We start from the raw sequence: 115,343 nt of genomic DNA, 5'->3' as shown, positions 1-115,343 counted from the left end.
TTTGAAACAGACGAACAAGAAAAAGGGTTTATAGAAATTAAAGGGATGACACTTGAAAACAAGCAAATCGGCGCTTTCCCAGATGCGCCAACGATTCGCGGCTTGAAACACGTCAATGAATTGATCCATGCCAAAGAAGTAGGCTATTATGCGGCGGTTTTGTTCATGATCCAATTTGAAGTGGTGCAAAGCGCCACGATCCATCGACAGATGCAGCCGGATCTGGCCGATAAGATCGCTGAAGCGCAAAGCAAAGGTGTCGAAGTGTTTGCTTATAATTGCCAGGTAAACCAAGGGATGATCGCGGTCAAAGAACCGATCCCTTTTGATTTGAACGTCGAATTTGACGACCCCAATCTATAGAAGAAAGAAGGAAAACACATGATTCATTTAGGGATTATCGGCACAAATTGGATCACCGATCAATTTGTACAAGCAGCCCACGAAACCAAACGGTATCAATTGGTAGCCGTATACTCAAGGAAATTAGCCACAGCGCAACGCTTTGGGGAAACATACGGGGACATCGAATATGCGACCGATTTGGCCACTTTTTTTGGCTTAGCTCATATGGACACGGTCTATATCGCTTCTCCGAACAGTTTGCACTTTGAACAAGCCAAGCAAGGTATTCTGGCAGGAAAAAATGTCATTGTGGAAAAGCCAGCCTTTTCAACGCCTGAGGAAATGGCGGAGATCATTGACCTAGCAAACCAACAACAGGTTTTATTCTTTGAAGCAGCTCGCAACATTCATGAAGCGAGTTTTTCAACCGTAGCCGAATTCTTACCGACACGCGGTGCCATTCTTGGGGCGAACTTTTCTTATATGAAATACTCGTCTCGTTATGACGCTGTACTAGCTGGGGAGGAACCAAATATCTTTTCTCCACATTTTTCTGGCGGAGCTTTAGCCGACTTGGGTGTGTATCCAGTATATGCGGCGGTCGCTTGGTTTGGTAAACCGCAGGACGTTCATTATTTTGCCCGTAAATTACCGACCGGTGTAGATGGTATCGGGACTGCTGTGCTACGCTATGCTGATTTTGATGTCACGATCCAAACAGGCAAAATCGCTGACTCAGAGTTACGATCAGAAATTTATTTTGAAGACGGGACATTAGATTTGAATGCCGTCAATGCTATTGAAGAAGCAGCATTTTATGAACGCCAAACAAAACAAACGCATCCATTAGCAGTCGCTGCTTTAGACAATCCGATGATCGAAGAAGCGCAAGACTTTGCAGACATCATTGAAAACAAAGATGATCCGAAACAAGGACAACGCTATGAGGAATGGGTGGAACTTGCCCGCAGTGTCAATGAAACCGTCTCTTTGATGCGTAAGCAGGCCGACATCATTTTTGATGCAGATAAAAAATAAGGAATGGAACATTTATGACAGTATTTGAATTGACACAATTGCCAGACGTCTGGCAGGAAAAATGGCAAGCGGCTGGGTATCACGCACCGTCCTTGATCCAAGAAAAAACCTTTGGTCCTTTAAAAGACGGCGCGTCTGTCATAGGAATCTCACCGACCGGTTCAGGTAAAACGTTGGCGTATCTCTTGCCATTGTTAACGAAGGTTGAAAAAAAGCAAGGCAATCAGCTGTTGATTTTGACTTCTTCACAAGAATTAGCGATGCAAGTCACAGAAGTAGCACGGGAATGGGCCCAAGCCATTGGTTTGACCGTTCTGCCACTAATTGGCGGCGCAAGTACAAAACGCCAAGTGGAAAAACTAAAAGACAAACCCGAGGTCTTGATCGGTACCCCAGGCCGTGTGTTAGAGTTGATCAAAGCCAAAAAAATCAAGACCCAGCAGCTGCAATCGTTGGTATTGGATGAGGTTGACCAATTATTGAAAGAGGGTGCCTTCACCCTGGCAGCCAAGATCAATCAAACATTACCAAAACAAATCCAGCGTAGTTTCTTTTCAGCAACCGCGAACGAAGTGATCGATGAGATTCGACCATTCGTGTCAAAAGAGCCGCTGATCATTGATGTTACCCAAGAAGATCAGAGCAAAGGCGTCATCCATCATTACTATTTGAACTATCCGCAACGACGAATCGTGGATGCTTTAAGACGCTTTGCTCATTTAGCAAACTTTCAAGCCTTGGTTTTCTTCAATGAATTAAGCACTATGGGGAATGCGGAAGAAAAGCTATTGTTTCATGGCTTGCCGGTGGCATCTCTGGCATCTGATCAAAACAAACTTGCACGAAAAGGTGCATTAGAGAGCTTTCGTCAAGGAAAACTAGTGGAACTATTGACGACCGATGTCGCCTCTCGCGGCTTAGATGTCGTGGATCTGCCTTACGTGATCAATACAGAAGTCCCTTTAGAAAAAGAATCCTATTTACACCGGGCAGGACGCGTTGGGAGAATGGGCAAAGAAGGAACCGTCGTCACGATCGTTCAAGACCATTCCTTGAAGGATTTGAAAAAAATCGCGAATCAGTTGTCCATTGAACTCAAGGAAGTCTATCTGCATGGGGGACAGTTACACACAGAAGCTCCTGTTGTCGAAAAAGAAAGCAAGAAAGAAACGAAAACAGCAAGTGTGCAGAAAATTTCCAAGAAAACGCCTGAAAAATTACACACTCCTGTCAAAAAGAGCAAGAAAAAGACGAAAAAGCAAAAAGACAAAGGAAAAAGACGCCATTGAGCGTCTTTTTGTGTTACCATTAACGTTGTTTATTATTAGTGTGTAAAAAAATGAGGAGGCTATCGAATGAATTCGCGAAAAGAAGAGATTTTTCAAACGATCGAACTGCATAAGCAAGGGTTGACCGCAGTTGATGTCGCTAAAATCTTACAAATCGATCGCAGCAATGCAAGCCGTTATCTCAGTGAGCTTTATAAAGAAAAGAAAATCGGCAAACGTTCCGGCCGTCCGGTTGTTTATGAGCCTTTAGAAGAAACGGTCCATGTGGATGTTTCCTCTGAAGTGAGTTTTGAAAGTCTGGTTGGAGTCCAAGCTTCCTTGAAAGTAAGTATCCAGCAAGCCAAAGCGGCGATCTTATATCCACCTAGAGGACTCCATACCATTATTTTTGGTGAGACAGGCACGGGTAAATCCTTATTTGCCGAATGTATGTACCATTTTGCGGTTGAATCAAATATGTTAGAAAAAGATGCCCCATTCGTATCCTTTAACTGTGCGGATTATGCACAAAATCCGCAATTGTTGTTTGGTCACATCTTTGGCATCAAAAAAGGCGCCTACACAGGTGCTGCAGAAGATAGTCCAGGACTTATGGCAAAAGCCGATGGCGGCATCCTGTTCTTAGATGAGATCCATCGACTGCCGCCAGAAGGCCAAGAAATGCTCTTTACCTTCATTGATAAAGGGATCTACCGTCCTTTAGGGGAAAGTAATCAAGTTCATGAAGCCGCCGTGCAGATCATCGGTGCCACCACGGAATCATCAGAAACCTTTTTAACGACCTTCAATCGGCGAATTCCCATGGCTATTACTTTGCCAAATGTGGAAAGTCGTTCCTTAGATGAACGGTATGAAATCATTTCGTTGTTTATCAAGCAAGAGGCGACCCGTCTGAATCAACGAATCGATGTCGAACGAGATGCGATATTGGCCTTTATGCTCTATGATGCAGAAGGCAACATTGGTCAAATCAAGCGCGACCTTAAACTCGTTTGTGCCAAAGCATTTTTGCATTATCGAACCTATGGAAAAAAACACTTGCTGATTCGAAAAGGCGACTGCTCCTTGCAAGTTCAAAAAGGCTTGCTGAAGATCAAAGAAATGTCGGAACGCTTGGATCGGTTTTTGGATGGCAAAGGCGACTTTCTAAGTTTTGAACCTGGCGACCCAGATGTCGTCTGGTCTCGTGATCCACAACGGAATATGCAAGTGTATAACGAGATCGAAGAAAAAGTCAGCTCGCTGATTGAAACGGGCGTAGCCAATGTCGATCTGGAAAATTTGATCTCTAAAGATGTCGATGCGTACTTTGAAAAGTATGTCGAAGAATTGATTCAAAATCCCGTTCATAAAGAACTGATTCCAGAAGACATTTGGAAACTGACAAATGTTCTTTATGATCTAGCTGGGCAAAGATTGTCTCGAACCTATAGTGAAAAAGCCCGCTTTGCCTTTGCACTGCATCTGCAAAGTACACTGGAACGTGTCAAGGAAGGACATATGATCGTTCACCCAGATTTGAATACAGTCAGAAAAAACTTGAAATCCGAGTTCCAGGTGGCAATGGATCTATCGACCATTATCGAAGAAGAACGCCATGTCGAGATCCCCTTCGATGAGATCGGCTTTATCAGTATGTTTTTAGCGATTCAAGTCAAACAACCCTCGCAACTGCCCCTTGAAAAAGTCGAGATCATTGTCTTGATGCACGGCAAGGCGACTGCCAGCAGTATGTTGGAAACGGCACAAGAGCTGCTAGAAACCGACCATGGCAAAGCGATGAATATGTCTTTAGATATGGAAGTTGGTCAAATGTATGAGCAGCTATTGAACTATGTCACTGACAATAAGGAAAAGATGAGCAACGGCTTATTGCTTTTAACTGATATGGGTTCCCTCAATTCATTTGCGAATTTGATTTCTGAAGAGACCGGGATTCGTACGAAAGCCATCTCGATGGTCAGTACGATGATCGTCTTAGAGGCTTTGCGAATGGCGGAAAGTGGCCGAAGTTTAGAAGACATTTATCAAAACATTCAGCGTTCTTTTGAAACCATCGTGCAAGAACAGTTCCGCACAGTTCGCGAAGCGAAGGGGAATAAAAAAGCAGTCATCGTCACTTGCTTTACTGGAGAAGGTGTCGCTGCCAAACTTTATCAACGAATTTATCCCGTCGTCGATCAATCAAAAGTCGAGATCATCCAAATGCAATTTATTGAAAAAGAAACCTTCAAGAAACATATTGATGGCTTGCTAGAAGAATATGAGATCAAAGCCATTGCGGGCACCGTCGAGATCGATTATCAAAATATCCCGTTCTTTTCCGCCTATGATGTCTTTGATGACAATCGGTTGAATGTGCTGAAGCGGATCGTTTCAGATGAAGTGCCGATCGAAAAAATCGTACGTTCATTAGAAAATACTTTAACGCATGTGGGGTCCGTCTATCATCTGATCGAAAGTCTACAACGAATCGTTCATCAAATTCAAAATCAATTGCATGTGATTGTGGAACCTACCGTTGATGCGGGCTTAGTGATTCATTTAGCCTTTCTAGTGGAAAGTTTATTGAAGAAGGAACATTCTCGTACCTTCCCCAATTTGGCGGCCTTCCAAAAACGCTATCGTATCGAAACAGATGTGTTACGAACTCATTTATTGCAGATAGAGAAAAACTATCAAATCAAAATCTCTGAAGATGAGATCGCCTATTTAACACAAATGTTCTTAGAAAATGAAATAAAAAGTTATGATGAATCCGCACACAATATTAGTGTGTAATGAAAAATCCGTGAGTGTGCAAAAGAAAAATTGGTTCAGACCATTGATATATAAAGGTCTGGACTTATTTTTTTTTGGCACGCTTTTTGCTTTATAGTAAAGTGTAACTTACAACAGAAAGGAGCGGATACGCGATGGCGAAAAAAACGATTATGCTTGTTTGTTCAGCAGGAATGAGTACCAGTCTATTGGTGACGAAAATGCAAAAAGCAGCCGAAGCAAAAGGAATGGAAGCAGATATCTTTGCTGTTTCAGCTTCAGAAGCCGACCAACATTTGGAGTCGAAACCAGTCGATGTTCTATTATTAGGACCACAAGTACGATTCATGAAATCACAATTTGAACAAAAACTAGCACCAAAAGGCATTCCTTTGGACGTGATCAACATGGCAGACTATGGCATGATGAACGGCGAAAAAGTATTGCAACAAGCAGAAACATTAATGAACTAAGATTTTTAGGATCGAAGTGTAAGGAGGATTTTTAAAGATGGATGAGCAAAATTTGGAAGCCATTATGGGATTGATCATGTATGGTGGTAATGCAAAAAGTGACGCAATGGAAGCAATCGCGGCAGCAAAAGAAGGGGACTTCGAATTAGCTGACCAAAAAATCAAAGATGCTGAAGCATCTCTTGTGGAAGCGCATCATTCGCAAACAGGATTATTGACACAAGAAGCGCAAGGCAATCATATGACCGTGACATTGTTGACAGTGCATTCACAAGATCACCTAATGACGTCAATCGCATTTACCGATTTAGCGAAAGAAATCATTGATGTCTATCGACGTCTAAATAACGAATAATCTTTGAACGGATAGAAGTAGTTATTGTCGATGAATCAAAAAATCTTCTTTGACGAATAGAACTTATAGGAGGAATTAAGAATGGATGGATTAACAAGTTGGATGGAGAAGTACATTCTCCCTGTAGCTGCAAAAATTGGAGCCCAGAAGCACTTAGTTGCATTACGTGATGCCTTTATTGGAACAATGCCCGCTACTATGGCTGGTTCGATCGCAGTAATGATCAACGCGATCATTCGTGACTTACCACCGCAATTCTGGCCGAGTTATGATGCCAGTACCATTCCAGTTATTCGTGAAATTATTAGTATCAATGGCTTCGTATGGAATGGTACATTGGCTGTTGCTGGTTTAGTATTTGCCTTTTCTTGGGGATATAATCTGGCTCGTGCTTATCGAGTGAATGATCTCGCAGGTGGGATCGTTGGGGTAGCGACATTGATTCAAGGGATTGCTTTTTCATACAGCACTTCTGTGGCGACAGCTGTTCCAACAGCTTTGATGGATGAAATCAATGCTGGGTCAGCAACTTCCGGATGGTCTGCAACAGCAGATGCAATTACAGCAGGTGGATGGGGTTGGTTGAAACTCGATCATCTAAACGGAAACGCTTATTTTACCGTAATGATCATGGGGGCTATTTCAGTTATTATTTTCTGTAAATTGATGTTAGCTGATATCACTATCAAAATGCCTGATTCAGTACCGCCAGCAGTATCGAAAGCGTTCGCTGCGATTTTGCCAGCAACAATCGCCTTATATGTCATTGCTATTATTAACTTTATTGTCGGTAAACTAACTGATGGACAATTAATTATTGATCTTGTCCAAAAATATATTGCAGAACCATTCCTGGGCTTGTCTCAAGGACTTGGCGCAGTATTGATCGTAACTGTTTTTGTTCAAATTTTCTGGTTCTTCGGAATCCATGGTCCAAACGTACTGGCTCCAGTTTTAGAAGGTATCTGGGGACAAGCGCAGTTGATCAATATCGATATCTTCCAAAAAGGATATGAAGGACAAACTGGGACAAACGCGGTTCTTGCCGCAATCGAAGACGGCAAGGCATATATGTGGGTACGCGGATCCTTTGACTCATTTGCTTGGTTTGGCGGTTCAGGCGGTACAATTGTATTGCTGATTGCTATTTTGATCCTATCAAAACGTGCGGATTATCTAACTGTTGCAAAATTGTCAATCGGACCTGGTGTATTCAATATCAATGAACCGGTAATGTTCGGTCTGCCAATCGTATTGAATGCGATCATGTTTATTCCGTTCATTATTGCTCCGCTAGTAGCCACTTCAATCGGCTGGTTAGCAACGTACTTTGGTTTAGTAGCACCTGTTTCACAACAAGTAACGTGGGTCGTTCCACCAATGTTGCTATCATTCTTGGCAACAGGAGCTGACTGGCGTGCCCCAATCGTAACGTTGGTATGTATGGTCGTTACATTCTTCATTTGGGCGCCATTCGTTATTTCAGCAAATAAAATTGATCCAAAACTAGGCGAATAGACCTGTAGATTGTGAGGAACTGCTATGGCTTCGCTTGAAGTAAAGCAGCTCCTCCTTTTATTATTGATTATTTAGGAGGAAAAGAATATGATTTCAATAGCAAGTGCAATGCAGCAAGATGCCATCAAAGAATTACTTGAAGGATATAACGAAGATGGAATTTCTTTTACATTCAAAGAAAAACAAGGGATTAAACTTATTTTTACTACCACAGCTTCCGATTCAGAAGCGGCGGCAAAAAAAGCAAAAGAATTGATCAAAGCACAGCCTTGGGGTTCTGTTTTATACTTTCAAGCTGTTGGTGTTTGAGTAGGTTCTCTATGGATCAACGAATAGATAGGATGATTGAAAATGATAAAAAACGGCTTGTTTATATGTAGTATCGGTCTACTCGTAGTCCTATACAGTATGAATCCAAGTAATCAGCAGTTAGATATATTCAGTTTTACAACAGGTATTTTCTTGCTTATTTCTGGCAGTCTTTTGTTCATGAAAGGAAAGAAGAAAGCCGAAGAGTCAGATAGGAGGAAGTCTTAATGAGAATTGAAAAAGATTTATCGATTCCAGCAAATGACTTTTACGATCAAATTATGGATTCTGTTATCTTTGACGTACGAAAAGCAACTGGAAAAACACTTTCTAGAAAGCAACTGGCAGGATTTCAATATGTAAAGGAATTTTCTACTACGAGTCGTGCGAAGATAGAGATCGAAGAAATCATTGAAAATCAAGTTTATCAATTCAAAACAGAAACGACGAAAAATGAATTTGTCGCTCGCTATGAAGTAGCGCCGCTTGATGAAAAGAGCAGTAAAGTCATTTATACGGAAACCATGAAATCACATGGCTTCATGCAGCAATTGAATGACATGCTCTTAGGCACCATTCTAGGATATTTCAAACGCAAGCAATTTAAAAAAATGTTGAGTATGATGGAAGAAGCATATTAAGGGGTCGACTGACGCCTTTTTTGCGTTTCTTGCGTGTTTTCAAGTAGAGGAGATGAAGGAATGACAGATGTCAAAAAAATGACCGAATTCGGTTCGCAAGAAGTACTGGAATTGGTTTCTTATGCCTTTCAGTGGGAGTTGAATGAAACAAATATCAAGCGCTATCGCAAGCTTGCGGAGAATTCATGGAATTATGGTTCCTACGACGAGGACGGAAAACTAGCGAGCCAAATCATGGCAACGATTTTTGATGTGAACTTTCATGGAACGAGTTATCCGATGGCAGGGATCGGTTTTGTGGCTTCGTATCCAGAGTATCGCAGCCAAGGTCGGATCGATCAGATCATGAAACAAATCATTAAGGATTGCTATGAACAAAAAATCGTTCTTTCCTATCTGGCACCTTTCTCCTTTGCGTTTTATCGCAGATATGGGTATGAATATACCTTTGAACGCACCGTTTATGAAGTCGATGCGCATCAATGGCCCGATGGCAAGAAAGTGAATGGAACGATTCAACGCATGAATTGGGAGGAAGCACAGCCGATCATTCACGAGATTTATCATCAATTGCCGCGCCATCAAAAGGGCGGACTGATTCGCCAACCCTGGTGGGAAGAAATCAAGTTTGTTTTGCGCAGACCGTATACGTTTGCGATTTATCGCAATGAAGCGGGCGTTCCTGAAGGGTACTTGATCTACTTTATTGAAGGAGGACGCTTTGATATTCAAGAGTGGGGCTATTTGACCGCTGACGCGTATCAAGGATTCAATCGGTTTATCGTTTCCCATGCAGATTCAGTAGCGCAGATCCATTATCGACCAGGGTTTGATGGGGAAGTCCTGCAAGTAAATGCAGCCAAACCATTGGCTCACTACCAAGTGCGCCCGGACATGATGGCACGAGTCGTCGATGTGGAAGGGTTTCTAAAAAGCTATCCATTTACGTTGAAAAAAGCTGGTCGTTTTGCCATAGAAATTCAAGGGGACGAATATGCCCCATGGAATAATGGGTGTTATGAAGTGACGATCGAAAACGCTCAGCATCATGTCACGAAAACGACCGCCACCCAGCTGCCAAAAGCAACCTTGTCGATTCAGCGTTTTGTGCAACTGTTCTTGCAGGCGCAATCCCTTGATTCCTTGGTCTTTTTCCAGCAAATGGAAACGGAGAAGGAAGCTGCAGTGATGATTCAGGAAAACTTACCAGACGGAAAGCCGATTCTGGAAGATTATTTCTAAGCAAATCGAGGCAGAGGTATTTGCTTTCCAACAAAAAAAGATTCCTTAAAAATAAGGAATCTTTTTCTTCAAAAAACGTTCCCTGCCGGAATCGAACCAGCAACTAATCCTTAGGAGGGACTTGTTATATCCATTTAACTAAGGGAACACAATAGCTATATTTTACCTGTTATTCGTGTTTCCCGCAAGATGAGAAGGAAAAGAAAGGAAGAAAAACATGGTCAAACGATTGATAAGTGCAAACTATAGTGAAATCAAAGAAATGTCGGCGCAAGAATTGAAACAATCCATTAAAGCGAGCGAAGGACGAGTGATAATCTGTGAAACGGTGGTTCAAACCATGCCGCAAGCTGGCGACATCACCAACGCAGAAGTCGCCAGCTTTTGGGGCTGACTTGATTTTGTTGAATGGCTTTGATTGTTATCGTCCAGCTATTTTTGGGATGCCTGGTATCACATTGGAGCAGCAGCTTGATCCTACACAGCCCATTGAAAATCCGATTCCTCAACTAAAACAACTGATTGGACGACCTGTCGGCATCAATCTTGAGCCGATCCCAGCTACGACGGAAATGATGAGTGAAAAGATCAGCATCAGTCAAGGCCGAACAAGTTCGGTTGACACCATCAAAAAAGCCCAAGAACTCGGGGTGGACTTTCTCTGCTTTACAGGCAATCCTGGAACGGGTGTGACCAACCGAGAAATCGCTAAAGCAGTAAAATTGGCAAAAGAACATTTCTCTGGGTTGATCATCGCTGGAAAAATGCACAGTGCCGGATCAGATGAACCTGTGGTTGATCGAGAAGCCATCATTTCTTACGCTGAAGCTGGGGCAGATATTTTGTTACTGCCTTCCGTGGGCTCGATTCAAGGCTTTCTAGAAAAGGATCTGATCGAAGCTGTTCAAATTGCCAAACAATATGACTTATTGACGATGTCAGCGATCGGAACGAGTCAAGAAAGCGCGCGTCCAGAAACGTTGCGGCAATTAGCCATTATCAACAAAACTTGTGGGGTCGATCTGCAGCATATCGGTGATGCTGGCTATGGCGGCATGGCACCGACCGAAAATATTTTCGAAACATCAGTTGCAATTAGAGGCATGCGCCATACGATCAATCGTGTCGGGCGTTCAATCAATCGTTAAATCAGAAAAAATTACTAGCGAAGGACAACGAAGAATCGTTCTGCTTCGCTTTTTGCGTTTTTTTCGCTAAGTTAGAAAGAAAGGAGGGAACACAAAATGAAACAAGCATTGATCATTTACGGAGGTTGGGAAGGACACGCCCCAAAAGAGACCAGTCAGTTTTACCAAACGCTACTGGAGTCAGAAGGATATCAGGTGACACTCGCCTCAGATTTTGAACCTCTCTATCATAAAGAAGAATTAAAAAGGCTGGATCTGTTGATCATGAATTGGACGCGAGGAGAATTGCCTGATGAGCCGCTGCAAAATGTCACTCAGGCTGTAGCAGAAGGGTTAGGATTAGCAGGCGTTCATGGCGGCTTTGCCTCGGCTTTTCAAGCCAGTAAAGGCTGGTTGTTTTTGACTGGCGGCTGTTTTTTGGCACATCCTGGTGGATTGGAAACGACCTATAGCATCGATCTTACGACAAATCACTATATTACGGCAAATACTCAATCGATCCCTCAGTTGACAACGGAGCAATACTATTGCCTAGTTGATCCAGCCGTCACTGTGTTAGCTACCTCAACATTTGCCGCCAACGATCATCCGAATGCAGCTAACGAGGAAGTCATTCTACCGATGATGTGGGTCAAAAAATGGGGCAAGGGCCGAGTTTTCTTCCAATCTGTTGGACACAGTCTAAAAGAGCTGAAAGAGCCCACCATTCAGACTTGGACCAAACGAGGCTTTCTATGGGCCACCAGAAATACCTTGACAGATCCGTTGAAGAATAGTCGGTATAGTGAGTAATCAGAAAAACGAATGAGGAAATAAACGCGTGCAATCGTTTTACTTTATGGAAGAAAATAAGCATGGTACACTTTATTTGTATTTGATTAAGCAGGAGGTAATGTGGAATGGGAAAATTTGGAAAAAGTTTTTTATCGCAGGTAATATCTGACGGAATCAAAGGACCATTTGTCACGATCATGCTCAATACGCATGTCGGCCACCAGAATGTCGAAAAGGATCAAATCAAATTTAAGAACTTTGCCAAAGATGCGAAGCGCCGCTTTGAAAAGAAATACCCAGAACATTCTTGGGATCTTTTTCAAACGAAAATTGATGAACTGCTTGCAGATCAATCATTTTGGCGTAACAGTACAACGAGTGTGGCGGTGATTATCACACCAGAAGATGTACTAGTTCATCGGTTAAGTATTCGTGTGGATGATCAATATTACGTAGGGGAAACCCCGTATGTATTAGCTGTCATCAAAAACGCACAATTTAATTACCCATTTTATCTCTTAGCGTTGAATCGCGATTCAATGCAAGTCTATCAAGTTGAAAACAATCAAGTGCGTGAAGTCGAGTTGCCAGAAGAGGCACCGACAACGATCGAAAAAGCGCTGGGGGAAAAAATCACTGGCGGCGGCAACTTTAATTACAGTGCCCAAGGTGGCCCTAACTCAGGAGGAGAAGGCGTCGCTTATCACGGCTTTAGTGCCAAAGATGAAGAAGTCGAGATCGATCACGTCAACTACTACCAAGCAGTTGATGCATTTTTCAAGAATGACTTTTCAAACGAAGAGCATTTACCAATGTATCTTTTTGCTTTACCAGAAAATCAAACGCTGTTTAAAAAAGTGGCAAAAACGAACTTTTTCAAAGCAGAACCAAGCATTTCCTCTTCACCAGCATCGTTATCTTTGAAAGAGATCCAAACGTGTACGCAAAAGCTGATTGCGGAGTTGACACAAAAAGAAGTTGGGGAATACGGCAAGCTGTTGGATCGGAAATTTATTGACCAATTGGTTGATATCGTACCTGCAGCTAAAGAAGGCAGGATCGCCAATCTGTTTGTAGCGACTTCCAATCTCGCCGATGGGTTTGGAGAAGATCCTGACACGGAATACGATCGTCGCCAAGTGTTAAATACGCTGGCAATCGATGTTTTAGAAAACGGCGGCGAGGTATCTATTTTGGAACAAAAAGATGCCCTAGGTGAAAAAAGTTTGACTGCGATTTTGCGCTACTAAACGCAGTTGCGTCCTTCGTAAATAAATCGTTTCCAAAAAAGAAAAGACTGTTGCAGATCTTTAGTGCAGCAGTCTTTTTGCGAATCATAAAAAAATAAAGGCGTTTTCATTTTTTTTGATTTTCTATTAGTCATAAAGAAGATAATGTGCTATAATACAAAGTGTAGTTTTTGTTACGGTAAATTATGGTAGCTTGTTTCATCTTAAACATCTTCCACATTTTCACCTTATACAAGTAATTGCAAAATATGTGTATAAACACAAGGAGGATTTTTATTATGGAAACAGGTACAGTTAAATGGTTTAACTCAGACAAAGGTTTTGGATTCATCACTGCAGAAAACGGTAACGATGTATTCGTTCATTTCTCAGCTATCCAAGGCGAAGGCTTCAAAACTTTAGAAGAAGGTCAAGCAGTGACTTTCGATATCGAAGACGGACAACGTGGCCCTCAAGCGACTAACGTTAACAAAGCGTAATTTGTGAATGCCTTTTAAGAGCAGCTTAGCTGCTCTTTTTTTGTGCGCGTGATATTTGCTTGCGGAGAAAGTAGTTGTTATACTCTTAGAAAAAAAGGAGGCAGACTGATGGGATTGAATGAATTTATTCTTGGATTGGCTAATTTAGAAAAAATCCAACGCGCACCTGGATTTTTTAAGTTTACCGAGCACAGCGTGGCCGCTCATTCGTTTCGAGTAACCATGATTGCCCAGACCTTAGCCGATATCGAAGAACAAGCGGGAAATCAAGTCGATTGGCAAATTCTTTATGAAAAATCCTTGAACCATGATTACACGGAACGTTTCATTGGCGACATCAAAACGCCAGTCAAATATGCAAACAAAGAATTGCGGGCGATGTTATCAACCGTTGAAGAAAAAATGACCGATGCCTTCATCGAAGAAGAAATCCCCCAAAGCTTTCAAGCGACGTATCGCAGACGCTTGGCGGATGGCAAAGACAACAGCCTTGAAGGTCAGCTTTTGGCAATTGCGGATAAGATCGATCTTTTATATGAATCTTTTGAAGAGATCTCAAAAAGCAACCCCGACAAAGTGTTCAAAGAAATGTTTCGTGAAGCGGTTTTGACAGTCAAAGCGTTTCAGCATCGTCCATGTGTGACCTATTTCTTTGAAGCCATTTTTCCCGAGTTATTGAATGCAGATTTTTATGGCAAGACTGCTTTTCTAGAAGAAATCGCAGCTTTGGTGGAAAAATAAACAAAAAGAAAAAACGAAAAATCAAGAAATGATCCATCTCACAGGTTTCACTTGAAACAAGTGAGGGGATCAGGTTTGATTTTTCGTTTTTTGTTGTATTAAAGCAAAGATTCCGCTCCATCAATATAGACTTCCGTTCCAGAAATATTGCCCGCAGCCTCTGAAGATAGAAAAAGCACAAGGTTGGCGACTTGTTCTGGCACGCCTGTTTCTTGTTTTAATGGTCGAGAACGTTCTGGATATTTGACGGGGATCTCAACGCGAGCAACCTCTTCTTCAATTTCTGTGCTGGCATCGATATTCGTTGCGATCGCCCCAGGGCAGATAGCATTGACCCGAATATTATAACCAGAAAGTTCCAGCGCAGCCATTTTTGTAAAGGCGACTTGACCTGCCTTAGATGTACTGTAAGCAGTCGCACCAAAATTGCTGAAGATGCGGTTTCCATTGACCGAACTCGTAATGACAATGCTGCCGCCATTTGCTTTCATAAATGGGATCGCAGCTTTGACGGTAATAAAGGTACTGCGTAAATTTGTGTTGATCGTCTGGTCCCATTCTGCCACCGTCAATTCTTCGATCGGTGTCCAAGTACCGTTGATGCCGGCATTGACGTGGAGTACATCGAGACCGCCTAGTTCTTCCACAAGACCACTCATCGCTTCTTGCAGCTTCTCTGCTTCAGTGACGTCAACGGCACGATAGTGGGCTTGTGCGTCATAGTCAGCAAGAAACTCCTGCAGCTCCTCCTCGTTGCGATCAATCAACCCAACAAGAGCACCCTGGGCTAGAAATTGTTCTGCCACCGCTTTTCCAATCCCAGAAGCAGCCCCCGTTACAATCACTCGTTTGTTTTTGAAATCATTCATTTTTTTCGCCTCCTTATAGTAAATTATAAAAAAGATCCCTTTTTTTGTCGAAAAAAGCGATCAGCGACGAGTGACAAATTCCTTTAGCTGATAAATACGGATACTGGATAGTAAGGTTCTTCTTCCTGTGAACCCTCATATCCGATGGGAAAACAGATGTAATCGCCATTGATTTTGTAGTATAATGCAGACAGTGTGCAAGGAGGAATACAATGAAACCCATATACGCTGTGGTGGATCTTGAAACAACAGGAACCGATTCGACGATTGATCGAATTATTCAATTTGGCTGCGTCTTAGTCCAAGATGGCAAGATCATTAATCGTTTTGCCGCAGATATCAACCCTGACCGCAGAATTTCTAAGCAAATTCAACGATTGACACACATCACAAATCAGCAAGTAAGCAAAGCGCCTTATTTCGAAGACATAGCTGACACGATCTACAACTTACTCAGCAATACGATTTTTGTGGCGCATAACATTTATTTTGACTATCATTTTTTAAGCAATGAATTTGTTCGTTGCGGTCTGCCGCCTTTATCGATTCCAGGGATCGATACGGTGGAATTGGCGCAAGTGTTTTTACCGACAGAAAGCAGCTTTCGCTTAGGTGATCTGGCAGACAGCATCGGCTTTCGTCATGACAACCCGCATCAAGCCGATAGTGATGCAGAAGTGACCGCAGCATTATTTTTATACATTGAAGCAATCATGCGACAGCTACCACGGACGACTCTTAAACAGATTGCGCTTTTAAGCGGTCAGATGGGGATGCAAACGAGTGAGTATATTCACGGAATTTTGAAAGAAAAAGGACCAGAATTGGCGGAAGATTTCGAAGTGATCGACGGCGTCGTCCTGCGAAAAAAAACTGTTCCGCTTTTTGAAGCCACGCATTTTCAAGAAACGTATCCGAAAGTAAAAACGGAAAAAGAACAGCGCTTTGGCGAGCACTTGATCTATCGGAAACAACAAGCACGTTTGATGAATGCGGTGTATACCCATTACACCCAACCAGAGAAAAATTTGATTATTGAAGCAGAAACGGGGATGGGAAAAACCATCGGTTACTTGTTTCCAGCCGCTTATTTAGCGACGCCAGAAAATCCATTGATCGTTAGCACCTCATCGATTCTTTTACAAAATCAGATCATTAGCAAAGACATTCCATTGGTGAACCAAGTACTGCAGCAGCCTTTGCAAGCGGTCTTGGTCAAAAGCCATCGTCATTACATTGATTTGCAGCGCTTTAAAGCGACGCTGGATCAACCGGTAGAACAAAAGCAATACGCCCAATATCAGATGGGGATCTTAGTCTGGCTGACCAAAACAGAAACAGGTGACTTTGATGAATTGAATTTAGTTCGTCTTGATCATCCTTTATTTACCGACATTCGCCATCGCGGGGTCGACTTTTTAGCCAAAGATCAACCCTTCTATGAACAAGATTTTGTTCGACATTTATATCGGCGGATGTCGCAAAGCAATGTTTTGATCGTCAATCATGCCTTTTTAATGCAGGAAAACCGACGGGCGCAGCCACTGTTGCCAACGAGTGATTATTTGTTGATCGATGAAGCCCAACAGTTGCCGCAGCAAGCAGAAGGCTTTAGTCAACATGTCTTTGACTCTGCTCATTTCAAGCGGCAGTTTTTACAGCTGAATGAAGAAGGACTATTTGAAGAAATTGCCCAGATCATTACCGAGGACGATTTTTTGCAACGCATGTTCTCGTTGTATCGAAATGCATTGTCGGTTTTGGTCGAAACACAAGAACAGTATTTTCGCAGTTTGTCGATCGATGCGCCAGAGCTGCAAGTCGTGCACCATGACGACCTCTATGATGGCACGTTAGAACAAGACAAGCTGCATCAGAAATGGAGCCTTTACTATCAAGAAATCAATGAGATCCAACAACAGTTACGTCAGCGATTCGAGTTGACCAATGATCGGTGGTATGCAAGACAACGGATCGTGATTGCCCGTTTGTTTGATTTCTTTAGTCAAATGGACGCACAGGAACAAACAGTGACCGCGTGGTTGACTTGGTGGCATCCTCGTTACGTTCATTGGCTGAAAAAGCATCCCCAGTCAGGAAATGCTGTGATTGAGTTAGCTGATCTAGAAGGACATTCGATTGTGGAGAGCACATGGTACCAACGCTATCAGCACATCATTTATCTAGGGGGGACATTGAAGATCCCAGGCAACAAAGAATATTTTGCCCATCAGATCGGCTTGACGGATGTGCCAGTCAAAACGATTCCTGCCTTTTATGATTACAGCAAGCAAACGCGACTGTATGTAATCAAAAAAGGTCTCTCGATCCAACAAGCATCAGCTGCCGAATACGCGGATTATTTAGTCGAAGCGTTGGTCCCGATTTTGTTTGACAATCCGCAACCAGCGCTTGTGTTGTTTACGGCACACGAGACTTTGAAAAATGTCTATGATCGATTGAATAAAAAAGCCCTGCATTATGGCAGAGAAATCGTTGCTCAAGGGACTGGCGGAACCCGTGAGAAAATCTTAAAGAAATTTTTATTAGCGGAAAATGGTATCTTATTAGGGACTAGCAGTTTTTGGGAAGGGGTCGATTTACCAGGACAGGCACTGAAGATCGCTGTGGTGACCCGATTGCCTTTTGAGAACCCTAAACAACCCATGGTCCAAGCACGGCACGCCTTTTTGGAAGCAGAAGGCATTGATTCTTTTAAAGAAGATGCCTTACCTAAAGCGATTTTACGGCTGCGCCAAGCATTGGGGCGTTTGATCCGTTCCGAGGAGGATACCGGCGTGATGGTCGTCCTTGATCGACGCTTGCTATCGACAAAATATGGCAAACGAATGGTCAAAGGCTTACCCAAAAACTTACCTCTGATTGAAGCAAGTTCAACCGAGATCGCCGAAGACATCCAACATTTTTTTGCGCAAGAGGAAAAAGCAGCAGCCGATTTTGAAAAATGAGTTGAACATCTGATATAATGAATTTTATTTAAGATTGGAGTACGAAGTGTGAAAACAAAAGACAAAGAACATCGGCGTGTGGTTATTTTGCTGAGTGCGATCACAGTCTTACTGGTCGTTATTCTCTTCGCTTCTATTTTCTATCTCCGTTCTTCTCGTCCAATGCGACAAGCAAGAAACGAAGCAATCGAAATAGCAGAAAGATACACCGATTTAGCAGAGGTCGAACAATTTTATTGGTTTACCCGTGAGGAAACCTCCTTTAGCATTGTTGGAAAGGATACGAATAACAATGAGATCGTTGTGATCATCCCAAAAAGCGGTGAGAAGGTTTCTGTTTTTAATCAAGCGGATGGGCTGACGGAAGCACAAGCTAAGGCATTTGTTCGCGACAATCATCAAGGTCAGGAAATCCAAAAGGCCGCATTGGGTATTTTTGAAGGCGAGCCAACTTGGGAAGTCATGACGAAAGATGGCGATGGTCGTTTGAACTATTATTTGATTGGTTTCAAAGATGGCGAAGAAATCAAAGCGATCACTGAACTATAGGAAGACGCTTATGATAGAATGAATTTTGGATCGTAGAAAGGATGATAAACATGGTACTTTCAAAAAGAGCAGAAAAATTGGAACCCTCCGCAACGTTAGCGGCATCTGCTAAGGCAAAAGCGTTAGCGGACCAAGGTGTAGACGTATTAAGTCTAACTGTCGGTGAACCCGACTTTATTACCCCGAAAAACATTCGCCAAGCAGCGATCGCAGCGATTGAGAGCGGCAAGGCCAGTTTTTACACAGCAACTGCGGGGATTCCTGAATTAAAACAGGCGATTCTTGCTTATATGAAAGAGTTTTATGGTGCTGACTATGATTCAAACCAAGTGATCGTGACAGATGGCGCAAAATTTGCCCTTTATACGCTGTTTCAAGCGCTCCTTGATGAAGAGGATGAAGTACTCATTCCAGTGCCTTATTGGGTCAGCTATGCGGAACAAGTCCGTTTAGCGCAAGGGACACCTGTGTTTGTTGAAGCCAAGCAAGAAGCCGATTTTAAAGTTTCTGTGGCTCAATTAGAAGCTGCTCGTACAGAGAAAACGAAAGCCATCATTTTAAACTCGCCTGCCAACCCTACAGGGGCGATTTACTCAAAAGAAGAGTTAACGGCAATCGGCAACTGGGCAGTGGAAAATAATATTTGGATCATTGCCGATGATATCTATGGTCGTTTGGTTTATAACGGCAATACCTTTACATCGATCGCAAGCTTATCAGAAGAGATACGCAAACAAACCATCGTGATCAATGGCGTTTCTAAAACCTATTCTATGACTGGGTGGCGGATCGGATTTGCTGTCGGCGATGCAAAAATCATCAAAGCGATGATCGATATCGCTTCCCAAGCTACTAGCAACCCGCCGGCTGCTAGCCAATACGCAGCAGTTGAGGCACTGACTGGGAATCAAGAATCGATCGAAGTGATGCGTCAGGCCTTCGAAGAGCGCTTGAACAAACTATATCCGCTAATTGCCGCTATTCCTGGTTTTCAGGTGACGAAACCCCAAGGCGCGTTTTACTTGTTTCCAAATGTCAAAGAAGCCATGACGATGTGCGGCTATCAAACCATTGATGCCTTCGTGGAGGCCTTGCTGATGGAAGCCCACGTAGCAGTAGTGACTGGTGCTGGTTTTGGTACACCAGATTATTTACGCATCAGCTATGCAACTGATTGGGACACGTTAGCGGAAGCTACCAAACGAATCCATGATTTTGTTGAAAAGAAACGCCAAAAAGCTTAAAATGCTCTATGGTGCCTTTATTAATTAGATAGGAGAGAATCAAGTGGAATCTATTCAAATTTTAGATGCAAAAAAACACGTTGGCGAAACCGTTCAAATCGGAGCATGGGTTGCTAACAAACGTTCCAGCGGCAAGATCGCCTTCTTACAACTTCGCGACGGAACAGCGTATTTTCAAGGGATCGTTGTAAAAAGTGAAGTAGGTGAGGAAGTTTTCCAATTAGCAAAAAATTTAAATCAGGAAACTGCCGTACTGGTCACTGGGGAAATCAGAGAAGACAGCCGCTCAAAATTTGGCTATGAAATTGGTATTTCTGGTTTAGAAGTTGTTGGGGAAAGCCATGATTACCCAATCACACCAAAAGAACACGGAACAGATTTCTTGATGGACCATCGTCATTTATGGTTGCGTTCCTCAAAACAACACGCCATCATGCAAATCCGAAACGAAATCATCCGGGCAACGTATGAATTCTTCAACAAAAATGGCTTCATCAAAATCGATCCACCAATCCTAACCGGATCAGCACCAGAAGGAACGACTGATTTATTCGAAACCAACTATTTCGATCAAAAAGCATATTTGTCTCAGTCTGGTCAATTGTACATGGAAGCTGCCGCTATGGCGTTTGGCAAAGTCTTTTCTTTTGGTCCAACTTTCCGTGCCGAAAAATCAAAGACACGTCGTCACTTGATTGAATTTTGGATGATTGAACCAGAAATGGCCTTTATGCACCAGGAAGAAAGCTTGGAAGTCCAAGAGCAGTACGTGGCATTCTTAGTGCAAAATGTGCTCGATAACTGTGACTATGCACTAGATGTCTTAGGTCGTGACCGTGAAGTCTTGAAAAAATACACCAAATTACCATTCCCACGAATCTCTTACGATGATGCAGTGGCATTATTACAAAAGAACGGCTTCGATGATATTCAATGGGGCGATGACTTTGGCTCACCACATGAGACCTTTATTGCCAATTCATTCGATCAGCCCGTCTTTATCTTAAACTATCCAAAAGCCATCAAACCTTTCTATATGAAGCCACATCCAACGAGAGAAGATGTCGTGATCTGTGCCGATATGATCGCACCAGAAGGCTATGGCGAGATCATTGGAGGTTCTGAACGTGCCATTGATCATGAATACCTGCTAGAGCAAATCCGCGCCCACGGCTTGGACGAAAACGAATACTCATGGTATTTAGACCTACGCAAGTACGGCTCAGTTCCTCACACCGGCTTTGGTCTTGGATTAGAACGGACCGTTACCTGGTTATCAGGAATCGAGCACGTAAGAGAATCCATTCCGTTTCCACGGTTGTTGAATCGGATTTATCCTTAATTTAAAAAGATTTTGTGCGAAAGCGTAAACGATTCACTCATCACACCATCCCTTGCTAGAAAGTCTCTAGCGGGGCTGGTGTTTTTATCTGCTCTTGATGATGAGGGATTACTTCAGAAAAGAAGCAAGCAGCAATCCAACGGGCGGCTGGGACTGAATAGAAGAAATCGCTTTGCTTGCTCGAGTGTGCTTTTTTTACGCGCGGGGATGTGATATAATAACAAATTGACTAGTATCTCTCATTTTATAACATTAAGGACAATACACTATGGATAATAGAAAAACGAATAAAATAATCATCAGTATTGTGACACATAATAGTCGTGATATATTCAAAACATTGGATCATCTGGAGAAAGAGATAGGAGAGGATCCACGCTTTGAAGTGAAAATATTTGATAATAATTCGAAAGCAGAATACATTGCTAAAATGCAAGATTATCCATTTGTCACTGTCATCTCAGCCAATGAAAATCTTGGATTTGGTCATGGACACAATCAATTATTAATGAATGCAACGCAAGAATACGGATTTATTTGCAATCCTGATATTCTTGTCACGAAAGAATCAATTGAAGGATTATTAAAAAGAATTCAAGAGAATGAAGCAGCTGTCGTAGTTCCTCAGGTTTTGAACGAAGATGGCTCTATTCAGTATTTAGTAAGAAAACGATTAGCTGTATTCGATTATTTCTTGCGATTTATTCCGTTTCATTGGGTAAAAAAAGTATTTAAAAAAAGACTGTCTGCTTATGAGTGCCGTGACCTTCCACAAGATCAAACCAGTTATATCCGAATGGGCTCTGGTTGTTTTATGTTGGTAGAAATCGCTCGCTTTAAAGAAATCGGCGGCTTTGACGAACAGTTCTTTATGTATTTTGAAGACAATGATTTGTGTTTGAGATATGAAAAAGCGGGGTACCGCATTTTGTATACGCCCTTTGAAAAAGTCGTGCACTTATACGGTAAAGGAGCTCATAGAAGTGCAAAACTCTTTTTGGTGTTTATGCATTCGATGATGAAATTTTTTAATAAATGGGGTTGGAGGCTGTTTTGATGAACCGTTTATTTGTGACGATCGTAATGTATGAAAGAAGCTGGCAAGAAGCGTCGGCTTCACCGCTTTTGGAAAAAGCGGTGAAGAACCAGCAAATCCAATTGCTGGTTTATGATAACAGTCCACAAAGTCATGATGAGCCTTTTTTTCAGCATCCATTAGTGACCTATTTCCATGATCCAGCCAATCCCGGCCTCTCCAAAGCATACAATAAAGGGTTTAAGTCTGCGTCTAGCGGCGATTTTGATTTGCTGCTTCTCTTGGATCAAGATACGGAGCTGACAAAAGCCTACCTAAACTTTCTTATGACTGAGACGATCGGAACTGAAATAGGTGCTGTTGTGCCGCTGATTTACAGTGGCACAACACAGGTATCACCGGTCTTAGCTGATCGTTACATCAATCGAAATCTGGCATATCCTGCTATCGGTGAGCAAAAACAGCGGATTATGGCAATCAATTCCGGCACCGCAGTCACTCTCGCGGCTATAAAAAAAATCGGCGGATTCAATGATGCTTTTCCGCTGGATTTTTTAGATCATTGGCTTTTTCTTCGCTTACATCAAGAAGGCTTTCGGTTTTTGATCGCAAACCAAAAGTTGAATCATGATCTTTCAGTCATGCATTATAAAACGATGACTAGGGAAAGATATGAGCAGATTCTTACCAGTGAATCGAAATTCTATAGGGATTTCGATAAAGAAAAGAAAAAGGAACATGAAAAACAGCTTTTTTTTCGAACAATAAAACAAGCACTTTCACCCAAAATGTGCCGATTCAGTCGAAGAACATGGAAAGAATACTTGTCATTTAGGAAGGATCATTTATGATATCAGTATGTGTAGCCACTTATAACGGAGAAAAGTATCTTCAAGAACAGCTGGACAGCATTCTAATTCAACTTGCACCTGATGATGAGCTGATTATTTCGGATGACTTCTCTACTGACAAGACAAGAAATATCCTCGATTCTTATCGCGCAGATCCCCGAATCAAACTTTTGGAAGGACCGCAAAAAGGCATTATCAAGAATTTTGAACACGCAATTAAGCAGGCTTCAGGCGATCTGATTTTTTTGGCCGACCAAGACGATGTGTGGCTTCCCGATAAAGTTGCTGATACAAAAGCAAAATTTGATGAAAAAAAAGAGACACAGGTAGTCATTTCTGATTTGAGAATTGTCGATGAGCAGCTTGAAGTGATTGAACCCTCCTATTTTGCCTATCGGAATGTAAAAGTCGGATTTTTACGAAATGTGCTTAAAAATAAATACATCGGAGCAGGCATGGCTTTTCGAAGAGAGTTGAAGCCAGCTATTCTTCCGTTTCCGCAAGCAATTCCAATGCATGATATGTGGATCGGTGCAATGGCAGGCAACCGTATCGAACTTATTGATAAGCAGTTAACGTTGTATCGAAGACATGAAAAAAATGCCAGTGAAATCAAAACATCCGCTTCATTTGGCCAGCAATTCGTGTGGCGCTGGGGTTTAATAAGAAGCCTGTTCATGAGAAAAGTATTTGATAAATAAAAGTTACATTTTCATTTCAAAACTTTGAATTGAATGACAAAGCTTTCTAGAAATGAGATAATGCTGTGGTGAGAAATACAAGTAAATTATTTAAGGAGCGTAATGAATGAAAGGGATTATTTTAGCAGGCGGTTCAGGAACACGCCTTTATCCATTAACAAAAGCAACTTCTAAACAATTGATGCCTATTTATGACAAACCAATGATTTTTTACCCAATGTCTACATTGATGTTGGCGGGGATCAAAGAAATTTTAATTATTTCCACTCCTCAAGATACTCCTCGCTTTCAAGAGTTATTCGGCGATGGCAAAGACTTAGGACTGCAAATTGACTATGCAGTACAGCCAAGTCCTGACGGCCTCGCTCAAGCATTCATTATTGGGGAAAAGTTTATCGGCACTGATAGTGTTTGTTTAGTCTTAGGAGACAATATTTATTATGGCGGCGGTCTATCGAAAATGCTTCAACGAGCTGCTGCAAAAGAATCAGGTGCAACTGTTTTTGGCTATCATGTAAATGATCCTGAACGATTTGGTGTAGTGGAGTTTGATGACGATATGCACGCCTTGTCTATTGAAGAAAAACCTGAGAAGCCGAAATCAAATTATGCTGTAACAGGTCTGTATTTCTATGATAACGAAGTAGTCGAAATAGCCAAGAATATCAAACCGTCTGCGCGTGGAGAATTAGAAATTACCGATATCAATAAAGTTTATCTAGAAAAAAATAAACTTTCTGTTGAAGTCATGGGAAGAGGTTTCGCTTGGCTTGATACAGGAACACATGAAACATTGCTTGAGGCATCTACTTTTATTGAAACGATTGAAAAACGGCAAAACTTGAAAGTTGCGTGTTTGGAAGAAATATCATTCCGAATGGGCTATATCACAAGAGAGCAGTTGGTTGCTTTAGCTGAGCCATTGAAAAAAAATCAGTATGGTCAATATTTATTACGACTAGCTGCTGAATAAAGAGGAGACGCTTTGATGAAAGTTATAGAAACAAAATTGACAGATGTAAAATTAATAGAGATGGACGTTTACGGCGATCATCGAGGTTTTTTTACTGAAAGCTATTCAAAAGAAAAATTTTCAGCACAAGGAATTGACTTTGATTTTGTTCAAGATAACCACTCATTATCTGCTGAAGCAGGTGTGTTAAGAGGCCTGCATTTTCAAAAAGGTGAAGCAGCACAGACAAAATTGATTCGTGTGGTGACTGGTGCGGTACTTGATGTTATCGTAGATATTCGTAAAGGCAGCCCGACCTATGGAGAGTGGGAAGGGTACTTGTTAACCGAACACAACCATCGTCAGTTATTAGTACCTCGCGGATTTGCTCACGGGTTTATGACACTGACCCCAAATGTGAACTTCTTGTATAAGTGTGACAACTATTATAATGCTGAAGCTGATGGCGGCATTGCATTTGATGATCCCGATTTGGCAATTACTTGGCCTATAGATGTGAAAAAAGCGATTCTATCAGAAAAAGATAAAAAACATCCAACACTGAAAGAATTTGAAATAGAAAATACATTTGTCTATGGTGAAGTATAAGGAGTGAAAGTGATGAAAAAAATTATTGTAACCGGTGGAGCAGGATTTATCGGCTCTAACTTTGTTCATTATGTGATCAATAATCATCCTGATGTTTTTGTAACAGTTTTAGATAAGCTGACCTATGCGGGAAATAAGAACAATCTTAATGGTCTTCCAAAGAATCGCTTCGAATTAGTTGTCGGCGACATTGCTGATCAGGAGCTGGTAGATAGATTGGTTCAGGATACAGACGCTGTCGTTCATTATGCTGCAGAATCTCATAATGACAACTCGTTGAAAGATCCTTTTCCGTTTGTTCAAACCAACATTATTGGAACGTATACGCTGATAGAAGCATGCCGAAAGTATAATGTAAGATACCATCATGTTTCAACCGATGAAGTATATGGCGATCTTCCTTTGAGAGAAGATCTTCCGGGACATGGCGAAGGAGCGGGAGAAAAATTCACGGACAAAACGCCGTATAACCCATCAAGTCCTTACTCTTCAACAAAAGCTGGTTCCGATCTTTTGGTAAAAGCTTGGGTACGCTCATTCGGTCTCCAAGCGACGATCTCCAATTGTTCTAATAATTATGGACCTTATCAACACATTGAGAAATTTATTCCTCGACAAATTACCAATATTTTGAGCGGCATCAAGCCGAAATTGTACGGTGACGGGAAAAATGTCCGTGACTGGATTCATACAAATGATCATTCATCAGCTGTGTGGACGATTTTAACAAAGGGACAAATGGGTGAAACGTATCTCATCGGTGCCGATGGTGAAGAGGATAATAAAGCAGTAATTGAACTGATTTTAGAACTAATGGATCAGCCCAAAGACGCGTATGAGCACGTAAATGATCGACCAGGTCATGATTTACGCTATGCAATTGATTCGACAAAATTGAAAGAAGAATTGGGCTGGCAACCGGAATTCACCAATTTCCGAGATGGCTTAGCCGATACGATTGAGTGGTATCGCAACAACGAAGAATGGTGGAAGACAGAAAAAGAAGCGGTAGAGAAAAATTATGCTGCGAATGGACAATAAATAAAAGCAGGGAAACCTGCTTTTTTTGAAGGGATGAGAAATATGATTTTACTGACAGGCGGAAATGGGCAGCTGGGCACGGAGCTGCGACATCTATTAGATGAAAAAGGATTAAAATATGTCTCAACGGATGCCCAGGAAATGGATATTACGGACGAACAAGCAACTCTTGCGTTTATTCAAGAATTAAAACCGACCGTTATTTATCATTGTGCTGCATACACAGCAGTAGATAAGGCGGAAGATGAAGGCAAGGAACTTGATGAGAAAATCAATGTCAACGGGACGGAAAACGTGGCGAAAGCGGCGAAAGCGGTAGGAGCAAAGTTTGTTTACATCAGTACTGATTATGTGTTCGATGGAACGAAAAAAGAGGGGGTCTACAAAGAAACAGATAAGCCGAATCCTCAAAATGAATACGGTCGTACAAAATTGTTGGGTGAACAAGCAGTGAAAGATCTTTTAGATGAATACTTCATTATCCGAACTTCATGGGTTTTTGGTAAATATGGACATAATTTTGTATATACAATGAAACGTTTAGCGCAAACGCACCCGCGCTTAACCGTCGTTGATGATCAATATGGCCGTCCAACATGGACCCGAACATTAGCTGAATTTATGGTTTATATTATCGAAAACAATGCAGACTATGGGATCTACCATCTATCAAATGACAATAGCTGTTCATGGTACGAATTTGCCAAAGAAATTCTGAAAGAAACGGATGTTGAGGTTGCACCTGTCACTTCAGCAGAATATCCGCAAAAAGCAAAACGACCACAATACTCGGTGTTGGATCTTACAAAAGCAAAGAATACCGGTTTTGTTATTCCTACTTGGGAAGAAGCATTGGCTGATATGACTGCATCTTTAGAGAAAGAAGAAAACTAGAAAAAGAGGGATCATGATGAAAGTTTCCGTTTTTGGTTTAGGTTATGTAGGATTAGCAAACGCTTTGTTATTGGCGCAAAAAGAAGAAGTACTTGCTTATGATATTGTGGATGAAAAAATCGATCAATTGCAAAAGAAAATCTCACCTCTTGAAGACAAAGAAATTCACCAATTTTTGGAGCGGACAGACTTGTCCGTTCATTTCACCAAAGCTTTTGATGAAGCTGTTGACTTTGGGGATGTATTAATTATTGCGACGCCTACAGATTACGATGAGCATAAAAACTATTTTGATACGTCGACTGTAGAATCGGTGATTGAAAAAGCGCTGGAGTTGCGTCCAGATGCTGTGTTTATTATTAAATCAACAGTTCCTGTAGGGTATACATTAGATCTTAAAGCACGTTTTAACACAGAGAACATTTTATTTTCACCTGAATTTTTGCGTGAGGGAAAAGCTTTATACGACAATTTGCATCCTTCGAGAATTGTTGTTGGAGAATGCAGTGAGCGAGCGAAAGAGATCGCCGAGATGTTCAAGCGAAATGCATGGGAAAATGAAATTCCCGTGCTTTTAACAAATCCGACTGAAGCTGAAGCAATAAAACTGTTTTCTAACACGTATCTGGCGCTGCGCGTGGCATATTTCAACGAATTAGATACCTATGCGGAAGTGAGGGGACTTGATTCACGACAAATCATTGAAGGCGTCGGGCTGGATCCTAGAATCGGCTCCCACTACAACAATCCGTCTTTTGGATACGGTGGCTACTGTCTGCCCAAAGATACCAAGCAGCTCCTAGCTAACTATGATAAGGTTCCGAATAATATCATTCAAGCGATCGTCGAAGCAAATACGACCCGCAAAGATTTCATCGCGGAGCAGATCCTTGATCGACAACCGAAAGTTGTGGGCATCTATCGATTGACTATGAAAGCTCATTCTGATAATTTCCGCTATTCTTCCATTCAAGGAATTATGAAGCGGATCAAAGCCCATGGAATCAACGTAGTAGTATACGAGCCTTCTTTAAAAGAGAAATCCTTCTATAACTCTGAAGTTATTGATGACTTTGAGACGTTTAAAAAGATCTCTGATGTTATTGTAGCAAATCGTATGGAAGATGTACTGCATGACGTAGAAGACAAAGTATACACAAGAGATTTGTTTGAAAGAGACTAAAAACTTTGAGAAAAAGGAGGCCAAATTTCGTTCGTTGAATGCGGCTTTCTTTTTTTCGTTTAATCTGTCAATGAAACATTAATTTTTTTTCTCAATTTTTGAAATGATCTGGTAAAGGTTGAGAAAGAGGGGAATGTCGAGTATACTTTTTAAGGATAGCTTTAAAAAGTTTTACCGTAAAAAAGATTAGTGGAACCTTAAAGGAGAAAATGATGTTCGAGCGTAAAAATAGAATTTTATTGAAAGAATTAGTAAAAACCGATTTTAAACTAAGATATCAAGGAAGTATTATGGGCTATGTTTGGTCTGTTTTAAAGCCCTTGATGCTGTTTACTGTCATGTATGTGGTCTTTGTACGTTTTCTTAAATTTGGACAAGATGTTCCTCACTTTGAAGTGGCGTTACTTTTGGGAACCGTTCTATGGAGCTTTTTTAGCGAAACGACAAATTTAGGTATGTCATCAATCGTCACACGAGGCGATCTGCTTAGAAAACTAAGCTTTCCTACACATATCATTGTTATTGCTGTATCGATCAACGCCTTAATCAATCTAGTAATCAGCCTTGTGATCGTTCTTTTATTTGCGATGATCAATGGAGCGGATATTTCAATCTATGCTTTTTTAGCACCGCTGCTTCTGATTGAACTCTATGCCTTTTCATTGGGCGTGTCTTTTATTTTGGCAACAATCTATGTTAGGTTTCGGGACATTGGACCGATCTGGGAGGTTGTCCTTCAAGCGGGTTTTTACCTTACACCGTTAATTTACCCATTGACACTTGTAATGAATATGGACGTGAACATTGCCAAACTTTTGATGATGAATCCAATGGCTCAAATTATTCAAGATATGCGGCATATCTTAACAAGTACAAGCAATATTACGGTATGGCAATTAATAAATACGAATTGGATCGTCGCAATTCCATATGTTTTGCCATGGATCGTATTAGTTGCTGGCTACATGATTTTTAATAAAAATTCGAAAAAATTTGCGGAGATTATTTAATATGAATAATGAAATAGCAGTGAAAGTTGATCATATAGGAAAATCGTTTCGTCTTCCTACAGAAAGTACAACGAGTTTAAAAAGAACCATCGTTAATTATTTTAAAGGAATCAAAGGATATAATGAGCAAAAAGTCCTAAGAGATATTTCGTTTGAAGTGAATAAAGGAGATTTCTTTGGAATTGTCGGAAGAAATGGGAGTGGAAAATCAACCTTATTAAAGATTATCTCCCAAATTTATACACCTGAAAAAGGGTCTGTAGAAGTGAACGGAAAATTGGTTTCCTTCATCGAGTTAGGTGTTGGATTCAATCCAGAATTAACTGGGAGAGAGAATGTCTATTTGAATGGCGCTATGCTTGGTTTTTCCGAAAAAGAAGTGGATGGAATGTATTCCGATATCGTTGAGTTTGCGGAATTAACTGAATTTATGAATCAAAAATTAAAGAATTATTCAAGCGGCATGCAGGTTCGACTTGCGTTTTCTGTAGCGATTCAAGCGAAAAGCGATATTTTAGTCTTAGATGAAGTATTGGCTGTCGGGGATGAAGCGTTCCAAAGAAAATGCAATGACTATTTCATGAAGGCCAAAGATGAGAACAAGACCATTATCCTCGTGACTCACTCAATGGAATCTGTTCGTAAATACTGTAATAAAGCACTGATGATCGATAAAGGGGAAGTAAAAATCATCGGGACCCCAGATGATGTAGCAAATCAATATTCTTTAGACAATGTTACACAGACGGGGACCTCCACCGTTATTGAAAAAACAGACGATATCGATGTAAAGAAAGAAGAAGAGAACGATTACATTAAAGACTTCAAAGTACGGTTGCTATCAGATGAACTAATAGAGAAAGATCAAAAAAGAATAGCGTTTGAAGTTTCGTATGAAGTTTTAGAGGAAATGAAAACATATATAGCTTTTTCTTTAACGGATATTGATCGAAATATTTGGGTATATAATGACAATTCATTAGATCATATGACCACAGGCTTAGGGAAAAAAACTTTGCGTTATACATGTAATTTGAACGAAATGAATGGTTGCAAACTTCGGTTAGGTGTTTCAGTCAGAAATGAATCAGACCAACCATTCGCGTTCTCTGATAAGGAGAATTCACCTATTATAATTATTTCTCCAAAAAAAGAAATGTCTAAAAGCGAGAGAATTTCTTCTAGCGGATTAGTTAGACGAAATGGATCTTGGGAAGAAATCGAAATATAGTCTGGTAATGAGGTGGGCAAAACTTTATGGGGTTAGTATCTGTTATTGTGACATGTTACAATCACGAAAAATATATTGAACAATGTTTAAAAAGTGTACTTTCTCAAACATATCCTGAGATTGAACTGCTTGTTATAAATGATGGTTCAACTGATAAATCAGAAGAAATAATTCTTAAAACTCTTGAACTTTCTAACACAAAATATGAGTATATTTATCAAGAGAACAGTGGTGTTTGCGTAACAAGAAACCGTGGGTTAGATTGGATAAAGGGCAAATATGTTCTTTTTATTGACAGTGATAACTATCTCGATCCTGAGTTTATTGAAAAATTAGTTTCTTTGGCTGAAAGCGAAGAGGTCGATATAGTATATACCGACTTAATCAATGCTTCATCAAAAGAACTTTTCATGAAAGCCAGACCGTTCGAGCTTCAAGCCTATCTAACAAATAATTTTATTGATAATTGTTCACTAATACGAGCATCCATCATTAAAGATGTTCGTTATGACTTGAATTTAAACCGAAAAAAATTAGTTGATTATGATTTTATCATGAATTTAATTTTAGTTAATAAAGCAAAACCAAAAAAATGTGAAGAAGCTAAGCTGAATTATCGAGTACTAGCAAATTCGATTTCTAGGACCGGAGAGCATTCTTCTGATAAATTTTATTATGAAGTTTATTTTTATATATTAAGAAAACATATTGAAGACTATCCCAATGAAATTCTTAATGCAGTTTCACACAATACTATGATATTGGAAAATAGATTAAGCAATCTCACAAAACATTTGACTGAGTTAACAGAACATGTAAAGAATCAAGATCACGAAATTATCGTGAAAAACGATGAAAAAAAACTTTTAGAATTGGATAAGCAAAATCTGCTTGTTGAAAGAAAAGAGTTGGGTGAACATTTCTCTTATGAAATTGAAAAATATGAAAAAGAACAATTTACAATGAAACAAATTATTGCAACTTTGGAAAATGAGAAAAATGAAATTCGAAATTCAAATTCATATAAATTAGGGAATCTTTTCATCAAGCCGATACATTATGGATATCGCTTTATTAAAAATCCAGCTCTTGCTTTAAAAGTGTGGAGTAAATTAAAAGAGAACACAAGAAAATACTCAACAAAAGTTGTAAAACCCTCTACACTCCTGATGAGGGTTAAAAGGAGTGTAGAGAGAAAGAATAATAACTATGTTGCTCCATCAAGAATTTTGATTTTTGTTATTTATGAAGACAAAGAGAAATTACAAGAATATAAACTTCTTTTCTTGAAAGCATTTAAAGCTCTATGTACAGATCTCTTAATTATAGTAAATGGTGATTTACCAAGCTCGGATATTGAGCAGTTGGAACAATTAGGCCGTGTAGAAACCAGAGAAAATAAAGGATACGATACGGCAGCATTTAGACATGGAATTTTGTTTTTGGGTAAAGAGAAGCTTTTGGAATATGATGAGTTACTGTTAGTAAATGATACCAACATTGGACCTGTTGGTGAATTATCATCTATTTTTAAAAAAATGGCAGATAAAAAACTGGATTTTTGGGGTTTGACTTATGGAGAAGAATATAACGATTTTACTAATTTAAACAAATACGGCTATATTCCTAAACACTTACAGTCTTACTTCTTAGTAATAGAAAAGACATTGCTTTCTTATTCAGGGTTTTATTCTTATTGGGAAAAAATGAATGATACAAATTCAAGAGATAAAGCAATTGGTATGCACGAAACGGTATTCACAAAGCATTTTTCAGATTTAGGATTTAAGCATGGTGCGCTAACAGAAAAAAACGAGGATAGTGCAATGTATATCCATCCTCTTGAGATGCTTAAAGAGGGTATACCAGTAATCAAATATACTGCATTATCAAACTATACAAATGAGAAATTTATTTGGCAAGGCTTGAATAGGCAAACAGAAATCCCTAGTTTGGTAAAATATATAGAAGAAAAGACAGATTATCCTGTTAAAATCATCAAAGAGATCATAGAGGATATAAAGGAGAAAGATTCACAAAAGTATGTATTGATTATTGATGGTGTTGAAAATGTTATTCCACAACTGACAAAATATCGTGTTGAAAATAAAATTGAACAATTAAAAAATTTGAATTTTAGAGTGAAGTCTGTGGGACTTTCTGAGCTGAAAATTAGCGATGCAGAAAGAGCGAGCCATATTATAATTTATAGAGCGCCATATAATGAGATGCTGGTCAATTTGATTCAAGTGGCCAAAGAATTTAATAAGCCAGTTTTATATGATATTGATGATTTAGTGATTGATACGAAATACACTGACCAGCTTTCGTATGTTAAAGGATTATCTAAAATAGAGAAGCAAAATTATGATGCTGGCGTGACTAACTATGGAAAAATGCTGGTTCTATGTGATATTGCAATAGCTTCCACAGAAGATTTGAAAAAAGAGCTAAAAAAGTATAATACTAAAGTGTTGTTAAACCGTAACTTAGGCAGTGAGGAATTAATAAAGCTAAGCAATAATGCAGAAAAACTTAGTGATGCATCATGTGTTCATATTGGGTATTTTTCTGGATCAATTACTCATAACGAAAATTTTGAATTAATTATGCCGGCAATATTGAAAATTTTAGCTTCCTTTAATAACGTGAAATTACATTTAGCGGGTCATATCGATATTCCGAATGAGTTAAAAGAATATAGTGAACAAATTGTGATCCATCCATTTGTTGACTGGAGATTGCTGCCGCAACTTGTTAAAAATGTAGATATAAATCTTGCGCCGCTTGTCGACACTATATTTAACAGGGCAAAATCTGAAATTAAGTGGTTAGAAGCTGGGTTATTAAAAATTCCAACAATTGCCAGTAACATTGGATCATTCAAGGACATGATAATTGAAGGTGAAACTGGCATTTTAGTTGATTCATCTGAAGATTGGTTTGAAAAACTAGAGCTGCTTGTAACGAATGGAGAGTTGCGCAAAAAAATTGGACGTAACGCGTATAATTATGTTGTTAACAATTGTACGACAATTCAACATAACGATGAATTGACAGATTTTTTATCTGAAGAGGCAAAAAATAAAATAAACGATTAAATAAAATATTCTTTAGTATAGGTATGTTTTAAATGAAGGAGACAAGATGAAAACAATACTTTTCGTGTCACCAACGGGTACGCTCGATAATGGAGCAGAAATATCTATCGTCAACTTAATGAAGTTTTTAGCTGCAGAAGGATATCATGTAGTTAATGCAGCACCGATATATGGAGTTGCAACAGAAAATGATTATTCTAGATATTGTGAGTCCAATGGCATTGAATGCTATTTGATCAATAACCAACGTTGGTGGTGGGAAGATGCTCCCGCACATATATTTGGTTCAGAAGAAGAAAGAGTTGTTTCATATAGAGACACAATTAAGACATTAACCGAGATTATAAAAGAAAAACAAGTGGATGTGGTGATTACAAATACGGTAAATATGTTTCAAGGTGCTCTTGCTTCTTGTCTAGAATCTATTCCTCATATCTGGTTAATTCATGAATATCCAGAAAAAGAGTTTGCTTACTATAAGAATAAACTAGATTTTATTGATCAATTTTCCACGGATATATTTTCGGTCACAGGTGATTTAAACAATCATCTGAATAAATTATTTAATAGTAGAGAAATACTTCCTTTTGCGCCGTATACAGAACTAAAAAGTTCAAATATTCAAATAGGAAAGAAAAAAAGAATCGTTTCAGTTGGAAGAATAACCAAAAGAAAAAATCAATTGGAGCTAATTCGAGCATTCCATGAAATAAATAGAAAAGATATCGAACTAGTTTTTGTTGGCGGTTGGGATGAAGAGTATAAAAGAGAATGCGAACGATATATAAAGGAGCATACTATTGCATCAGTTTCTTTTACCGGGAATGTAGAGAATCCATGGGATATAGTTACAGATAAGGATATTTGTGTATTTACATCAAGTTTAGAGACATATGGATTAGTTTATGTAGAAGCTTTACTCAATGGTATTCCAGTGATCATTTCGGACAATCCAGGCCATTTATCTGCATATGAGATGTTTCAACATGGGAAAATATATCCATTAGGTAATATTGATTCGCTTGTAGAGGCTATTAATTATTTTATAGACAATTTTGAAGAAGTAAAAAGTAAATCAGAAATGTTCATTAAAACAGCGAAAGAAAAATATCAAATCAAGTCAGTTTATCATGTTTTAATAGAAAGAATAAATCAAGCAAAGACAAATGAACATGCTATAAGACACATAAAAAACTTATTAGTAATCAACGAAAAGAAAAGTAAATTAGCAAATCTAGAAATAAAAATAAGAACCTTTGTGCAGAGAGTGATGTATAAAATTAAAAATAAATAAATACTTAAGGGGTTAAAATAATGGTTCAAAACAAATTACGAGAACCGCAAGGGATTTTTCTCGTACTAGCAACTCTATTTATAGGGATTTCGGTATTTTTAATGCCTATTAATAGAGTGCCCGATGAGATGAACCATGCGAGAATGGCATGGAATTCAATATTTGTAAGAACTGACACGAGTTTTGATTGGATGAATAGTGTTAGTGCAGATACTGAAATTAACAAAAGTGAATATAAACAGTTGTTTACGGAAAAAATTGATTTATCCGAGGAAAAATTTCAACCAAGCTTTGAGTTGAAAAGAATTATGCATATTCCGCAAGTTTTAGGAATGATACTAGGAAGCATTGTTTATCCATCAATAGGCGTAATGGTAACATTGGGACGCTTATTTAACGCTGTATTTTATATAGCCAGTATGTATTTAATTATTACAAAGACTAGATACGGTAAATGGTCGATGGTGCTTTTATCTTTACTCCCTATAATGGTTCAACAAGCAGGATCATTATCTTATGATGCTGCAAACTTCGTAGCGATTCTTGGCTTTTTTGCCTTTTTAAGCTTAATGATTGAAAATCCTCAAATCAATTTAAAAAAGTTGTTTCAAATTTTGCTATTTGCTCTAGCACTATATATTACGAAAAGTAATAACTTTTTATTTCTATTGCTTCTGTTCCCAATCAATTTCATATTAGCAGGAAAACTTTCTCCTTTGGAGAAAGTTAATCAGCATATAAGAAAGTTGATCTTCAAATACAAATATATACTGATCGTCCTTTTGCTTGTTCTTGGGGGATTAGTAGGTATTAAAATGTTTGGTGGTATACAGGGAATTAAAGAATTACTGCTCGTTTTGGTGAGAACTCTATTTAATAATAATCTAAATGGACATTTAAACAGCATTTTAACCGTGGGTATGTTTGGTTATATTGGGTTGTTTTCGGTAGAAATCCCTTTGTGGATTATTTTTATAGATGTAGCTTTATTGGCTTTTATTTCTGCTCTGAATAGTGATTTTGAAATCAAGAAAATATTCGGATTTTCATCGTTAGCAATCATTGTAATTCAAATTTTGGCTATAATCGCTGGAATGTACTATGCTTGGACACCGCTAGTATTAGGAGAGAATGCAATAATTTCGGTAGGTGCACAAGGGAGATACTTTACTCCGTTTCTTATTTTTCTTGTTCCTTTTTTCATCTCATTAAAAGATAGCATAAAAGTCGAGATGAGTGAAAAGCTATTAAGGTTTGCTATAATATTAACTTTAGTATTCAATTTTATTGTTTCTACAGGCTTGGTTTTGGATACTTATTGGTTTTTATGATGGGAGAACTTATGAACAGGGTTGCTTATCTTTAGATTAGTTTTTTTTCTTTTCTAATTCATTTTCAGTATAGAAATTTGCTAATTCTGTTTTTTCAATAATAGATGAAATGAGTTGTGTAAAATCAAATCTGGGTCAGAATGAACCACATTCTGGCTCAGATTTTTTGTTATCTTACATTGATTAATTGATTGATCAAAAAGATTCTAATTCTCATGTTCTCGAATGATTTAAATCCGTAGGATACTCGTTTCATTGTCTTTATGTGGGTATTCTTCGCTTCAATTTTTCCATTGGAATAAGGATAGATCATTGCGTTGGTGATGCCTTCTTCATGGGTCAGAAGGTTTTGAAGCTTCTCCCGAAAGCCGTCATCTAACGTTTCGGGAAGTTCTGCCAATATGGAGAAAAATAAGTCAGGGTCTTTGTCTCGAAAGGCTTCAACTAATTCATGAAAAAAGGGATACGCCTCCTTCAGGGGCGTAGAAAACTCAAGCAAACGATCAATCATCATTGCTTCAGTAAGAAATGGGTATTTTGGTGCTCGGAAACTTTTCCATGTTTTGTATTCATAATGGTTGATGTTTGCACGATTTTTTAGCAAAAAGCGCCAGTTCTTTTTCAGTTTTTCTGCATGGCTTTTCTGCCCAGCTTTACGAAGTTCATTCATTTCACGGATACGCAACTCATTGAACGCTTGATTCATGTGTTTGACAATATGAAACCGATCAATCACTACTTTCGCATTTGGCAGAACACGTTTGGTGAGCTGGAAGTAGGCAGCGTTCATGTCTGTAACCAAGAATTCTACTTCTTCTGGATTGGTACAACCTAAGAAATAGCTTGTTAATCGGGGTAATTTACGCGTAGGCAAAACATCAATTAATTTTCCTGTTTCGCCATCTGCGCAAATAAAGCTCATCTTATCTTCTATGGAAGCGTGCGAACGAAATTCATCAACCATCAATACACTGGGGAGAATCATTTTAGATTGCTTTGGCAAATAGCTTTTAAACTCTTTCAACGTACGAATAACGGTGGTCAAAGATACCTGACAGCTTTTCGCAATAAAAGATAAAGATACTTTTTCAGTTAGTAAAGAAGCAATTTTATATCTAACATGATTTGCGATTGAATGTCTGGGTTGGACAAAATAACTTTGAGCCGTCCAATGGGTGCGACAGTTTTTACAGGTATAGCGTTGCTTTTTAGGCGCATAACCAAAGGCATATGATTGTATTGTTCAAAACGGACAATCGTTTCCTTTTTTCCATTTTTCACTATAATTGCTTTCCCGTTTCCATCTACCACAGTAGTACCACAACTTCTACAAGCACGAGGAGTAGGCGAGAGAACCGCATCGACGACCAACGTCTTTTTCTTCTGAAGGGTCTCGTAAGAGACCTCTGTAATCATCAAATCTTTCTCTATTATTCTCAGCATTTTTTTGATAGAATCATTCATATAGCATATCGTTCTCTCAGTTGTTTATTTTGTGGTGATTTAATCATACTAGAGAACGATATATTTTTTAATACCTAAAATGAAAATGGGACTGAAGAATCAATTCTGATTCATCAGTCCCATAAATTATAGAGTCAGATTTTTTGTTATCTCACATTGATTAATTGATTGATCAAAAAGATTCTAATTCTCATGTTCTCGAATGATTTAAATCCGTAGGATACTCGTTTCATTGTCTTTATGTGGGTATTCTTCGCTTCTATTTTTCCATTGGAATAAGGATAGATCATTGCGTTGGTGATGCCTTCTTCATAGGTAAGGAGGTTTTGAAACTTTTCCCGAAAGCTGTCATCTAACGTTTCGGGAAGTTCTGCCAATAAGGAGAAAAATAAGTCAGGGTCTTTGTCTCGAAAGGCTTCAACTAATTCATGAAAAAAGGGATACGCCTCCTTCCAGGGCGTAGAAAAGTCAAGCAATCGATCAATCATCATCGTTTCTGTCCCATAAAAATTATAGAGGCTGATTTTTTGAGGAGAATGATTAGGCGGTTGAGAAATAGAAAGCCTTATTCTCATTACATGATATAAATATCTTTTGATGTCATGTTGTAACAGGAAACTTGAAATGCTTTTAATTTTCACTTTATAGATAATGGGATTATAAGAAGTCTGTTAAAATAAAATTTCGCTTTTTTACCAAAAAAATATTCATATAATTATATTATGATTAAAATAAAAAAAGGTGATAAATCAAGCAGCATTCTTTTTTAATTTACCTCTACTCACAATATAGTTGATTTAATAAATATTAAGGTAATAATCGCTCCTTAAAGAATCGATGTAAAAAAGGTATTTTAAGAAAACTTTTTTATGTACAAAAGTAGTATAAACGAGAGGATATTATGATTGACTTGCAATTCTGTCATGCAGGTCACCTTAGAAAGTGTAATTTGGCTGATACATAAAAAGTGGTTGTGGACAATCAAGAAAAATCTCCCCTCTTCCAGTTGCTACTATATATTTTTTATTTTAAGAGCGGATGTGAAATATTGTTGTTATTTGAAAAAAGAGTTTATAGATTAGACCAGCAAAATATTTTTGGATTTTGAATCGTGTTTAAAAAAAATATTAGATTTCTATCAGAATATATTATTTCAAAAACTACTTAATCATATAGCTAACAAGAAAGTGATCTTTCTGACATGTTGCTTTGAGCAAGCGAAAAAAAAGACAAAAACATCACTTGGATGCTTTTGTCGGGGCGATTTATGAAGTATTCCATGCAGCAGCGATCGATATATTTTTCACTAATTATTACTATTTGTATTTATGGTAAGATCCGAACCTTTCATTATATACTTATTATAAAAACTTGAGTTTTTACTTAATTCAGAGGTAAATGTCTCGTATCCCAAGAATTCCATTAAAGTATTAGTATCAGAATATAAATTAGTACCTAGTCCTATTCGGTCGCCTTCTATTTGTACGCCTAGTGCGGCCAATGTTGTAGGGAAAAGATCGAGTGTGCTAAATTGACGCTCAGTGTTATTTAATGTAGTAATAGGAGAGTTGATGAATAAATTAAAAACCGTTCTCTGGTAAGTTTCTTCTATTGAAGCGAAGTAACCTTGGTCCATATTTAAATGGTCTCCAGCAATAACAATAGTTGTATTTTCATAAAATGGCTGTGCTTTTATCCAAGCAATAAAGTCGCCAATCATCTGATCCGAATAATAAATAACATTGCTAAGCTGTTCATCAAAAATCTCAGGTGTATTTTCATTTTTGTATCCATCTGGAAAATGAGTATCTGCCGTTAGCATAGTCAAATTAAATGGCTGGTCTAGTGATGCTTGTTCCAAAAGTGTGTTTTTCGCAAATTCAAAGAGTTTCTCATCCTCATATCCCCACCATACTTTTCTATCTTTTGGTATCCAACCATGGTCATTAGCATAATTATAATCCCGTATCTCGTAGTCTCCATGTTGCTCATAAAATTTCTTCCTACCGCCAAAATCGGCGTCTGACCCCAATAATAAAATTTGGTTATATCCGTTGTCATGTAATATGTCACCTATAGAGGTAATTCCTGGCATGAAATGTTCAGTATTGCCATAGTCGTTTTCACTATATCCGCCGGTCACACGTAAAGGCACGCCTGTGCTTTGTCCAACCATTCCTCCTACCGTAAATCCAACACCAGGAACTTGAATTGCCCCCCCTAACAGCTTTTGGTTGGAGAAATTTAGTCCATCTGAATATGAGAGTTCTGTGATATTAGGCATTAAATTTTCTTGTTGGGCGCCTCCAACAGCTGACGAAAGATAAGTTGTCTCTAAGGACTCAACAAAAATATAAATCAAGTTTCTCTTGTCCTCAGGAAAAGTTATAGAAATCGAATTTGGATCAACATAAAAATCTTCATATATAGTTGATTTTTCAAAAAAGTAAGCTTTCAATTCATTAAAACCAAGTTTATTAAGGCCTAATACTATATTTGCTAACAATAAAATTACTGTAAAAAAAATAGAAAGAAAGCATGATTTTTTTGAAAATTTGACTATTCTAGTGGTTTTCGAAGAACGAATCATAATCATGAAATAGAGTAGAATGATGATAATTTGTGTAATGACTATAGAGTTTAGTAAAGGACCTAAAAGATATGCGTAAATCTGTCCTTGATCAGTTCCAGTTAGCGGTTGAGAAAGTGTATAAAAAATTTCATCTATTCCAACGTTTCCGAAGTAGCTTTTAGTCCAATAGGCGCTATTAGAGGCCAAAAAACCTAAAAATGTCAACAATATCAGTAGTAGTGAAAGTGCAACATATTTTTTATCAATCTTTATAGGTTTCTCAAGCCAATAGTTTGAACCAAATCTAAAAATTGCATAGAAAATTATCGCAAGGACTAATGAGAGTATGGTCCTTACAACCGTACCATTTTCTGAAACCCTTTCTAAAAAAAGTACGACTCGAGTAAAATTGGATGAAATAAAAGTACTAAGGGTGAAATGAAAGCTAGCAATAAAAAAAGCGAAAAAAAGCCGCTTCAAAAAGGTAGAGCGACAGTAAAAAAACAAAATAAAAAAAAGACCCAGGCTTATAAGCATTTAAAAAATCCTCCCAGAAAAAACTGTTTTAGAAATAAGTGTCGTTAGCAAAAAGTTTAATATAAATCTTCGATTAAGTAAATTATTTCATTAAATACAATCTTAAAAAGATGAAGTATGATAAAGTAAGAAAAGGTTATATATTTTATTTGATTATTGAGATTTATTTAGAAGTCGAGTATAATTTTAAAGATTGAGTTTGTAGCGGCAGCTCTAGAATAGGAAAGGGGAAGAGAATGCATACCTTTGTAATTTGTGCATATAAGGAATCGCCATTTTTAATAAAATGTATTGAATCTTGTAAGAATCAGACGAGTGTTTTAAATAATAATTCCAAGATAATAATGTACACAAGCACGCCAAACGAATATATAAAGAAAATTTCTGGACAATATGGGATCCCTTTATTTATAAAAGAGGGAGGCAGTATTGGAAAGGATTGGAACAATGCTTTGTCTGTGGTAGAAACAAGATATGCGACAATTATTCATCAAGACGATCTCTACTTGTCAAACTATGGAGAAAAAATATTGAATTCTTTCGAAGAAAACAATAATCTTAATATAGTATTTTGTGATTATGAAGAAATTGATGAGCAAGACAACATAAGAGAACGGAATGTTAATTTGAAAATAAAGACCTTCGGATTGCATTTACTGAGTTTGTTGCCATACAAGAAATATCAGCGCAGAATATATGCTTTTGGTAATTTTATATGTTGCCCAGCTGTATCATATGATTTAGATCGGTTAAAAGATTTTTCTTTTAATGAATCTTTAAGAATGGCGGTTGATTGGGATGCTTGGGAACGCATAATGAAGCGCCATGGAGAAATATTATACATTCCTGAACGTTTGATGTATCATCGTATCCACTCAGAATCAGAAACAACGGTTAATACAGTTTCAAAGACAAGAGAAGCTGAGGAATACGAATTGTACCAACGTTACTGGGGAAAGACTATTGCGAAGTTATTGATGAAATATTATGTTAATAACCAAAAGAGCAATCAACTATGAAAATAAGGATGAGATAAAATTGAATCCCAAAATATTGTTAATCATTCCAGCCTATAATGAGGCGGACGGTATTGAAGATGTTATCCGCAAAGTAAATGATTATAGAAAAAATTATAAATATATCCTTGATTACATTGTAATAAACGACGGCTCAACTGACAATGAAGAAGAAATCCTTCGAAAAAATGATATCAACCATGTTGAACTTGTTAATAATCTTGGTATTGGTGGAGCAGTTCAGACCGGGTACATTTATGCTTTAGAAAATGATTACGACATCGCTGTTCAGTTTGATGGGGATGGACAGCATGATATTCAAAGTCTACCTAATTTGATAGAGCCTCTCATAAATGACGTAGCTGATTTTACTGTTGGTTCAAGATTTGTTTCTGATAGTAAATCTAGTTTTAAATCCACTGGTGCCAGGCAGGCAGGAATAAAAATTTTATCCAATTTAATTTATATGCTGACTGGTCTAAGAATAAAGGATGTTACAAGCGGTTATCGAGCGGGCAACAGAAAAGTTATAGAACAATTTGTTAGTAGATACCCAAGTCAATATCCAGAACCTGAGAGTTATATGCATTTAATTGCGAAAAACATTAGAGTAAAAGAAGTCGGCGTTAGAATGTTTGAGAGGACTAGTGGGAAATCAAGCATTCATTTGTTGGACTCAGTTGCCTATATGTTTAATGTTTCGATCTCTATATTGATTGCTTCTTTGATTGAGAGGGAGGATAAGTAATATGCCAATACAGCTCCAAATAATTGCTATTTTTTTAGCAATTGGTTTTTTATTGTTAACGATATTTTTAATTCGGAAAGATCATGCAGAAGTCAGACAAATGAATAAGTGGTTATTTTTAAGCGTAATCATGATTTTTGGCGCTTTGTTTCCCAGTTTAGGAACAAAAATTGCTCACTCATTTGGTATCACCACACTGACTTCATTAGCATTGTTTACATTAACTGCTTTTTTGTTATTTATTGCTTTAACAAGCAGTATTGCCTTGATAAATACCCAACGTCAAATTAAAACATTGACACAGCAATTGTCACTTTTAAAACATGAAATAAATAAATTAAAAAAGGAGAAACAATGAGAGGCGTATATCTATCGCAAGATTTATCGCATGCTGGTGGTATAGAGAAAAAAATCTATAAACAAATCGAAGAATTTGAAAAGAACAATTTTACTATATATAAGGCGATTAATCCCAAGAGAAATATATTTCACCTAATTCGCAATGTTATCCCATTTTTTTCTAAACAATATTTTATGTCTGATAATATTAATTGGATTGAATATGACTTTGTTTATATAAGAAAAGGCGCCGTCTTAGACAAAAGTGTTATTGACTTATTAACTAAAATAAAATTACAGAATCCGCAGATTCTTATTATTATGGAAATTCCGACATATCCTTACATAAATGAATTCAAGGGTTTGCTTAAATGGATTATAAAAAGCAAAGAAAAATTATGGGTTCCTAAGTTGAAATTGTATGTTGATTTGTTCGTTACTTATTCCGACGATAAAAAAATCTATGATATTCCATGCTTAAATATTTCAAATGCATACGACTTTCCGGAGCGTCCGCCATTAATTAAATGTTCGAGTGATTCAATACAACTCTTAGGCGTAGCTGCGCTATGCTTTTACCATGGTTATGATAGAGTCATCGAAGGGTTGAATAATTATTATCAATCAAGTAAATCACAACGCCAGATTCAGTTTCAACTAGTTGGTGATGGTCCTGTGCTTAAAGAATATGAACAATTGGTTAAAAAATATCAATTAGAAGACAAGGTTACGTTTCATGGTAGAATAGCATTTTCCGATTTAGATCGATTTTATCAGACAGCAGATATTGGAATTGACTCTTTGGCTCGTCATAGATCGGGTGTTTTTTATAATAGTAGTTTAAAAGGAAAGGAATATTTAGCAAAAGGTTTACCTATTATATCAGGGGTTAAAACAGAGCTGGATTCAGAAAATTTATCTTTTTATTACAAAATTCCCAATGACGATACACCGCTAGATATTGAAAAAGTCGTTGAATGGTATGATTCTTTGAGAAAAAACATGTCGAAGAAAGAACTGACAAACTTCATATACAAATATGGTAAGTCAAACTATACGTTTGAAAAAACGTTTCAGCCTGTGGTGGATTATTTAAAAGAACGAGAGACTAAAAGAAAATAAATTTTACTTTGTTGGTTTGCTATCCAATGGTTCAATCAGCGAGATATTGAGTAAAGAAAATAAAATTTATTTAGTTGAAAGGATTCTAATGGAAAATAATCAAACAAAAAACTTATTTAAGAACTCATTTATCACTGGAGTTATTTTTGTAATTCAGATGATTATGAGTTTTGTTACAAGAACTCTTTTTATTAAATTCTTAGGTGTTGAAATACTGGGATTCAATGGTGTAATAAGTAATATTTTGATGGTTCTATCTGTTGCTGAGCTAGGGATAGGACCTGCCTTGATTTTTTCGCTTTATAAACCTTTAGCGGAAAATGAAGTCGAACTAGTGAAAATTCTGATGAAATTTTATAAAAAAATATATACTTTGATTGGCTTAATAATTGCAGGACTAGGGCTCGTTCTAATCCCTTTTTTACCCTTTATCGTAGATAGTTCTGCTCAGATTGATCATCTGTATTTGTATTATTTATTGTTTTTATCAAATACAGTAGTGTCATATTTCTTCACTTATAAAAGAAGTATAATTATAGCAGATCAAAAGAACTATATAGTAGCTTCAAATGACTTTTTATATTGGATGATGTTTCAAATCTCAAGTTGTTTTGCTATAATGCTATATAGTAGCTTTACTGCGTATCTGATCTTTCAACTTTTAAGTACGATAGCTGCTAATCTAAGTATTTCTTTTATAGCGGATAAAAAGTTTCCTTATCTTAAGGATAAACCCAGTGATACACAGTTGCCGCAAAATTTAAAATCTGAAATAAAGAAAAACACAATTGGTCAATTTACCAATAAAATAGGAACTATGGTTGTTAACGGAACTGACAACATCCTTATTTCAATTTTTATAGGTTTATCTCAAGTAGGAATGTATGTGAACTACACGTTAATAGTTACTTCCGTTACAAATTTAATCAATCAGATTATTAATTCAATGACCGCTACAATTGGAAACGTCGGAATAACTGGTTCCCGTTCAGATTCAGTGCGTATGTTTGAGAATCATCTTTTTTTTGTTCATTCTATCGGCTACTTTTGTAGTTTCTATTTGATTGTGTTGTTTAACCCATTTATTATTCTTTGGCTTGGCAGTAAATTTACGTTTAGTTTTTTTACAGTAATATTAATTGTTTTAAATTTTTCTATAACAATTTCGAGGAAAAGTGCGCTTAGCTTTATTGATGCTTATGGATTGGCATGGTACCAGAAGTATAAACCGGTTTTCGAATCTATAGTGAATTTGGGACTTTCTATACTTTTCATCACAGTGTTCCATCTAGGCGTTGATGGGGTTTTGTTAGGAACCATCATATCCAGCATAACGATTTCATGTTGGTTTGAACCATATGTTTTATACAAACATGGTTTTTCTGAACCGTTTAAAAAGTTTGCAATATTAGCTGTTAAAAATTATGGCACAACAGTAATAGGCTTAATATTGGCAATTGTAACAGCTCTATTGACATCAGAGCTTAGAGGATTTCAAGGTTTTATTCTCCAAATTTTAATCACAAGTACAATATTAATATCTTCATTTATTGCTATTAATATTAAACGAAGAGAATTTCGTTGGTTCCTACACCTTGTTTTAAGAAAAAAACATAATTAATTTCTAAAACAGTTTCACTAGTGATATCATTTAATTAAGAAGAATTTAAGGAGGAGTTGTTTTGTCTAAACAACAGCATCCAGAAAAATCGTTTAAAGACGAAGTTTTAAAGTCTTTAGAGTCAAACCAAAACAAAGAACGGGATATAGGAAGCGAATTGAATTCTCAGCAAGAAGAGCGTCAATCAATCATTTCTCGGTCGAATAAAGAAAGCACAGAGAAAGAAAAAGGCTCTAGAAGCCAAAGTAAAGCTTTTGGTCACAATAATAAAATAGACCCAAATAATGACGATTTAACGGGGAAAAACCAACGCAGATTGCAGCGCAGCAAGGAAGACAAAATAGTTAATAAGATCGTGTTGATTGTTGTTCTTGTTTTCTTAGTAATCGGCGGAATATTAGGTTTCTCAGCTTATCGATATGTTACTTCAAGTTTGCAGCCATTAGATCCCGATGATACTGAGAAGGTGACGATTGTTATTCCAAGCGGTTCTTCGAATAAAGCAATTGGTGAAATCTTAGAGGATGAGAACATTATTAAAAGTGGAATGATTTTTAATTATTACACAAAATTTAATAATCTGACGGGCTTTCAAGCAGGAACATATCATTTTTCACCAAATATGACACTGGAAGCGATAAGTGAGCAGTTGCAAAATGGCGAAGGCTCGGTCACCTCTGATGCAAAAGTGACGATTCCAGAAGGATTTGATGTTGATCAAATCGGTGATGCTCTAGCGGAAGCAACGAATATCTCGAAAGACGATTTCTTAGCTTTGATGGAAAGCGATGAGTTCTTTGAAAAAATGAAAGAAACCTATCCTGAGCTTTTAGCAAGTGCCGGCGATGCGCAAGGTGTGCGTTACCGACTAGAAGGATACTTGTTCCCAGCGACGTATGACTACTATACAGGGAATACCCTAGAAGAAGTCGTTACCCAAATGGTGGATAAATCAAATTCAGTCTTGTCGAAATATTTCGATCAAATTGCTCAAAAAGAAATGACGGTTCAAGAAGTCCTTACTTTGGCTTCACTTGTTGAAAAAGAGGGTAGTAAGCTAGAAGATCGTAAAAATATCGCACAGGTATTCTTCAATCGCTTAGCGATTGATATGCCGCTGCAATCGGATATTTCGATTCTATACGCGTTAGGTGAGCACAAAGAGCTAGTTACTTATGAGGACACTCAAGTTGACTCTCCTTATAATCTATATGTGCATACTGGCTACGGACCTGGACCATTCAACAATCCAAGTGAAGCAGCGATCCAAGCGGTCTTAGATCCAACACCGAACAACTACTATTATTTCGTTGCTGACATTCAAACCCAAGAAGTTTACTTTGCGGAAACCTATGAACAGCATATGCAATTAGTGGAACAATATGTAAACAATACCTCAAATTAAATTTTCATAGGTTTATAGTTTACATTTAAAAAAAAGCATGGTAATCTTTTGTGGACTCATCGCAAAAGATTACCTTTTGCGATTTATTAGAAGTTACTAAAAGGAGAAAAGAACTATGGTAGAAAAAGTTTACCCAATGACACTTGAAGGAAAAGAAAAGCTAGAACAAGAATTAGAAGAATTGAAAACGGTAAAACGCGGCGAAATCATTGAACGTATCAAGGTAGCCCGCAGTTTTGGCGATTTATCCGAAAACTCAGAGTATGAGTCTGCTAAAGATGAACAAGCGTTTGTCGAAGGCCGAATCACTACTTTAGAAAATATGATTCGTTTTGCAGAGATCATTGATAATGAGGGTGTAGACTCTGATGAAGTTTCCATCGGAAAAACAGTTATTTTTGTTGAGTTGCCTGATGGTGACGAAGAAGAGTACATGATCGTCGGTAGTGCTGAAGCAGATCCATTTTCTGGTAAAATTTCCAATGATTCACCAATCGCTCGTGCCTTGATTGGGAAAAAAGTCAATGATGAAGTGACGATCTCAACGCCAGGCGGAGATATGCAAGTAAGAATCACAGAAGTAAAGAAAAGCTAATTGCTTGATCACTCGATCAATCTAGTTGACCCTGTTGTTCATTCTCCTTTAGGGAATTTGATCAAACAGGGTCTTTTTTCGGACCAGCGACGGATGGACAAACCATTTTTTTCAGGTATGATAGAGTAGAATTACTAGGAGGAGGAGCTTGAATGAAAAGTCCTTGGCGTTTTTTCTTTATTGTTGAAGCGCTCTTACTGCTTTTTGCGGTATGGCAAATTTTATCTAATCCGCCATTATTATTTTTATTAATACTTGGTGTGACGTGCTTGGTCCTTGTGAACCGAAGTGAGCGCAAGAGCAATTTTAAAAATTTCTTGATGGTCTCAAGTTCCATTGCTATTTTGATCAGTTTGTTAAATAGTCCAGCACTGTGGCTGATGCTGATTTTTGCGATTTTATTTATTGGTTTAAAAGGAGTCGAGATTACCGGAATCGACTTAACTAAAAATTCATTCTGGCGCAAAAAACAAATGATTATCGTTGAAACTGAAGAACCCAAAGCTGATCATCCACTGAAACAAAAGCAGCAATGGTTAGGTAATGAACGGATCGGCAGTCAAGTCTATGAATGGGACGATATCAATTTAGATATCTTGACGGGGGACACTTTTATCGATTTAGGCAACACTTTATTGCCTAAGAAAGAAAACGTCGTGATCGTACGAAAAGGCTTTGGCAGAACTCGTATTTTAGTGCCTGCTGGTATAGCGATCAAATTAGAGCACAGTACTTTTATTGGCTCCGTTATTTTTGAAGGCGAAGAAACGAGCTTGAAAAATGAAAAAGTGACGATCTACAGCCCGGATTATGGCGAAAATAGTCGGCGTTTGAAAATCTTGACGAATACCCTTGTTGGTGATGTTGAGGTGATTCGGGTATGATCGGGAAATTTTCAAGAGGCATGATTGCTTTTTATGCAGGATTAGCAAGTTTTTTCACCATGATTTTGATGCTGTTTTCCTATTTATATGCCAGTGGGAAAAATAATTGGCTGATAGAAGTCTTTCAAATCAAGCTCTTCTTTATCCCAATCGTCTTTCACTTACTTGTAATATCTGCATTGATTGCTTTAGCTGTCTTTTTACTGATTTCTTTTTTTCGCAACCGTCAATACGGTCCGGTGGAAGAAAAGTTAAGACTGTTAGCCAGCGGCTATATCGATAGCCCTTTATTGGAAACAAAAATCCCCCATGCGTCTGAAAACCATTTGATTGCGAATGTGGATCGTGATATTGCCAGTATCCAATCGAAGATGAAACAGATGTCGATGGAATTACAGCAATTGAATGCGAAACCGCAGTTTGTTGATGGTCAGACAAAAGAAGAGATTTTAGAAGCAGAAAGGCAGCGTCTGGCTCGTGAATTGCACGACTCTGTTTCTCAACAGCTGTTTGCCGCCATGATGATGATGTCTGCACTAAATGAGCAAGCGATTCGAACAGATGCTCCAGAAAGCCAAAAGAAACAGTTAGCTATGGTCACAGACATTATCAATGCTTCGCAATCTGAAATGCGGGCGCTCTTGCTTCATCTACGACCTGTTACTTTGGAAGGGAAGAGTCTAAAGCAAGGAATCGAGCAATTGTTAAAAGAATTAGAGACCAAAATCAAAATTCTATTGACTTGGGATATTGAAGACTTTACGATGCCTAGTTCGATTGAAGATCAACTCTTTCGTGTGATCCAAGAACTCTTATCTAATACACTGCGTCACGCCAAGGCCAATGAGTTGGAAGTTTACTTGCATCGCATTGATAATAACGTGTTGTTGCGGGTGATCGATGACGGTGTTGGCTTTGATCCACAAGATCAAAAGGCCGGCAGCTATGGCTTGATGAATATCCGAGAACGGGTAAGTGCCGTTGGCGGAACGTTGAAAATTATTAGTTTTAAAAATCAAGGAACCAGTATTGAAATTAAAGTTCCACTGTTGAAGGAGGTATAAGGTATGATTAAAGTGTTGTTAGTTGATGACCATGAAATGGTTCGTCTGGGGGTTTCTTCTTATCTATCGATTCAAGACGATATAGAAGTAATTGGGGAAGCGGAAAATGGTCGAGTCGGGTATGAAAAGGCATTGGAATTACGTCCAGATGTGATTTTGATGGATTTGGTGATGGATGAAATGGATGGGATCGAATCTACGAAATTGATTTTAAATGATTGGCCCGAAGCAAAAATCATTATTGTCACTAGTTTTATTGATGACGAGAAAGTCTATCCTGCTATTGAAGCGGGTGCGGCAGGTTACCTGTTAAAGACGTCTACTGCTCATGAGATTGCGGAAGCCATTCGTGCAACCCAGCGAGGAGAGCGGGTCTTAGAACCCGAAGTCACCACGAAAATGATGGATCGTTTGACGAATCGGACACCGATCCTACATGAAGATTTGACCAATCGGGAACAAGAAGTGTTACTGTTGATCGCCGAAGGAAAGAGCAATCAAGAGATTGCGGATGCACTCTTCATTACGCTGAAAACAGTGAAGACACATGTGTCAAATATCTTATCAAAATTAGAAGTAGAAGATCGTACACAAGCTACGATATATGCTTTTAAACATGGTTTGATAAAATAAAGTCTTAATAATCATACCTCCTCATGGCAAGCAGAGGAGGTTTTTGTTATACTAAATTATGATCTGGTAAAAAAGGAGCGTTTGTGGTGAAGCAAAATTATGCAATAATCGGTCTGGGCCGTTTTGGTGGCAGTATTTGTCGTACGTTGATTGAATCGGGGCAAGAAGTACTGGCGATCGATAGCAACGAAGATCGTGTCAATGAGTATATGAATATCGCCACCCATGCGGTGGTCGGCAACGCACAAGATGAGATGACGTTACGCTCATTGGGTATCCGTAACTTTGACCATGTCATTGTTGCGATTGGTGAGGATATTCAAGCTAGTATTTTGGTGACCTTGATGGTCAAAGAAATGGGTGTACCTAATATCTTAGCGAAAGCCCAAAACGAATACCATGCCCGTGTACTGGAAAAACTCGGCGCAGACCGTGTCGTTCATCCCGAACGTGACATGGGGATTCGCATCGCCCATAATCTAGTTTCCAAAAATATTTTAGATTATATTGAACTATCTGACGAATTTTCTCTAGCAGAGATTCGCGTGTCCAATCCACGCTTTTTCAATAAATCCCTGATTGAGCTGAATTTTCGACAAAAATATGGTCTGACAGTCGTTGCGATTCGTCGGGGACCAGGACAAGTGATCGTTTCGCCTGATGCAGAGGCGATCGTGCGTGAAAATGACAATTTACTCGTGATCGGCAATACAGATGATGTAGATATACTTGATGAACATATGAATGATTAGGAGTGAAGAAAATGAACTTAACAATAAGTCCTGAAGCAATGCAATGGTTTAAAAAAGAATTGGTGGTAGACCAAGGAAGCGGGATTCGTTTTTTCGGAAAAATTTATGGCAAAACACAAGTGCATGACGGATTTTCCGTGGGAATGTCAGTCGATAAACCAGAACGTCCGATCGTCGAACAAACCATTGATGGCTTGCTTTTTTTTATTGATGAAGCAGACGAATGGTTTTTCAAAGGCTATGATCTAACTGTGGACTATGATGAAACGTTAGATGAACCGAAATATGATTTTAGCGAAGATAAAAAATAATGTGGATTCGGTCCCAGCTGACCGATTTCCCACGATTGGCTCTAGGAGATGAAACCGATGTTATCAATTGTTGTACCTTGTTTTAATGAAGAGGCAAGCTTGCCGATTTTTTTTGAAGAAACAGAAAAAGTGAAGAAACACTTAAATATGCCTTTTGAATATATTTTTGTTAATGACGGGTCTTCAGATCAAACTCTGTCTGTTTTAAGAGACTTGTATCACGCCCACCCTGAAAGTGTTCGCTATCTATCTTTTTCGAGAAACTTTGGCAAAGAAGCTGCTCTTTATGCGGGGCTACAAGCTGCTAGAGGCGATTTTGTCACTGTAATGGATGCAGATTTACAAGATCCGCCGTCATTACTACCTGAAATGTTTTCTTTGCTAAGAAGTAAACCAGAGCTTGACTGTGTGGGTACGAGACGTGCCGATAGAAAAGGTGAGCCAAAGATTCGCAGTTTTTTTTCGAACTCGTTCTATAACATCATCAACAAAATTGCCGATACTGAAATGGTAAACGGTGCGCGAGATTTTCGCTTGATGCGCCGCAATATGGTTGATGCAGTTTTACAGCTGTCAGAGTACAATCGCTTTTCAAAAGGGATCTTCAGCTGGGTTGGGTTTGATACAGAATACATCGCCTATGAGAATCGAGAAAGAGTAGCGGGTGAGACGTCCTGGTCATTTTGGAAGTTATTCCAATATTCGATCGATGGCATCGTCAATTTTTCAGATACACCTTTGAATATCGCCTCGTTTATTGGTGCGCTTTCCTGTTTTGGTTCTCTGATTGCTTTGATCTTTATTGTGATAAGAACCTTTATTTTTGGAGATCCGACATCAGGGTGGCCTTCAATGGTCAGTATCTTCTTATTTGTTGGTGGATTGCAATTGCTTTGTTTAGGGATCATCGGCAAGTATATCGGAAAAATTTTCTTAGAGACTAAAAATAGACCCTTGTACTTCTTGAAAGAAACCGAAAAAGACCAAGAAAAACAATGATAAAATAAAAGTGTACAATTTGAAGGGGTTGCCTTCAACTGTACACTTTTTTTTTCGGAAAGAATTTGTTAGTATCCCTTATCCAAGTTTATCTCATTTTTAACAAGTTCTTGTTTTGTTAAAAATTGTTGGAAATTCGCTAAGAAAATATCCATAAATGCCTTTTGAAAATGGGGCGTGTGTCCTGAGATATGAGGAGTAATCAACAGGTTTTCGGTATGCCATAGCGGATCATTTTCTGGTAGAGGTTCCTCTTCAAAAACATCTAGTGCGGCAAATGCCAGCTGCTTTTTCTCTAAAGCCTCTGTTAATGCGGCAGTATCCACGCTAGGACCGCGACCGACATTATAAAATGAAGCGGAAGGCTTCATTTGTGCAAAGAAGGCTTCCTCATACAAATGTGTGGTTTCTTCTGTCAGTGGAAGAATATTGATGATGCAATCGGCGGTTTTTGCGCAAGCGCGTAAGTCAGATAACGCAAACGTTTTTTCAAAACCCGCCACCTCATGGCCGCTTGTATTAATGCCAATCGGATGTACACCAAAAAAGGTTAATGCTTTGGCTAATCTTTGGCCGATTTGTCCCGTACCAACGATCAAAATCTCTTGATCAGATAGCTTTGCATAAGGAATCGTATCCGGTGACCATTGCTGTTTTCTCTGTTGCTGAATTACTTGGAAAATCCCGCGGTTTTCCATAAATAGTAGAGCCAACAAATGGTCTGTGATCGATTCGGCATGGATGCCGCTGCCATTAGATAAGCGAATATTGTATTTCGCAAACTCTTTTAATGGTAAGGTGTCTACGCCAGCTGAAATCGCTTGGACCCATTTCAAATTTGTTTTCTCCGTTAGCAGGTAGTCCTTCCATTCCGACTTCCAACCAATGGTGATTTCTACTTGTGACCAATCAATTGCTTGGTCCTTTGTGTACACAAGAAATTGATAGTCTTTTTCGATTTGTTTCACATATGTGTCGCGAAACTCTCGAGTGGCTAAGATTATTTTTTTCATTGCCAAGCCTCCTTGTATCTTAAGTGTAGCAAAGAATGAGAAAAAAACCATGTTCAAGGAATTGAACATGGCCTAGATTAGGTTTTAAACTGAATTTTTGGAGAATGTTTGACCCCTTGTGTGAATAAGAATAAAGAACCAAACAAAATAAAGGTGGTTGCATCGAAGGAAGGCAATAGTAGTTGTACGATTACACTAATAAGCGTAGGCAATGCAGCACTTACGATCAGAATCTTTAAATTTTCAAAGAAAGTATAGGAGAATCGTTTTAATCTTGTATAGATCGTTGCAATAAAGGTCCCCATCACTAAGGTGATCAGCAAGCTGACAAATGATGGATACAATGCAACAAAAAAGACAATGAGTTTGATTAGCCATGGAATTGCTTGGTTTGATAGCGCTTCTCGAATCGCCTGACCGTTAAGATTGCGCAGCGCAGGCTCACTGTAATCAAATTCTAATTGATTAGAATCTAACATTGACGTCGATAAGCCAGAAGAGGGGATACGGATGACCAGCTGATCTTTTAACAAGCCAACAGCGATGACAGAGCCAGTAACATCAGATGCAATATCTGCTGGCGTACGGTTGCCATCTGGATCGAAAGTAAAGATGATCGAATCGGTTTGATAAATGAAACCTTGCGTATCCGGCGCTGTAGCAAGCTGCCCATTTTCGATCGTAAAATCTGGAATCGATTCTCCAATTTTTTGTCCGTCTGCTTGCACATCGCGAAAGACACCTAATACATTGATGGTCATCGGTACCGCGATAAGCACGGAGGCGCTTAATAGAAAAACGATTACTTTGGAAAATTCTGCTTTTTTGACAAATTTTAAATCAGGTATTCGGAAAAAAGCAATTTTAAATAGTTGGACGATAGTCATTTGCTGATGAACTCCTTTGTGGTATAACTAGAGTAATTGTAACGAAGGGTTCTTTGAATTACAAGGAATTCACAAAAAAAGAACCAATAATCGAATGAATGAATAAATAAAGAAATGAAAGTAGGCAAAAGAATGCAAAAGTACAACGAATACAAGCAGTTCTTGCAGCAAAAAAAGTTGTGGGAGCCGATTACGTATTTATTTTTTGGTGGATTAACGACTGTAGTCAACATTGTCGTCTATCTCATTTTTCGTGAAGGATTTGGTCTTTATTACCAGACAGCGAATGTGATTTCATGGATTGCTTCTGTTTTGTTCGCCTACTTTACAAATAAGTTATGGGTTTTTGAAGCAAAAACCGAGACAAAGCAAGAGTCATGGGCGGCATTTGGGAAGTTCATTTTCTTTCGTGTCTTATCATTAGGCTTAGATATGCTTTGTATGTATCTATTTATTTCAATTTTGGCAACCGGCGATCTTGTTGCCAAGCTGGTCACCCAAGTCGTTGTTGTTTTGGCAAATTATGTATTTAGTAAATTTTTGATTTTCAATACGAAAAAAAGTGAGAAAAAGTAAGCATATTTTTTGAACAAAGTCTGATAGTCTGATAATGTTACTTATGTAAACATTATCATTGAGGAGGATTTTTTTTATGACTTACACATTACCAGATTTACCTTACGCATACGATGCATTGGAACCATATATTGATGAAGAAACGATGCATTTGCATCATGATAAACACCACAACACTTATGTAACAAACTTAAATGCAGCGATTGAAAAACATCCTGAATTAGGTGAAAAAACAGTTGAAGAATTATTAGCAGACTTTTCTTCTGTACCTGAAGATATTCAAACAGCGGTTCGCAACAATGGCGGCGGCCATGCTAACCACACGTTCTTCTGGGAAATCTTAGGCCCAAATGCTGGTGGCGAACCTACTGGGGCAATCAAAGAGGCAATTGAAGAAACATTCGGCAGCTTTGAAGACTTTAAAGAAGAATTTAAAACTGCTGCAACTGGACGTTTTGGTTCAGGTTGGGCATGGTTAGTCGTTAAAGACGGTAAACTAGCAATCACTTCAACAGCGAATCAAGATTCACCATTGATGGATGGTCAAACACCTGTTTTAGGTTTAGATGTTTGGGAACATGCGTATTACTTAAAATATAAAAATGTTCGTCCAGAGTACATCAATGCTTTCTGGAGTGTTGTTAACTGGGATAAAGTGAACGAATATTTCGCAAAAGCTTAATCAAACTATTAGGAAGAAGCCTGTCTAAGGGCTTCTTTTTTGTTGATGGAAAGAAATTTCGTTATTGCTAACGCTTACATATTCCGCTATAATGAAATCGACGGAATCGTCGGATTATAATTATTGGAGGCTTTACACACTATGGAACATGGGAAAGTAAAATGGTTCAACAACGAAAAAGGGTTTGGTTTTATTACAGTTGATGGTGGCGATGATGTATTTGTTCACTTCTCTGCCATTCAAGGAGATGGTTTTAAATCGCTTGAAGAAGGACAAGAAGTTGAATTTACGATCGTTGAAGGTGCCCGCGGACCGCAGGCAGCGGAAGTAACCAAAGTCTAATTACTTAATTACAGAATCGACTGAAAACCTTGCAGCTAAGCAAGGTTTTTTTCGTCCTAGCTAGTTTCTGGCAAAACCATGAAGGAAAAGAATGAGAAAATTATTTCTTTCCTTCAAGTGAGGGATACTTTCGTTTTGTTTCATTTACATTACATTTTTATTAAAACAAAAGTTTTATAACAAATGAGATTGCTGTATGATATAAATTATGCGAAAATTTAGTCGATTGTTATTTTTATCGGACGAGGTGCAAGATGCGAAAATATCAAAGAATAGTAATAGGAACATTAGGGATTTTAGTCCTGGGAATTATCGGATTAACTGTGTACGGCTTGCAAGTTTATAAAGATACAAGTTCAACTTTTGAACATATTTCTAAACCAGTAGATCGAAAAACAAAAAGGCGTTCAGAAACTGTCAACATTGAAAAAAGAGAACCTTTTTCCATCTTGTTACTAGGAATTGATACCGGAGCTTTAGGAAGGACCGAACAAGGCCGTTCAGACAGCATGATGGTTGTTACAGTAAATCCAGAAAAAAAGCAATCTACGATTGTTAGCTTGGATAGGGATATATTTACTCAAATCGTCGGGTATGGAACGCTAGATAAGTTAAATCACGCATATGCTTTTGGCGGAGAAGCCATGGCAATGGATTCTGTGGAAAATCTTTTGGATATACCGATTGATCATTATGTGACAATCAACATGCAAGGCCTGAGAGATTTGATTGATGCAGTTGGTGGGATCAAAGTAACGAATGATATCGACTTTACGCTAGAGGGGGTTCATGTTCCAAAAGGAAAAATCACTTTAAATGGGAAAACTGGTCTAGCTTATGCACGCATGCGTAAAGAAGACCCAGAAGGAGATATTGGTCGGCAGAAAAGACAACGTGAGGTCGTAACAAAAATTCTAAAAAAAATAATGAGTTTGGACGGAGTCAATAATTATCAGAAAATATTAAAAGCAGTTGAGAAAAATTCAAAGACGGATCTGACATGGGACGATATGCTGGATATCGGAAAAAACTATTTACCGGCTTTTACGACGATTCATCAAGAGCAGCTGCAAGGGGAAGGGCAAATGTTGAATGATGTCTACTATCAGCTTTTAGGGGTCAATCAGCTCTTACACATGCAAAATACACTCAGAGAACAACTGGCCCTCCCTCCAAACAATCAGCTTTCACAAGGAGATGAACATACGCAAGGCTATGTGAACTATCAGTTCTATGATGACAGTGCAGTGTTTTCCGATGGTGAGGATGCGAGTGAATAAAACCATATAGCTGTCTTTCGATCATTTGAGGGTGTGTCGCTTTACACATCTCCTTCAACTGTTTGATAGGATAGCGGAATCGATACATGGGCAACTGCTTTTGTGTCGATTTTTCGTTTATATGAAAGATCCCATCGCTTCAATCGATCTAGTTTTCCACAAAAACTGAAATGTATATCTTGTTTCACGAAATCAACAAATGAAAAAACAGAAGAAAGCTTAAAAAAACAATTTTTTCATGAAAGAGTGAAAATGAAACAATCTATCTGTGAAACATTCAGGCAGATATCGTTGAGTTTTTATAGTTTTTTCTAAGGATTAATGGATATTTTTTGTTTTTTCTGTTTCAGATCGAATTTTTTGGTAAAATAGGACAGTAGTCATTATAGATTGGAAGGATAGATGAGATGAAGAATTTGAAAGATAAAGTTGTCCAAGGGATACGTAAGGGGCCAGAAGAACCAAAGGCCAAATCGTATCGCAAATCTCATGTTCCATTTCGATTGAACTTTTTGTTTTTTATTATATTTGCTTTGTTTGTATCATTGATTGTCCAATTAGGCTATCTACAGATCGTCAATGGCGAAAATATTGAGCAGCAATTGAAAGCTTCATCTGTAGTGGAAGTAAAAGGAAGTGCCCCTCGGGGTATGATTTACGATGCTTCTGGGAAAGCTTTAGTGGAAAATCAAGCCAATGCAGCAATCACTTTTACCCGTGGAAACAAAATGACCGCTCAAGATCTTTTAGAAACGGCCAAAAAATTGAGCGAGTTGATCGAAATGCCAGTCGACAAAAACTTGTCTGATCGAGATCTTAAGGACTTTTGGTTGGCAGATGAAGACAATCTTGAAAAAGCAACTGAACGATTGAGTGATGAAGAGCGTTCTTTAGGTACTTCTGAACAATATGCGGCAACCGTTGAGAAAGTGACTGAAGAAGAAATCAATTTTTCCGATGCCGAATTAGAAGCAGCCACGATTTTCAAGCGGATGAACAGCGCACAATCCTTGAGTACGGTCTTTATTAAGACGTCGGATGTGTCTGACCAAGAATTGGCAGTTGTTGCTGAAAACATGGTCGATTTACCAGGAATCTCCACCGGGACCGATTGGACACGAAAGATCGTTGAAGGAAGTTCTCTGGCTAGTTTGATCGGAACGGTGACTAGTGAAGAACAAGGAATACCTGAAGAAGTTCTAGACGAATTCTTAGAAAAAGGTTACGCACGTAATGATCGCGTTGGACGTAGTTATTTAGAACAGCAATATGAAGAAGTTTTACAAGGAACAAAATCCATCTCTGAAATATCGCTTGACAACAACAACAATATTGAAAGTCAAAAAGAAACCTTTGCAGGCGCAAAGGGGGATAATCTGGTTTTAACACTCGATGCTGAATTTCAAGCGAAAGTTGACAAGATTTTGCAAGACAATTTTCAAAAACTGATTGATTCTGGTGCTGCAGAGTATTCCCCAGGGGTATACGCAGTGGCGTTAAATCCGAAAACCGGCGGTGTCCTTTCCATGTCCGGGTATCATCATGACACGGGATCAAATGAAATGCAGGAAAATGCCATTGGTACCTTTATTAATTCCTTTGTACCAGGGTCCGTCGTCAAAGCAGGAACCTTGGCTGCCGGTTGGGAAAACGGCGTCTTAAACGGCAACGAAGTGCTGCTGGATCAACCAATCAGAATCGGCTCCGATGTAAAAGCTTCTATTTTCAACCCAACTGGGGCAAATAATCGCAATCTTTCTGCGGAGCAGTCATTGGAAGTTTCTTCTAACTCCTATATGATGCAAGTCGCTTTACGTTTGATGGGCATCAATTATCAGTCAGGCATCTCGATTCCAACAGTGGATCGTCAAGGGGATGTCTACGAAAAACTCCGTTCCTCTTTTGCCTCTTTTGGTATGGGAACTGAAACAGGTATCGATTTACCAGGAGAAGCAACTGGTATCAGCACATCTATTGAGAACATGGACCCTGTCAGTGATGGCGGAAAGATCCTCGACTTAGCATTCGGCCAGTTTGATACTTATACGACACTGCAACTGGCACAATATGCAGCAACTGTTGCTAATGGTGGCAAAAGATTGCAGCCTCACATCGTTGACGGAATCTACGACAATGATGAAACAGGCGGACTAGGTTCGCTGATTGAGGACATCGAACCAACGGTATTGAACGAGGTTGGTTTATCAGATGCGCAAATGCAAATTATCCAAAATGGTTTTTACGATGCGGTTCATGGAACGGATGCTTGGGCAACTGCCAAAGGCTTGGCTTCTGCGAAAATGGAAGTCTCTGCCAAAACAGGTACTGCCGAAACACCCATCGTGGATAGTAATGGCAATACCATCAGCTTAGTTAACTTAAACATCGTTGCCTACGGTCCAAGTAGTGATGCGGATATTGCGATTGCGATCGTGATGCCTCAATTAAAAGGAGACACCGATACGCATCCCAATATTCAAATCGCGAAAGAGATCATGGATGCTTATTACGACTTGTATATGAAATAAACAAAAAATCGCAGTGAAAGCTGCGGTTTTTTTAGTTTATAAGAATGCGGATAAAAAACCATCTTTTAGTGAGAAAGGCTTGCTATTTTTGAATGATTGGCTTAGAATACTAGCGGTCAAGAGATAATTTTGATTTATACGATAAATAAAAAGATAAACTGATAATAAAAGGGGCCCTAAGCACAATCATGAACAAGGAATGTTTAAGCAAACAAGAACTGATGAAACAGTTGGGACAATTTACACCAGCTGAAAAAAAAGAGATTCGTGAGTACTTGCAACGGAAAAATCCATTGCTTTTTCGTAAATTTGAGCGAATGAAACACGATCTTTACCGCTTGGAATCACGGCGTGTCCAATGCGAAATTGAAAATAACGAAAAGGAGTTAGATCTTTTAAACGATAAGATCCTTTTGAAAAAAGAAGATTTTCTTGAGCTGTTATTAGCTATTCGAAAGAAAAGAGGGTAATGGATGGAATTTATTGAACTCGTCATTATCATTGCAATTCTCGTCACGTTATCAAATGTGGCGAGCAAAATATTACCCTCGGTACCGATCTTTTTTATTCAAATCATCTTAGGGATTTTACTAGGTTTAACAGAAATGGGACAGGAAATCGCTTTTGAACCGGAAATGTTTTTAGTAATGATCATTGGACCATTGCTGTTTCGTGAAGGAGAACGAGCAGATGTACCTGAAATCCTCAAAAACAGCAAGATCGTATTGTTTTTGGCTTTTGGCGGCGTTTTAATGACACTGTTTGCTGTCGGCGGAACGCTCCATTGGTTGATGCCCACGATTCCTCTGGCTGCTTGTTTCGCTTTTGGTGCTGCGTTAGGACCAACTGATGCAGTGGCAGTCTCCTCATTAGCAAAACGTTTGAAAATTTCCAAAAACATTATGCACATTCTGGAAGGCGAGGGCTTACTGAACGATGCTTCAGGGGTTACCGCATTGCAGTTTGCTATCGTAGCTTTGACCACCGGGAGCTTTTCAGCAGCCAACGCAGGGTTCCAGCTCCTATTCTCTAGTATCGGCGGCGGGCTTGTCGGTTACTTGATCGTGTGGCTGAAACGCCGAATTTTGCGCTTTATTGAAAAAATCTCGGCACAAGATGTCACAGTATACTTATTGATTGAACTGCTCTTGCCATTTGCTGCCTATTTGCTGGCCGAAATGATTGGCGTCTCAGGGATTATCGCAGCAGTTGTGGCAGGTGTAGCCCAAGCCCAAAGAAAACGCCGGATCTCATTGTTTGATGCAGAGCTGGCGAACATTTCAGAAAGTACTTGGTCGACCATTGTCTTTACATTGAATGCATTGGTGTTTCTTTTTCTAGGAATCGAGTTGTCACAAGTATTTTCACCAATCTGGGAGAGCAATAATTATGCAAACTGGCATCTAGTGATTACGATTTTGGTGATCACGGCGGTGATCTTCCTTGTTCGTTTTCTCTTTTTGTTGTTTTACTATTGGTTTTTACAGTCAAAAAAACAAGTATCAATGAATCAAGTCGCCTTGTTGACTTTTGGCGGAGTCAAGGGAACAGTCAGTTTGGCAGCCATCTTTATTTTGCCTGTGATGGTGCATGATGCACCCTTTCATGAAAGAGGCTTGCTTCTGTTTTTGACCGCTTGTGTGATCTTACTGACATTGATCATCAGCGTGATGGTCTTGCCATACTTGGCAGATGGGGAAGCTGCCGAAAGCGTCGACTTCAATCACTTGCTGATCTTAGAAGACGTCATCGAACAATTGGAAGCAGAAGAAAAGCAAGAACTCTCGGATAAAGGCCGTTTAGCGATCGATGCTGTCATCAATTCCTATGAAAATCGGCGCTGGGAGTTGTATCGCAATAGTTTGACTGATTCAGAAAAACAAGAAATCCAAGAAATTCAAGGATTGATCCTATCGATCGAACAAGACGGCTTGGATGAAGCTTATCGAAATGGGAAAGTCAGCTTAAATGGCTACCGTTTTTATTCACGGTTTATTTCTCAGCAACAGCATTCCCTCGCAAAACAAATTCTCTCATTCTTTAGTTTTTGGCTCTTCTTTATTCAGCGATTTATCCGTATTTTGATTCATCCTCGCTTGTTTTTACAGCGACAGCAGCAGCTAAAAGCTGCCTTGAAGCAACGAGACATTTCTGAAGTACAAAAAATTTACTTAAAGAACAGTGAATATATTTTTCATAGTTTGAGCAATTTAGAAGATGTCTATGATTCCTCGCTGATCAATTTCTTTATTCGTCAACGAGAAATGAGCATCAAACGATTTGAACACAGCAATTTCATTGAAACGATCATGATCGAGCAAGACCCGATTTTTGTTAAGAAAGTCCTTTGGGGCTATTACCTTGAGCGCAAGACGATCGATGAATATGAAGTGGCGGAAAAAATCTCAACGATTTCTGCAAATGAATACCGACGCAATGTCAATCTGTTAGAATCGTATGCGATGTCTCGAGCAGAAGAACAGCCGAAGCAGCGAATGTTTCGCCGATAAAACGTCTCAAGAGGCGCACAACTTGAGGCACGTTTTATGGAGTGTCTTCGTCAGGTTATTCCTAAAAGATGATCAACAGCGATGATCAGAAGGAGTAGACTGACGAAGGCATTCTTTTTTTACAAAAATTGATTTTTTTCTCTCATCGTTTCCGCTGATGAAATGTGGTACAATGAGCGAAGAAAAAACTCAGGAGGGATTCTGTGAAAGAATTAAAAGTAAGTGAATTAACCAAAACATATGGTGAAAAAACACTGTTTGATCAGCTTTCTTTTCTGATACATGAAAAAGATCGAATCGGTTTGATCGGTGTCAATGGCACGGGTAAATCGAGTTTGTTACGGATCTTGGCCGGTTTGGATCGCGGTGATGGCGATCGCCAAACGGTATTTGCCGCCCAAGATTATCGCATCGGTTTCTTGACTCAAGACAATCAGTTACAAGAAGAATTATCTGTTGTAGATGCTGTTTTTCAAGGCACCAGTCCGCTGATTCGCGTTGTTCGTGACTATGAAAAAGCGCTGATTGCCTTAGAGAATAATGGCTTGGATCAACAAACGCAACGGAATTATCAGTTGGCAGAAGAAGCGATGAATAAAGCCGATGCTTGGAATACAGATACAACTGCCAAGATCATTTTACAAAAACTTGGGATCAATGAGTTAGAAAAAAAGGTCAGTGAATTATCTGGAGGTCAAAAGAAACGAGTGGCTATGGCTCAAGTATTGATCGATGAACCAGACTTGTTGTTATTGGATGAACCGACTAACCACTTAGATTATGATGCGATCCAATGGTTGGAAGGCTATCTAAAAAATTATCGGGGTGCATTATTGATGGTGACCCACGATCGCTACTTTTTGGATCGAGTCGTTAATCGGATCTTTGAATTGTCCTTTGGTAAGCTACATGAATATCAGGGCAATTACGAGACGTATCTTCATGCTCGAGCAGAAAGAGAACGTGTGGAGGAGACGCAAGAAGACAAGCGCAAGCAGTTGTACAAACATGAGTTGGCTTGGATTCGCACTGGAGCGAAGGCCCGTACAACGAAACAACAGGCACGGATCGATCGTTTCGATGATTTAAAAGAAAACCTACATCAAGTAAAACGAAACGGCGAAGTGGCCATTGATGTTGCTACGACACGCTTAGGCAAACAAGTCTTAGAGCTAAAAGATGCGAGTTATCAGATTGAAAACAAAACGATTTTGTCTCACTTTGATTTGTTGATTCAATCAAGAGAACGCTTAGGGATCACAGGAGAAAACGGAGCGGGTAAATCAACGTTGCTCAATATTTTAGCTGGACGCCTGCCTTTAGAAGAAGGAGAGCGTACGATGGGCGTGACTGTGAAAATGGCTTATTATACGCAAACGATTGAAGCGATGAACCCTGATCAGCGAATGATTGCGTATTTGCAAGAAGCAGCCGAGGAAGTGCAAAAAGTGGATGGCTCCCAAGTCAGTGTCGCAGAAATGCTGGAACAGTTTTTATTTCCGCGATCCATGCATGGCACCAAGATCGGCAAGCTGTCTGGCGGGGAAAAACGACGACTATTTTTACTCAAGCTATTGATTGGACAGCCAAATGTTCTCTTGTTAGATGAACCGACCAACGATTTGGATATTGATACCTTGACGATTTTGGAAAGTTATTTGGAAACATTTCCAGGTGCAGTCATCACTGTTTCCCATGACCGCTACTTTTTAGATAAAGTTGCCCAAAAATTGCTGATCTTCGAAGGAAATGGCAGGATTACGTCCTACTTTGGTTCCATCAATGAATATCTAGCAGCCAATACCAATAAAGCTAGTTCGAGTGTACTAGAGCCAAAAGAAACAAAAACCGATTCACTTTCTGCTGAAAGTGAGGCGTCTGCTGCAGCGCCTGTCAAAAAGAAACTGAGTTATATGGAACAAAAAGAGTGGGCGACGATTGAAGATGATATCGCGGCATTAGAAGAAAAAGCAGCCGCTTTGACCGAAGAAATGAATCATCAAGGCGCGGACTTTACTAAGCTGCAAAAATTACAGCAAGAAATCAGCGAGGTTGAAACGCAACTGGCAGAAAAAATGGATCGTTGGGAATATTTGAGCGAATTTGTGTAGAGTAAAGGAGAGAACGATGGAACAAGCATATTTAGATCTAGGAAGAAAAATATTAGCAGAAGGCAATGATAAAAGTGATCGTACAGGAACGGGAACACGCAGTGTCTTTGGTCATCAAATGCGTTTTGATCTGTCCCAAGGCTTTCCATTGCTGACAACAAAAAGAGTTCCTTTTGGCTTGATCAAGAGCGAATTATTGTGGTTTCTAAAGGGAGATACCAATATCCGCTACCTGCTGGAACATAATAACCACATTTGGGATGAATGGGCGTTTGAACGCTATATTAAAAGTGATGCTTATACAGGTCCTGATATGACAGACTTTGGTCGCCGTTCATTAGTGGATGAAGCTTTCAATGAACAGTATCAACATGAGTTGAAACTATTTTGTGAAAAAATCTTAGCCGATGATGCTTTCGCTGAAACTTTCGGCGATTTGGGCCATGTATATGGGTATCAATGGCGGCATTGGGAAAAAAGTACGGGCGGGTTTATCGATCAAATCAAAGAAGTGATCGACATGATCAAAACGACGCCGGATTCTCGCCGTCTGATCGTCTCCGCATGGAATCCTGAAGATGTACCGACGATGGCGTTGCCACCTTGTCACACAATGTTTCAATTTTATGTTCATGAGGGTCGCTTAAGCTGTCAGCTGTATCAACGCAGTGCCGATGTCTTTTTAGGCGTTCCCTTCAATATTGCTAGTTATGCGCTATTAACGCACCTGATTGCTCATGAAACTGGACTAGAAGTCGGGGATTTTGTCCATACATTAGGCGATGCTCATCTGTACAGCAATCATATGGAACAGATGAAGGAACAGTTGACTCGTTCGGTACGTCCTGCGCCAACCTTACAGTTAAATCCTGAAAAACAGTCGATTTTTGATTTTGAAATGGAAGATATTACCTTGGCAGGGTATGATCCGCATCCAACGATCAAAGCACCGATCGCAGTTTAAGTGGTTGTTTGGTTTCATTTCATAAAGAAAGGAATGAGGCGTAATGGTAAATACCCACAAGCGAGGCTTTGCGGCGACCTTTCATCAGAGACATGCTGGATCGATTACTGTAGCGCTCATTGAGCAAGTCATCGATTTCTTGCATCAGCACTATGCTGCAGTTTGGCTATCCGTATCCGAAGAAACAGTGCCAGAGCTAAAGGAAGCCATTCGATCAAATCAGCAGTGTACTGCCATTTTTATACCAGCAAAAGGAGCAGCGGATGCCCGCAGAAGGCTTGTTTTTGCTGCCCAGCACCACCTGCCAGCTCTGGATTCGCTGCATATTTGTGATTTTGATCGCGTGGTGACGTGGATTAAGACCTATCCAGAAGAACTAGTGGCAATAAGCAAAAAGCCTTTACCTGCGAATACGTATTGTATCCTTGGACGAACTGCAAGGGCATTTGCGAGTCATCCGCAAACGTGGCAAAGAACGGAGCGCCTGATCAACGAGATCGCTGCTGACTTCTTTCAAATAGAAGAAGTTGATGTCGCAGCTGGCAGTGCTCTCTTTCCAATTTCCCTGATACCGACCTTGCTGAAAAACAACAACGCGCATTTAAACGATGGGGAATGGCCGCGAAATGTCCAAAGAAGCGGCGGCACAATTGTTTACCAAGCCTGTGATGGCTTGCGCTTTGAGGAGCGCAACAAAGATCCATTTGAGCATGAATCAGCTTTTCAGCTGATGCAGCGGCTGCAGGTTGCTGCTATTATTTCGGAATCATTTTATACAGAAGGGATGTAATTTTTATGTTGATCGCACTTTGGGCACAAGATCAAAAGGGGTTGATCGGAGCGGATGGTACACTGCCGTGGCATTTGCCGAATGATTTGAAATTTTTTAAAGAGCAAACTATCAATAATACGATTATAATGGGGCGCAAAACCTTTGAAGGCATGGGAAAAAGATTACTGCCACAGCGTACGACGATCGTTTTGACGAGTGATCGGGATTATCAAGCCAACGGCGCCTTAGTGATGCATGACCGTGAGGAAATTTTGGCGTATGTGAAGCAGCAAGAGCATCCCGTTTTTTTAACTGGTGGAGCAGGTGTTTTTGAAGCGATGATTGACGATTGCGATCAATTGTACCGTACAGTGATCGCTGCGGAATTTAACGGAGATGTGTATTTCCCAGAGATTGATTGGACGCAATGGAAACTTGATCATGTGATCGATGGGATTGTCGATGAAAAGAACCATTATCCCCATCAATTTGAATTTTATCGTAGAAAATAAAAGAACAGGAAGCTTTCTGCAGCGAAAGTTTCCTGTTCTTTTTTTGTAAGCAGGCTTCATTTTTAGGTATACAACAAGACGGAAAAGTACATCAGTCCAGCACCTAACATAACGAATAAGTGCCAAACCACATGCATGAACCGAACGGATTTTAAACTATAGAATAGCGCACCTACAGTATAAGAAACACCACCGCTTGCTAGTAAAAAGGTTCCCCAGTAGCCTAAATGTTCGATCAGAGGTTTAAAGGCAATAACACATAACCAGCCCATGATGATGTAGATCAGGGTGGAGATTTTTGAGACGGTCTCTTTTTTATGAAGAGTCAGTGACTTATAAACGATGCCGCTAATTGCTAGTAGCCAAATCAAGACAAAGAGTGACCAGCCAAGCCAGCCTTGGATACTAAGCAAGCAAAAAGGTGTATAACTTCCAGCGATCAGCAAGAAAATGGAGGCATGATCAAAGACTTGGAAGACCTTTTTTGCTTTGGTAAAAATCAAACTGTGAAATAAGGTAGAAAAGAGGAAGAGCAAAATCATCATCGACCCATAAATGGCATAGGAAACGATGTGGATAGGTGACCCTAGATTTGCCCCCTTGATTAAGAGGATGACCAGTCCTGCGATACTCAGTCCTAATCCGATCCCGTGGGTTACTGCATTTAATACTTCATTGACGATCAAATATCTGCGACTAAACTTCATGTGCTGCATTCGGCACCGTCCTTTCGAATCGAAATTAGATGAAAAAAAATTTTCTCTCTGTTATACTTAGTATAAATGGTCTATGGTTATTTTACCACGAAAAAAGACTTGATTTAAAGAGAGAGTGAATATATGATGGCAAATCTTAAAATTGTGACAGATTCTTCCAGTACGATGGAACCAAGTGTCCGTGATGCTTTGGCTATCCATGTCGTGCCTTTATCTGTAATGATCGATGGTGTCGTTTATCCAGATGATGAAACGCTGCCGGGAGAAAAATTTATGCAAATGATGGCGCAAGCCAAAGAATTACCTAAAACTAGCCAGCCGCCGATCGGTCATTTTGTAGAACTGTATGACGAATTAGGCAAAGATGGCAGTGAAATACTATCGATTCATATGACCAAAGGTCTTAGTGGAACTGTGGAAGCGGCTCGTCAAGCCAGTCATTTATCAAAAGCCAAAGTCACTGTGATCGATAGCGACACGACAGACCAAGCGTTGGCTTTTCAAGTGATTCGGGCAGCAGAATTGGCTAAAGCCGGTAAGACATTAGAAGAAGTTTTACCAGAAGTGGATCTGGTGCGTGAGCATACAAAATTATTTATCGGCGTTTCAACGTTAGAAAACTTAGTAAAAGGTGGGCGCATCAGTCGTGCCAAAGGTCTTTTATCGAGCTTACTGAACATGAAAGTGATCATGGATTTTGATCATTCAGAACTGATTCCAGTCGTCAAAGGACGCGGCGTCAAGACGTTCAATAAATGGTTTGAGGAATTAAAAGCAGAATTGAAGAATATGCCAAAAGTGACGAAAATTGGTATTTCTCATGCAGAAGGGTTAGAAATCACGGAACGTTTCCAAAAAGAACTAGCAGAATTGTTTCCTGACTTGGAGATCCCATTGCTTCACACAACACCGATCATCGCCACTCATACAGGTAGAGGTGCGTTTGCGATCACTTACAGTACGGAATAAAAAAGGTGCTTCCTTTCAGCGATTCGTTTGACGACGAATCGCTTTTTGGTGTATGAAAAGCTGAAAGAAAGAAAAAGCAGAATGAAGCTGCGATTCTTTGTCTATTCAGAGAGTAGGGAGCTGTTTTCTTTCTTAAGTTTGAAGGATTGCGACTAGGAATTTTATGAGAATTTTGTTAAAATAGCAAAGATTACAAAGGAGTTTGAATACCTGTGAAATGGAAGAAATTAGTAACTTATTTGATCGTTGTGGGACTGATAGCCGTTGGAACGGGTGTACTGTTTCATTTAGCTATTCCCAAAGCGCAACCACTGCTGACCCCTGTGGATAAGCTAGCAGCCAATGATTCGAAAAAATCCGCCATTGAATACCTCGCGCTTGGGGATTCATTGACAGAGGGTGTTGGAGATGAAACAGCTCGGGGCGGCTTTGTGCCTATTTTGGCAGGAGATCTAGAGGACCGCTATGATCTGAGCAATTTAGTAACCAAAAATTATGGGGTCGCTGGTGAACGAAGCGACCAGATTTTAAAACGAGTCAAAAATGATGAAGACTTGCGCCAAGACCTTAGTCAAGCGGACCTGATTACTTTGACCGTCGGCGGAAATGACGTCTTAAAAGTGATCCAAAGCAATTTCTTCGGTCTGAGTATCGAGACGTTTACGGAACCGATGGCAGAATATAATGAACGCTTAAAAGATTTATTCGCTCAAATCCGTGAACTAAATAGCGATGTCCCAATCTATGTTTTGGGTATTTACAATCCATTTTATCTGAACTTTCCAGAGATCACCGACATGCAGACGATCATTGATAACTGGAATAAACAGACGGAAACGTTCGTCAATCAGCAAGAAAATGCCTTTTTTATTCCTATCAACGATTTGCTCTATAAAGGGTTAAGTGATGAGGTCGGTATTGCGGATACAGAAGAAGACGCAACTGAGGAAACAACACAAACAACCGACACTGGAAGTTTACCTGAGTCATCGGCGCCAAATGCTGATGAGACACAAAGCAGCACGTCGGCGACTACCGACTCATCGCAAGCTGTCGGGAATAATATCACCAACAATGTTTTGTATGAAGGCGATCGCTTCCATCCCAATAATCTTGGGTATCAACTGATGGCGAATGCCGTTCGCGATGAAGTGATCAAAACACAAAACTATTGGTTGCTAGAGGAGGAAGCAAAATGAAACCAAGCGAATCAAAGAAGCAGCCGGAAAAAACAGCTGCAAGCACTAAAAAATCGATCAACTACTGGAAAATTGCTTTTCTAGTTCTGGTCGGCATCCTATTGGGGACAACGGTTTTCTTTGCTTCAAGAATTTTTCAGCAGCGAGAAACTGGCTTAAATGAAAGTGCTGAACTTGTTCAACGGGAGGGCAGTCCTGTTCTGACCGTTAACAGCAACAAAAGCCAAGTCAATCAATTGATTGATTTTTATCTATCTGATTTTCAAAAGGATCAAGAGGTAAAATATAATTTTGAGCTGAGAAACGAAGCACTCTTAACAGGCGAGTTTCAAGTATTAGGGTTTCCTATCACGTTTTATCTCTATTTTGATCCTTATGTGACAGAAGAAGGCAATGTCCAATTAAAAGCCAAAAGTTTATCGATTGGCACCTTGGATTTGCCCACCAGTGAAGTAATGAAAATGATCAAACGTAGTTTTAAATTTCCCGAATGGATCGATGTCAATGCCGATGAACAAATTATACTGATACGATTGGATCAATTCCGCATGCAAAACGGATTGTTCATCAAGGCAAACAAAATCAATCTTGTAGATGATGAAATTCAAATGAGCTTATATTTACCAGCTGAAACGGAGGATGAATAATGGAACGAGCAATTTTTGCAGGTGGGTGTTTCTGGTGTATGATCCAGCCCTTTGATGAACTCGAAGGGGTGCATTCGATTTTTTCTGGCTATACCGCAGGACATACCGAAAATCCAACCTATGAAGAAGTCAAAAGCCATCAAACAGGGCATACTGAAGCAGTAGAAATCATTTTCGACCCAGAAAAAATCAGTTATGAGGAGCTCTTGACGATTTATTGGCAGCAAACAGATCCAACCGATGCTTTTGGCCAATTTGAAGATCGCGGCGACAATTATCGTCCGGTTATCTTCTATTTTAACGAAGAGCAGCGAAAAAAAGCCGAAGCCAGCAAAGCAGCACTTCAGGCTTCCGGTCGCTTTATCGATCCGATCGTGACTACGATCGAACCAGCGCAACCCTTTTATTTAGCTGAAGAAGAACATCAAGAGTACTACAAAAAGAATCCTGAAAATTTTGCTCGCAATCATGCCCGTCGAGCAGCCTTTTTAGAAGATCATTGGGAGCAAGAACATGCGTAAAAGTTTTTATAGCTATTTAATGGCAGTCAAAGGTCCGAGTCATACAGATGAGGCTCAGGTCTTTGCCACTCATGCGAGTCATGATATTCAGTTTCCAAAGCACAGTGATGATTATGATGAAGTCTCTTCTTATCTGGAACTAAACGTTGATTATTTGCCATCCATGGATATTTTTGATCGTATCTGGGCAGAGTATCTCGAAAATAACAAATAAAAACGTCCTTCGTTTTGCCTGCACAAATGCTCAGAACGAAGTTGTTTTTTCTCAGAGAGGTGTTGTGAATGAAAAATGTAACGACAAGCCGATATATCGTTTCTCTTGTCTGTGTCGCGATTTTGTCGGGAGGCGGTGTCTACTTATGGCAAACAGCCCAGCAAAATCAGCAGACGACACAACCGGCGACAGAAACGACGACAGAAGCCAGCGGGATGGAGAAAATCCAGTCGTTGTATGACCAGATTCTTGCGAATTATTACCAAGAAGTCGATGAGGATGCATTGATTGAGGGTGCTCTTCAAGGGATGACCGATGCGCTTGACGATCCTTACACGACGTATCTGAACCAATCAGATGCGGATAACTTGGATCAGTCCCTCTCAGGAAGTTTTGAAGGGATCGGTGCTACTTTGTCGATCGTGGAAGACTATCCCGAGGTCGCACAAGCGCCAATCAAAAACACCCCTGCAGAAAAAAGTGGTCTGCGCATGAATGATCGAATCGTCAAAGTTGATGGGGAAGATACGCAAGGTCAGGAATTGTCTGAAGTCGTGAGTAAGATTCGAGGGGAAAAAGGCACGCAGGTGACGTTAACGATTCAGCGTGGAGCAGATACCTTTGATGTGGAAATCACTCGGGACGTGATCCCAATCGAAACGGTCCATGGTGAACTGGTTGAAAATGATGATACGATCGGTCGAATTGATATTACCTCCTTTGCCGAAAACACAGCAGCTGAGTTGAAAGAAACAATCACCGAGTTGCGGGAAGACGGTGCGAAGTCGTTTGTTCTTGATCTAAGACAAAATCCTGGTGGATTGCTGGATCAAGTCCAGATCATGGCAAGTATGTTTTTAGAAAACGGCCAAACGATCGTGAAGTTTGCCAACAATCAAGGGGTTGTCAGTGAGACCAAAGCGAGCGAAGCATTGGATGAAGGATTCAAAGTCACAGAGCCAGTCGTTGTTTTAGTCGACGGCGGCAGTGCCTCCGCAGCTGAGATTTTTGCCGCAGCCTTGCAAGAATCAGCGGATATCCCAGTCGTTGGTACGGAAACCTTTGGTAAGGGGACCGTTCAAAATGTGAAGGATTTGGGGGATAATAGTGAATTAAAAATGACGGTCATGAAATGGCTGACACCGAATGAAAATTGGGTCAACGATCAAGGTGTGATGCCAGACTATGAAGAGGATTATCCAGAATATGCGTATTTCCCGCCATTACCTCGTGATAATGCCTTAAAAGCTGGACAATCGTCAACGGCTGTCAACAATCTGAATCAATTTCTTGAAGCGTTAGGGTATGCCACGAGCGGCGATACCTTCAATGACGAGACGACTGCAGCTGTGAAAGCCTTCCAAGAAGCTCATGACCTAAAGGCAACTGGTGAAGTCGATGCCGACACTGCCCAAGCAATTGAAAAAGAAGTAGCAGAAAAACTCAAAGCAGAGGACCCAGCGTACTTAAAAGCACTGTCCTTGCTTTCAGAAAAATAAGTAAGGAATAAATCGGAGAGGAGGTAGATTTGTGAATGCCAAGAAACAGTGGATCGATCGTTTTTGGCTAGTCGTAAAATATGCCTTGATCGCCTTTGCAACAGCCTTCTTGATTCGGGCATTTTTACTGATTCCGGTTCCTGTTGAAGGGAACTCCATGGAAGGAACGTTGCAACAAGGAGATATGGTAGTCATCGAAAAGATTTCACCGATCCAGCGTTTTGATGTCGTTGTTTTCCAGCTGCCAGATGGTTCGACCTATATCAAGCGGGTGATTGGCTTGCCGGGTGAGTCGGTGAAATATGTCAATGATCAGCTTTACATTGATGATGAACCGGTAGATGAAGATTTTCTAGTGAAAAACCGCAGCAACGATCATGAGTCTGCCTCTTATACCAATGATTTTGATTTGGAATCTTTATTGGGCGTTGAGAAATTAGGCAAAGACAGTTATTTTGTCATTGGTGATAATCGACGTGCCTCTAAAGATAGCCGCTCCTTTGGTCCTATATCAGGCGATGCGATTTTAGGCAATGCCCGCTTTGTTTATTATCCATTGACTCATATTCGGCTGATTTAGACTGAGAAAAATAGAATGTTCCTAACTAAACATCCCCCCTTGGAATCATCTGTTGATTCCAAGGGGGGATTTTGTATAGCAATGATCCTTTTTCAAAAGGATGTGGTTTGTATCGAGAAAAGGGTGGACTTAGGCGCTATTGGCAGTTATTCTTTTTATTTTTTCATTAAAAGCAGCCAAAAGTTTCTGACACAAATTCGTTTCAAAATCACGGTAACGGCAAAAATCAATGATCGCCGTGTTTTCCTCAGTTGTAAAAGGAGGTAAAAGCTGTGGGGAACTCAGAATATAAAAGTCAAAAGGTTCCTCTGTTGGCAGCGTGATCCGTTCAATTTCAACATAGGGCAATCGTTCACATATATTAAACACTTCCATTGAGACCAAGTAATTGGATACATAGACAAAAGCAACTTTAAGCTTATATTTCTGTTCCTTTTCGATGTAAATGGGGTAAAGCAAACACGCTTGATAAAAAGCAAGATCCGTATAACAGGCTTTTAACCACTCGTAGCCTTTGCGGTTTGCTATTTTACGCCAAAAGCTCTGAATCGTATTTGTCAAAATCGTATGTAATGGGTACTTATCTTTGATTATAGTAGCTTCAAAAAAATTTAAAAGAGGAACTTTTTGCTTGAATATGCAGAACTTCAGCAATGTAAGATATGTATTCATATAAAGAAACGATTGTTGGTCGAAATCAAAATCACAGAGAAATTTTTGGCAGTGTGCTTCAAATTCAGCCATCAGTTCCTTTAACTCCGATTTTTCATGCTTGTAACAGTCTTGAATGATCGGAAGGCGCACGTCTGCCGCTGAAGTTAGCATTGGCCAGTAATAAAAAAGGAAAAACAAAGCATTGATCTCAAGAATATCTATAGCTGAATCAATGATTTCAAAAAACGCTGAAAAGAAATCAAGATTTTCACCACTGGGAATAAAGGACTGGTTCGTTAACTGATAAAGATTTGTCGCGTGGCCATTCTTGATACGAAATAGACAGATTTTGCAATGAAGCAAGGCTTCTTTTTTGCCAATCTCATACTTGCTTTTGTACTTCGTTCCTTCGTAAGTCACAAAAAGTTCTTCGATCTCTTGATCAAATGCCTTCGCCAAACTATCTCCTAAAGAAATGTGCCAGATAAAATTAAACAATAAGATGCGAATCACCATCTCCGAACCTGTAAGTGCCATAGCGGACTGATTTAACGTCACGTTGAATTCTTTCAAATGGTCTTGCAGCTTCTTTGTTTGCCGAAAGCAAGTCGAACGACTGATATAGTTTCTTTGGCAAAATGCCAGTAAACTTTCATCTTGATTGGTCAAGATGCTTAACAATAATTTGTAAGAAATACTTTCTTGCGCTAAAAATTGCTGATATTGGTTGTATTCAATCAAATTTTTAGGAAGATTCAGGGTGTTTTTATGTAATGAAAGATTCACTGGGGAGAGATTTTGCAAGTCGATTTGGATCGAGGAAAGTAAACTTTTCAATCGTGTTGCACTTAAGTGGGTCAGATTTTTCACGAACTCTAGGTTGTATTCACCCGGAGCAATTGATAATAGTTTTCCGTAGAGTCCGATTTTGTCTAACGCTCGGGTATCTAAGAGTATTTTTTCAATCAAATGATCACCTTCTTGTTTTATTAATAACGTATTTATATAACGGTGTAAAGACACGTCTCAAAACTTTTGCTTTTTTTTAGAAAAATTGAGACAAATTTTTCATAGAACTGTCTCATAAAGAACAAAAATAGAAATCGCAGGTGAAAAACGATAGTTTTTTTACATTATTAAATAACATATCGATAATGAATTAACTTTAAAATAACCAACTTTTTTTTCTTATGAATAACTACAGGTGTGCCAATTAGTTCTATTTTTCAGAAAATAAAAAAAAGAGGTGTCTTTTGCTTCTTTCTTGTATGATCAGCTTGTAATTTTTGATTCTTTGAAAGGAGGTCTTTTTATGTTTTTGACAAAGAGACACCACGGGTTCTCTTTCATTTTCTGTATGTTAGGGGGGATACTATTTTTCATTTATTCGAGTTTGCAAACAAACGGGACTGCAAGTGCACAAGAAGAACATACGATCACTATTGCTGAAACGAAGCAGATCAAACTGACTGGTCACCAAGAGGGCACTCAATTTTCTTTATGCTATCAGCTACCACAAAAAAACAAACAGCAGCGTCTCTGGGTACAACTATACGCGATCGATGAAACGAAGGAACAGTTGTTACTAAAAACAAGCAATGAAGAGATGACTCAAGTCAAGGATGATTCCGCACAGTCTTGGCTTACAACCCAAGATTTCTTGCAAACACCAACGGAACAAGAACTAATCTTTCAGCTGCCTGAAGAAACGAAAAAGCTAAAATTGATGATTCAGATCGAAGAATATGACAAGGAAGGTGAAGAATCGTACAACCTACTGTCTTCGAATGAATCAGTTTTTGAAATCCCACTTGCCACAAATTCTGCTTCTTCAGAAACATCAGAAGTCAATTCTGGCACTGGATCCTCTTCAGAAGCCGTGAGTGAGTCGACCTCGGAGCAAGCGGCGACTGAAAGTTCAAAAGAAGTTTCGAACGAAGAAACGAAGGAAGAGACAAACGAGACAGGAACGGCGACAAGTGCTTCTGAAGAGGAAACGCTCATTGAACCATTTAAACAAGAACGTCTTTATCAAAAAACGACTGTTTCACAAACTTTTGCTTCGATTGAACCAGATTATACGACAGACCAAAGCGGGACGTATCCTGCGGCGAACTGGAAAACTGATGAGAACAGTAACGTCTTAAATCATCAGGGGAACAAGGATGCAGGCGAAACGTGGGACGGCATAACTACATGGAATGGCGATCCAGCAAATTTGACCCATTCATATATTGAATATGGTGGTGTAGGAGACGAAGCAGATTTCGCGCTACGAAAATTTGCCAAAGAGACGAATACCCCAGGACTATTTGATGTCTACCTAAATGTACGAGGGAATGTTCAACGTCAAATTGATCCCATCGATGTCGTGTTGGTAGTGGATTGGTCAGGCAGTATGAATGAGATGGGACGGATCGCAGAAGTGAAAAAAGGCGTGGATCGCTTTTTGAATCAAATTGAAGGAAGCGGCATTCAGGATAGTGTCTACATGGGCTATGTCGGTTATTCCAGTGATGGCAGCAATTATCAAAACAAAACCTGCCAATTAGGAAAATTTTCTGAAGTCAAAGAGACGATCCGATCGATGACGCCAGAAACAGCAGCTGGGGGAACCTTTACACAAAGGGGGCTACGTCAAGCAGGGGATATGCTATCGACGCAAAATGGACATAAGAAAGTCATCGTTTTGCTAACGGATGGCGTTCCTACTTACAGTTATCATGTGTCTAAAGTGCATACCCAGGCAGACGGCAGTTATTATGGAACCGCCTTTTCTCTTACTCAAGACCAGCCGATGAATACATCGTTTCTCTACAATGGCTATTTTGCGTTTGATCAACAGAACAATTATAAATGGATCAACAATACCTTTATCGCCACGATTGGTGAAGCGATGGCGTTAAAAGAACGTGGTATCGAGATTCATGGGTTGGGGATTCAACTGCAAGGAGATCAAACCGCTGGGTATACAAAGGCCGATGTCGAGAAAAAAATGAGACAGATGGTTTCTGCTGATGAAGATGGCCATCTTTATTATGAGTCAGCCAATGAAGCAGCGGATATTGCCGACTATCTCGAGAAAAAAGCCCTTCACATTTCGGCAACAGTCACCGATGGCGAGATTACTGACCCCATTTTGCAGCCATTTGTCTACGAAGAAAATAGCTTGTCCGTCAAAAGTGTCGGGTCTGCTGCTCTAACGGTGCAGCCTGACATTTCGATGTCTGACAATACAATCCATGCTTCAGGTCTTTATTTAGGCGAAGGGCAAGAACTGCAAATTCATTATCAAGTGCGGATTCAAACAGAAGCAGCGGATTTTAAACCAGATACTTGGTATCAAATGAATGGCGAAACGGTATTTTATCCGAATCATCAGTCCGATCAAAAGGCATTGTTTGGTGTGCCATCCGCCAAAGCACCTGGGAAGGAGGTGACGATCAAAAAGCACTGGGAAGAATACGATGGCGATACCTCCAGTCGTCCTGAAACGATCTATATTGAAATAAGCAGGAGTCCTGTCAGCAATGAGAAAAGCTGGCAAACAGGGTATCTCAAACTTACTGAGACCGATGCCCAAGATCAGACAACTTGGGAACGAAGCAAAGTTTACGCGCTTTCTGAAAAGGATGGGACGGAGTACGAAGAAACCCGTCTACTGCCGCTGTATAACAATCAGGGAGAAACTTTTGATTATCAAGTCACAAATGAACGAGCAGTGGCAGGTTATGAAGCAACAAAAGTGGACGCTTATACTTGGAAAAATACAAAGGCGTTTATACCCCTGGCATTAAACCTGATCAAAAAATCCGCTGTAGGAGAGGTGAAGCTGACAGGTGCCGTTTTTGAATTGACGGGGGCAGGAGAGACAGTGACCCTTGTGGATCAAGGGGATGGAACGTATGGACTGCCAGCAGATACTGCGTTGCAAAAAGAGCAGACCTATCGTTTGGAGGAAGTCACTGCACCGGCGGGACACCATTTAGCTGAGCAAACCCAGTGGCTAATTCATATTGATACGCAAGGGAATACGACGATCGATGGGCAACCCGTCACAGTGGACGATCATACGATTACGCTGGAGATCACCAATCCGTTTACAGAAATTCCAGTTGCTATTCGAAAATATACGGTACAAAAAGAGCAGCAAGTACTGTTAGCTGGGGCTGTCTTTTCTCTGCAACAAAAAACAGCAGCGGGGGATTATCAAGAAATTGCCTCAGAAACATCGAATGACGTGGGGATGGCTGAATTTACGATCCTTGAGCCGGGCGCTTATCGCATCTCAGAAACAGCTGGTCCGCTTGGATACGATACGATTGTTGGTGATTATGAGTTTGTCGTTGGTTCAGACGGAAAGATCCAGTATCAAGGGGAAAACGTCGCTGCAGATGCCAACTGTTGGACTCTTACCCATGGCAATCAGTTAAAACCTTTTGATTTGGTGGTCAATAAACAGGATGAAGTGGGACAAGCGCTTGAGGGAGCCAAATTCCGCTTAAGCGGAAACGGTCAGACGATAGAATTACCAGAATCCCAAGAATCGCTAGCGGTATTTCATTTCCATGATCTAACACCGGGTAGCTATACCTTAGAAGAAATTGTTACGCCTGCAGGCTATGCTGGTTTAACAGCACCTGTGAAAATCAGGATCGAAGAGGATGGCAGTGTCTTGATTGACGAAAAATTGCAGCCGAATCTTCTTGTTTCTGGAGAAAAGAACAATCAAATAGAATTGATCGTCACCAATCAAGTAAAAGTGTCTCTTCCTGAAACAGGAGGGAATTGGCATGGGTGGCTGGCGATTCTTTCAGCAGGTCTACTAGTCCTTTTAACAGGTAGCTATCTGTACGTTACGCGCAAAGATAAGCCTTCATTAAAGTAATTTGACCATTCGTGAAAAAACGAAAATATCAAACATAGAAGAGAGGAAAGAACAATGAAAAAGATTTTTAATCATACGAAAATGGTTTGTCTCCTATTTTTACTTCTGCCATTTGTCTTTTTTGGAACGAAAAATCAGCAAGTATCCGCAGAGAGCAATTTGGCACAGGTCCATCTGCATAAAAAGAAAATGGTCAATTTGCCAGGTTCATTGATTCAAAATAGTGGGACTGAGATGGCAGAGTTTGATCAATACCAAGGCTTAGCCGATGTCACTTTTTCTGTCTATGATGTGACCACAGCATTTTATGAAAAACGATCTGCAGGGGCATCCGTTGAAGAAGCGAAGCGTCAAGTCCAAACCTTGACGCCTGGTTCCCCTGTAGCTAGCGGGAAAACAGATGCAGCCGGTGATTTGGTTTTTGAATTGCCGAAAAAACAAGCCGATCGGGATGCAGTTTACACCATTGTAGAAGACCCTAAAGCCGGTGTTACCACTGCTGAGAACATGGTGATCGCCTTTCCTGTTTACGAAATGATCCAACAAGCAGACGGGTCGTATGCTTACGGGGAAGAAGAATTAGACACGATTCATCTTTATCCTAAAAATACTGTCACAAATGAAGGAACGCTCCTTGTGAATAAACGAGGAACGGGGGAAAACGAACCACTGAATGATGCGGAATTTGTCATCTCAAAGCAAGAAGGAAACGCACAGACCAAGAAATATATTTTAAGTGCAGCCGATGGACTTTATACGTGGACGACTGACAAACAAGCAGCGTACCGCTTTTTAACAGGTAAACAATATGCTGCTGGAGAAACGACCATCGATGTTGATGAAAACCAAAAAGGACAGTTAAAAGTTGAGCAGTTAGAAACAGGCACCTATCAATTAGAGGAAACGAAAGCCCCAAGTCAAGCCGCTTTGATCGAACAAGAAACCATCAAGGATTTTTCGATCGCAGCAGGCAATGACGTCACGGTTGAGCTAAAAGTCAAGAATGACACGACAAATGTTACCAAAACAACACCACAATTAGACGGCAAAGACGTGGAAATCGGCGAAAGAATCCAATATCACCTAACGGTTAATATCCCATTAGGTATCCAAGACAAAGTAGGAGAAGAAAACAAATACAAACATTTCCAATTGATCGATGCCCATGATCCAGCATTGACTTTTGAAAATACAGCAGAAGGAGAAACGGGTTATGCGTTGTATGATGGAGAAAAGAAAATCGACGCGACGAATTACCAAGTAACGGAAAAAGAGCATGGCTTTACGGTAACCATCAATCCAGAATTTGTACCGCAATTAACGCCGGGAAATCAATTGCGCTTTGTGTATTATATGTATTTAAATGAACAGGCTATGCCTATCAATGGCTTTAAGAATGAAGCAAATGTAGAAACAGATTTCATGACGGATCAAACGCCGCCAAGCGTGGAAGTTTTGACAGGGGGCAAACGCTTCTTAAAAGTCGATGGGGCTGTGACCGCTACCGAAGAGCTGGCAGATGCAGTTTTTGTTGTACGAGATCAAGACCGTGATGATGCCAACTACTTGAAAATCGAAGAGGGAACCAAACAGGTATCTTGGGTACAAACAGCGGATGAAGCGACGAAATTTACCACAGGTACAGATGGATTGGTTGATATCATCGGGTTGAAATTTGGCGCGTACTATTTGGAAGAAGTAAAAGCACCGAAAAATTACGTGCTGCTAACAAATCGCATCGCTTTTGAAGTCCATGAAACGTCTTATGGAACGAAAGAGCAATTGGGAGAGCCCGAAAAAGTTCCTAACCGCCGCAAAGGAACCTTACCAGCAACTGGTGGTGTCGGCACGTATTTAATGGGCGCAATCGGAGTGGTGATCGTTGGTTTAGCAGGGGGTTATTTTGTAAAACGGAAAGGGTAAGTAAATGAGATGAAAAAGCATGATGAGTATCAGACGAAGAAATGGCGTAAAAGCACCAACTAGAAAAGTAACTTTATTGGATTTTTTGATGGGTGTTCTGCTGCTGCTAGGGGTTTTGATCATCAGTTATCCTTTTGTAAGTAATCAGCTCAACACGTTTTTGGATAAACAGTTGATCAGTTACTACCAAAGCCAAGCCAAAAAAATGAGTGAAATAGAAAAACAACAAAAAAGGAACCAGTTGGAACGAGCAAATCAAGAGCTGGCCCAGCAGCCCAGCAATCCTGGAATCAAAGAAACGCAAGATTCACCCGAAACAAGGGACTCAGAATCAGGCGATACACCTGATTACTATGAACGACATACGATCGGCGTTTTAAAGATCCCGGTGATTGGTGTCGTTCTCCCGATTTTTGATCAAACCACCGATACGCTGTTAAAAAGAGGCGCAACATTATTGGAGGGCGCTTCGTATCCAATTGGTGGTGAAGATACCCATGCAGTTCTGTGCGGACACCGTGGGTTAACGAGTGCAACGCTCTTTACTGATCTGCCTAAGCTGCAGATCGGTGATGAGTTTTATATTGAAACGTTTGATGATACATTGGCGTATCAAGTAGATCAGATAAAAACGGTCGACCCTGATGATACTCAGGCATTAAAAATTGTGAAAGGCAGCGATTACGTCACGCTGTTGACCTGTACCCCCTATATGGTCAATAGCCATCGTTTATTGGTACGGGGCAAAAGAATTCCTTATGTTGAAGAAAAAGAAACAGCCGCCGCCAAAAAAGCACAGCAGCAAAAAGTAGGATTGATGCTAGGCGTGATCACTGTTCTTATCCTCCTCTTGTTGATTAGTAACAGGATTCAGCGGAAAAAACGTCTTCATTCGAATACTTCCATTGATGAAAAGTAAGGATCGTTCGTTTTTCTCAATAAGTAGAAGAAAATGACTTTTTAACCTTAGTCAGAATGAAACATGTCGTGTGAAATATGGTACAATAACTAAGATAAAAGATAGCAAAAAAGCAGTCAGTCTATCGCGAGTGTGTTAGGAAAAACCAAAACAAAGCGGTAAGGATGCTTCATTCAACCACTTCCCCAAAATCAAAAAGTCAAGGTGCGTTGAAACAAACGCGCTCGAAGCTTTTCCTATGCATCAGGTTGGAAAAAGAACATTGATCCGCAAACAGTTCAGCTAGTTTGCTGCACTGATGGGTTTCTCTGACTCAAAAAAAGCAAGCGATCCTCGTTCTTGTCACCCATATATTACACGGATATCGAAACGACTGTCTTTTTTATCAATTCGAAGAAGTACCAAGGAGGAAAACGTTCAAATGACCATTCAATGGTTTCCAGGCCATATGGCGAAAGCCAGACGTGAAGTAAGTGAAAAATTAAAGTTCGTGGATATCGTTTTTGAACTCGTGGATGCACGCTTGCCGATTTCATCCCGCAATCCCATGTTAGATCAATTATTACAACAAAAACCACGATTGATCTTAATCAATAAAACGGATCTAGCAGATCCCGTTCAAACCAAAAAATGGGAGCAATATTTCCAAGCACAAGGCTATCTAGCACTGGCAATCAACGCCCAAGACAACCAAGGGGTCAAAGCCATTGTTCCTACAGCGAAACAAGTCTTGAAGGAAAAAATTGCTCGCGACAAAGCGAGAGGCTTGAAGCCTCGTGCGATTCGAGCAATGGTGATCGGCATCCCGAATGTCGGAAAATCGACCTTGATGAACCGCTTAGTAGGGAAGAAAATCGCTCAGACGGGCAATAAACCCGGCTTGACGAAAGGGCAGCAATGGCTGCGTTTTGGGACTGATCTAGAGCTTCTAGATACGCCTGGGATCTTATGGCCAAAATTTGAAGATCCTGAGATCGGCAAGAAGTTGGCATTGACCGGAGCGATCAAAGACCAGCTGATCCATTTGGATGATATCGCATTGTATGGTCTTGATTTTTTTGCCCGCTATTATCCTGAAAGAATCGCGAATCGTTACCAACTAAAAGCGGAAGAAGAGGCGTTGTTAGCGCCCGATCTGTTGATGAAAATCACGGAAAAACGTGGCTATAAAGACAATTACGATCGAGGAAGCGAACTCGTTGTCTTCGACATTCGGCAAGGGAAATTGGGCCGATATACACTAGATCGAGTGGAGGAAATGGAAAGCCAAGATGAAACAACCGATTAAGACAATCAAAGAGCGATTATTTGATCCAGCTTTCAATGACCAAGCGTATTTGCAGGCGCTGCAAGCAGATGAACGAGCGGGGGTCCAAAAGCTGCTGCAACAATATGAGAAACAGCGAGTGAAACACCAGCTATTGCAGGAAAAATACGAAGAAATGATGCGTTTTGAAAACGAAGCATTTCAGCAAGGCGCCCGTTTTATTGCTGGTTTAGATGAAGTGGGGCGCGGACCATTAGCAGGACCCGTTGTGTCAGCTGCGGTCATCTTGCCTAAGGAATGTCAGATCTTAGGTCTAAATGATTCCAAACAGCTTTCTGCCAAGAAAAGAGAAGAGCTGTTTATCGAAATTCAAAACAAAGCCGTTGCTGTCGGTATCGGCGTGGTCAGTCCAGAAGAGATCGATCGGATCAATATCTATCAAGCCAGTCGTCTAGCAATGAAAGAAGCCTTGATCGACTTAGCAGTCAAGCCCGAGTATTTACTGATCGATGCGATGACGATCGATACGGAAATCCCTCAACAAAGCTTGATCAAAGGAGATGCCCGTTCCATTTCCATTGCCGCAGCAAGTATCATCGCCAAGGTATATCGAGACAACTTAATGAAAGATTTTCATGAAGTCTATCCTTTTTATGGGTTTGATCAAAATGCTGGGTATGGAACCAAAGTCCATTTAGGAGGGCTAGCTGCCCGCGGAATCTGTCCTATTCATCGAAAAACATTTGCGCCAGTAAAACAATATCTATAAATTTCATCCATCCCTCTTTTTTTAGCGAATCTTATAAGTAAGATTACTAAGAAAAGAGGGCTTTGTTTATGAAGTATCAGCAAGCAACAGATTTTGAAAAACAGTTGATAAAACTGTACTACTGTCAGGGAATTGGTCTGCAAGGTTGTTGGAAGATCATTTGGCATTGGTTGGAAACAAAAGAGATGAATTGTTCGCTGGAAGAGATGATTGCCATCGGGGTCCTTCCACAGCACCGTGCGGTTTTTCGGCGATCATGGGAGCGATTGAAGGACGAACACATCGCACAAAAGATGGGCGCACAGAACTACCTCACTTTCTTCTCGGCGGAGTATCCGATGCTTTTACGACAAATCGCGGACCCGCCATTGATGCTTTTTTATGAAGGGAATCTGCAACTGCTACAAACGACCATGATTGGCTTTGTTGGTGCAAGAACGGCGTCCTTATACGCACGAAAAGTTTGCGAAAAGCTGATTCCACCTCTAGTGACGGAAAATTATACCATCGTTAGCGGATTGGCCAATGGTGTCGACAGCTTTGCCCATGAATCAGCCATCAGAAATCGTGGACAAACCATTGCTGTGATTGCTTCTGGGATGGACCATTGTTATCCGTCATCTTCCTACCGTTTGTTCCAGCAGATCCGTCAAGAACATCTGGTGCTAAGCGAATATCCGCACGATACCAAACCGCAAAGATACCACTTTCCGCTGCGCAATCGCATTATTGCGGGGATCTCAAAAGGGGTCTGCGTAATTGAAGCCAAGGAAAGAAGCGGTTCTTTGATTACGGCACAGTTAGCGATGGAAAATGGACGAGAAGTTTTTGCAGTGCCTGGTGAAATGATTTCGGATCAGTCAAAAGGTTGTCACCGCTTGATTCAAGATGGTGCAAAATGTACGATTAGCGTGTCGGATATTTTACAAGAGTTAGCCTTTTTTTGATTTTTCCAATCAACCTTCCTTGACAAACCTTTTCTTGAAAGCTATGATAAGCTACGATTTGTATGTTTCATCTGCATACGATAGGTTCACTGATTGATAGAATATAATAGTAGGAAAAATTCAGGAAGGAGCCATTCTTTATATGGCATATAAATATTTAGTAATCGTGGAATCGCCCGCAAAGGCGAAAACCATTGAAAAATACCTTGGACGAAATTACAAAGTCGTCGCAAGTGTCGGTCATATTCGTGATCTCCCTAAAAGTAAGATGGGGATCGATGTCGAAAATGATTATGAGCCTCATTACATTTCGATCCGTGGAAAAGGTGACGTGATCAAAAGTCTCCGTTCTGCTGCGAAAAAAGCTGAAAAAGTCTACCTCGCAAGTGACCCGGATAGAGAAGGAGAAGCTATTGCTTGGCATTTAGCTTTTCTACTTGGACTAGATTTAAAAGATAAAAATCGTGTCGTCTTTAATGAAATCACTAAAGATGCGGTCAAAGCAGCCTTCAAAGAGCCAAGAACGATCGATGTGGATCTCGTCGATGCTCAACAAGCACGGCGGATCTTAGACCGTTTAGTCGGGTATTCATTGAGTCCGATCCTTTGGCGCAAAGTCAAAAAAGGGTTAAGTGCTGGACGTGTTCAATCGGTGGCGCTTAAGATCATTATTGATCGTGAAAAAGAGATCCGTGATTTTGTTCCTGAAGAATATTGGAGCATTGATGGAAACTTTAAAAAAGCCACGAAGAAATTCAAAGCCAATTTTTGGGGCTTAGATGGCAAAAAGAAAAAATTACCGAATGCTGAAAGTATTAAAGAAGTCACCGATCGCCTTTCTGGTAAAGACTTTCAAGTGACAAAGGTTGAAAAGAAAGAACGCAAACGGAATCCATCTGCACCATTTACCACCAGTAGTTTGCAACAAGAAGCAGCCCGCAAACTGAATTTTCGAACACGGAAAACCATGATGGTCGCACAGCAGCTCTATGAAGGGATCGCCCTTGGCAAACAAGGGACTGTCGGTTTGATTACCTATATGCGTACCGACTCGACGCGAATCGCTGACACAGCCAAAGGGGAAGCAGCCGAATTTATCGAAAACACCTATGGTTCAGAGTTCTCCGCTCACGGTGGCAAAAAACGCGCCAATGCACAAGGGGCGCAGGATGCCCATGAAGCAGTAAGACCGACCAGTGTTTTGCGTACGCCAGAAGCCATGGAGAAATTCTTAGACAAAGACCAATTAAAATTGTATCGCTTGATCTGGTCTCGCTTTGTGGCTAGTCAAATGACGCCTGCCATTTTGGATACGATGAAAGTTACTTTGGATCAAAATGGTGTCATCTTTATTGCTAATGGTTCAAAGATCAAATTCAAAGGATTTATGCAGGTCTATGTGGAAGGACGCGATGATGGCAAAGAAGACAAAGAGAACATCTTGCCAGAGTTAGTCGAAGGAGATGTCGTTCAATCCGTATCGATCGAACCGAAACAGCATTTCACCCAACCACCTGCTCGTTATAGCGAAGCAACGTTGATCAAAACCCTTGAGGAAAACGGTGTGGGTCGTCCTTCAACCTATGCACCGACGTTAGAAACCATTCAGCGGCGTTATTATGTGAAATTGACGCAAAAACGTTTTGAGCCAACTGAACTTGGTGAGATCGTCAATTCGTTGATCGAGGAATTCTTCCCGCAAATTGTTGATATGCATTTTACTGCTGAAATGGAAAATAGCTTGGATAGCATTGAAGCTGGGAAAGAAGAATGGGTCAAAGTTGTCGATCAGTTTTATCGCCCATTTGAAAAAGAATTGACGACTGCAGAAGAAAGTATCGAAAAAATTCAAATCAAAGATGAACCTGCAGGCTTTGATTGCGATCTTTGTGGTCATCCGATGGTGATCAAATTAGGCCGCTACGGAAAGTTTTATGCTTGCAGTAATTTCCCAGATTGCCGCAACACAAAACCAATCGTGAAAGAAATCGGCGTTGAGTGCCCGGTCTGTCATCAAGGGCAAGTCGTTGAACGCAAATCGAAGAAAAACCGGTTGTTTTATGGTTGTACCCGCTACCCTGAATGTGACTTTACTTCTTGGGACAAACCAGTGGGGCGTAATTGTCCGAAGTGTGATAATTATTTAGTCGAAAAGAAAGTCAAAGGTGGGAAACAAGTCGTTTGTATCAAAGGCGACTATGAAGAAAATGTGCAAAAATAACTAGCAGGATATCCTGTTAAAAAAGAATCGGCGTATTCTCTTGAACGGTCAGCCTCATTATTGGCTGACAAAAGAAAGCGCCGGTCCTTTTGATTAATACAAGCTGTTTCTTATGAAAAGAGACGAGCTTTTGAAATAAAAGGAGAGCACTATGAAAGAAATCAATGTTATTGGTGCCGGTTTAGCCGGAAGCGAGGCTGCGTGGCAAGCAGCGCAAGCAGGTGTCGCAGTAAATCTTTATGAAATGCGTCCTAAGAAGTCGACAGAAGCCCATCACACAAATAATTTTGCCGAGCTTGTTTGTACCAATTCACTACGAGGCAACAATTTAACGAATGCGGTCGGTGTCTTGAAAGAAGAAATGCGTCGCTTGGATTCAGTGATTATCACTTCTGCAGACAAAACAGCGGTTCCAGCAGGTGGTGCCTTAGCTGTGGATCGCGATGATTTTTCAGAGTTGGTCACCAAACGTGTCAAGGAGCATCCTTTAGTTACAGTCATCGAAGAGGAGATCACTGAAATTCCAGAAGGCATCACTGTGATCGCAACAGGTCCATTGACTTCTGAACCGCTCTCAAAAGCGATCCAAGCGTTTAACGGATCTGAAGGATTTTATTTCTATGATGCCGCAGCTCCAATCGTTGACAAATCAACCATCAATATGGATAAAGTTTATTTGAAATCTCGTTACGATAAAGGTGAAGCAGCCTATCTGAACTGTCCGATGAATGAAGAGGAGTTTTATGCGTTTCGTGAGGCCTTGGTCAATGCAGAGGTGGCTCCTTTGAAAGAATTCGAAAAAGAAAAATTCTTTGAAGGGTGTATGCCGATCGAAGTCATGGCTGGTCGTGGTCCGAAAACCATGTTGTTTGGTCCGATGAAACCAGTTGGGTTAGAAGATCCGAAAACTGGCAAGCGTCCTTACGCAGTGATTCAGCTGCGTCAAGACAATGCGGCGGCTTCTCTTTACAACATCGTTGGCTTTCAAACACATTTGAAATGGGGCGAACAAAAACGGGTATTCCGGATGATCCCTGGCTTGGAAGAGGCTGAATTTGTGCGCTATGGCGTGATGCATCGGAATAGTTTTATGAATTCACCTGAGCTTTTGCAACAAACCTATCAATCGAAAAAACGTGAGGACCTCTTTTTTGCTGGACAAATGACAGGGGTCGAAGGGTATGTGGAAAGTGCAGCCAGCGGGTTGATGGCTGGCATCAACGCTGCCAAACTTGCAAAAGGCGAAGCACCGATCATTATGCCACAAGAAACGACGATTGGTAGTATGGCGTATTATATCACCCATGCTGAAGGCAAACACTTCCAACCAATGAATGCAAACTTTGGGTTGTTGCCAGAACTTCCAGAGCGAATCAGAGACAAGAAATCCCGTTATGAAGCATTGGCAAATCGAGCGTTAGCTGCTTTAGAAAAAGCCAAGGAACAATTATAAGCACGATGATCGAAAACTTTCTTACTGATAATTGGTGAGAGAGTTTTTTTTTAATTTGTCTTGAAACTTTAATCAAGGTGACTTATGATAGACAGTAACAATGACAGAAGGTGGTGAAGATGGTGATCGGAGAATGGATTCATTTGATTCAAAACTATTTACAACGTTTTCCTACAGTGATCCAATTTTTAGGTTTGCTGATCCTCTTGGTCGGGGGCATTTTCGTTGTCTTTGTTGCATTTAGTTTGCTGTTGGGCCCCTTTATGTGGCTCTACAATCGCATCACAGACAAAAACCGCAGCAATGTCATTAGCCGCAATGAGTTTGTGATCGGCGAACTGACGGAAAAGATTGTCGGAGACACAATCGGCGAAGTCATGGAAATAGGGAGTCAAGGTGCACGTTCTGTTTATCCTGCTCGTTTTTTTCGGGAAGAAGATCGTGAAAACAATGTTCGATTGCCAGTCGGCACCAAAGTCATCATTGTCGATTTTGATAAAAAAGGGATCGCGTTGGTGGTTGAAAGTAAAAATTTTATAGAATAGGAAGTGTTAGGTTATGGTGGATACAGGATCAGCAGTTGATTTTTTAAGTAATCCGATCTTATGGGGCGTCGTCCTCGTTGTTTTATTGATCGCCTTTTTGATGATACGCTACCGAATCGGAAAACCCGATGAAGCGTTGATCGTCACGGGGTCGTTTTTAGGAAAAGAAGGCATCAAGATTTTAAAAAACAGTGGGACGTTTGTGATTCCTATTGTTCAAAAGGCACATAAATTAAGTTTACTGACCCACAAGTTAGAGATTGGGACACCAGAAGTTTATACAGAACAAGGCGTACCGATCAAAGCCAGTGCCACGGTGTTAGTGAAAGTCGGCAACAGTACCGAGTCGATCAAGACAGCCGCTGAACAATACTTGGGTAAATCCACTGGTGAACTGGAAGATGAAGCGCAAGAAGTCTTAGAAGGTCACTTACGGGCAATTCTAGGAACGATGACGGTGGAAGCCATCTACAAAAATCGCGATGATTTTGCGGAACAAGTACAAGAAGTTGCCTCTACGGATTTGAAAAAAATGGGGCTGGAGATCGTATCATTTACGATCAAAGACGTTAGCGACAGCAATGGGTACCTGGATGCTTTAGGGCGTCCCCAGATTGCTGAAGTGAAGAAGAACGCTGAAGTAGCAGAATCCAATGCCTTAAGAGAAACGCGGATCAAGCAAGCTGAGAATGAGCAATTGGCACAGCATGAAGAGATCCGTCGCCAAACAGAAATCGCGGAAGCGACAAAAGATATGGCGTTGAAACAAGCGCAGTACAAACAAGAACGTGAAGTTGCGGATGCGAAAGCGGAGCAAATCGCGGTCGGTGAACAAATGAAAGTGCAATTGATCGAGCAAGAAAAAAATATTGAGATTCAAGAGAAACAAGCGGAATTGACAGAAAAAGAATTGAATGCAACTGTCCGTAAAAAAGCCGAAGCAGATAAATATGTCGTTGAACAAAACGCATTAGCAGACAAAGCCCGTGAAATCGCCCGAGCACAAGCCGAAGCGGAAAAAGTCAAATTGGCTGCACAAGCGGAAGCGGAACGAATTGAAAAATTAGGTAGTGCCGATGCGGAACGAATCGCAAAAGTCGGTCAAGCCGAAGCGGAAAGCCGTGAAAAGATGGCGATTGCTTTGACCAAACTGAACGAAGCTGGTATTTTGATGGAGTTCATCAAAGTGCTGCCTGAAATCGCAAAAGAAGTCAATGCGCCCCTTAGCAATATCGATAAAGTGGTCAGCTTTGGCGGCAACGATGGGCTTCAATCAATGGGGGAAGCTGGTTTAGCGCGAACCTTTGATACGATCAAAGAAACCACCGGATTAGACTTAGTGGCGTTGATCAATGACACGATGTCCACAAAACAAGGAAACAAAGAGCTAGTTCAAGCTGTTTCAAAAAGCAATGGTTCGCCTCAGCCAACAACTGGTCCAATCGAATAAAAGCAAATAAGTGGAAACGTATCAGTCCCTCTCTATTTTGAGAAAGGGATTGGTACGTTTTTATGGCTCTTTTGAGTGATCTTTCTGAAGAATGATAAGAATCTTACGAAGATTCTTAGAAAGTTTTCACAATTATGTCTAAACTTTGAAATATTGATTAAATTCTGACAATTCATTTGTTTTTTTTTGTGGTCTATGCTAAAGTTATTTCGAATCATGAAAAGGGGGGTTACTTTGCAAACGGATCAATTACAAGAAGAGTTTTTTCGTTATCTTATTGTTGAAAGAGGGTATTCGGAAAAGACAAAAAAAGCGTATCAAGAAGATATGAGCGATTTTTTTCACTTCTTGAAAGAGTCTGGCAATGAAGACCCGTTAGCGGTGGAGTATCGTGATGTTCGTGTCTATTTGAGCTATTTGACGGAACGAGGGTATAGCCGTAATTCCATCAGTCGGAAAATGGCTAGCTTGCGTTCATTCTACCAATTTCTAACCAAGCATGAGATCGTCAAAGAGAATCCCTTCGCCTACATTCATTTAAAAAAGAAAAACGCTAAATTGCCGCGTTTTTTTTATGAAAAGGAAATGGATGCTCTTTTTCAAAGTGTCGCTGGTGATGAGCCATTACAACAGCGCAATCAAGCATTGTTAGAAGTCCTTTACGGTTCAGGTCTGCGGGTCAGCGAGTGTAGCAGTCTGACGCTGGGCGCGATCGATTGGGAAAGCGGCGTTTTGCTGATCCACGGAAAAGGCAACAAAGATCGCTATGTTCCTTTCGGCAGTTACGCACAAGCGGCAGTCAAGCGCTATCTTACCTCAGGACGCAAGCAGCTGATGGCAAAGCAGAACAAGGAACACGAGGTTCTCTTCGTGAATCATCTTGGTGATGGGATCACTGCAACTGGGATCGAGTATGTATTGAATCAAATCATCCGAAAAAGCAGTTTAGACAGTAAAATCCATCCTCATATGCTGCGGCATACGTTTGCGACCCATCTATTAAACAACGGCGCCGATATGCGGACCGTTCAAGAATTGTTGGGGCATGCCAATCTATCGACGACACAGATTTATGCGCATGTCACCAAAGACAGTTTACAAAAAAATTATCGCCAATTTCATCCACGTGCGTAAAATTGGTACAGGAGGAACGTAAATGAAGTCAGAATTTCATTCAACCACCATCTGTGCGGTTGAAAAAGATGGCAAGTTTGCCATGGCCGGTGACGGACAAGTAACGATGGGAGAACAGGTCGTTATGAAAGGAACCGCTCGGAAAGTCCGTCGAATATACAACGGTGAAGTGATCGTTGGCTTTGCCGGTAGTGTGGCAGATGCCTTTACCTTGGAAGAAAAATTTGAAGGAAAACTAAATGAATACAACGGAAACTTGCAACGAGCTGCAGTAGAGTTGGCACAAGAATGGCGGACGCAGCAATCGATGCAAAAATTAGAGGCGATGCTGATCGTCATGAATGACAAGGAGATGCTCTTAGTCTCTGGGACAGGTGAGGTCATTTCGCCAGATGAAGGGATTTTAGCTATCGGTTCAGGTGGAAACTATGCCTTGGCGGCAGCCCGTGCGATGAAACGTTATGGCGGTGAACTATCTGCCAAAGAAATCGCTGAAGGTGCCTTGAATATCGCAGCAGACATTTGTGTCTTTACGAATCACAATATCATTGTAGAAGAGTTTTAAAGAGGGATGACGATATGACAAACCAAAACAAATCACCACGAGAGATCGTGAAAGAATTAGATGAATACATCGTTGGACAAACCAATGCCAAAAAATCAGTGGCGGTTGCTTTAAGAAATCGTTACCGCCGTCTGCAATTAGATGAAAAAATGCAGCAAGATGTCACACCAAAAAATATTTTGATGATTGGACCAACGGGCGTTGGGAAAACGGAAATTGCGCGACGGTTAGCGAAGATCGTTGATGCACCTTTTGTTAAGTTAGAAGCGACGAAATTCACGGAAGTCGGCTATGTCGGTCGAGACGTAGAATCGATGGTACGTGACCTCGTTGAAAATGCGATCCAAATCGTGAAAAAAGAACAATATAAAAACGTACGCATCCAAGCGGAGAAAAAAGCCAATCGTCGTTTAGTAAAAGTCTTAGTCCCTGGTATTAAAAAGGAACAGAAAAAGAACACCAATCCTTATGAACAAATGATGAATATGTTCAACGCCGCACAACAACCAGAAGAACCAAAAGAAGAATTGACAGATGAGATTCGCAGCAATCGCCAAGCGATTTTCGAACAATTAGAAAAAGGCCTTTTGGATAACCGAGAAGTGACGATCCAAGTCGATGAACCGAAAAATCAAACGCCAATGATGAACAATGGCTTAGAACAAATGGGCATTGATTTGAATGAAACATTAGGTGCATTGAAACCGCAAAAGAAAATTGAACGCACAGTAACCGTGAAAGAAGCGCGGGAATTGTTAATTCAAGAAGAATCCTCCAAACTGGTCAACGACGCGGATATTCATAGCGAAGCATTACGTTTGGCGGAATCTAGCGGCATCATTTTTCTTGATGAAATCGACAAAGTATCTTCGAAATCGCAGCAATCAGGAGAAGTTTCTCGTGAAGGGGTGCAAAGAGATATCTTGCCGATCGTTGAAGGCTCACAAGTCAATACGAAATATGGCACGTTACAAACCGACCATATTCTCTTTATCGCTTCAGGCGCATTCCATCTATCGAAACCAAGTGATTTGATCCCTGAGTTGCAAGGGCGTTTCCCGATCCGCGTGGAGCTGGATGACTTGACGAAGGAAGACTTTGTTAAAATTTTAACGGAACCAAACAATGCCTTAGTCAAACAATACGTTGCCTTGTTAGGAACCGAGAATGTCAAAGTGGTCTTTACGATGGAAGCCATCGAAAAAATTGCCGAAATCGCGTATCAAGTGAATCGCGATACCGACAATATCGGAGCCCGTCGTTTGCATACGATCCTAGAGAAACTACTTGAAGATCTATTGTTTGAAGCATCTGAGATGCAAATGGGTGAAATCACGATCACAGAAGCGTATGTGGAAGAAAAACTTGCGTCAATCGCAAAAGATGAAGACTTAAGCCGGTATATTTTATAAAGGGAGCGGACCAATGAAAACATTATTAGAAAAGACAAGACAAATCAACGAATTATTGCAGCAAAAAAACACCTTTAATTTAGCTTCTGATTTGCCTTACGACAAAATGGCTGTCATTTTAGGAAACATCCTAGACAGCAATGCGTATATTATTAGCGTCGACGGCAGCGTGTTAGGTTTTGTTGAGAACCATGATGTCAATAATGAGCGCATCAAAAAAATGTTTGTCGAAAAACAGTTTCCTAAAAATTATACAGATTTAGTCGATCACCTGACTTCCACAGAAGCCAATGTGCCGATCAGTGACGATATGACGGCTTTTCCTGTGGAAGGCCGAGAGCTGTATCCCAACGGACTAACAACCATCGTACCAATCTACGGTGCAGGAGAACGCTTAGGGACGATCATTCTTTCCAGAATCGATACATCCTTTGATGATGATGATTTGGTATTAGCGGAATATAGTGCGACAGTTGTTGGTATGCAATTCTTGTACCAAAAATCCCGTAGTATCGAAGAAGATGTTCGCAGTACCACAGCTGTTCAAATGGCGATCAACACGCTTTCTTATAGTGAGCTAAAAGCTGTTCAAGCTATTTTTGAGGCATTAGAAGGAGACGAAGGTCGTTTGACCGCATCAAGTATCGCTGACCGTATCGGCATCACCCGTTCGGTGATCGTGAACGCTTTGCGTAAATTAGAGTCTGCCGGTATTATTGAATCCCGCTCTTTGGGGATGAAAGGCACCTATTTAAAAGTGCTTAACAGCCGCTTTAAAGAGGAATTGACGAAACATCAATATTAGGAGATGAGACCATGACAGTTACCATCACGGCCGGTCATCTGCAAGCAAAAATTGCAGAAAAAGGGGCTGAGCTGCAAAGCTTAGTCGATACGAGCAATGACCTTGAATATATTTGGCAAGCTGATCCAAACCACTGGGGAAAGCATGCACCGATCTTATTTCCGATCGTGGGTGCGTTAAAAGAGGACACCTATCAACATGAGGGCAAGAGTTATCATTTGCCTCGTCATGGATTTGCCAGAGACATGTTATTTACTGTCGTTGAACAACGCACAGATTACGCTTTGTTTTTACTAGAAAGTTCGACTGAAACCAAAGCAAAGTATCCGTTTGATTTTCAGCTGTATGTCAGTTATGAATTAGGCGGTGATGGCTTAGTCGTCAAATACCAAGTGAAGAATAGCGGTCAAAAAGAACTCTATTTCTCCATTGGTGGACACCCTGCATTCAACGTCCCACTTGAAAAAGGGCTGACTTTTGAAGACTATTATCTTTCTTTTTCTCCAAAGAAATCACGGGTGAAATTGCCGTTAAAAGGCAATTATATTGATTATGAGCAACGCACACTCGGTCAAACGAATACGGATCTACGCTTGACCCATGACATGTTTGCAAATGATGCGTTAGTTTATGAAACGAAAGGATTACATTCCTACTCGATTCGCAGTGAAAAATCGCCTCATAGTGTCACGTTAAGCTACAATAATATGCCGTATGTCGGTTTTTGGTCCACGTATCCAGTGAAATCGCCATTTCTATGTATTGAACCATGGTGCGGCATCGCAGATACGCTAGAAGCCTCCGGTGAGCTGTCAGAAAAGCTGGGGATTCAAGCACTTCCACCTGACGAACTATTTGAAACAAAGTATTCCATTACAGTTAAATAAACGTATGAAAAAAGAAGCTGGGAAAAGCGCAATGACTTTTCTCAGCTTCTGCTTATTTGTTCGTTTGACCCTTATTCAGTCCAAAGGGTACCCGACTTTCGGTCCCATCTTTGATGCGGGTAATGTTTTCACGATGGCGAATAAAGATAAAAATCGTTACGCCGATCGCAATGAAGGTCAGCAGCCAATTTTGCTCAGGCAAGATCGCAGGTGCGATAAAAGGCAAGACGATCGTCGATAAGGTGATCAAACACGCCGCGATCATACTGGTCAGGCTCACCATACTTGTCACATAAAGACAGATAACGAAAATCAATGAAGAATAAATGAAAAAGAGCGGATTGTATCCTAAGAGCATCCCAGCACTTGTCGCCACTGCTTTGCCGCCTTTAAATTTGGCAAAGATCGGGAAGGTATGACCTAAGATCGCACAGACCCCAAACCAGAGCGGATTGACAGTATGGAGACCAAAGATGACTGGCAAGCTGGTCGCCAAAGTTCCTTTTAAGATATCCATCAATAAAACAACGATGCCGGCTTTTTTTCCTAAGACGCGAAATGTATTGGTCGTTCCCGTATTGCCGCTGCCGAATTGGCGAATATCTTTTTTGAAAAACAGTTGGCCAATCCAAACACCAGAGGGGATCGAACCTAAAAGGTAAGCAACAATAAATAAAAGAATCGTATTCATAATAACCAACTTTCTTTGCAAGGCTAGGGCAATTTTAGCATGAAAACGCCTTTCCAACAATAAGAAAATCTTTCGCTGGTCAGACAAAGAAGAAAAACAGCTTTTCTCAGAGCTGTGAAACACAAACAAGCCATTTTGCGACTCTAGCTTGTGCAAACAAAGGAAAAAGGATAAGATAGTTTAGAAAAATGTTCGCTTGAAAAAAGCGTATTTTGTGTTAAGATTTTTTTTGCAGTCCTTTCAGCATTAGAAAAGGACTGATCAAGATTAAAGGAGCGGTGGGTTTGGCAAAGAAAACCACAGAATATAATGATGCTTCCATTCAGGTCTTAGAGGGTCTGGAAGCAGTAAGAAAACGACCAGGAATGTATATCGGCTCGACCGATAGCCGCGGCTTGCACCACTTAGTGTATGAAATCGTCGATAATGCGGTTGATGAGGCACTCTCAGGATACGGCAATGAAATCGATGTTACGATCCATAAAGACAATAGTATCAGTGTTCGAGACAATGGTCGGGGAATGCCGGTCGGGACACATGCATCTGGAATCCCAACTGTTGAAGTGATCTTCACCGTGTTACATGCTGGCGGAAAGTTTGGCCAAGGCGGCTACAAAACTTCTGGCGGCCTTCATGGGGTTGGTGCCAGTGTTGTAAATGCCTTATCCAGCTGGCTAGAAGTGGTCATCGTTCGAGACGGTATCGAATACAAACAGAGCTTCAAAGACGGCGGGAAACCAGCAGGTACTTTGAAAAAAATCGGCAAAACCCGTAAACCAACGGGAACAACCGTTACGTTCAAACCAGACGATACAATCTTTTCTGCAACCAAATTCTCCTATGAGATTCTCGCTGAACGTTTGAGAGAATCAGCGTTCTTGTTGAAAGGGGTCAAAATCTCCCTGACGGACGAACGTGGGGAAGAACCGATTCATGAAGTCTTTTTATATGAGGAAGGCATCAAAGAATTTGTTGATTATTTAAATGAAGAAAAAGATACCTTGACCCAAGTGGTTTATTTTTCTGGCACGAAAGAAGCCATCGAAGTAGAGCTTGCCTTTCAATACAATGATGGGTATTCAGAAAACGTCTTGTCCTTTGTCAACAATGTACGTACCAAAGATGGCGGTACCCATGAAGTTGGGATGAAGACGTCAATGACCAAAGCCTTCAATGAGTATGCCCGCAAGGTCAATTTGTTGAAGGAAAAAGATAAGAACCTTGAAGGCAGTGATTTCCGTGAAGGGTTAGCGGCAGTTCTGTCGATCCGCGTGCCAGAAAATCTTTTGCAATTTGAAGGACAGACCAAAGGGAAATTAGGGACACCCTTAGCAAGAAATGCGGTAGACAATGTGATTGGTGAGCAGCTAGGCTATTATCTACAAGAAAACAGTGAAATGAGTCAAATGCTGGTTCGTAAAGCGATCAAGGCAAGAGAGGCCCGTGAAGCTGCCAGAAAGGCGAGAGAAGAAAGCCGTACTGGAAAGAAACGCAAAAAAGGCGAGTCACTGCTTTCTGGTAAATTAACACCTGCTCAGTCTCGTAATCCTAAGAAGAATGAATTGTATTTGGTGGAGGGGGATTCTGCGGGTGGTTCAGCAAAGCAAGGACGAGACCGCAAGTTCCAAGCCATCTTGCCATTGCGAGGCAAAGTCATCAATACTGAAAAAGCCAAGATGCAGGATATTTTGAAAAATGAAGAGATCAATACGATGATCTATACTATCGGTGCCGGTGTTGGCCCAGAGTTTTCAATTGAAGACTGCAACTATGATAAAGTGATCATCATGACCGATGCGGATACCGATGGGGCGCACATCCAAGTGCTGCTTTTAACCTTTTTCTACCGGTATATGAAACCTTTGATCGAAGCGGGGAAAGTATACATTGCTTTGCCGCCTCTGTACAAAGTGTCAAAAGGGTTAGGGAAAAAAGCAGTAGTCGAATACGCTTGGACCGATGATGAACTAAGCAAACTGACCCAAAAGATCGGCAAAGGCTATCTCCTACAGCGCTACAAAGGTTTAGGAGAAATGAATGCCGACCAATTGTGGGAAACGACCATGGACCCAGAAACGCGGACACTGATTCGGGTACGGATCGATGATGCTGCCCAAGCAGAACGTCGCGTCACCACTTTGATGGGGGACAAGGTAGAACCTCGTCGGAAGTGGATCGAAAGTCATGTTCAATTTAGTTTAGAAGAAGATGGCAGTATTTTGGATAAAAAAGAAGATACGGTACCTGAATTAGTTGATGAAAAATTAATGGATACCGAACAAGCAGACAGCAAACAGTTAGTTAAGGAATAGGAGGTGGTCTCTTGGAACACAAAAGCAATATACAAGAATTGACATTGGAAGAAGTGATGGGAGATCGCTTCGGTCGATATTCCAAATACATTATTCAAGAACGGGCATTGCCAGATATTCGTGATGGGTTAAAACCGGTTCAGCGGCGGATTTTATTTGCCATGAACCAAGACGGCAATACCTATGACAAAGGCTTCCGCAAATCAGCAAAATCTGTCGGAAATATCATGGGGAATTTTCACCCCCATGGCGACTCGAGTATCTATGAAGCAATGGTCCGCATGAGTCAAGACTGGAAGCTACGTCAGATTTTGATTGAAATGCACGGGAACAACGGGAGTATGGATGGTGATCCGCCAGCTGCCATGCGTTATACGGAAGCACGGCTTTCAGAATTAAGTGGTGAGCTATTAAAAGATATTGAAAAAAACACCGTCGAATTGGTTTGGAACTTTGATGATACTGAAAAAGAACCAACTGTTCTACCAGCAAAATACCCGAATCTGTTAGTCAATGGCTCAACTGGGATCTCAGCTGGCTATGCAACAGAGATCCCTACCCACAATTTAGGGGAAATCATCGATGGAACGATCTATTTGATCGACCATCCGCAAGCTTCTTTGGATCAGCTGATGAAGTACATTCCTGGCCCTGATTTTCCAACAGGGGGCATTTTACAAGGGAAAGAAGAAATCAAAAAAGCGTATGAAACAGGCAAGGGCAAAGTGATTCTGCGTTCGAAAACCAAGATCGAAGACATCAAAGGCGGCAAACAGCAAATCGTCATCAATGAGATCCCATATGAGGTCAATAAAGCCAACTTAGTCAAAAAAATGGATGAGATCCGTTTGAATAAACGCATTGATGGGATTGCTGAAGTACGAGATGAAACAGATCGTACTGGACTACAGATTGTTGTCGAGCTGAAAAAAGAAGCAAATGCGCAAGGGATTTTAAATTATTTATTTAAGAATACCGAATTGCAGATCAACTACAACTTCAACATGGTGGCTATCGACAATATGCGCCCCCAACAAGTCGGTTTGAAACGGATTTTAGAAAGCTACATCAAGCATCGGCGTGAAGTAATCGAAAAACGCAGTCGTTTTGAACTGCAAAAAGCCCAAAAGAGACAGCATATCGTCGATGGGTTAATCAAAGCTTTATCGATTCTTGATGAAGTGATCGCCACCATTCGCGGCAGTAAAGACAAAAAAGATGCCAAAAACAATCTGGTTGTTCAGCACGGTTTTACGGAAGAGCAAGCAGAAGCCATTGTGAACTTACAGTTGTACCGCTTGACCAATACGGACATTACTCAATTGCAAGCAGAAGCAAAAGAACTTGCAGAAACGATTGCTGAATTGACAACGATTCTGAATGAAGAAAATGAATTGCTGAAAGTGATCAAGAAAGAACTGCGAGAGATCAAGAAAAAATATACGACGCCTCGGTTGACTGAAATCGAAGCAGAAATTCAAGAAATCAAGATCGAAACCCAAGTCTTGGTCGCGCAAGAAGAAGTCGTCGTGACGGTCACAAGAGACGGCTATGTCAAACGCAGCAGCTTGCGTTCTTACGGTGCTTCAAAACCAGAAGAGATCGGCATGAAAGAAGGCGACTCTTTACTTTACAGTAACCAAATGAACACGTTGGATCACCTATTGTTGGTTACTAATAAAGGGAACACGATCTATCGACCGGTTCATGAATTACCTGATTTAAAATGGAAAGATTTAGGGGAACATATTTCGCAAACAGTCATGACACTGGCGCAAGATGAAATGATCATTGGGGTCTTTGCCTACAAAGAGATCGATCCATTGAAAAATTTCGTACTGATCAGTAAAAACGGTATGATCAAACAGACACGAATGACGGAATTTGAACCTTGGCGCACCTATAAAACACGGCCGATGACGATCATGAAGCTGAAAGATGAATCAGATGAATTGGTCAACGTCTTTTTGACGGATCAAACGGAAGAAATGGATGTATTCTTAGTCAGTCATCTTGCCTTTGGCTTACGCTACCCGCTTAATGAAGTGCCTGTTGTGGGACCAAAAGCAGCTGGGGTCAAAGCGATGAACCTTAAAGCGGATGATTATCTTATCAATGGGTTGCTCGTTTATTCAGAAGGGGATACACCGATCGTTTTGATCACCCAACGTGGCGCAGCAAAACGAATGTTGGCTCAAGAAATCAACCAATTAGGTCGGGCGAAGCGCGGATTGATGGTCTTGCGGGAATTGAAGAAAAATCCTCATCGCGTCGTCTATATGGGCAGTGGGGAAAATCAGCAACTGCTAGTGACGAATCAAAAAGGACAATCCTTTGAAGTGATCACCAACCAAATCCCGATCAATGATCGGACCTCCAACGGCTCATTTATCATGGATGAGAAAACAGGGGGACAAATCTACGAAGTGAAAACTCAAATCAGTCCTGCAATCGCAGAGGATTCTGTACTATAAATTATAACAAAGCAACCCTTCTGTACCAGTACAGAAGGGTTGCTTTTTTTCTTATAATTAATCTTTCACATTAACGAAAAAGGTACTTTAATAAAAGTTTCACATTTAATAAATACCTATAAATCAACATTTTTAGTAATTAATATCTTAAAAAAAAATAAATTGTTAAAAATAATTCTTGAAAATGCTTGCAATCATTAAGGTGTGTGTTATACTGTTCACGTAAAGCTGTTACATTAGTGAACAGAAAATTTAAGGAGGTCCATCAAATGGAACAATGGAATGGATTTAAAGGAAAAACTTGGAAAGAAGAAGTAAACGTACGCGACTTCATCCAAGAAAACTACACACCTTATGACGGAACAGATGAATTCCTAGCAGATGCTACTGAAGCAACGACGAAGCTATGGGATCAAGTCATGGAACTGAACAAGCAAGAGCGTGAAGCTGGCGGCGTATTGGATATGGATACAAAAGTCGTTTCAACGATCACTTCTCATGGACCTGGCTACTTAGACAAAGACTTAGAAACAGTTGTTGGTTTCCAAACGGAAAAACCATTTAAACGCAGCTTGCAACCATTTGGCGGCATCCGCATGTCAGAACAAGCAGCAGAATCTTACGGCTATGAAATTGATGCGGAAGTCTCACATATTTTCCGTGACTACCGTAAAACACATAACCAAGGAGTTTTTGATGCTTATACACCTGAAATCAGAGCAGCGCGCCGTTCTGGTGTAATCACAGGTCTTCCTGATGCTTATGGCCGTGGCCGAATCATTGGTGACTACCGTCGTGTGGCATTATACGGTGTGGACTTCTTGATCAAAGAAAAACAACAAGACCTATTGTATTGCGGAAACGGAACGATGTCTGAAGACATTATCCGCCAACGTGAAGAATTGAGTGAACAAATTCGTGCTTTAAGCGAATTGAAAGAATTAGGAAACATTTACGGATTTGATATCTCTAAACCTGCTCAAACGGCGAAAGAAGCATTCCAATGGTTATATCTTGGTTACTTAGCAGCTATCAAAGAGCAAAATGGTGCAGCAATGTCATTGGGACGTACGTCAACTTTCCTTGATATTTATGTTGAACGCGATTTGAAAAATGGCGTGATCACTGAAGAAGAAGCACAAGAAATCGTTGACCATTTCGTCATGAAACTACGTCTTGTGAAATTTGCTCGGACGCCTGATTACAACGCACTGTTCTCTGGTGACCCAACTTGGGTAACTGAATCAATCGCTGGTATGGGTGAAGACGGACGTCACATGGTAACGAAAAACAGCTTCCGTTTCTTACACACTTTAGCAAACTTAGGTCCAGCGCCAGAACCAAACTTGACTGTTTTATGGTCAACACGTTTGCCTCATAACTTCAAAACATTCTGTGCGAAAATGTCGATCCAAACATCAGCGATTCAATATGAAAATGATGATGTGATGCGTGGACATTGGGGCGACGACTACGGAATCGCTTGTTGTGTATCCGCAATGCGCATCGGGAAACAAATGCAATTCTTTGGTGCTCGTGCCAACTTAGCGAAAACATTGTTGTATGCAATCAACGGTGGGGTCGATGAAAAATCAAAAGCACAAGTTGGACCAAAATTCCAACCAATTACTTCTGAATACTTGGATTACAACGAAGTAATGGAAAAATATGACACAATGATGGACTGGATTTGTGATCTGTATGTGAACACATTGAACATCATTCATTACATGCACGACAAATATTCTTATGAACGCATTGAAATGGCGCTACAAGATACAGACATTTTACGTACGATGGCTACTGGTATCGCTGGTTTCTCTGTTGCAGTTGACTCATTATCAGCGATCAAATATGCCAAAGTTCGTACGATCCGTGATGAAAACGGCATTGTTGAAGATTACGAAATCGAAGGCGATTATCCGAAATACGGAAACAATGATGACCGCGTAGATGATATCGCAGTCAACTTGTTGAAAGCCTTCATGAAAAAAGTAAAACGCACGAAAACATACCGTGATTCAAAACACACAACGTCGATCCTTACTATCACTTCTAACGTGGTTTATGGTAAGAAAACAGGGAACACTCCTGATGGACGTCGTGCAGGCGCACCATTTGCTCCAGGTGCAAACCCAATGCATGGTCGCGATACGCATGGTGCTTTGGCAAGTCTTTCATCAGTTGCGAAATTACCATATGATTACTCATTAGATGGTATTTCAAACACCTTCTCAATCGTACCTAAAGCATTAGGACGTGACGACGAAACACAACAAGAAAACCTAGCAACAATGCTAGATGGCTATGCAGCAAAAGGTGGTCACCACTTAAATATCAACGTATTTAACCGTGACACATTGCTTGATGCGCAAGCTCACCCAGAAAAATACCCACAATTAACGATTCGGGTATCTGGCTATGCAGTAAACTTCATTAAATTAACAAAAGAACAACAAGATGACGTGATTGCTCGTACAATGCACGAAGCAATGTAATAAGCAACAACTTCAGGCGGCGGACGGGAAAATCCGCCGCCTCTTGTTTTGAAAGTATCAGACGGAGCGTGGTCATCCGTCGTTTCGAAGAAAGGAAGAGCATTATGGCAGTAACAGGACAAGTACATTCAACAGAAAGTTTTGGATCAGTAGATGGACCAGGTATCCGTTTTATTGTATTCATGCAAGGATGCCGCATGCGTTGCCAGTTTTGTCATAATCCAGATACATGGAAGATTGGCACCGGTGTCGAACGAACGACTGATGATGTCTTAGAAGAGGCATTGAAATATCGCGAATTCTGGGGACAAAAAGGTGGGATCACCGTCAGTGGTGGGGAACCATTGCTTCAGATGGACTTTCTGATCGATCTGTTTCGTAAAGCCAAAGCAGAAGGTGTCAGCACGACATTAGATACTTGTGGAAAACCATTTACACGGGAAGAACCATTTTTTAGCAAGTTTCAAGAGCTGATGACCGTTACTGACTTGTTATTGTTTGATATCAAGCACATCGATAACAAAGCCCATAAAGAGCTAACTACTCAATCCAATGATAATATTTTGGATATGGCGAATTATCTTTCAGAGATCAATCAACCTGTCTGGATTCGTCACGTGCTGGTTCCTTTTAGAAGCGACTATGATGAATTTTTGATCCGTTTGGATGAGTTTATCAAAACACTGAAGAATGTCGACAAAGTAGAGATCTTGCCTTATCACACGATGGGGAAATACAAGTGGGATGAGCTTGGTTTGAAATATCCCCTTGAAGGGATCGAACCACCAACAGAAGATCGGGTGAAAAATGCCAAGCGTTTGCTTCATGTAGACAACTATAAAGGTTACTTAACCCGTTGATCAAAACAGGAAAGAAGAGATTGCTATTGCTTCTTTCCTGTTTTTTTACTATGATTAGAAAGTGAATATCAATTGAAATAGGAGCGATGAAGAAATGTCGAAAATATTAGTATTCGGTCATCAAAATCCTGATACCGACGCCATTGGTGCAGCAATTGCCTTTGCAAATTTACAAAATCAACTTGGAAAAGATTGTGAAGCAGTAGCGCTTGGTACACCGAATGAAGAGACACAATTTGCGTTAGATACCTTTGGCCTAACTGCCCCTCGGGTGATCGATTCAGTGGCAAAGGAAACCCAAGAAGTAATGTTAGTGGATCATAATGAATTTCAACAAAGTGCAGCGGATATTACGGATGTCACTGTATTGGCAGTAGTTGATCATCATCGTATCGCTAACTTTGAAACGGCAAATCCACTGTATTATCGTGCAGAGCCGGTCGGTTGTACAAGTACGATCGTGTTGAAATTATACAAAGAAAATCAAGTGGAAATTCCAAAAGCGATCGCAGGAATCATGCTCTCAGCGATCATCTCTGATACATTGTTGTTTAAATCACCAACATGTACCGACGAAGACGTAACAGCAGCCAAAGAACTAGCCGTTATAGCAGATGTAGAACTGGAAGTCTATGGATTAGATATGTTAAAAGCTGGTACGAATCTTGGAACGAAATCAGCAGCAGAATTGCTGGACCTAGATGCCAAAAGCTTCCCAATGGGTGCTAAAAACATCCGTATCGGACAAGTCAACACGGTTGATCTAAAAGAAGTCTTTGACCGTCAAGCAGAGTTGGAAGCGGCTATGAAGGATTCAATGGCAGCAAATGGCTATGATCTGTTCTTGCTGGTTGCCACTGATATCTTAGATAGTAATTCTGAGCTGCTAGTCGTTGGTGAACCAACTGCCCCGGTAGAAGCAGCCTTTAAAACGACATTAACCAACAATCGTGCGTTTTTACCTGGTGTCGTTTCTCGTAAAAAACAAATCGTACCTCAATTAACAGAGGTTTTTGAAGGATAATTAAGCTAACTGTCTGAATGCTGGTGAGATCTGTTTTGGTAGATCAAGCCAGCATTTTTCATGATTGTTTGGATAAGGAGTACACGCAGTGAAATTTTTTTATAGTCCCCACTTTCGCTCATTGCAACCGATACTGGAATCTTCGAAATTCCATGAATTGGTAGAGGAGCTATTAAATAGCCAAGAGCCGCCGACACTACGAGCGTTAAAAGCGAAGTTTACAGATGGTTCATTTGATAAAATTCTTGACCGCTTGATCGCAGAAAAGTTGATCATCCGTCAAGAACGACGCTATTATTTAGGCTTTCCCATCTATACTGAACATGATCAACAGCAGATACAAGTAAGTGATGATTTCTATCAAGCTGCGCGCAATTGGTCAACACAAGAAATCGCTGGGTTTATCAAAAGCTTTGCTTCGTCAAGTGTTGAAAATAAATACTTTTATGGTTGTCTGCAAGGGGTTGAACAAGGAGCGGTCTATGCATTGAGCCATGAACAGTTTCAGTTGATCTCTTACTCAGAAACACAGTGGCCACCGACACTGCCGGCTTTTTTTGAAGCGAATGAACAGTTGCGTACTCTTGCGATCTATGATGAATTAATGGATTTGATCGGTGATGTCGATCCAGTCTATTACTTAGACCAAGTGAGTGTGATCCTTGAACGCATTCGTAAAAACAAAAAAGTCCGTCCGAGTATTTTTCTGGAATCACTTCAACAGTTGAAAATCGTTAGTTCCGAGGTAGATTTCTTGCTGGAAGAAATAAATTGTGATAATCTAAAAAACGGTCGTTATCAGACTTCTGAAAAGGATCTGTTCGTCCAACGGCTTGTGATTGCTCACTTGGCAAAAAAATCAGGTTCATACAATACGCTTTATTTCAATAATAATTAGAATTTCTAATAATTATGTTATTTGTTTTAAATTTTCTAACTATTTAAAAGCTGCTAGATTCGATTCTAGCAGCTTTTTTTTTATTTCTTCAAATGATAATTTGATGAATAAAAATTAAAAACAACAATCGTTTTGTTTGGAGTTTTGATTTCTTGATGATATGATGATTCTAGAACTTTGAAAGGGGATATAAAAATGGAAGGATATAAAACGGTTGATTTTGAACAGTTGGAACAAAACAAAACGAAAGCAGAAATGATTACGTTCGTATCAATGTCAGAAATAGAAGCTGCTCGACAAGCAATTACAAAAGCGGGGATCGATGAAACGCGTTTTTCTGATGGCGATCTCATTCTTGCGTTAAAACAAAAGGAACGGTTTGGGGCAAATACGATCGTTTCCGTGATCATTGATTGGCTAGTCAAGCAAAACTATCTAGTGAATCCAGCTCATGCCATGCGTTACTTAGCAAAGAAAATGGCTGATGGTCCTGTAACGAGTTATAAACTATTGAGTGAGACTGAGTTTGACTGTGATGGGAATTATTACTTGATTGGTCACACTGGTAAATCATTTGCTGTAAATAAAGCCTATAAAGTTTACACTGACGGACAAGTAAAAGTGCTTTGGCAGGCAAAATAATAGAAGATGATTTCGGCTCTAGCGAAGAAAGAAAACGGCTGTTGAAGCAGTTGTTTTCATAAAAGGATCGAAGATTGAAGGTTGTGAAGGACGCGTGAAACTAAACATTCGAATCAGCTTAGCTGGCAGTCATCTTTTGATTGGTGCATTCAGTTTGATCGGTGCATTGCTGACGCTTTATAAAGTACCAACTAGTTTTGGTACGATCCAAGTCATGTTAGGTGAAATTTATTATACCGACACGGTATTTGACCGGTTTACTCAGTTTTTCTTACTGGGGATCATTAGTCTTTATACCGTAGTGACGAGTTTTTATGGGTTTCGATTCTGGTGTTTTTGCTCCGCCTCTTCTGCATTTGGGACACTGCTGGCATATGTTGAATTAACTGAGACACTTCCGGTGATGGTTGTTTTCATCCTGTTTTTGGCAAGTTTGTTTCAGTTAAGTGTAGTCACATACTTCATTTTCCAAAAGCTAAAAAGTAGAGCTGAAACAGGTTGAACAGATACGTTCAAGCTGTTTTTTTCTGTCAAAGATTATTTGTTGGCAACTAGGGTTATTGCGTTACTAGCGCAGTGTTTTATGCTATGCTAGATAGAGAGATGTAGTTGATTTGAAACGATTTCTAAAAGATGAAAGAGCGTAACAAGGTCGTTGGCATTTCAGTCAGCGATCAAAATGAATTTGAGGAGGACTGATGAGAGAGTGGTTACCAAACAACAGGTACTGACTGCGGAAAAAGACTTTCTGAGTGGTGAAAATTTTTATGTACAGCATTTCTTAGGCGCCCATCAAGTAGATGATGGCTACGTGTTTCGCGTTTGGGCACCAAATGCTCAGCAAGTTTGGCTTGTTGGCGACTTCAACCAATGGACGGACACCTTGCCGATGAACAAAAGGGCAGAATCCGGTGTTTGGGAAATTGAGACCAATCAAGTAAAAGAAGGACAGCTTTACAAATACAAAGTAAAACAAGCAAATGGACGAGAAGTATTGAAGATCGATCCTTTTGCTGTCCATTTCGAAGCTCGACCAGGAACTGCTGCCGTGTTGCATTCGATCCCACAAAAAAAATGGCGGGATGGGTTATGGCAAGGACGGAAAAAAAGACAAAAAACTTTTAATCGACCTCTTAATATTTATGAAGTTCATGCCAGCTCCTGGAAGCACCACGAAGATGGCACCCCTTATCGCTTCTCCAAATTAAAAGATGAACTTATTCCTTACGTGAAAAAAATGGGCTACACCCATATCGAATTTATGCCTTTGATGGAACATCCCTTAGGAACCTCCTGGGGCTATCAATTGACTGGTTACTTTGCACTTAGCTCCTATTATGGGACACCAGAAGAGTTTCAAGACTTTGTAGAGGCTTGTCATTTGGAAAATATAGGTGTCTTCGTTGATTGGGTGCCAGGACATTTTTGTGTCAATGATGACAGTCTTGCCTATTATGATGGCACGCCGACCTTTGAATACATGGATGAAAACCGTGCGAAAAATGTTCGCTGGGGTGCGATCAACTTTGATCTAGGCAAACCGCAAGTCCAAAGCTTTCTGATCTCAAGTGCATTGTTCTGGATCGAATTTTACCACATTGATGGTATTCGGGTAGATGCCGTTTCCAACATGATCTATCGCGATTATGATGAAGGTCCATGGGAACCGAATCACGAAGGGGGCAATCGGAATTTTGAAGGGTACTATTTCTTACAAAAGCTCAATTCAGTCATCAAGTTAGCCCATCCTGCAGTTGTCATGATTGCAGAGGAAAGTACTTCCGAGACCAAAATAACAGGAATGGTCGAAGGAGGCGCTCTCGGGTTTGACTACAAATGGAATATGGGCTGGATGAATGATGTCCTGCGTTTTTACGAAATGGACCCGATTTTCCGTAAAGATCATCTAAGTCTTTTATCTTTTTCTTTCATGTATCGGATGCAAGAAAATTATATCTTGCCACTCTCCCATGACGAAGTGGTTCATGGCAAAAAAAGTTTGATGGACAAAATGTGGGGAGACCGCTACAAACAGTTTTCACAACTACGAAATCTCTATACGTACATGATGATGCATCCAGGGAAAAAACTGTTATTCATGGGTAGTGAATGGGGACAGTTTTTAGAATGGAAATATGATCATGGTCTTGAATGGGTCGATTTAAACGACGCATTCAATGCAAAAATGCAGTTCTTCACCCAGACCTTGAATGAATTATACAAAGAAGAACGAGCCCTTTGGGAATTGGATGATCAAGAAGATTCATTGATGGTGATCGATGCAGACAACTTAGATGAAACGACATTGACTTTCTTACGACAAGGAAAAACGAAAAAAGACTTCTTGATCGTGGTTGTCAATCTGACACCAGTGGAGCGTCACGATTTTGCGATCGGCGTGCCATACGAAGGAACGTATCGCGAGATTTTAAACACGGAACGGGATGTATTTGGCGGAACTTGGGTGGCGAATAACCCAGACTGTCAGACCAGTAATACCCCTTTTAAGCAATACGACTATCAAATCAAAACAATTTTGCCTGCACTTGGGGCTTTAATCATCAAACCAGAAAAAATCAAAATGACTCGAAAAAAAGCAGTAAAGAAAGTACAAAAAAAAGAGTAGAGGGGGAACGGTGAGTAGATCACCAAACAAAATGAAAACAGAGATGTTAGCAATGATCCTCGCAGGGGGACAAGGGACTCGATTAGGAAAATTAACAAAGAATATTGCTAAACCAGCGGTTCCATTTGGTGGTAGATATCGGATCATCGATTTCACGTTGAGTAATTGTGTCAATTCAGGAATCAAAAATGTGGGTGTTGTCACTCAGTACCAGCCATTAGCACTAAACAACCATATCGGAAATGGTGCGAGCTGGGGATTGGATGGAATCAGTACCGGTGTGACGATCTTACAACCATATTCAAATTCAGAAGGCGAAAAATGGTTTGAAGGAACTGCCCATGCGATCTATCAAAACATCGCTTATATCGATGAGATGGACCCGCAATATGTCTTGATTTTATCAGGCGACCATATCTACAAAATGGATTATGAAGAAATGCTGGAAAAACACAAAGAAAATGATGCTTCATTGACGGTTGCAGTTCTCGAAGTACCGATGAAAGATGCCTCGCGTTTCGGAATCATGAACACCGATAAAAATGACCGTATCATCGAATTTGATGAAAAACCAGCCGAACCAAAGAGCAATCTCGCTTCAATGGGGATCTATATTTTCGATTGGAGTCGTCTGCGCAGTATGCTGTTGAGTAACTATACAAAAGACGGCGAAATGGTCGATTTTGGGAAACATGTCATTCCTTCTTATCTCGAAAGCGGCGACAACGTTTTTGCCTATCGCTTCTCTGGCTATTGGAAAGACGTAGGAACGATCGATTCATTGTGGGAAGCCAATATGGAATTTATTGATCCAGCAATGGAGTTGAATATTCGGGATAAAAGTTGGCAAGTATTTTCTAAAAACCCAATCGCACCACCACATTTTGTGACTGAGACTGGGGCTGCGAGAAACTCTCTCGTGATGGATGGCTGTTATGTTGCAGGGGAAATCGAGCACAGTATTTTATCAGAAAACGTACAGGTGAAAGAAGGATCGACGATCAAGGACAGCGTGATCATGCCTGGAGCGGTGATCGGTAGAAATGTTAAATTAAACCGAGTGATCGTTGGGGAAAATGCAGTGATCGGTGACGACGCAGAGATCGATGGAACAGACGAAATTGCCGTAGTCGGCTATTCTGAAATTTTAGGGGTGACGATTGATGAGAACTAATAAAATGTGTGCGATTTTAGGGAATCTGCAACGATACCAAGACTTGATGCCATTAACAGAAAACCGTCCGCTGTCGACCTTATTGTTTGACTGCAAGTATCGCTTGTTAGATTTCAATCTTTCAAGTATCGAAAATGCCAATATCAAACAAGTCTATATGATTTTCAATGAAGGAGAAACGCAGTCGGTCTTCGATCATATCGGTGGCGGAAAAGAGTGGAACTTGGACGGCGTACAAAACCGTTTCTTTATTCACCTGTTCCAAGACTCATTGAAAAAGCAAGCAGAAGGACAAGAGTATTACTATAATGTCATCGACTATTTGGAAAAATCCAAATCGGATCATACCGTATTTATGGGCAGCAAAGTCTTATGCAACATTGATTTACGTGCCTTGCTGAAAATCCATCAGCTACAAGGCAATGAAATGACCGTTGTGTACAAACGCATCAGCAGTGACAATATTTGCGAAAGTGATCTGTTGTTCAATGTAGACAGTGAAGGTCACTTAGAAGAAGCGATCCAAGCGAAAAAAGGTGAGGTCAGTGACCTTGTCAACTTATGTACGGATATTTTTATCATTCAAACAGATCGCCTGATCACGGCTCTTAAAGAGGGGCAAAAAGTTGGCGCAACGGCAGACCTCGGTCAATTTTTACGAGAAATGATCGCTGTTGAAAATACCGGTCTATATGAATACACTGGTTACTTAAGTAACATTTATGATATCTCTTCTTATTATCAAACAAATATGGACATGCTCGATGTGCATAAATTTACGTCGTTGCTTTATTCGAATCAAAAGATCTATACCAAACTGAAAAACGAAGTGCCAACGTATTATTCGGAAACATCTGACGTGAAAAATAGCCACTTTGCTTCTGGCTGCATCGTGGAAGGAACGGTCGAACAGTCACTGGTTGCCCGCCGCACGAAGATCCATCCCGAAGCAAAAGTCAAAGGAGCGATCATCTTCGGAAATAATGAGATCAAAGCAGGTGCCGAAGTCTCTTATGCGATCCTAGATAAAAATGTGACCATCGCAGAAGGTGTCAAAGTGCAAGGAACCAAAGAAACGCCAATCGTCATTAAGAAAAATTCTCATGTCACCCAAGACGTTATTGGAGGGGCAAGCGCATGAAGGTTCTGTTTACAGCAGCGGAATGCGCCCCATTTTTTAAAACAGGCGGATTAGGGGATGTTGCAGGGGCATTGCCAAAAGAGTTGGTCAAAAAAGGCGTCGAGACAGTGGTCGTCTTACCCTATTTCACGAAAATGCCTGCTGAATACCAAGAGCAAATGGAAGATTGTTTTTCCTTTGAAGTAGCGGTCGGCTGGCGCAAGCAATATTGTGGGATCAAAAAATTAGTTCTAGGCTCTGTGACCTATTATTTCATAGACAATCTCTATTATTTTGGTCGCGAACGGCTCTATGATTTTTATGATGATGGGGAACGCTTTGCTTTCTTCCAATTAGCCGTGATCGAAATGATGGAACGCATTGAATTTATTCCAGACATCGTGCATGTCAATGATTACCATACGGCGATGATTCCCTTCTTGATCAAAGAGAAATATCATTGGATTCAAGCGTATCAAAACATACGCACCGTTTTGACGATCCATAACATTGGGTTTCAAGGGTGGTATAGTCGCGATATTTTACCAGATCTTTTTGGGATGGGGACTGAGAGATACGATGATGGTACGCTACGTTTAAACGATTGTTTGAACTTTATGAAAGCTGGAATCTTGTATGCTGACCGTATCACGACGGTCAGTCCTTCCTATAGTGAAGAAATCAAAACCTCTGAGTTCGGCTGTGGGCTTGAAGTCATTTTACGCATGGAAAGCGGCAAACTCAGTGGCATCTTAAACGGAATTGATTATGAAATGAACGATCCAGAAACCGATCCTCATTTGGACTACTCTTTCAATCAAGAGGACTTGTCTGGTAAAGCGCAAAACAAGCGAGCGCTACAAGAACAGTTTGGTTTGCCTACCCGTAAAGATGTCCCATTGATTTCTGTTGTTAGCCGTTTGACCACTCAAAAAGGGTTCCATTTGGTCCTTGAAGAAATGGAAAATCTCTTGCAATTTGATGTTCAGTTCATCTTACTAGGGACTGGCGAACATGATTTTGAAGAAGGTTTTCGCTATTTTGCTCAGAAATATCCTGATAAATGTGCTGCTGCGATTTCTTTTGATATTGCATTGGCGCAAAAGTTATACGCAGCAGCGGATCTTTTCTTGATGCCTTCCGCCTTCGAACCATGCGGACTGTCACAGATGATCGCGATGCGTTATGGTACATTACCGGTCGTTCACGAAATCGGTGGCTTGAAAGATACGGTAGATTCCTATAATCCGATCACGAAACAAGGTACCGGCTTTGGCTTTCAAGAGTTTTCACCATTCTACTTGATGAATGCTTTGAAACAAGGGATCGAATTGTATCAATCCGATCAGGAAACGTGGACCGTATTGGTCAAGCAAGCAATGGAAAAAGATTTCAGCTGGAATCAAAGTTCAGATCTTTATATCCAGTTGTATAATACTATCAAAGTTTGATTGTTTTAAGACAGAAGAATCCTTGTCTGCAACAGAACTGCTAGTTGTATGACTAGCAATTTTGGCGGCAAGGATTCTTCTTTTTTATAAATTGAATGCAAAAAGGAGTGTAACCCTATGACAAAAGAACGATTGCGTGAACTGCTAGAAATCAGTGTTCATGAACTCTTTGCGATTGAAATGGATGAAGCTTCACCGCAGGAATTGTTTCAAGCACTAGCCAATGTGGTGAAGCAAATGTATTCAGAAGACTGGCGTCAAACCAGAAAAAATCTCTTGTTGGAGGATCAAAAACAAGCGTACTATTTTTCAATCGAATTTTTGCCTGGCAAAATGTTAAAAAGCAATTTGTTGAATATGCAGCTGTTGGAGCAGGCCAAAGCCGTTTTTGAAGAGTTAGGCGTTTCCCTTGATGACGTTGCGGATACAGAAAAAGACATGGCTTTAGGCAACGGGGGCCTCGGTCGTTTGGCATCTTGTTTTATGGATTCCCTGGCTTCATTAAGCTTGCCGGGAAATGGGAACGGGATTCGCTATCGCTATGGATTATTTAAACAAAAATTTATTGACGGCCATCAAGTAGAATTACAAGATGATTGGTTACGCTCTGGGAATGTCTGGGAAGTCCGCAAAGAAAGCAAAGCGGTGCCTATTCGATTTGGTGGGCAGGTCTATCTCGTTACGGGAGAGGACGGAAAACTAGCACCGGTCTATGAAGGTGGCTTTACCTGGCGGGCAGTTCCGTATGACACCGCGATGGTTGGCTATCAGAATCAACACATCAACACACTGCGCTTGTGGAGTGTCGAAGTACCTGCTGAAGATGAGGCGCATTATGCGACATTGGAATCACGGCAAGCTTTAGAAAATTTGACTGCTGTTTTATATCCAGATGACTCAAACGAGATCGGCAAACGCACACGATTGATGCAAGAATACTTTTTTGTTTCTGCAGGCATTCAAAGTATCATTCGCTATTATAAAAAATCGAATCTGCCTTTAGCAATGCTCAGTGAACGAGTAGCAATCCATATCAACGACACGCACCCAGCACTTTGTGTCCCAGAACTGATGCGTATTTTAGTTGATGAAGAAGGCCTTGCTTGGGAACAAGCGTGGGCGATCACCGTGAAAGTCATGAGTTATACGAACCATACGATCATGGCGGAAGCCTTAGAAAAATGGCCAGTTCGCATGATTGAAGAAGTTTTGCCGAGAATGGATCAGATCATTAAAGAAATTGATCGGCGCTTTGTCGAAGGAATGCAAGGGGTCCATCCGCAAGCCTTACTGGATCGGACGCGAATCATTATTGATGATCAAGTCCATATGGCACATCTCGCCATCATCGGCAGCCATAGTGTCAATGGGGTAGCCAAGCTCCATTCTGATTTACTAAAATCAGTGGTACTCCATGACTTCTATCTCATTTATCCTGCCCGTTTCAACAATAAGACCAACGGTATCGCACAACGGCGCTGGCTTCAGCTAGCCAATCAACCATTAGCCAAAGTGCTGGATCAGTCGATCGGCACGAGTTGGCGCAATGACCCCTTGGATCTGCAGTTGCTCAAAAATTATTATGAGGACGAAACCGTTCTGCAACAAATTGCCGACGCAAAAATGAGTAACAAGCGTGCACTGGCAAAGTACATTCAAAAAGCAACGGGCATTACAGTAGATCCAACGGCAATTTTTGATGTGCAGATCAAACGCCTGCATGCGTACAAACGACAACTGCTGAATCTAATGCATATCTTGAAGCTCTACTTTGAGGTTAAAGAAGATCCGACTGCAGCGTTTCATCCAAGAGTCTTTATTTTTGGTGCCAAAGCCGCACCAAGCTATCACTACGCAAAATCGATCATTAAAGTAATCAATGAAGTGGCGAATCTGATCAATCATGATGAAACCATCAATGATAAAATCAAGGTTGTATTTTTAGAAAATTACAACGTTTCATTAGCAGAAAAAATCATTCCAGCAGCGGATGTCAGTGAACAAATCTCATTGGCCTCTAAGGAAGCGTCAGGGACAAGCAATATGAAGTTGATGCTAAATGGGGCAGTAACGATTGCGACTTTAGATGGTGCCAATATTGAGATTCGAGATGCGATCGGTGATGAAAACATTGCGATCTTTGGGTTGACGGAAGAAGAAGTGTATCAGTATTACGCCCAGCATAATTATTCTGCTTACACCTACTATGAGTCAGATCCAGTCTTGCAACGGGTGGTCAATGCCTTTATTGATGGGACGATCCCCAATATTCAAGTAGAAGGTCGAGAAATCTTTGATTCCCTTTTGAAATACAATGATGAATACTTTTTATTAAAGGATTTTCATGCCTATTGTGACGCGCAGCATCGGGTAGATAGTGCCTATCAGGATACGCAGCGCTGGCGTAAAGTCAGCCTAATGAATATTGCGAATGCAGGCAAATTTTCGGCAGATGAAACGGTGCGAAATTATGCTGCAGATATTTGGCAGATCGATCCATTATTTGCCCATGTCAAAGAACCGAATGCAGCAAGCTTGACTGAGACGGTGCCTCCAGCCGAATTTAGCTGAAGTGTCCTCA

At 40.3% G+C, this 115,343-nt stretch carries 98 protein-coding genes, 1 tRNA gene and 3 pseudogenes (1 of these 102 running past the window's edge); 92 read left to right on the top strand and 10 right to left on the bottom strand.

What is annotated here, in order from left to right; all coding sequences use genetic code 11:
* The 11 genes from sfsA to eis all read left to right on the top strand — a co-directional run.
* Positions 1-363, top strand: partial view of a DNA/RNA nuclease SfsA gene (sfsA, locus tag A5878_RS11100; protein WP_086295587.1) — the end only. Its footprint begins 363 nt before the window's first position; only the last 363 of its 726 coding nucleotides appear in the window; its start codon lies beyond the left edge, outside the window; it ends in the stop codon at positions 361-363.
* An 18-nt stretch (positions 364-381) separates the two neighbouring features.
* Positions 382-1,383 carry a Gfo/Idh/MocA family protein gene (locus A5878_RS11095; protein ID WP_086295585.1) on the top strand — a complete coding sequence of 334 codons (1,002 nt, stop codon included), beginning with the start codon at positions 382-384 and terminating at the stop codon, positions 1,381-1,383.
* Positions 1,384-1,397: 14 nt separating this feature from the next.
* Positions 1,398-2,672 (top strand): DEAD/DEAH box helicase, encoded by a 1,275-nt coding sequence (locus A5878_RS11090; RefSeq protein WP_086295583.1) that lies wholly within the window; start codon positions 1,398-1,400, stop codon positions 2,670-2,672.
* 66 nt (positions 2,673-2,738) lie between these two features.
* Positions 2,739-5,453, top strand: a complete 2,715-nt coding sequence (locus tag A5878_RS11085) for a sigma 54-interacting transcriptional regulator (protein ID WP_010749333.1) — start codon at positions 2,739-2,741, stop codon at positions 5,451-5,453.
* A 134-nt stretch (positions 5,454-5,587) separates the two neighbouring features.
* Positions 5,588-5,905, top strand: a complete 318-nt coding sequence (locus A5878_RS11080; protein WP_005229471.1) for a PTS sugar transporter subunit IIB — start codon at positions 5,588-5,590, stop codon at positions 5,903-5,905.
* Positions 5,906-5,942: 37 nt separating this feature from the next.
* Positions 5,943-6,260, top strand: a complete 318-nt coding sequence (locus A5878_RS11075) for a PTS lactose/cellobiose transporter subunit IIA (protein ID WP_005229473.1) — start codon at positions 5,943-5,945, stop codon at positions 6,258-6,260.
* An 81-nt stretch (positions 6,261-6,341) separates the two neighbouring features.
* Positions 6,342-7,778, top strand: a complete 1,437-nt coding sequence (locus tag A5878_RS11070) for a PTS sugar transporter subunit IIC (protein WP_010749334.1) — start codon at positions 6,342-6,344, stop codon at positions 7,776-7,778.
* An 87-nt stretch (positions 7,779-7,865) separates the two neighbouring features.
* Positions 7,866-8,087, top strand: a complete 222-nt coding sequence (locus tag A5878_RS11065; protein WP_010749335.1) for a hypothetical protein — start codon at positions 7,866-7,868, stop codon at positions 8,085-8,087.
* Between the two features lie 42 nt (positions 8,088-8,129).
* A complete protein-coding gene (locus A5878_RS11060; RefSeq protein ID WP_010749336.1) occupies positions 8,130-8,315 on the top strand; it encodes a DUF3188 domain-containing protein in 186 nt (61 codons plus the stop codon).
* On the top strand, positions 8,315-8,728 hold the full coding sequence (locus A5878_RS11055) for a DUF3284 domain-containing protein (protein WP_086295581.1): 414 nt from the start codon (positions 8,315-8,317) through the stop codon (positions 8,726-8,728). Before A5878_RS11060 ends, A5878_RS11055 begins: the two co-directional genes overlap by 1 nt.
* A 60-nt stretch (positions 8,729-8,788) precedes the next feature.
* A complete protein-coding gene (eis, locus tag A5878_RS11050; RefSeq protein WP_086295579.1) occupies positions 8,789-9,970 on the top strand; it encodes an enhanced intracellular survival protein Eis in 1,182 nt (393 codons plus the stop codon).
* Between the two features lie 76 nt (positions 9,971-10,046).
* On the opposite strand, the gene A5878_RS11045 is transcribed toward eis, so the two are convergent.
* Positions 10,047-10,118 (bottom strand) — tRNA-Arg (locus A5878_RS11045).
* A gap of 69 nt (positions 10,119-10,187) precedes the next feature.
* On the opposite strand from A5878_RS11045, the pseudogene A5878_RS11040 reads away from it, so the two are divergent.
* The 5 genes and pseudogenes from A5878_RS11040 (at position 10,188) to A5878_RS11020 (ending at position 14,362) form a co-directional block, all read left to right on the top strand.
* Positions 10,188-11,118, top strand: a pseudogene (locus A5878_RS11040) (haloacid dehalogenase-like hydrolase).
* 96 nt (positions 11,119-11,214) lie between these two features.
* The gene (locus A5878_RS11035) at positions 11,215-11,910 is read left to right on the top strand and encodes a ThuA domain-containing protein (protein WP_086295577.1); all 696 of its coding nucleotides are present in this window, start codon (positions 11,215-11,217) and stop codon (positions 11,908-11,910) included.
* Positions 11,911-12,017: 107 nt separating this feature from the next.
* A complete protein-coding gene (locus tag A5878_RS11030) occupies positions 12,018-13,142 on the top strand; it encodes a hypothetical protein (protein WP_086295574.1) in 1,125 nt (374 codons plus the stop codon).
* A gap of 278 nt (positions 13,143-13,420) precedes the next feature.
* A complete protein-coding gene (locus tag A5878_RS11025; protein ID WP_003126918.1) occupies positions 13,421-13,621 on the top strand; it encodes a cold-shock protein in 201 nt (66 codons plus the stop codon).
* A gap of 108 nt (positions 13,622-13,729) precedes the next feature.
* Entirely contained in the window at positions 13,730-14,362 is a 633-nt protein-coding gene (locus A5878_RS11020; RefSeq protein WP_086295572.1) for a YfbR-like 5'-deoxynucleotidase, read from the top strand.
* Positions 14,363-14,460: 98 nt separating this feature from the next.
* On the opposite strand, the gene A5878_RS11015 is transcribed toward A5878_RS11020, so the two are convergent.
* The gene (locus tag A5878_RS11015; protein WP_010749342.1) at positions 14,461-15,231 is read right to left on the bottom strand and encodes an SDR family NAD(P)-dependent oxidoreductase; all 771 of its coding nucleotides are present in this window, start codon (positions 15,229-15,231) and stop codon (positions 14,461-14,463) included.
* 212 nt (positions 15,232-15,443) lie between these two features.
* On the opposite strand from A5878_RS11015, the gene A5878_RS11010 reads away from it, so the two are divergent.
* From A5878_RS11010 to A5878_RS10930, 17 genes are all read left to right on the top strand, one after another.
* A complete protein-coding gene (locus A5878_RS11010) occupies positions 15,444-18,200 on the top strand; it encodes a helicase C-terminal domain-containing protein (protein WP_086295570.1) in 2,757 nt (918 codons plus the stop codon).
* Between the two features lie 48 nt (positions 18,201-18,248).
* Positions 18,249-18,749 (top strand): DUF5590 domain-containing protein, encoded by a 501-nt coding sequence (locus A5878_RS11005; protein ID WP_010749344.1) that lies wholly within the window; start codon positions 18,249-18,251, stop codon positions 18,747-18,749.
* A 50-nt stretch (positions 18,750-18,799) separates the two neighbouring features.
* Positions 18,800-19,993 carry a pyridoxal phosphate-dependent aminotransferase gene (locus A5878_RS11000; protein WP_086295567.1) on the top strand — a complete coding sequence of 398 codons (1,194 nt, stop codon included), beginning with the start codon at positions 18,800-18,802 and terminating at the stop codon, positions 19,991-19,993.
* 43 nt (positions 19,994-20,036) lie between these two features.
* The gene (gene asnS / locus A5878_RS10995; RefSeq protein WP_005229504.1) at positions 20,037-21,335 is read left to right on the top strand and encodes an asparagine--tRNA ligase; all 1,299 of its coding nucleotides are present in this window, start codon (positions 20,037-20,039) and stop codon (positions 21,333-21,335) included.
* Positions 21,336-21,603: 268 nt separating this feature from the next.
* Positions 21,604-22,392 (top strand): glycosyltransferase family 2 protein, encoded by a 789-nt coding sequence (locus tag A5878_RS10990; RefSeq protein WP_005229506.1) that lies wholly within the window; start codon positions 21,604-21,606, stop codon positions 22,390-22,392.
* Complete coding sequence (locus tag A5878_RS10985) at positions 22,392-23,222, top strand: glycosyltransferase (RefSeq protein WP_060792919.1); 831 nt, start codon at positions 22,392-22,394, stop codon at positions 23,220-23,222. The genes A5878_RS10990 and A5878_RS10985 overlap by 1 nt, the downstream gene beginning before the upstream one ends.
* Entirely contained in the window at positions 23,219-23,923 is a 705-nt protein-coding gene (locus A5878_RS10980; RefSeq protein ID WP_086295564.1) for a glycosyltransferase family 2 protein, read from the top strand. The genes A5878_RS10985 and A5878_RS10980 overlap by 4 nt, the downstream gene beginning before the upstream one ends.
* 106 nt (positions 23,924-24,029) lie before the next feature.
* A complete protein-coding gene (gene rfbA / locus A5878_RS10975; protein ID WP_060792921.1) occupies positions 24,030-24,896 on the top strand; it encodes a glucose-1-phosphate thymidylyltransferase RfbA in 867 nt (288 codons plus the stop codon).
* A gap of 15 nt (positions 24,897-24,911) precedes the next feature.
* Complete coding sequence (gene rfbC / locus A5878_RS10970; protein WP_060792922.1) at positions 24,912-25,484, top strand: dTDP-4-dehydrorhamnose 3,5-epimerase; 573 nt, start codon at positions 24,912-24,914, stop codon at positions 25,482-25,484.
* Between the two features lie 12 nt (positions 25,485-25,496).
* On the top strand, positions 25,497-26,525 hold the full coding sequence (gene rfbB / locus A5878_RS10965; RefSeq protein WP_060792923.1) for a dTDP-glucose 4,6-dehydratase: 1,029 nt from the start codon (positions 25,497-25,499) through the stop codon (positions 26,523-26,525).
* 42 nt (positions 26,526-26,567) lie between these two features.
* A complete protein-coding gene (gene rfbD / locus A5878_RS10960) occupies positions 26,568-27,419 on the top strand; it encodes a dTDP-4-dehydrorhamnose reductase (RefSeq protein WP_060792924.1) in 852 nt (283 codons plus the stop codon).
* 16 nt (positions 27,420-27,435) lie between these two features.
* Positions 27,436-28,602 carry a nucleotide sugar dehydrogenase gene (locus A5878_RS10955; protein WP_060792925.1) on the top strand — a complete coding sequence of 389 codons (1,167 nt, stop codon included), beginning with the start codon at positions 27,436-27,438 and terminating at the stop codon, positions 28,600-28,602.
* 209 nt (positions 28,603-28,811) lie between these two features.
* Positions 28,812-29,612 (top strand): ABC transporter permease, encoded by an 801-nt coding sequence (locus A5878_RS10950; protein ID WP_005229524.1) that lies wholly within the window; start codon positions 28,812-28,814, stop codon positions 29,610-29,612.
* A 1-nt stretch (position 29,613) separates the two neighbouring features.
* Positions 29,614-30,843: an ABC transporter ATP-binding protein gene (locus tag A5878_RS10945; protein WP_010749353.1), complete on the top strand. Its 1,230-nt coding sequence runs from the start codon at positions 29,614-29,616 to the stop codon at positions 30,841-30,843.
* A 26-nt stretch (positions 30,844-30,869) separates the two neighbouring features.
* Positions 30,870-33,944, top strand: coding sequence for a rhamnan synthesis F family protein (locus tag A5878_RS10940; protein WP_086295562.1), 3,075 nt, complete (start codon positions 30,870-30,872; stop codon positions 33,942-33,944).
* Positions 33,945-33,990: 46 nt separating this feature from the next.
* On the top strand, positions 33,991-35,238 hold the full coding sequence (locus A5878_RS10935; protein ID WP_060792927.1) for a glycosyltransferase family 4 protein: 1,248 nt from the start codon (positions 33,991-33,993) through the stop codon (positions 35,236-35,238).
* A 20-nt stretch (positions 35,239-35,258) separates the two neighbouring features.
* A complete protein-coding gene (locus tag A5878_RS10930) occupies positions 35,259-36,569 on the top strand; it encodes a DUF2142 domain-containing protein (protein WP_086295560.1) in 1,311 nt (436 codons plus the stop codon).
* Between the two features lie 169 nt (positions 36,570-36,738).
* Here the strand turns inward: A5878_RS10930 and A5878_RS10925 are convergent.
* From A5878_RS10925 to A5878_RS10915, 3 genes and pseudogenes are all read right to left on the bottom strand, one after another.
* A pseudogene (locus A5878_RS10925) lies at positions 36,739-38,033 on the bottom strand (ISL3 family transposase).
* 146 nt (positions 38,034-38,179) lie between these two features.
* Positions 38,180-38,533 (bottom strand): annotated as a pseudogene (locus A5878_RS10920) (transposase); the annotation flags it as partial.
* An 806-nt stretch (positions 38,534-39,339) separates the two neighbouring features.
* Positions 39,340-41,142, bottom strand: coding sequence for an LTA synthase family protein (locus A5878_RS10915; protein WP_071859262.1), 1,803 nt, complete (start codon positions 41,140-41,142; stop codon positions 39,340-39,342).
* A gap of 236 nt (positions 41,143-41,378) precedes the next feature.
* On the opposite strand from A5878_RS10915, the gene A5878_RS10910 reads away from it, so the two are divergent.
* The 13 genes from A5878_RS10910 to A5878_RS10850 all read left to right on the top strand — a co-directional run bounded on the left by A5878_RS10910 (position 41,379) and on the right by A5878_RS10850 (position 52,631).
* Positions 41,379-42,161, top strand: a complete 783-nt coding sequence (locus A5878_RS10910) for a glycosyltransferase family 2 protein (RefSeq protein ID WP_060792197.1) — start codon at positions 41,379-41,381, stop codon at positions 42,159-42,161.
* Positions 42,130-42,906 (top strand): glycosyltransferase family 2 protein, encoded by a 777-nt coding sequence (locus A5878_RS10905; RefSeq protein ID WP_051095375.1) that lies wholly within the window; start codon positions 42,130-42,132, stop codon positions 42,904-42,906. Before A5878_RS10910 ends, A5878_RS10905 begins: the two co-directional genes overlap by 32 nt.
* A 1-nt stretch (position 42,907) precedes the next feature.
* A complete protein-coding gene (locus A5878_RS10900; RefSeq protein ID WP_060792198.1) occupies positions 42,908-43,264 on the top strand; it encodes a DUF2304 domain-containing protein in 357 nt (118 codons plus the stop codon).
* Positions 43,261-44,367, top strand: coding sequence for a glycosyltransferase (locus A5878_RS10895; RefSeq protein WP_060792199.1), 1,107 nt, complete (start codon positions 43,261-43,263; stop codon positions 44,365-44,367). Before A5878_RS10900 ends, A5878_RS10895 begins: the two co-directional genes overlap by 4 nt.
* An 88-nt stretch (positions 44,368-44,455) precedes the next feature.
* Positions 44,456-45,988: a lipopolysaccharide biosynthesis protein gene (locus A5878_RS10890; protein WP_010749364.1), complete on the top strand. Its 1,533-nt coding sequence runs from the start codon at positions 44,456-44,458 to the stop codon at positions 45,986-45,988.
* Positions 45,989-46,049: 61 nt separating this feature from the next.
* Positions 46,050-47,393 carry an endolytic transglycosylase MltG gene (gene mltG / locus A5878_RS10885; protein WP_060792200.1) on the top strand — a complete coding sequence of 448 codons (1,344 nt, stop codon included), beginning with the start codon at positions 46,050-46,052 and terminating at the stop codon, positions 47,391-47,393.
* A 115-nt stretch (positions 47,394-47,508) separates the two neighbouring features.
* Positions 47,509-47,988, top strand: a complete 480-nt coding sequence (gene greA / locus A5878_RS10880; protein WP_005229556.1) for a transcription elongation factor GreA — start codon at positions 47,509-47,511, stop codon at positions 47,986-47,988.
* Positions 47,989-48,140: 152 nt separating this feature from the next.
* Complete coding sequence (liaF, locus tag A5878_RS10875; RefSeq protein ID WP_010749367.1) at positions 48,141-48,872, top strand: cell wall-active antibiotics response protein LiaF; 732 nt, start codon at positions 48,141-48,143, stop codon at positions 48,870-48,872.
* Positions 48,869-49,936, top strand: coding sequence for a sensor histidine kinase (locus A5878_RS10870; RefSeq protein ID WP_060792201.1), 1,068 nt, complete (start codon positions 48,869-48,871; stop codon positions 49,934-49,936). Before liaF ends, A5878_RS10870 begins: the two co-directional genes overlap by 4 nt.
* Positions 49,937-49,939: 3 nt before the next feature.
* Entirely contained in the window at positions 49,940-50,569 is a 630-nt protein-coding gene (locus A5878_RS10865) for a response regulator transcription factor (RefSeq protein WP_005229563.1), read from the top strand.
* An 86-nt stretch (positions 50,570-50,655) separates the two neighbouring features.
* The gene (locus A5878_RS10860) at positions 50,656-51,321 is read left to right on the top strand and encodes a TrkA family potassium uptake protein (RefSeq protein WP_005229566.1); all 666 of its coding nucleotides are present in this window, start codon (positions 50,656-50,658) and stop codon (positions 51,319-51,321) included.
* 11 nt (positions 51,322-51,332) lie between these two features.
* A complete protein-coding gene (locus tag A5878_RS10855; protein WP_005229567.1) occupies positions 51,333-51,632 on the top strand; it encodes a HesB/YadR/YfhF family protein in 300 nt (99 codons plus the stop codon).
* 57 nt (positions 51,633-51,689) lie between these two features.
* Positions 51,690-52,631 (top strand): glycosyltransferase family 2 protein, encoded by a 942-nt coding sequence (locus A5878_RS10850; protein ID WP_010749368.1) that lies wholly within the window; start codon positions 51,690-51,692, stop codon positions 52,629-52,631.
* Between the two features lie 68 nt (positions 52,632-52,699).
* Here the strand turns inward: A5878_RS10850 and A5878_RS10845 are convergent, their stop codons facing one another.
* Together A5878_RS10845 and A5878_RS10840 are read right to left on the bottom strand one after the other, a co-directional pair.
* A complete protein-coding gene (locus A5878_RS10845; RefSeq protein WP_081091724.1) occupies positions 52,700-53,695 on the bottom strand; it encodes a phosphoglycerate dehydrogenase in 996 nt (331 codons plus the stop codon).
* Between the two features lie 26 nt (positions 53,696-53,721).
* Positions 53,722-54,531 carry a DUF1189 domain-containing protein gene (locus A5878_RS10840; RefSeq protein WP_005236906.1) on the bottom strand — a complete coding sequence of 270 codons (810 nt, stop codon included), beginning with the start codon at positions 54,529-54,531 and terminating at the stop codon, positions 53,722-53,724.
* Positions 54,532-54,663: 132 nt separating this feature from the next.
* On the opposite strand from A5878_RS10840, the gene A5878_RS10835 reads away from it, so the two are divergent.
* From A5878_RS10835 to A5878_RS10785, 11 genes are all read left to right on the top strand, one after another.
* Complete coding sequence (locus A5878_RS10835) at positions 54,664-55,107, top strand: GtrA family protein (protein WP_034872204.1); 444 nt, start codon at positions 54,664-54,666, stop codon at positions 55,105-55,107.
* A 76-nt stretch (positions 55,108-55,183) separates the two neighbouring features.
* Positions 55,184-55,789 (top strand): superoxide dismutase, encoded by a 606-nt coding sequence (locus A5878_RS10830; protein WP_060792203.1) that lies wholly within the window; start codon positions 55,184-55,186, stop codon positions 55,787-55,789.
* Between the two features lie 141 nt (positions 55,790-55,930).
* Entirely contained in the window at positions 55,931-56,131 is a 201-nt protein-coding gene (locus tag A5878_RS10825; RefSeq protein WP_005229578.1) for a cold-shock protein, read from the top strand.
* Between the two features lie 254 nt (positions 56,132-56,385).
* A complete protein-coding gene (locus A5878_RS10820) occupies positions 56,386-57,411 on the top strand; it encodes an LCP family protein (protein ID WP_074535133.1) in 1,026 nt (341 codons plus the stop codon).
* Between the two features lie 407 nt (positions 57,412-57,818).
* Positions 57,819-59,939, top strand: coding sequence for a penicillin-binding protein 2 (locus tag A5878_RS10815; protein WP_086295557.1), 2,121 nt, complete (start codon positions 57,819-57,821; stop codon positions 59,937-59,939).
* Between the two features lie 188 nt (positions 59,940-60,127).
* Positions 60,128-60,409 (top strand): hypothetical protein, encoded by a 282-nt coding sequence (locus A5878_RS10810; protein ID WP_010749375.1) that lies wholly within the window; start codon positions 60,128-60,130, stop codon positions 60,407-60,409.
* Between the two features lie 3 nt (positions 60,410-60,412).
* A complete protein-coding gene (locus A5878_RS10805; RefSeq protein ID WP_005229585.1) occupies positions 60,413-62,449 on the top strand; it encodes a sodium:proton antiporter in 2,037 nt (678 codons plus the stop codon).
* A gap of 203 nt (positions 62,450-62,652) precedes the next feature.
* On the top strand, positions 62,653-64,560 hold the full coding sequence (locus A5878_RS10800) for an ABC-F family ATP-binding cassette domain-containing protein (RefSeq protein ID WP_010749377.1): 1,908 nt from the start codon (positions 62,653-62,655) through the stop codon (positions 64,558-64,560).
* Positions 64,561-64,576: 16 nt separating this feature from the next.
* Complete coding sequence (locus A5878_RS10795) at positions 64,577-65,524, top strand: thymidylate synthase (protein ID WP_010749378.1); 948 nt, start codon at positions 64,577-64,579, stop codon at positions 65,522-65,524.
* A 43-nt stretch (positions 65,525-65,567) separates the two neighbouring features.
* Positions 65,568-66,314, top strand: coding sequence for a hypothetical protein (locus A5878_RS10790; protein ID WP_086295555.1), 747 nt, complete (start codon positions 65,568-65,570; stop codon positions 66,312-66,314).
* 5 nt (positions 66,315-66,319) lie between these two features.
* On the top strand, positions 66,320-66,808 hold the full coding sequence (locus tag A5878_RS10785; protein ID WP_005229592.1) for a dihydrofolate reductase: 489 nt from the start codon (positions 66,320-66,322) through the stop codon (positions 66,806-66,808).
* 62 nt (positions 66,809-66,870) lie between these two features.
* On the opposite strand, the gene A5878_RS10780 is transcribed toward A5878_RS10785, so the two are convergent.
* Positions 66,871-67,524: a hemolysin III family protein gene (locus A5878_RS10780; RefSeq protein WP_005229593.1), complete on the bottom strand. Its 654-nt coding sequence runs from the start codon at positions 67,522-67,524 to the stop codon at positions 66,871-66,873.
* A 126-nt stretch (positions 67,525-67,650) separates the two neighbouring features.
* On the opposite strand from A5878_RS10780, the gene A5878_RS10775 reads away from it, so the two are divergent.
* From A5878_RS10775 to lepB, 7 genes are all read left to right on the top strand, one after another.
* Positions 67,651-68,493, top strand: a complete 843-nt coding sequence (locus tag A5878_RS10775) for a DegV family protein (RefSeq protein ID WP_026008095.1) — start codon at positions 67,651-67,653, stop codon at positions 68,491-68,493.
* 212 nt (positions 68,494-68,705) lie between these two features.
* The gene (locus A5878_RS10770) at positions 68,706-69,692 is read left to right on the top strand and encodes an SGNH/GDSL hydrolase family protein (protein WP_086295553.1); all 987 of its coding nucleotides are present in this window, start codon (positions 68,706-68,708) and stop codon (positions 69,690-69,692) included.
* The gene (locus A5878_RS10765) at positions 69,689-70,339 is read left to right on the top strand and encodes a YpmS family protein (protein WP_016610785.1); all 651 of its coding nucleotides are present in this window, start codon (positions 69,689-69,691) and stop codon (positions 70,337-70,339) included. The genes A5878_RS10770 and A5878_RS10765 overlap by 4 nt, the downstream gene beginning before the upstream one ends.
* Entirely contained in the window at positions 70,339-70,860 is a 522-nt protein-coding gene (gene msrA, locus A5878_RS10760) for a peptide-methionine (S)-S-oxide reductase MsrA (protein WP_060792210.1), read from the top strand. Before A5878_RS10765 ends, msrA begins: the two co-directional genes overlap by 1 nt.
* Complete coding sequence (locus A5878_RS10755) at positions 70,853-71,074, top strand: YozE family protein (RefSeq protein ID WP_086295551.1); 222 nt, start codon at positions 70,853-70,855, stop codon at positions 71,072-71,074. The genes msrA and A5878_RS10755 overlap by 8 nt, the downstream gene beginning before the upstream one ends.
* A gap of 68 nt (positions 71,075-71,142) precedes the next feature.
* On the top strand, positions 71,143-72,573 hold the full coding sequence (locus A5878_RS10750; RefSeq protein ID WP_060792211.1) for a S41 family peptidase: 1,431 nt from the start codon (positions 71,143-71,145) through the stop codon (positions 72,571-72,573).
* 31 nt (positions 72,574-72,604) lie between these two features.
* Positions 72,605-73,153 (top strand): signal peptidase I, encoded by a 549-nt coding sequence (gene lepB / locus A5878_RS10745; RefSeq protein WP_005229602.1) that lies wholly within the window; start codon positions 72,605-72,607, stop codon positions 73,151-73,153.
* 129 nt (positions 73,154-73,282) lie between these two features.
* Here the strand turns inward: lepB and A5878_RS10740 are convergent, their stop codons facing one another.
* Positions 73,283-74,776: a helix-turn-helix domain-containing protein gene (locus A5878_RS10740; RefSeq protein WP_060792212.1), complete on the bottom strand. Its 1,494-nt coding sequence runs from the start codon at positions 74,774-74,776 to the stop codon at positions 73,283-73,285.
* A gap of 343 nt (positions 74,777-75,119) precedes the next feature.
* Between A5878_RS10740 and A5878_RS10735 the strand changes: the two genes are divergently transcribed.
* From A5878_RS10735 to A5878_RS10665, 15 genes are all read left to right on the top strand, one after another.
* Positions 75,120-78,695, top strand: coding sequence for a SpaA isopeptide-forming pilin-related protein (locus tag A5878_RS10735; RefSeq protein WP_086295549.1), 3,576 nt, complete (start codon positions 75,120-75,122; stop codon positions 78,693-78,695).
* Between the two features lie 54 nt (positions 78,696-78,749).
* Entirely contained in the window at positions 78,750-80,618 is a 1,869-nt protein-coding gene (locus tag A5878_RS10730) for a SpaH/EbpB family LPXTG-anchored major pilin (protein WP_086295547.1), read from the top strand.
* 19 nt (positions 80,619-80,637) lie between these two features.
* The gene (locus A5878_RS10725; protein ID WP_179190642.1) at positions 80,638-81,537 is read left to right on the top strand and encodes a class C sortase; all 900 of its coding nucleotides are present in this window, start codon (positions 80,638-80,640) and stop codon (positions 81,535-81,537) included.
* A 421-nt stretch (positions 81,538-81,958) separates the two neighbouring features.
* A complete protein-coding gene (gene ylqF / locus A5878_RS10720) occupies positions 81,959-82,825 on the top strand; it encodes a ribosome biogenesis GTPase YlqF (RefSeq protein ID WP_086295545.1) in 867 nt (288 codons plus the stop codon).
* Positions 82,809-83,573: a ribonuclease HII gene (locus tag A5878_RS10715; protein WP_086295543.1), complete on the top strand. Its 765-nt coding sequence runs from the start codon at positions 82,809-82,811 to the stop codon at positions 83,571-83,573. Before ylqF ends, A5878_RS10715 begins: the two co-directional genes overlap by 17 nt.
* A gap of 68 nt (positions 83,574-83,641) precedes the next feature.
* Positions 83,642-84,520, top strand: a complete 879-nt coding sequence (gene dprA / locus A5878_RS10710; RefSeq protein ID WP_086295541.1) for a DNA-processing protein DprA — start codon at positions 83,642-83,644, stop codon at positions 84,518-84,520.
* A 142-nt stretch (positions 84,521-84,662) separates the two neighbouring features.
* The gene (gene topA, locus A5878_RS10705; RefSeq protein ID WP_005229621.1) at positions 84,663-86,741 is read left to right on the top strand and encodes a type I DNA topoisomerase; all 2,079 of its coding nucleotides are present in this window, start codon (positions 84,663-84,665) and stop codon (positions 86,739-86,741) included.
* Between the two features lie 151 nt (positions 86,742-86,892).
* On the top strand, positions 86,893-88,194 hold the full coding sequence (gene trmFO / locus A5878_RS10700) for an FADH(2)-oxidizing methylenetetrahydrofolate--tRNA-(uracil(54)-C(5))-methyltransferase TrmFO (RefSeq protein WP_005229622.1): 1,302 nt from the start codon (positions 86,893-86,895) through the stop codon (positions 88,192-88,194).
* 119 nt (positions 88,195-88,313) lie between these two features.
* The gene (locus A5878_RS10695) at positions 88,314-88,739 is read left to right on the top strand and encodes a hypothetical protein (protein ID WP_060792219.1); all 426 of its coding nucleotides are present in this window, start codon (positions 88,314-88,316) and stop codon (positions 88,737-88,739) included.
* Between the two features lie 13 nt (positions 88,740-88,752).
* Positions 88,753-90,189, top strand: a complete 1,437-nt coding sequence (locus tag A5878_RS10690; protein ID WP_010749391.1) for a flotillin family protein — start codon at positions 88,753-88,755, stop codon at positions 90,187-90,189.
* A gap of 195 nt (positions 90,190-90,384) precedes the next feature.
* Positions 90,385-91,323 (top strand): tyrosine recombinase XerC, encoded by a 939-nt coding sequence (xerC, locus tag A5878_RS10685; RefSeq protein WP_081091721.1) that lies wholly within the window; start codon positions 90,385-90,387, stop codon positions 91,321-91,323.
* 22 nt (positions 91,324-91,345) lie between these two features.
* On the top strand, positions 91,346-91,888 hold the full coding sequence (hslV, locus tag A5878_RS10680) for an ATP-dependent protease subunit HslV (RefSeq protein ID WP_005229630.1): 543 nt from the start codon (positions 91,346-91,348) through the stop codon (positions 91,886-91,888).
* Positions 91,889-91,902: 14 nt separating this feature from the next.
* The gene (hslU, locus tag A5878_RS10675; RefSeq protein WP_060792221.1) at positions 91,903-93,300 is read left to right on the top strand and encodes an ATP-dependent protease ATPase subunit HslU; all 1,398 of its coding nucleotides are present in this window, start codon (positions 91,903-91,905) and stop codon (positions 93,298-93,300) included.
* A gap of 13 nt (positions 93,301-93,313) precedes the next feature.
* Positions 93,314-94,105 carry a GTP-sensing pleiotropic transcriptional regulator CodY gene (codY, locus tag A5878_RS10670; protein WP_005229632.1) on the top strand — a complete coding sequence of 264 codons (792 nt, stop codon included), beginning with the start codon at positions 93,314-93,316 and terminating at the stop codon, positions 94,103-94,105.
* A gap of 11 nt (positions 94,106-94,116) precedes the next feature.
* Positions 94,117-94,992, top strand: coding sequence for an aldose 1-epimerase family protein (locus A5878_RS10665; protein ID WP_060792222.1), 876 nt, complete (start codon positions 94,117-94,119; stop codon positions 94,990-94,992).
* Positions 94,993-95,044: 52 nt separating this feature from the next.
* On the opposite strand, the gene plsY is transcribed toward A5878_RS10665, so the two are convergent.
* Entirely contained in the window at positions 95,045-95,683 is a 639-nt protein-coding gene (plsY, locus tag A5878_RS10660) for a glycerol-3-phosphate 1-O-acyltransferase PlsY (RefSeq protein WP_015510003.1), read from the bottom strand.
* A 284-nt stretch (positions 95,684-95,967) separates the two neighbouring features.
* Between plsY and parE the strand changes: the two genes are divergently transcribed.
* From parE to A5878_RS10595, 13 genes are all read left to right on the top strand, one after another.
* Positions 95,968-97,995: a DNA topoisomerase IV subunit B gene (parE, locus tag A5878_RS10655; protein ID WP_074535153.1), complete on the top strand. Its 2,028-nt coding sequence runs from the start codon at positions 95,968-95,970 to the stop codon at positions 97,993-97,995.
* Between the two features lie 11 nt (positions 97,996-98,006).
* Positions 98,007-100,469 (top strand): DNA topoisomerase IV subunit A, encoded by a 2,463-nt coding sequence (gene parC, locus A5878_RS10650; protein WP_016610800.1) that lies wholly within the window; start codon positions 98,007-98,009, stop codon positions 100,467-100,469.
* Positions 100,470-100,738: 269 nt separating this feature from the next.
* A complete protein-coding gene (gene pflB, locus A5878_RS10645) occupies positions 100,739-102,967 on the top strand; it encodes a formate C-acetyltransferase (protein ID WP_010749399.1) in 2,229 nt (742 codons plus the stop codon).
* A 104-nt stretch (positions 102,968-103,071) separates the two neighbouring features.
* Complete coding sequence (pflA, locus tag A5878_RS10640) at positions 103,072-103,827, top strand: pyruvate formate-lyase-activating protein (protein WP_086295539.1); 756 nt, start codon at positions 103,072-103,074, stop codon at positions 103,825-103,827.
* A 94-nt stretch (positions 103,828-103,921) separates the two neighbouring features.
* Positions 103,922-104,851, top strand: a complete 930-nt coding sequence (locus A5878_RS10635; RefSeq protein WP_086295537.1) for a manganese-dependent inorganic pyrophosphatase — start codon at positions 103,922-103,924, stop codon at positions 104,849-104,851.
* A gap of 88 nt (positions 104,852-104,939) precedes the next feature.
* Positions 104,940-105,749, top strand: coding sequence for a DUF1803 domain-containing protein (locus tag A5878_RS10630; RefSeq protein WP_081116407.1), 810 nt, complete (start codon positions 104,940-104,942; stop codon positions 105,747-105,749).
* 195 nt (positions 105,750-105,944) lie between these two features.
* The gene (locus A5878_RS10625; RefSeq protein WP_060792226.1) at positions 105,945-106,391 is read left to right on the top strand and encodes a hypothetical protein; all 447 of its coding nucleotides are present in this window, start codon (positions 105,945-105,947) and stop codon (positions 106,389-106,391) included.
* 94 nt (positions 106,392-106,485) lie between these two features.
* Entirely contained in the window at positions 106,486-106,893 is a 408-nt protein-coding gene (locus A5878_RS10620) for a hypothetical protein (protein WP_060792227.1), read from the top strand.
* A 177-nt stretch (positions 106,894-107,070) separates the two neighbouring features.
* A complete protein-coding gene (glgB, locus tag A5878_RS10615) occupies positions 107,071-109,017 on the top strand; it encodes a 1,4-alpha-glucan branching protein GlgB (RefSeq protein ID WP_086295817.1) in 1,947 nt (648 codons plus the stop codon).
* 31 nt (positions 109,018-109,048) lie between these two features.
* Positions 109,049-110,191 carry a glucose-1-phosphate adenylyltransferase gene (locus A5878_RS10610; protein ID WP_016610807.1) on the top strand — a complete coding sequence of 381 codons (1,143 nt, stop codon included), beginning with the start codon at positions 109,049-109,051 and terminating at the stop codon, positions 110,189-110,191.
* On the top strand, positions 110,181-111,332 hold the full coding sequence (gene glgD / locus A5878_RS10605) for a glucose-1-phosphate adenylyltransferase subunit GlgD (RefSeq protein ID WP_060792228.1): 1,152 nt from the start codon (positions 110,181-110,183) through the stop codon (positions 111,330-111,332). The genes A5878_RS10610 and glgD overlap by 11 nt, the downstream gene beginning before the upstream one ends.
* Entirely contained in the window at positions 111,329-112,762 is a 1,434-nt protein-coding gene (gene glgA / locus A5878_RS10600; protein ID WP_060792229.1) for a glycogen synthase GlgA, read from the top strand. The genes glgD and glgA overlap by 4 nt, the downstream gene beginning before the upstream one ends.
* A gap of 117 nt (positions 112,763-112,879) precedes the next feature.
* Positions 112,880-115,333: a glycogen/starch/alpha-glucan phosphorylase gene (locus A5878_RS10595; protein WP_086295535.1), complete on the top strand. Its 2,454-nt coding sequence runs from the start codon at positions 112,880-112,882 to the stop codon at positions 115,331-115,333.
* Positions 115,334-115,343: the final 10 nt, after the last annotated feature.

It is taken from the genome of Enterococcus sp. 3G6_DIV0642 (assembly GCF_002140635.1).
GTDB lineage: Bacteria > Bacillota > Bacilli > Lactobacillales > Enterococcaceae > Enterococcus_D > Enterococcus_D casseliflavus.
Note: the sequence above shows the minus strand (reverse complement) of the source record. Positions and strands in the feature narration are given on the sequence as shown.

Excerpts from the sequence above, each read along its gene's own strand:
- A5878_RS11095 (WP_086295585.1), top strand. The coding sequence starts at position 382 with ATGATTCATTTAGGGATTATCGGCACAAATTGGATCACCGATCAATTT.
- A5878_RS11090 (WP_086295583.1), top strand. The coding sequence starts at position 1,398 with ATGACAGTATTTGAATTGACACAATTGCCAGACGTCTGGCAGGAAAAA.
- A5878_RS11085 (WP_010749333.1), top strand. The coding sequence starts at position 2,739 with ATGAATTCGCGAAAAGAAGAGATTTTTCAAACGATCGAACTGCATAAG.
- A5878_RS11080 (WP_005229471.1), top strand. The coding sequence starts at position 5,588 with ATGGCGAAAAAAACGATTATGCTTGTTTGTTCAGCAGGAATGAGTACC.
- A5878_RS11075 (WP_005229473.1), top strand. The coding sequence starts at position 5,943 with ATGGATGAGCAAAATTTGGAAGCCATTATGGGATTGATCATGTATGGT.
- A5878_RS11070 (WP_010749334.1), top strand. The coding sequence starts at position 6,342 with ATGGATGGATTAACAAGTTGGATGGAGAAGTACATTCTCCCTGTAGCT.
- A5878_RS11065 (WP_010749335.1), top strand. The coding sequence starts at position 7,866 with ATGATTTCAATAGCAAGTGCAATGCAGCAAGATGCCATCAAAGAATTA.
- A5878_RS11060 (WP_010749336.1), top strand. The coding sequence starts at position 8,130 with ATGATAAAAAACGGCTTGTTTATATGTAGTATCGGTCTACTCGTAGTC.
- A5878_RS11055 (WP_086295581.1), top strand. The coding sequence starts at position 8,315 with ATGAGAATTGAAAAAGATTTATCGATTCCAGCAAATGACTTTTACGAT.
- eis (WP_086295579.1), top strand. The coding sequence starts at position 8,789 with ATGACAGATGTCAAAAAAATGACCGAATTCGGTTCGCAAGAAGTACTG.
- A5878_RS11035 (WP_086295577.1), top strand. The coding sequence starts at position 11,215 with ATGAAACAAGCATTGATCATTTACGGAGGTTGGGAAGGACACGCCCCA.
- A5878_RS11030 (WP_086295574.1), top strand. The coding sequence starts at position 12,018 with ATGGGAAAATTTGGAAAAAGTTTTTTATCGCAGGTAATATCTGACGGA.
- A5878_RS11025 (WP_003126918.1), top strand. The coding sequence starts at position 13,421 with ATGGAAACAGGTACAGTTAAATGGTTTAACTCAGACAAAGGTTTTGGA.
- A5878_RS11020 (WP_086295572.1), top strand. The coding sequence starts at position 13,730 with ATGGGATTGAATGAATTTATTCTTGGATTGGCTAATTTAGAAAAAATC.
- A5878_RS11015 (WP_010749342.1), bottom strand. The coding sequence starts at position 15,231 with ATGAATGATTTCAAAAACAAACGAGTGATTGTAACGGGGGCTGCTTCT.
- A5878_RS11010 (WP_086295570.1), top strand. The coding sequence starts at position 15,444 with ATGAAACCCATATACGCTGTGGTGGATCTTGAAACAACAGGAACCGAT.
- A5878_RS11000 (WP_086295567.1), top strand. The coding sequence starts at position 18,800 with ATGGTACTTTCAAAAAGAGCAGAAAAATTGGAACCCTCCGCAACGTTA.
- A5878_RS10990 (WP_005229506.1), top strand. The coding sequence starts at position 21,604 with ATGGATAATAGAAAAACGAATAAAATAATCATCAGTATTGTGACACAT.
- A5878_RS10985 (WP_060792919.1), top strand. The coding sequence starts at position 22,392 with ATGAACCGTTTATTTGTGACGATCGTAATGTATGAAAGAAGCTGGCAA.
- A5878_RS10980 (WP_086295564.1), top strand. The coding sequence starts at position 23,219 with ATGATATCAGTATGTGTAGCCACTTATAACGGAGAAAAGTATCTTCAA.
- rfbA (WP_060792921.1), top strand. The coding sequence starts at position 24,030 with ATGAAAGGGATTATTTTAGCAGGCGGTTCAGGAACACGCCTTTATCCA.
- rfbC (WP_060792922.1), top strand. The coding sequence starts at position 24,912 with ATGAAAGTTATAGAAACAAAATTGACAGATGTAAAATTAATAGAGATG.
- rfbB (WP_060792923.1), top strand. The coding sequence starts at position 25,497 with ATGAAAAAAATTATTGTAACCGGTGGAGCAGGATTTATCGGCTCTAAC.
- rfbD (WP_060792924.1), top strand. The coding sequence starts at position 26,568 with ATGATTTTACTGACAGGCGGAAATGGGCAGCTGGGCACGGAGCTGCGA.
- A5878_RS10955 (WP_060792925.1), top strand. The coding sequence starts at position 27,436 with ATGAAAGTTTCCGTTTTTGGTTTAGGTTATGTAGGATTAGCAAACGCT.
- A5878_RS10950 (WP_005229524.1), top strand. The coding sequence starts at position 28,812 with ATGATGTTCGAGCGTAAAAATAGAATTTTATTGAAAGAATTAGTAAAA.
- A5878_RS10945 (WP_010749353.1), top strand. The coding sequence starts at position 29,614 with ATGAATAATGAAATAGCAGTGAAAGTTGATCATATAGGAAAATCGTTT.
- A5878_RS10940 (WP_086295562.1), top strand. The coding sequence starts at position 30,870 with ATGGGGTTAGTATCTGTTATTGTGACATGTTACAATCACGAAAAATAT.
- A5878_RS10935 (WP_060792927.1), top strand. The coding sequence starts at position 33,991 with ATGAAAACAATACTTTTCGTGTCACCAACGGGTACGCTCGATAATGGA.
- A5878_RS10930 (WP_086295560.1), top strand. The coding sequence starts at position 35,259 with ATGGTTCAAAACAAATTACGAGAACCGCAAGGGATTTTTCTCGTACTA.
- A5878_RS10915 (WP_071859262.1), bottom strand. The coding sequence starts at position 41,142 with ATGCTTATAAGCCTGGGTCTTTTTTTTATTTTGTTTTTTTACTGTCGC.
- A5878_RS10910 (WP_060792197.1), top strand. The coding sequence starts at position 41,379 with ATGCATACCTTTGTAATTTGTGCATATAAGGAATCGCCATTTTTAATA.
- A5878_RS10905 (WP_051095375.1), top strand. The coding sequence starts at position 42,130 with ATGTTAATAACCAAAAGAGCAATCAACTATGAAAATAAGGATGAGATA.
- A5878_RS10900 (WP_060792198.1), top strand. The coding sequence starts at position 42,908 with ATGCCAATACAGCTCCAAATAATTGCTATTTTTTTAGCAATTGGTTTT.
- A5878_RS10895 (WP_060792199.1), top strand. The coding sequence starts at position 43,261 with ATGAGAGGCGTATATCTATCGCAAGATTTATCGCATGCTGGTGGTATA.
- A5878_RS10890 (WP_010749364.1), top strand. The coding sequence starts at position 44,456 with ATGGAAAATAATCAAACAAAAAACTTATTTAAGAACTCATTTATCACT.
- greA (WP_005229556.1), top strand. The coding sequence starts at position 47,509 with ATGGTAGAAAAAGTTTACCCAATGACACTTGAAGGAAAAGAAAAGCTA.
- liaF (WP_010749367.1), top strand. The coding sequence starts at position 48,141 with ATGAAAAGTCCTTGGCGTTTTTTCTTTATTGTTGAAGCGCTCTTACTG.
- A5878_RS10870 (WP_060792201.1), top strand. The coding sequence starts at position 48,869 with ATGATCGGGAAATTTTCAAGAGGCATGATTGCTTTTTATGCAGGATTA.
- A5878_RS10865 (WP_005229563.1), top strand. The coding sequence starts at position 49,940 with ATGATTAAAGTGTTGTTAGTTGATGACCATGAAATGGTTCGTCTGGGG.
- A5878_RS10855 (WP_005229567.1), top strand. The coding sequence starts at position 51,333 with ATGAACTTAACAATAAGTCCTGAAGCAATGCAATGGTTTAAAAAAGAA.
- A5878_RS10850 (WP_010749368.1), top strand. The coding sequence starts at position 51,690 with ATGTTATCAATTGTTGTACCTTGTTTTAATGAAGAGGCAAGCTTGCCG.
- A5878_RS10845 (WP_081091724.1), bottom strand. The coding sequence starts at position 53,695 with ATGGTTTTTTTCTCATTCTTTGCTACACTTAAGATACAAGGAGGCTTG.
- A5878_RS10840 (WP_005236906.1), bottom strand. The coding sequence starts at position 54,531 with ATGACTATCGTCCAACTATTTAAAATTGCTTTTTTCCGAATACCTGAT.
- A5878_RS10835 (WP_034872204.1), top strand. The coding sequence starts at position 54,664 with ATGCAAAAGTACAACGAATACAAGCAGTTCTTGCAGCAAAAAAAGTTG.
- A5878_RS10830 (WP_060792203.1), top strand. The coding sequence starts at position 55,184 with ATGACTTACACATTACCAGATTTACCTTACGCATACGATGCATTGGAA.
- A5878_RS10825 (WP_005229578.1), top strand. The coding sequence starts at position 55,931 with ATGGAACATGGGAAAGTAAAATGGTTCAACAACGAAAAAGGGTTTGGT.
- A5878_RS10820 (WP_074535133.1), top strand. The coding sequence starts at position 56,386 with ATGCGAAAATATCAAAGAATAGTAATAGGAACATTAGGGATTTTAGTC.
- A5878_RS10815 (WP_086295557.1), top strand. The coding sequence starts at position 57,819 with ATGAAGAATTTGAAAGATAAAGTTGTCCAAGGGATACGTAAGGGGCCA.
- A5878_RS10810 (WP_010749375.1), top strand. The coding sequence starts at position 60,128 with ATGAACAAGGAATGTTTAAGCAAACAAGAACTGATGAAACAGTTGGGA.
- A5878_RS10805 (WP_005229585.1), top strand. The coding sequence starts at position 60,413 with ATGGAATTTATTGAACTCGTCATTATCATTGCAATTCTCGTCACGTTA.
- A5878_RS10795 (WP_010749378.1), top strand. The coding sequence starts at position 64,577 with ATGGAACAAGCATATTTAGATCTAGGAAGAAAAATATTAGCAGAAGGC.
- A5878_RS10790 (WP_086295555.1), top strand. The coding sequence starts at position 65,568 with ATGGTAAATACCCACAAGCGAGGCTTTGCGGCGACCTTTCATCAGAGA.
- A5878_RS10785 (WP_005229592.1), top strand. The coding sequence starts at position 66,320 with ATGTTGATCGCACTTTGGGCACAAGATCAAAAGGGGTTGATCGGAGCG.
- A5878_RS10780 (WP_005229593.1), bottom strand. The coding sequence starts at position 67,524 with ATGCAGCACATGAAGTTTAGTCGCAGATATTTGATCGTCAATGAAGTA.
- A5878_RS10775 (WP_026008095.1), top strand. The coding sequence starts at position 67,651 with ATGGCAAATCTTAAAATTGTGACAGATTCTTCCAGTACGATGGAACCA.
- A5878_RS10765 (WP_016610785.1), top strand. The coding sequence starts at position 69,689 with ATGAAACCAAGCGAATCAAAGAAGCAGCCGGAAAAAACAGCTGCAAGC.
- msrA (WP_060792210.1), top strand. The coding sequence starts at position 70,339 with ATGGAACGAGCAATTTTTGCAGGTGGGTGTTTCTGGTGTATGATCCAG.
- A5878_RS10755 (WP_086295551.1), top strand. The coding sequence starts at position 70,853 with ATGCGTAAAAGTTTTTATAGCTATTTAATGGCAGTCAAAGGTCCGAGT.
- A5878_RS10750 (WP_060792211.1), top strand. The coding sequence starts at position 71,143 with ATGAAAAATGTAACGACAAGCCGATATATCGTTTCTCTTGTCTGTGTC.
- A5878_RS10735 (WP_086295549.1), top strand. The coding sequence starts at position 75,120 with ATGTTTTTGACAAAGAGACACCACGGGTTCTCTTTCATTTTCTGTATG.
- A5878_RS10730 (WP_086295547.1), top strand. The coding sequence starts at position 78,750 with ATGAAAAAGATTTTTAATCATACGAAAATGGTTTGTCTCCTATTTTTA.
- A5878_RS10725 (WP_179190642.1), top strand. The coding sequence starts at position 80,638 with ATGATGAGTATCAGACGAAGAAATGGCGTAAAAGCACCAACTAGAAAA.
- ylqF (WP_086295545.1), top strand. The coding sequence starts at position 81,959 with ATGACCATTCAATGGTTTCCAGGCCATATGGCGAAAGCCAGACGTGAA.
- A5878_RS10715 (WP_086295543.1), top strand. The coding sequence starts at position 82,809 with ATGAAACAACCGATTAAGACAATCAAAGAGCGATTATTTGATCCAGCT.
- dprA (WP_086295541.1), top strand. The coding sequence starts at position 83,642 with ATGAAGTATCAGCAAGCAACAGATTTTGAAAAACAGTTGATAAAACTG.
- topA (WP_005229621.1), top strand. The coding sequence starts at position 84,663 with ATGGCATATAAATATTTAGTAATCGTGGAATCGCCCGCAAAGGCGAAA.
- trmFO (WP_005229622.1), top strand. The coding sequence starts at position 86,893 with ATGAAAGAAATCAATGTTATTGGTGCCGGTTTAGCCGGAAGCGAGGCT.
- A5878_RS10695 (WP_060792219.1), top strand. The coding sequence starts at position 88,314 with ATGGTGATCGGAGAATGGATTCATTTGATTCAAAACTATTTACAACGT.
- A5878_RS10690 (WP_010749391.1), top strand. The coding sequence starts at position 88,753 with ATGGTGGATACAGGATCAGCAGTTGATTTTTTAAGTAATCCGATCTTA.
- xerC (WP_081091721.1), top strand. The coding sequence starts at position 90,385 with ATGCTAAAGTTATTTCGAATCATGAAAAGGGGGGTTACTTTGCAAACG.
- hslV (WP_005229630.1), top strand. The coding sequence starts at position 91,346 with ATGAAGTCAGAATTTCATTCAACCACCATCTGTGCGGTTGAAAAAGAT.
- hslU (WP_060792221.1), top strand. The coding sequence starts at position 91,903 with ATGACAAACCAAAACAAATCACCACGAGAGATCGTGAAAGAATTAGAT.
- codY (WP_005229632.1), top strand. The coding sequence starts at position 93,314 with ATGAAAACATTATTAGAAAAGACAAGACAAATCAACGAATTATTGCAG.
- A5878_RS10665 (WP_060792222.1), top strand. The coding sequence starts at position 94,117 with ATGACAGTTACCATCACGGCCGGTCATCTGCAAGCAAAAATTGCAGAA.
- plsY (WP_015510003.1), bottom strand. The coding sequence starts at position 95,683 with ATGAATACGATTCTTTTATTTATTGTTGCTTACCTTTTAGGTTCGATC.
- pflB (WP_010749399.1), top strand. The coding sequence starts at position 100,739 with ATGGAACAATGGAATGGATTTAAAGGAAAAACTTGGAAAGAAGAAGTA.
- pflA (WP_086295539.1), top strand. The coding sequence starts at position 103,072 with ATGGCAGTAACAGGACAAGTACATTCAACAGAAAGTTTTGGATCAGTA.
- A5878_RS10635 (WP_086295537.1), top strand. The coding sequence starts at position 103,922 with ATGTCGAAAATATTAGTATTCGGTCATCAAAATCCTGATACCGACGCC.
- A5878_RS10625 (WP_060792226.1), top strand. The coding sequence starts at position 105,945 with ATGGAAGGATATAAAACGGTTGATTTTGAACAGTTGGAACAAAACAAA.
- glgB (WP_086295817.1), top strand. The coding sequence starts at position 107,071 with ATGAATTTGAGGAGGACTGATGAGAGAGTGGTTACCAAACAACAGGTA.
- A5878_RS10610 (WP_016610807.1), top strand. The coding sequence starts at position 109,049 with ATGAAAACAGAGATGTTAGCAATGATCCTCGCAGGGGGACAAGGGACT.
- glgD (WP_060792228.1), top strand. The coding sequence starts at position 110,181 with ATGAGAACTAATAAAATGTGTGCGATTTTAGGGAATCTGCAACGATAC.
- glgA (WP_060792229.1), top strand. The coding sequence starts at position 111,329 with ATGAAGGTTCTGTTTACAGCAGCGGAATGCGCCCCATTTTTTAAAACA.
- A5878_RS10595 (WP_086295535.1), top strand. The coding sequence starts at position 112,880 with ATGACAAAAGAACGATTGCGTGAACTGCTAGAAATCAGTGTTCATGAA.